Here is a 114,362-nt window from a genome sequence, read left to right as displayed (position 1 = left end):
TCCAGCTCCCGGCGGTATGGGTGATCGGCGGGGTGGCGGTCCTGCTCTACGGCATCGCACCCCGAGCGGCAGCAGCAGCCTGGGGAGTGGCGGTCGCCGTCCTCCTGATCGGCTGGGTGGGCCCGGCCCTGAACGCCCCCCAGATCATCCTGGACCTCTCCCCCTTCGGCCACCTCCCGAAGCTGCCGGGCGGCGAGATGCAGTGGACCCCGGTACTGACCCTCGCGGGACTGGCGGTGTTCCTGGTGGGCGCGGGGCTGGCGGCGTTGCGGAGGCGGGACATCACGACGTGATCACCCGACCTCGACGCTCAACCCCTCCAATCCCCGGATCACAAAGTTCGGCTTCCTTTCCGGCTCCGCCACCAGGCTCAGACTCGGGGCCTGCTCCAGCAACGCCTTCATCGAGGCCGCCAGTTCGATGCGGGCCAGTGGGGCGCCGATGCAGTAGTGGATGCCCGCGCTGAAGGATATGTGGGGGTTGTCCGCGCGGGTGAGGTCGAGGGTCTCGGGGGCGGTGAACACCGCCGGGTCGTGGTTGGCGGAGCCGAAGAGCATGGCGATCTCCGCGCCCCTGGGGATCGTCGTGCCGTCGATCTCGATCTCGTCCAGCACCCAGCGCTCGAAGAGCTGGAGCGGGGTGTCGTAGCGCATCAGCTCCTCGATGGCCGAGGGGACCAGGGAGTGGTCCGCGCGCAGGGCGGCCAGCTGGGCCTGGTTGCGGAACAGGGCCCACCAGCCGTTCACCGTCGCGTTCACCGTGGCCTCGTGGCCCGCGTTGAGGAGCAGGACCGCCGTGGAGATCATCTCCTGCTCGGTCAGCCGGTCGCCCTCGTCGTGAGCCGCGATCAGGCCGGAGATGAGGTCCTCGCCGGGCTCCTTGCGGCGCGCCGCGATCAGCTCCCTGAGGTAGTCCGAGAACTCCACCGACGCCTGGACCGCCTTCGCCGCCGTGTCCTCGGAGGGATTCAGCTCGTACATCCCGCAGATGTCCGCCGACCAGGGGCGCAGCTGGGCACGGTCCGACTCGGGGATGCCCAGCATCTCCGCGATCACCGCGACCGGCAGCGGCTCCGCGACGTCCTTCAGCAGATCGCCGCCGCCCACCGCCACGAGGGCCGACACCAGTTCCCCGGCCAGCTCACCGACGTACGGCTTGAGCCGCTCCACCGTGCGCGGGGTGAACGCCTTCGACACCAGGCGCCGGATACGGGTGTGGTCCGGCGGTTCGAGGTCGAGCATCCCGTGGTCGTTCAGGACGTGGAACGGCTCGTGCTCCGGCGGGGGCGCCGTGCGGCCGAAGTCCTCGTGCGAGAACCGGTGCTGATACGTGCGACCGAGGCGGCGGTCCCGCAACAGCGCCGAGACGTCCGCGTGATGCGGGACCAGCCACTGGCCGGTCGGTTCGTAGTGGATCACGCGGCCCCTCGCCCGCAGCTCGGCGTAGGCCGGGTACGGATCGGCGAGGAACGCCGGGTCCCAGGGGTCGAAGGCGAGATCGGAAACAGCTGCCATGGACGGACGCTAGCCCGGTTCCTCCCTCCATGACCAGGGGTCTCTCACCCCGGCGTGACCAGTCGCGCCTCATAGGCGAACACCGCCGCCTGGGTGCGGTCACGCAGGCCCAGCTTCACCAGGATGCGACTGACATGGGTCTTGATCGTGGACTCGGCGACCACCAGCCGCTCGGCTATCTCCGCGTTGGACAGGCCCTGGGCTATCAGGACCAGCACCTCCGTCTCCCGCTCGGTCAGGTCCCCGTACGCCGACTGTCCGGTGGGGGCCGGCCGCGGTGCCTCGAACAGCCGCGAGAACTCCGTGATCAGTCGCTTGGTGACCGTGGGGGCCAGCAGCGCTTCACCCGAGGCCACCACTCGCACCCCGTCGGCGAGCTGGCGCGCCGAGGCGTCCTTCAGCAGGAAGCCGGAGGCCCCCGCCCGCAGCGCCTGGTACACATACTCGTCGAGGTCGAACGTGGTCAGCACCAACACCTTCGCCGTACCGTCCGCGGCGACAATCTCCCGCGTCGCCTCGATGCCGTTCAGCTCGGGCATCCGGATGTCCATCAGTACGACGTCCGGGGCGAGTTCCCGCACCCGCTCGACGGCCTCACGACCGTTGACGGCCTCGCCGACGACCTCGATGTCCGGCATCGCGTTCAGCAGGACCGAGAAGCCCTCACGCACCATCATCTGGTCGTCCGCAATCAGTACGCGGATCGTGCGAGTCGTCATGCACCGTTCCTGTGGTCGTGCCCGTCGCGTCGGTCGTTACCGCGGTCGTCCCGGTCGGGCTCGAGAGCGACCGGGAGGAACACCGTCACCTCGTAACCCCCGTCCTCGGCCGGCCCTGCCGTCATCTCGCCGTTCAGCATGGAGACCCGCTCCCGCATCCCGGTGATCCCGTGTCCGGCGCCCGGTGACGGCTTCACCAGGTCCGGCGCGGGCGGCGGGCCGTTGACTATGCGCAGACCGAGCCCGCCGAGGACGTACCCGATCTCGACGCGCGCTTTCGCCCCCGGCGCGTGCCGCAGCGAGTTGCTCAGTGCCTCCTGCACGATTCGGTACGCCGACAGCTCGACGCCCTGCGGGAGTTCGCGCACCGCGCCGGTCACCGTCTTCTCCACTTCGAGCCCGGCCTCCCGCACATTGTCGAGCAGGGAGTCCAGATCAGCGAGGGTGGGCTGGGGGGCGTCCGGTGCCTCGTAGTCCTCGGCGCGGACCACTCCCAGGACACGGCGGAGCTCGGTCAGTGCCGCGACCGCGTTCTCCCGGATCGTGGCGAAGGCCTTCTCCAGCTCCGGCGGCGGGTTCTCCACCCGGTACGGCGCCGCCTCCGCCTGGATGGCGACCACCGACATGTGGTGGGCGACCACGTCGTGCAGTTCGCGGGCGATCGTGGTGCGCTCCTCCAGCAGCGTGCGGCGGGAGCGCTCGTGCGCGGTCACCGTCTGCTGGGCGGTCACCTCCTGCACGGCGTCCCGGCGTATGTGCCAGACCGTGACGGCCAGCAGGATTATCGCCGAGAGCACGAGCATCGGTCCGGCGTTGGTGTTGAGATGGCCCCCGCCCAGGGTGGCCTCGACCACGAAGCCGTAGCCCGCGGTCAGCACCCACATCCAGGCCGCCGCACGCGGGCGGGTCCGTATCGCCACCACCGTGAGCACCACGAGATGGGCGAGGAAGCTGCCCGGCAGCCACGGCCAGTCCATCCAGGACGAGCCCACGATCGAGCCGGCCGCCGTCGCCGCCAGGGACAGCCAGAAGGCTCCCACCGGACGGGCCAGGGTCAGCAGGACCGGAAGCAGTGCGAGGAGACCGCACAGCACGGCTGCCCCGCCGCCGGTACCACTGCCCACGAACCCGATGAGCATCGCCAGCGCGCCCGCGGCGGCCACCAGCATGTGCGCTCTCCACGCCGAGTACTCCCGGGCGCGACCGGTGAGACGGCGGGTCAGCCGGCCGTCGACACGCATCCGGGGCAGCGGGACATACGCGAACGCGTCGTGGAACAGGTCCTGCCGCAGCCCCCGCAGGGCGTCCGCGACAAGCCGGAACTCCGGGCTGCGCGGCCTGGCGGCTGCGCCCGGCGGTGTCGTCTGCATGTGCGTCGTCTCGGTCACGATGAAAACGGTATGCGGCGGCCGGGGTCGCGGTCGTCACCTCTGAGAGGGTCCTTGGGAATCCGTCTCAGGTACTACTCGGGGCAGGCCACGGGCGGTCTCAGCGGGTACCGGGGCGGACCAGGCCCGACTCGTAGGCGAACACCGCCGCCTGAGTGCGGTCGCGCAGGCCCAGTTTCACCAGGATGCGGCCGACGTGGGTCTTCACGGTCTGCTCGGCCACCACCAGCCGTTCGGCGATCTCCGCGTTCGACAGGCCCTGGGCGATCAGGGCCAGCACCTCCGTCTCGCGCTCGGTCAGGTCGCCGACGCGTTGCCTCAGCGGGGCGCGACGGGGGCCGTCCAGGCGGGAGAACTCGGCGATCAGACGGCGAGTGATGCCGGGGGCGAGCAGGGCGTCTCCGGCGGCCACCACTCTGACCGCCTCGGCGAGTTGGTCCGCGGAGGCGTCCTTGAGCAGGAAGCCGGAGGCGCCGGCACGGAGCGCCTCGTAGACGTACTCGTCCAGGTCGAAGGTGGTGAGGACCAGGACCTTGACGGCGGGGTCGTCGGTGGTGATGCGGCGGGTGGCCTCGATACCGCTCATTTCGGGCATGCGGATGTCCATCAGGACGACGTCCGGGGTCAGTTCGGACACCTTGGCGATGGCGTCCCTGCCGTCCACCGCCTGCCCGATCACGTCGATGTCGGGCTGGGTGTTGAGCAGCACCGTGAAGCCCTGGCGGACCATTTGCTGGTCGTCGGCGATCAGCACGCGGATGGGGTCCGGACCGACGGGTGTCATGGGGTCTGGGCTCCTTCGTCGGGGGTGGGCACGTGGCCTTCGGTCGCGGGGGCGGGTGGCTTCTGTGGGGGGATTCCGCCGTCGGCGGCCGCCGGGTCAGTGGGAGGCAGGGGCGGCCGGGCCACGCATGCGTCCTTGGGCAGGAAAGCCGTCACCATGAAGCCACCGTGCAGGGTGGGGGTCGCCGTGACATGGCCGCCCAGCATCGTCGCACGTTCCCTCATGCCCAGCAGGCCGTGGCCCGTGCCCGGGGAAGGGGGAACCGGCCGGTCGGGGCGGGAGTTGATGACTCCCAGGTGAACGCCCTCGGAGAAGTGGCTGACCTCCACCCTGACCTTGGAACCCGGTGCGTGGCGCAGGACGTTGCTGAGGGCCTCCTGGACGATCCGGTACGCGGACAGTTCCACGCCGGGCGGGTAGGGGCACGGTTCGCCGGCGATGTCGGTGACCACGTCCAGGCCGGCGGCCCGGGTGTTCTCGATGAGGGCGTCGAGCCGGTCGAGGGTGGGCTGCGGGGAGTCCGGGGCCGGTTCGTCCGGGTTCTCCGAGCGCAGGACGCCCAGCACCCGGCGCAGTTCGGTGAGTGCCTCCAAGGCGTTCTGGCGGATGCCGGCCAGGTTCTCCTTCAGCTCCTCGGAGGGGTTCTCCACCAGGTGCGGGGCCACCTGAGCCTGGATGGAGATCACCGACATGTGGTGCGCGACCACGTCGTGCAGTTCGCGCGCGATACGGCTGCGCTCCTCCAGCAGGGTGCGGCGGGCCCGCTCCTCCGCGGTGATCGTCTCCTGCTCGACCAGCTGGGTACGGGCCTCGCTGCGGGCGCGCAGGGCAGTGCCCACCAGAACGGCCACGGAGAAGACGGCGACCGCGACCAGGCCGGTCGCGCTGTATCCCACCCCGCCGATGACACCTTCGACGACGAAGGTCGCCAGACCGGACACCGCCAGTGCGGCGACCGCCCTGCGGATCGGGAGCCGTAGGGCGAGAACGAAGAACACGAAGGCGTGGGCCAGGACTTGAGGGGTCGCCCAGGGCCAGTCGGGGCCGGGCTGCGGGGCGTCGGCCAGGGCGGGGCGGGCCGCTGTGGCCGTGGCGACCATCGCGGCGAGGGAGATGCCCCAGGCGGGGACCGGGCGCGACTGGGACAGCACGACGGCCAGGCCCTGGGCGAAGCCGGCCAGGAGACCGTCCTCCGTGTTGAACCCGTAGGAGGTGGAGAGTTCGTCGCCACCGGCCAGGGTGATGCCCAGGGCGATCCACGTGGCGATCAGGTACTTCAGGATGTGGAGCCAGCGGCGCGTTCGGGTGCGCAGGCGGTTGAGGAGCGTTTCGCGCGCGGGTTCGGGTGCGCGATTGGGTGCGGGGGCGGGTTCGCCTGCGGTTTCGGGTCCGGGTTCGGGGGTGGGCGCCGGGACTTCGGCCGGGTGGGGTGGCGTCTCGCCGTCTGCGGCCGTCGGGTCCGTGGGGGTCATCTCGGCCACCTTAGGCATGGCGGGACTTCTTCGGTTCCGCTCGGTGCGGGTGGGAGTGGCGGCGGATCACCCGGGAAGGGCGGTTCCTGGGGCGGCGCGGGCCCTGTTCGTAGGAGCGGAAGGCCGTCCAGCACAGGGTCAGGGACAAGGCGAACAAGGGGAGGCAGGCCAGCCGGGCCGCCACCCAGGTCAGCTGGTCGGGGACGGTGTGCAGGCCGGGCAGCGGGCCGGCCGGGAGGGTCGCGGCCGTCGTGGCCATGAGCGCCGTCTGGTGCCAGAGGAAGATCGTCATCGCGGAGAGGTTGACCAGCGCCACCGCGGCCCAGGTCACCGGGCGGGCCATCGCACGGCGCAGCCGGTCGCGGAGCAGCAGGGCAAGGCCGCACTGGGCCAGTCCGAAGGTGACGGCCGCCAGGGTCGGGGGGTTGAGATTCGAGATCGCCGTGCCGGGGACGCCGACCATCGACGCCGGATAGCCCGCCCACACGACCAGCACCGCGGTGACCACCGTACCGCCCGCGAACAGGACCCAGCCCGCTCTGCGGCCCTCCAGCTCGCCGCGGGTCCAGGCCGCGCCCAGGGTGTAGGGCACCAGCCAGCCCGCCGCCACGTTCACCCAGCCGAGCCAGGACGGGACGCCGCCCAACCCGAATCGGAGGAGGTCCACGTGGATGACGACGGCCAGGGGCCACAGCGGGTTGAGTCGGGTCACCAGCGGGGTCGCCGCCGTCAGGGCCGCGAAGACCAGCAGGAACCACAGCGGGGACAGGGCCAGTTTGACGAGGGTGTGGATCGTTTCGAACCGGGCGCCCGAGACGAGCAGGCCCGCCGCCGCCGCCGTCCACAGGGTCAGCAGCGCGGCCACCGGCCCGAACAGCCGGGACAGGCGGCCGCGCAGCCACTCGCCGTAGGTCGTTCCGCGTGCCCGGGCGGAGGCATGGCCGCGGGTCGCCACATGGCCACCCACCAGGAAGAAGACGGCGAGAGTCTGGAAGGCCCAGGAGACTGGCGCCAGCCAGGGCATGTGCTGCAACGGACTTGCCGCGTGCAGCGAGCCGTCGTCCGCGACCAGGGCCGTGACCAGCCAGTGGCCGAGGACGACACCGAGGATCGCCATGGCGCGCAGGGCGTCGACGGCACGGTCCCGGGAGGCGGGCGTGGCGGTGTCCACACGGCGGGCGCCCTGCCGTATCCCGTTCAGCATCCCTGTCGGCGCGCGGCGCAGGGTCGGCTCACGCATGGGTCACCTCTGAGGTCTCGCCGAGGGTGATCCGGGCCAGGTTGGCGAGGACGGTCGAGCCCGGAGTGAAGTAGCTGCTGTGGTCGGCGTCAGCGGCGTCGAAGACGCGGGCGCCGAAGGCCGGGGAGACCGGGTCGGTGCCGAAGCCGATGGTGGTGTCGAACAGTTCGGTGCTGACGTGCGGGACATCCGCCACCCAGTCGTCGGAACCACGGGCCGCCCAGATACGGGCCGGCGTGTTCAGCGCGGCGGCGGAGCCGGCGCCGGTGCCGGGGCTGCCGACGAGGACGAGGTCGTCGATGTCCAGGCCGGCGGCGGCGCGGCCGCACACGACCGAGCCGTAGGAGTGGCACACGGCGGAGACGCGCGGCTCCTCGCCCACGACGTCGCGCACCTCTCGTATGAACGCGCGTAGTTGGGGCGCGGCCTGTTCGGCGCAGCTCGTGGTGGTGACCGTGGTGCTGATCGTGCCCGGGGTGTCGTAGCCGAGCCAGGCGACGACCGCCACCCGGCTGCCGGCGGGCGCGCGGCGGGTGAGCTCGGTGTACAGGGCGGCCGCGGCTCTGTGGAAGCGGTCGTAGGTGTCTATGGAGGTGTCGGAGCCGGGGACCAGGATCGCGATGCGCTCGGCACGGGCCAGGTCCCCGAGGACCTCCGTGGCCCGGCCGGAGCCGCGGCCGTCGAAGACGAGCAGCTGCCGGGACGGGGCGGCCAGCGCGCGGTCCGCGGCGGCGCGGTGACGGTCGGCGTGCGCGGCCGCCATACCGGCGGCTTCGGCGGCGTTGGCACGGTTGGCTGCGTACGCCTCCCCCAGCGTGGCCGCCGTCGGCGGGGCGAGGACGGCCGGGGCCGGGGCGGGGACCTCCGGTCGGGCAGCGGCGGAGAGGGGGACCACGACGGCGGCGGTGATGAGCACGGCGAGGAGGGCGCGGGGCCATCGGTGGGCGGCGGGGCGCATCGTTCCTGAGCCTCGGCGCCTCTTGCCGGTTCCTTCGTCTGCGGGCCGTTCGCGCTCGGTTCGCTCCCCCGCAGCCCCCGTCACCTGCCCCATGGCACCGTCCCCTCCAGTCCCCCGCCCGGTCGTCGGGCTCGTCTGGATGGGAAATTACGGATCGGGACACGTCGTTCGCGTCCCGCCAGGGAACTCTTCTCCTGCGTAGCTCTCAGGTACTACGGGTATGACCGGGTCGCCTCCTCGGAGGCGCCGGCACAGGCGCTGTCACAGGCCCTGTCACCACGCCAGCTGCGCAATCTCCTCCGCCACCACCGCACACGCGTCCGCCGCGGGATCGATCAGCGGGAAGTGACCGACGTCCTCCAGGAGCGTCAGCCCCACGACCTCCCCCGCCTTGGCCGCCGCCTCCGCGTACGACTCGGCCACCGCCTGCGGCACGACTACATCCGTACGGCCCTGCACGAGCGTGGTCGCGATACCGGTGGGCAGCAGGAGGGCCGGGTCCGCGTACGGCTGACGTTCCGCGAACTTCTCCTCCCCACCCAGGAGTTGGAGTGACGCGTTGCCGCAGACATCGAGCTTCTCCGCGACCGCGAAGTCCGCGATGGGGGCGAGGGCGACCACACCGCGCAGGGGGGTGGGCCGGTCCGTGCGCCAGGAGGCGTCGGCGGGCAGGACGTGCCGGGCGGCCGCCCACAGGGCCAGCTGGCCGCCCGCCGAGTGGCCGGTGAGCACGGTGCGGCGCGGGTCGGCCTGCGGAAGCAGCTCGTGGACGAGCGCGGGCAGGGCGTCCAGCGCGGCGGCGACGTCGTCGAAGGTGTCCGGCCAGCGACCGGCGACCGGGCCGGCACCGCCCTGGGCCGGGATCGCGCTGCCGCGGCGGTACTCGACGTTGGCCACGGCGAAGCCGCGGCGGGCCAGGTAGTCGGCGAAGGGGGTGATGTGGCGGCGGTCGTACGGTGCGCGCCAGGCCCCACCGTGCAGAACCACGACCAGAGGGGCGAGGGAGGCCGGTTCCGAGGGCTCGGCGCCGCGCGGGGTGTAGAAGTCGATCACCTGGTCGGGATGGTCGCCGTACGTCGCTGTGACGTCGGGGTCGACCGGCGGGTGTGAGAAGGCCGACTCCTCTTCGGCGGCGGCGCGGGCTGCTGCGGCGTCGTCCGGCATGCTCCAACCTCTCAGCGGTGTAACGGGTTTGGCGGACCAGGTGGGAAATCGGCCGTTGGCGGGGACGGTATCAGGCCGATGACATGCGGGGACACGGGGATGTCACGCTGGGTGAGGTTAAACGGTTCTCCTCCCCTGGCGTACGGCTGCCCGGCCCGCGTGCGCACGGGCCGGGCAGCGGATTCCGGCGGCCGCAGGGGCAGCCGCCCGAGCACCCACCGAGGCAGTTGCCTGAGCACCAACCAAGGCACCCACCGAGGCAGCCGCCCCAGCGTCTACCGGGACAACTCCCCGAGCACCTCACCCAGAACCCGCGCCGCCCGCTCCACGTCCCCGAACCCGACGTACAGCGGTGTGAAGCCGAAGCGGAGGACGTCGGGATGCCGGAAGTCACCGACCACACCCAGCTCGATCAGCCGCTTCATCACGTCCCCGGCGACGGGGGCACCTCCCTGCTCGAACGAGGTTGAGAGCTTGGGGGAGCAGCGCAGCGCGACCTGGCTGCCACGCTCCTCGTGGGCCGACGGGGTCAGCGACTCGACGACGCCCTGCGGGACGTACGACCCCACGCACTCCAGGAAGAAGTCCGTCAGGGCGAGCGACTTGGCGCGCACCGCCCGCACCGAGACCCCGTCCCAGACCTCCAGCGCGGCCTCCAGGGCGAGCATGGACAGGATGTCCGGCGTGCCGACGCGGCCGCGCAGGGCACCCGGCGCGGGTGCGTAGTCCGTGCGCATGCCGAAGGGGTCGGCGTGGGAGTTCCAGCCGGGCAGGGGCGAGTCGAAGCAGTCCTGCAGTGTGCTGCGCACATACAGGTATGCCGGTGAACCCGGGCCGCCGTTCAGGTACTTGTAGGTGCAGCCGACCGCCAGGTCCACGCCGTGCTCGTCCAGACCCACCGGTAGCGCGCCCGCACTGTGGCACAGGTCCCACACCGCGATGGCGCCCGCCGCATGGATCGCCGAAGTGAGCGAGGGCAGGTCGTGCAGGCGGCCGGTGCGGTAGTCGACGTGGTTGAGCAGCACCGCGGCGGTACGGCCGGACAGCGCGCCCGGCACCTCGGCCGGCGTCACCGGCCGCAGCGTACGGCCGGTCAGCCGGGCGGCCGACTCGGCGATGTACCCGTCCGTGGGGAAGGTCGTGGCGTCGACCAGGATCTCGTCCCGGTCCTCCCCCGCCATCCGTACGGCGGCCACAAGTGCCTTGAAAACGTTGATGCTTGTGGAGTCGCCCACGACGATCTGCCCCGGCGCCGCACCGACCAGCGGGGCGATGCGGTCGCCGATCCGCTCGGGCGCTGTCCACCAGCCGCTCTCCTCCCAGGAGCGGATGCGGAGTTCGCCCCACTGGCGGCGGACGACATCCTCGACCCGTCCGGGGACGTTCGCGGGGAGCGCGCCGAGCGAGTTGCCGTCCAGGTAGACAACGTCGTCGAGGACGAACCGCTCCCGCTGGTACGCGAGTTCGTCCTCGGCGTCCAGCTTCTCCGCGCGTGCGATCAGCTCCGCGCGTGCGACGAGGTCAGACATGGGACCTCGCCGTCCACAGCTCCGGGAACACGTTCTTCTGCGCGCGCTTCTCCAGCCAGGCCACTCCGGCCGAGCCACCGGTACCGGGCTTCGCGCCCATCGCGCGGCGGGTGGCGACCAGGTGGTCGTTGCGCCAGCGCCAGACGAGCTCGCCGACATCGGTCAACGCCTCGCCCAGGCGGGCGAGTTCGTCGTCCGGGTCGCCGGAGTAGACGGCGGTCCAGGCTGCCTCGACGGCCTCCGAGGGCTCGTGGCGCAGCGACGCGTCACGGTGCAGGACGGAGGCGGGGATCGCGTGGCCGCGGCGCGCGAGGACCCGTACCACCTCGTCGTACAGGCTCGGCTCGTGCAGCGCCTTCTCCAGCTCGGCGTGGACGCGTGGCGCGCCCCGGTGCGGGACGAGCATCGACACGGACTTCTCGCCGAGCAAGAACTCCATACGGCGGTACATCGCCGACTGGAAGCCGGAGCCCTCGCCGAGGGCGGAGCGGTACGAGTTGAACTGGGCCGGGGTGAGCTGGCCGAGCGGCCTCCAGGAGGCGTTCAGCGCCTCCAGCTCCCGTACGGAACGCTTCAGCGCGTCGATCGCGACGGGGACCCGGTCCCCCCGCAGTGCCTCGGCCGCGGTCTCCCACTCGTGGACGATGGCCGTGAACCACAGCTCCATCACCTGGGTCGTGACCAGGAAGACCATCTCTCCGGGATCGTCGGAGAGGGTGTGCTGGAGGTGGGTGAGCACGTCCGCCTTGACGTAGTCCTCGTACGGCGTCGTGCCGGCGAAGTCGAGATGCGGGGTCTCGGGCTCCTGAGCCTCGGGGGACTGGTGAGCCTGTTGGGACATCGCTGTCTCCTGTGTTACTCCGGGTAGCGGTCCGCCCCTGCCGATTCCGGCACGGGGGCCCCGGTCCCCACCGGCATCCTCTGTAATCCCCCCGGCTACGGCAAGGCCCGTCCAGTGCCGGACGGGCCACACCGTGTGGGCCGATCAGCCCAGGGTCTGGGCGGCCGTCGGCGACGAGTCCTTCAGGAACTGCGTGCAGCGCTCGTACTCCTCCTGCTCACCGATCGCCTGTGCGGCGCGAGCGAGGGCGTGCAGGGCGCGCAGGAAGCCGCGGTTCGGCTCGTGCTCCCAGGGGACGGGGCCGTGGCCCTTCCAGCCGTTGCGGCGCAGCGCGTCCAGGCCGCGGTGGTAGCCCGTACGGGCGTAGGCGTACGACTCGACGACCGAGCCCCGCTCGAACGCGTCGTCGGCCAGCTGGGCCCAGGCGAGCGAGGAGGTCGGGTACTTCGCGGCGACATCCGCCGGCGCCGTGCCCTGCGCGAGCAGCTCGCGGGGCTCCGGGTCGTCGGGGAGGTGGGTGGGGGGCGGGCCGCCGAGGAGGTTCTCGTGAATGCTCATGCCCCAAGTCTGCGGGATCCCTCCGGGGGTCGGCAGGTGGGAGCGGCGGGTGCCGCCCACTTCCTGGGGGCTGCGCCCCCAGAACCCCGCTGTCGGCCTGAACGGCCTCGTCCTCAAACGCCGGACGGGCTGGATTCGGCCGGGCCATGCCGTCCCCTGCGGGTGGGTGGCGGTTCGGGACGGCACATCTCGTCCCCAAGCACCGCACCGGCCGAGCCACGCCGCCCCCACGGGTGGGTGGGGGTCGGGACGGCACTCCTCATCCTCGGACGCCCCACAGGCTGGATTCGGCCGGGCCATGCCGTCCCCTGCGGGTAGGTGGCGGTTCGGGTCGGCACATCTCGTCCCCAAGCACCGCACCGGCCGAGCCACGCCGCCCCCACGGGTGGGTGGGGGTCGGGACGGCACTCCTCATCCTCGGACGCCCCACAGGCTGGATTCGCCCGAGCCATGCCCACCCCTCCGGGTGGGTGGCGGTTCGGGACGGCACATCTCGTCCCCAAGCACCGCACCGGCCGAGCCACGCCGCCCCCACGGGTGGGTGGGGGTCGGGACGGCACTCCTCATCCTCGGACGCCGCACAGGCTGGATTCGCCCGAGCCATGCCGTCCCCTGCGGGTGGGTGGGGGATCGGGACGGCATGCCTCGTCCGCGGACAAGCGGCCTCAGACACCGCACCGCACACCGCGCCGCACACCCCACCCCGCACACCCCACCCCGCGCACCCCTCCTCACTTACCGAGCCGGCCGGATGAAGCCGGCCCCCGTTCCAGTGGGGGTGCCGTCACGCAGCCGTGGGTGCGGCATTCGGGGTGGCGGCAGTCCGGGGGTGGTCGGCGTACCAGGGTGAAGGCCAGGATCGCCCCGGCGATCAGTACCGCCGCGCAGATCGGCATCGCCCTGCGGAACGACGTCTCGAAGGCGTCCGCAGAGCGGTACGCCTCCGGGCCCATCCCGGTCAGCAGGGGCAGCGCGGCCACCGCGATCAGGCCGGCCGCGCGGGCCGCCGCGTTGTTGATGCCGCTGGCCAGGCCCGCCCGCGCGGTGTCCACGGAGGCGAGGACGGTGGCGGTCAGCGGGGCGACCAGGGTGACCATGCCGGTACCCATGACCAGCAGGGCGGGGAGCACGTCGGTCAGATAGTTCGCGTCCTTGCCCACCCGCAGCATCAGCAGCATCGCGACGGCGCACAGCAGCGGACCGACGGTAAGCGGGATGCGGGGGCCGATGCGGTCGGCCAGGGCGCCGGACTGGGCCGAGAACAGCAGCATCAGGACCGTGGTCGGCAGCAGTGCCGTACCGGCCTGCAGGGCCGAGTACCCGGCCACGACCTGGAGCTGGAGCGCGGTGAGGAAGAAGAAGCCGCTGAAGGCCGCGTACACGCACAGGGTGACCAGGTTGACTGCCGTGAACTGGCGCGACGAGAAAATGTCGAGCGGCATCATCGGGTCGGAGCGGTGCTTCTCCACGTATACGAAGGCCACCGCGGCCGCCACGCCCGCCACTGCGGTGATGGCTACCAGGACCGACCCGCCCGGCGCCTCGATCAGCGCGTAGGTCACCAGGGCCAGCGCCAGGGCGCCCAGGGTCGCGCCGAGGACGTCGAAGCGGCCGTGGCCGCCTCCGTCGGACGACTCGGGCACGTGCCGTACGGCGACGGGGGCGCACACGACGGCCAGCGGGACGTTCAGCAGGAACACCCAGCGCCAGCCGGGACCGTCCACCAGCCAGCCGCCCAGGAACGGGCCCACGGCCGCACCGACGCCGCCGAACCCCGACCACAGGCCGACGGCCTTGGCCCGGTCGTCCGGGTGGAAAGAGGCCTGGATCAGGGCGAGGGAGCCCGGTGTGAGGAGGGCGCCGCCGATGCCCTGGAGGGCGCGGGCGGCGATGAGGACCGTGGCGTTCGGGGCGAGCCCGCACAGCAGGGACGCCGTGGCGAACCAGACCACGCCCAGCACGAAGATCTTCCGGCGGCCGTAGCGGTCGCCGAGCGAGCCGCCCAGCAGGATCAGGGCCGCCAACGTCACCATGTACGCGTTGACCGTCCACTGGAGCGCGGCCAGGCTCGCGTCCAGGTCCTCACCGATGCGCGGCAGGGCCACGTTGACGACGGTCGAGTCCAGCATGGCCATGCTGGAGCCGAGCACCGTGGTGAGCAGGATCCACCTGCCCTGCGACGAGGCCAGCCGGACATCGGGCATGTCCCAGGTATACAGCGAGCCCGGCGCCGTAGACAGGCGCCGGGCTCACCAGGGGTACGGGGTACCGCGACCGGTTACTTGATCTTCGTACCGGCCGACCGCAGGTCCTGCGTGGCCTGGATGACGCGCTGGGCCATCGAGCCCTCGGCGGCCTTGCCCCAGGTGCGCGGGTCGTAGGTCTTCTTGTTGCCGACCTCGCCGTCGACCTTCAGGACGCCGTCGTAGTTCTGGAACATGTGGGCGGCCACGGGGCGCGTGAACGCGTACTGCGTGTCCGTGTCGATGTTCATCTTCACGACGCCGTTCTCCAGCGCGGTCGCGATCTCCTCCGGCGTGGAGCCGGAGCCGCCGTGGAAGACGAAGTCGAACGGCTGCGAGCCGGCCGGCTTGCCGAACTTGGCGGCGACGCCCTCGCTCAGCTGCTTCAGCAAGTCGGGGCGGAGCACGACGTTGCCCGGCTTGTACACACCGTGCACGTTGCCGAAGGACGCGGCCAGCAGGTAACGACCCTTGTCACCCAGGCCGAGCGCCTCGGCGGTGCGGATGGCGTCCTCGACCGTGGTGTAGAGGGAGTCGTTGATCTCGTGCGAGACGCCGTCCTCCTCGCCGCCGGTCGGGGTGATCTCCACCTCGAGGATGATCCGGGCGGCGCGGGTGCGCTCCAGGAGCTCCTGCGCGATGGCGAGGTTGTCGGCGAGGGTCTCGGCCGAGCCGTCCCACATGTGCGACTGGAACAGCGGGTTCTGGCCGTTCTTGACGCGCTCCTCGGAGATCGCGATCAGCGGACGTACGTACCCGTCGAGCTTGTCCTTCGGGCAGTGGTCCGTGTGCAGGGCCACGTTGACCGGGTACTTCTCCGCGACGATGTGGGCGAACTCGGCCAGACCGACCGCGCCGGTCACCATGTCCTTGCTGTACTGGCCGCCCAGGAACTCGGCGCCGCCCGTGGAGATCTGGACGATGCCGTCGCTCTCCGCCTCCGCGAAGCCGCGCAGTGCCGCGTGCAGGGTCTGGGTCGAGGTGACGTTGATGGCCGGGTAGGCGAACTTGCCTGCCTTCGCCCGGTCGAGCATCTCGTTGTAGACCTCGGGGGTTGCGATGGGCATCTGTCCGCTCCTTGAGTGTGCGGGTCGGCGTTCTGCGTGCTTACGGCCCTGACCTAGACCTTGGGGGTGACGTCATCGTCGTCCCCATCTTTCCAGACCTGAGCCGATGCTCGATGCTCCTGGTCAAGGAGTGGTCACCCGCGGGTCAAGCCGGTGCGCCGCCCGCGGGTCGACCGATGCGTCACCCCCGGGGCGACCGGTGTGGCAACCTCGCGCGTCAGTCGAGGCCCAGGTCGTCCTTCGAGTAGGCGAACACGTAGGGCACCCCGGCCTGTTCGGCGATCGCCTCGGCGGCGCCGGTCGCCCGGTCCACGATCGTGGCGACGGCGACGACCTCCGCGCCGGCCTCGCGCAGCGCCTCGACGGCGGTCAGCACGGAGCCGCCGGTGGTGGAGGTGTCCTCGACGGCGAGGACGCGGCGGCCCTTGACCTCCGCACCCTCGATCCGGCGCTGCAGGCCGTGCGCCTTGCCCGCCTTGCGTACGACGAAGGCGTCGAGCACCTTCCCGCGCGCGGCGGACGCGTGCAGCATCGCGGTGGCGACGGGGTCGGCGCCCAGCGTCAGCCCGCCGACCGCCTCGAAGTCCAGGTCGGCGGTCAGGTCGAGCATGACCTGACCGACCAGCGGCGCGGCCTCGCCGTCCAGCGTGATCCGGCGAAGGTCGATGTAGTAGTCGGCTTCCTTGCCCGACGACAGGGTCACCTTGCCGTGCACCACGGCCTTGTCCTTGATCTGCTGCAGCAGCGCGCCGCGTACGTCCGTCATGCCGACCAGCTTAGATGCGGCGCCAGCTCCAGATGGTCGTGGCCTCCAGCGGCTCCAGCGGTGTGACCAGGCGCGGCAGGGTGTTCAGCCCGTTCGGCGGGCCCGTCTGGGGCTCCACGCACACGGCCGCCTCCTGCTCGTCGTAGACGACGACCCACTGCTCGCGGCTGGTGACCTTCAGCTCCAGCTGTCCGGGCCAGGTGAGCGTGACGTCGACGCCGCCGGGCATGCCGAAGCAGTCGTCCCAGGGGCCGGGCTTCGGGTCGATGCGGTTGCCGGTGGGCAGATGGTCGTCGCCGCGCTCCTCCTGCCAGGCGGGGCTGAAGTCGAGCCGCGCGTCCTCGCCGCCCAGGTTCCGGTTGAACCACGGGTGCCAGCCGATCTGCGCCGGGAAGGAGGAGTCGTACGTCTCCACGGACATGGTCAGCGTCAGGCTGTCCTCGGTGAGGGCGACCACCTGGGTGACGCGGCCGGGGTAGGGCCAGGGGTCGACCAGGTCGTACGTGATGACCGCCTCGTCGGCGGAGGAGCGGGCGGTGCGCCAGGCGCCGTCGCGAACGGTGCCGTGGATGGCGTGCGGCGGGGAGTTGAGCGGCATCTGGTGGACGGTGGCGCCGTCCAGGAAACGGCCGTCCCTGATCCGGCCGCACCAGGGGACCATCGGGAAGCAGCCGAAGCGGTCGCCCTGCCGGAGCAGTTCGACGCCGCCGACCCGGAGCCCTCCGATACGGCCGCCGTTGCCGGGCTGCACGGTGACGTCCGCGTCGCCCGCGGTCAGCGTGATCTCTTTGTTACTCACGGGACGACCCTACTGGGGTGATCAAGGATCAACGGCGTCTGCGCAGGGCCCGGCCCAGAACGATCGCCCCCGCCACGACGAGTGCCGCGGCGGGCGCCGCCCAGCGCAGCGTGCTGCTCGCGGCGACGGTCTGCGGGGCCGGTACGGGGGCGTAACGGCCGCGCGGCGGGGCGTGGTCGACCTCCTCGGCGCTGCGGCCGATCATGGTGCGCCGTGCGTGGGCCGCCTCGGCGGGCGGTTCGGGCGATTCCGCGAAGTCTTCGGAGGGTCCGTCGTGGAGGTCGTCGTCGGCACCCGGGTCCAGGGGGGGCGGGGGGATCTCGGTGTCGAAGACGGGGGCTTGGGCGTCGGGTTCGGGGCCCGCCTCTGCTTCAGGCAGGGACTCGGGCTTCAGCTCCGGCTCCGGCTCCGGCTCCGGCTCCCGCGCCGCCTCGCCCAGCCCCTCCACGAATCGGTTGAGCAGGCGGGTCGCCGCCGAAGTCACCGACTCCGTCGGCAGTTCCGCGATGCGGCCGTCCGCGGAGGCCGTGCCCTCGACGGTGACGGTGGTGCCGCCGTCGGTGTCCCGGAGGCGGAGGGTGAGGGCGAGTTTGACGGAGCCGGTACCGCGGGCCTCGGTGGCCTCGCCCTCGACGGCGTACGAGCCGTCGTCCCTGGCGGTGACCCGGGCCGATCCGCGGTAGGTGACGGAGTGGCTGCCGACGCGCACCTTCAGCCGGCCCGCGACCGGCTCGGCACCGGCGTCCTGCTGGAACCCGGGAACCGCCCGGCCGACCCGCGCGGGGTCGGCGAGCGCCTCCCGCAGCCGCTCGACCGGGACCGGAACGAAGACCTCGTGCTCCATGTCGGCGAAGCCTACCCAGCAGGGGGCGGTACGTACCCTCCCCTGCACTGGTGAGTCACCCGGCGTTGGGGCCACCGTCACCGGGGGTTGCCACCCGCCGTCACCAGGGGTTGCCACCCCCACTCAATACCGCGGATGCACCAGCGTCGACGCCGCCAGCCCCCCGAGCCGCATGCGCGCCGCCTCCTCGGCATCCGTCGTGAGGGCCCTCGCGGTGAGCGTACGGAGGCGGGGGCCGTGGGGGTCCAGGCGGAGGGGAGGGGCCGAGGGGCCGGGGGAGGCCAGGATGAAGCCCCAGTCGTGGGGGGCCCGGGACGCACCGGCCGAGCGGTCGGGGCCCGCGGCGAAGCCGGAGTCGTGGCCGGGGACCCGGTAGGGGGCCGTGGCGAAGCCGGCCGCGCGCAGCGTGGCGTCCACCGTCCAGAAGACATGGCGGCGGGCGGCGACCGGTCCCGCGTGCACGACGAGGCGGCCGCCGGGTGCCAGGGCCCGCCGGGCCAGGCCGTAGAACTCCTGCGAGTACAGCTTCGTGCTGGCGGTGATGCCGGGATCGGGCAGATCGGCGATCACGACGTCGTACGCCGCCCGGGGCGCCCCGCGCAGCCAGCCGAAGGCGTCCGCGGTGGTGACGTGGACGCGTCCGTCGTCGTACGCGTGCCCGTTGAGGTGTGCGAGTCCCGGGTCGTGGCGGGCCAGCCGGACGAGGCCCGCGTCGAGCTCGACGACGTCGACCCGCCGCACGTCGCGGTGGCGCAGCACCTCCCGCGCGGCCAGCCCGTCGCCGCCGCCGAGGATCAGCACGCGCGCGTGGGCGCCGTACATCGCGGGATGGACCAGCGCTTCGTGGTAGCGGCGTTCGTCGTGGCCGCCGACCCGCAGCCGGCCGTCCAGGAAGAGGTCGAGCGGGCGGCCGTGCGTGCCGCCGGTGAGGACCACTTCCTGGACGCCGGTCTGCAGGGCGACGCGTACGTCGTTGCCGTACACCGCGTGCCGGGCGGCCCGTTCGAAGTCGTCGACGAGTACGGCGGCGGAGGCGAGGACGCCGAGGACGGTGACGTTGGTGATCAGGAGCAGCCAGCGGGCGCGCCGGGTGAGGTCGCGGCGGAACAGCCCGAGCACGAGGGCACCGCCCGCGACGACGTTGACCGCACCGGTGAGCAGGGTGCCGGTCAACTGGCCCAGGAACGGCAGGAGCAGGAAGGGGAAGGCCAGGCCTCCGACGAGCGCGCCGACGTAGTCCGCGGCGAACAGGTCGGCCACGGCGCCGCCCGCGTCCTGGCGCCGGATGCGCTGGATCAGCTCCATCAGCAGCGGGACTTCGGCGCCGATGAGCAGACCGATGGCGAGGGAGAAGGCGACCAGGAGGCAGCGGGGGCCGTTGGCCCACATGCCGCCCCAGCCACCGGTCCAGGCGAAGGCCGCGTAGAGCGCCATCGCGCTGCATCCGCCGGTGAGCGCGAGCCCCGCCTCCACGGCGCCGAATCCTGCGGCGGCGTGCCAGCGCAGCCGTTTCGCGACGAGGGAGCCGATGCCCATCGCGAAGACCATGACGGACAGAACGACGGATGCCTGGGTGACCGAGTCGCCGATCAAGTACGAGGCGAGGGCGACGAGTTCGAGTTCGTACACGAGTCCGCAGGCCGCGCAGACGAAGACGCACGCGAGGACGAGGAACCGACCGGTCGCCTGCCGCACCGGCAGCCGCACGGGAGGGCCCCAGGGCGGCGGTGTGCCGGGTGGGGCGGGCGCCTGCGGTTCGATCACTCTGCGACGTTACGTCACACGCTCGGTACGCTTCGTCACCCACACGTGTGGATCTGAAGCACGTTGACACGCAAGGTGTTTGACGGCCTAGCGGAGTTGGGCCGCCGGCACCCGTACGCCCACCCTCGTCCGGGTCGCGACCAGCTGGCCGTCCTGCGGATACGCGTGCCAGGTACGCCACTGCACCTGTCCCTCGTGCCGCTGGGCGAGCATCGCCGTGAAGGCGTGCGGGCTGCCGGGGAAGACGCCGGCGAGGCCGTGCGGATGGTCGGAGACCAGGGCCAGCAACTCCTGGGCGCGGCCCGCGAACGATCCGGGCGAGAGCACCTCCACACGGGCCGCGAACTCGTACTCCCAGTCGCCGGCCCGCTTGGCGACGCCGAGCGGCAGGGGCGTGCTGGACCCTGGGATGCACGCAACCGTCTCCGAACAGCCTCCGCGCTCCTCCTCGAGAAGTACCTGGTGGGACGCTCCCAGAAGTCTCAACTGGAGCTTCGCGCCGGTTAATTCGAGGTCGAGCGTGGCCAGGGCGGGGAGCGGCTCGCGCCCCAGGGCCCAGGCTAGGTCGGCCGCGCGCGTATCGGTGTAGGAGGTGTTCAGGGTCGTGAGCATGGATCGGCTCCGCTGGCACGCAAAGAGAAAGGGAGAGTGGTCCGGCGCACCTCGGTCGGTACCGGGAGATCTGCCGCGTCTGCCCGGTGGGCCCCGCCTGCCCAGCCGGGGAAAAGGCGTCTGCAGGGCGTCCGAGGGGCTGCGTTGGTGATTTAGAGGGAATCATGAACTGTGGCGCCGCCACAGCGTTTTTACCCAACTTCGTGGGGTTTCCATCCCTCAGGGGGCTCCACAGCTCAACTGTTCAACAACAAAGTGCGCCTGGCGACCCGCGCGTACGCCGGAGCGCCCGCCGGATGCCTTCTCCCGGCGGGCGCTCGGTGTGCGGCCCGGATACGGTTCCCCCTGTTCCCCGGAGCTCGGCTGCCCCGTGTCAGCCGCCTCCCCCGCATCCGCCCCCGCCACCGCCACATCCACCGCCCCCGCCGCAGGACGAGCCACCCCCGCACGAGGAGTGACCGCCGCCGCACGAGTGGCCCCCGTGGTGCCCCCCGGACGAGCCCCCGTCCGCGCCCCCCGCGGCCCACCAGCTACCGCTGCTGCCGCCGTCGTACGACGACGATGACGACGAGGACGACGAGCGGGAGCCGCTCCGGTACCGCTTGCCGTACCGGTTCTTGCGCGATCCCTTCGCCACGGCCCCGACGAACAGGACCGCGGCGATCACCGCCAGGATGATGCCGATGACCATGGCGTCACCCTCCTTCCGTTCCCCCGAAGCGGCCCCCCGTGGGCGCCTCGCTCTCCCGCGGCCGCCCTACGACTGCCGCGTGACACGGGGATGCCCGGCCGCCGTGTCCGCCAAAGCAGAGTTGAGGAACTCCAGAGCTTCGGCGCAGGATGACGGACATGACCTCCAGCGCACGCCCGATCCTCAACCGCCGGCTCGCCGAGTTCGGCACGACGATCTTCGCCGAGATGTCCGCCCTGGCGGTGAAGACCGGGGCGATCAACCTGGGCCAGGGCTTCCCCGACACGGACGGACCCGAAGAGATCCGGGAGGCGGCCGTACGCGCCCTGCGCGAGGGCCGCGGCAACCAGTACCCACCCGGTCCCGGCATCCCCGAACTGCGCACCGCGATCGCCGCGCACCAGCTGCGCCGCTACGGCCTGTCCTACGACCCCGACACCGAGGTCCTGGTGACGGCGGGGGCCACCGAGGCCATCGCCGCCGCCCTGCTCGCGCTGCTCGAACCGGGTGACGAGGTCATCGCGTTCGAGCCGTACTACGACTCCTACGCCGCGAGCATCGCCATGGCGGGCGGCATCCGTGTCCCGGTCACCCTGCGCCCGCAGAGTGAGCAGGGGGCGAGCTTCCGCCTCGACCTCGACGAGCTGCGCGCGGCGGTGACCGACCGCACCCGACTGCTGCTGATCAACACCCCGCACAACCCGACCGGCACGGTCCTCACCCGTGCCGAGCTGACCGCGATCGCGGAGCTGGCGGTGGAGCGGGATCTGCTGGTGGTGACGGACGAGGTCTACGAGCACCTGGTCTTCGACGACACCGAGCACCTGCCCCTCGCGTCCTTCCCCGGCATGCGCGAGCGCACGGTCACGATCGGCTCGGCGGGCAAGACCTTCTCCTTCACGGGCTGGAAGGTCGGCTGGGTGACCGGTACCCAGAAACTCGTGACCGCCGTCCGGACCGTCAAGCAGTTCCTGACGTACGTCAGCGCAGGCCCCTTCCAGTACGCGGTCGCCGAAGCGCTGCGCCTGCCGGACGTGTACTTCGACACCTTCCGTGCCGACCACCGTCGTAAGCGCGACCTGCTCGGCGACGGCCTGCGGGCGGCCGGGTTCGAGGTCTACCAGCCCCAGGGCACGTACTTCATCACCACCGACATCACCCCCCTCGGCGAGAAGGACGCCCTCGCCTTCTGCCGCACGCTCCCCGAACGCTGCGGCGTCGTCGCCATCCCCAACTCCGTGTTCTACGACGACCCGGACGCCGGACGCAGCCAGGTCCGCTTCGCCTTCTGCAAGAAGGACGACGTCCTCCACGAAGCCGCCGACCGTCTGCAACGCCTGGCGGCTTGAACCAGCCCAAGGCGTATCCCTTGAGGAATGTCGGCTGACGCGTGCGGACCGATGGGACGTTCTATCGGTCCGCAAGGAGTGGCGTGACGATCTTCCTGACCTGCTGTTCCGTGATGCCGCCGGAGACGGAGGCGGCGATACGGCCCTTGCGGTCGAGGAACACCGTGTACGGGAGGCCGACTTGGCTGACCGTTCCGCGGGGGATGCGCAGCGCCTGCTTGCCGTGCTCGTCCATGAGGGTCGGATAGTTCAGGTCGTGGTCGCGGATGAAGGAGAGCGCGTTGGACGCCGAGTCTCCGCCGTCCAGGCCGACGACCTGAAGGCCCTGCTTGCCCAGGGCCTTCTGTATCCGGGCCAGTCCGGGTGATTCGACACGGCAGGGCCCGCACCAGGATGCCCACGCGTTCAGCACCACGACCTTCCCCTTGAACGCGTCCAGCCGTACCGGACGGCCATCAGCCCCGTCGCCCTGGAGTACGGGCATGGCCTGGCGACTCGATACGGGCCAGCTGCTGACGCCGTCCTTCACCGTTGCGTCGTTGGTGGAGGAGTGGGCGCTGGTGCAGCCGGAGACGAGGGCCGCTGCGCATGCGGCCGCCCAGCCGGTCCGTTTGATCGTCATGGGACGTGAGTAGGGCAAGCCGGTCTCGACTCCCTTCCGGGCCTGGCGGCTTCGCGCCCCGGTGAGTTGACGGTTCGGCGGCTGCCTTACGGTTCATCACGTGGTGAACCGATCTGTGCGTAACCGGGTCCTGTTGCCCTGCGCCGCGACGCTGGCCGTGCTGGGCGCGTACATGGCCGTCACGGGCGGCGAGAGCGGCCCCGAGGCGGCCCCGCACGCCCGTGACGCGGCCTGTCGGGCCGCGGCCGGGAAGCTGCCCGACAAGATCGCCGGACTGGAGCGCGGCCACTCGGGTACGGCCGGAGTCACGGTGTGGGGCGACGGGAAGATCGTCGCCCGGTGCGGGATCCCGATGCCCCCCAAGACACCGGACCCGTGCGCGACCGTGAACGGCGTCGACTGGGTATGGCACTACCGGCAGGGCGGCGACGACCACGACCTGCTCGTCACCTACGGACGCTCCCCCGGCCTGGAGGTGACGGTTCAGCGCGGCGCACCGTCGGACGCGGCACTGGTCGAACTGACGAAGGCGGCTTCGGTACTGCCCAAGCACCGCAAGTGCCTCGACTCCCAGGGGAACTGAATCACACCGACGGGGACGACAGCCACGGCCCCGCCCCGGTCGTACCCCGACGACGAGTCCGGTCGCCTACTGACTCAGGTCGCGGCCTGGGTCTGCCTGATCAGGTCCACGGCCGCGGCGAGGCCCAGTCCCGGCAGGGCCTCGCGCAGGGCCTTGATCGCCTTGATCTCCTGTTCCCGGGCGTCCAGCTCGGCCTCGGCGAGCACCTGGGCGGCCCAGCGCACGCGCGGGTCCCTGCCGTCGCCGATCCCGTCCACTATGTCCAGGGCCTGCCGCAGGCCGGCTGCCGTGTCGCTGCCGATGGCGTCGTTCAGTGCCCGCTGGATCGCGGCACGCGCCTCGTCCAGATCGTTCAGTACGACGAAGTGCGTTTCCTTCTTGGTGAACACTCTTCCCCCTTGGTCGGTCGATGTGTCGGTCGGTGTGCCGGTCATCGTCGATCTTCGCCGAACCGCGGCCGTGCGGGCACGATGGACACGCCGCCCCTTGTCACGCAGCCACGCCGAGCGCCGCGAAATCACACCCGCACGGCCGCCCAACGCTCGCGACAGCCCGTTTCCTCCTGCAATGTGCGGGTGTGACCCACGCCACGACCGTCGCAACGCCCACCGCCACCGAGCCCGAGACGCTGCACCGTGCGCGCCCCGGGCTGTCCACGGGCACCGCGCTGTCCCTCGCCGCGGCGAGCGCGGTGGCCGTCGGGCTGTTCCTCGCCGCCCGGCTCGCCGGAACGGCCGTACTCGCCGTGGCCGCCTGGGCCACCGGCAAGCAGCCGCTCGCCCTGCTCGGCCGGTCCTGGGACTCGGCCTGGTACCTGGGCATCGCCGCGCACGGCTACGGCCGCACCCTGTACTTCCACCCGACCGTCATCCACAGCGACCTGGCGTTCTTCCCGCTCTACCCGGCACTGGTGCGGTTCATGACCGCCCTGACCCCGCTGAGCGGGGGCGCCGCCGGGCTGATCGTGTCGTGGGCCGCGGCCGGGATCGCCGCCGGTGGGATCTACGCGATCGGGGCGCGGCTGCACGGGCGGGCCGTGGGCACGGCACTGGTGCTGCTGTGGGCACTGCTCCCGCACTCCGTCGTGCTGTCGATGGCGTACACCGAGCCGGTGCTCACCGCCTTCGCCGCCTGGTCGCTGTACGCGGTCCTGAGCGGGAGCTGGCTGTGGGCGGGGAGCCTCGCGGCGCTGGCCGGGCTGTCCCGGCCCAACGGTTTCGCGGTCGCCGCCGCCGTCCTGGCCGCGGCCCTCTGCGAGGCGTACCGGACCTGCCGGCGCACCGGCCGGGTTTCCCACAGCCTGTGGACGGGCGCCGCGCTGGCTCCGCTGGGGTGGACGGCGTACGTGCTCTGGGTCGGCCGGCGCAAGGGCAACCTGCTCGGCGGCTATTTCGAGGTGCAGCGGCTGTGGGGGTCCCGGTTCGACTTCGGGCACGGGTCGCTGCACTTCGTGCGCCAGCTGCTGCTGCACGGCAACCGCTTCGTCTTCCCCATGGCCATGGTGATCGTGGCGGTGGCCGTGCTGATGTACGCGCTGCTGCTCGCCGACCGCGCCCCGCTCCCGCTCGTCGTCCACAGCGGTGTGCTGCTGCTCATCGCGCTCGGCGGCTCCGGCTTCTTCGAGTCCAAGCCGCGCTTCCTGCTGCCCGCCTTCCCGCTGCTGCTGCCGCTGGCCCGCGCACTGGTGCGGACGGCGAGAGCCCGGCCCTGGCACGCGACCGTGGTGGTCTGCGCCCTGGCCGGGCTCTCCTTCGTGTACGGGGCGTATCTGGTCGTGATCGCCCACACCCCGCTGTAGCTCCGCGGAGCCGAGGGTATTACTCCTCGTCGTCCCCGGGCTCCTCGGCCTCGTTGACCTCCTCCTCGAGGCCGAGCTGCTCGACCAGCCACTTGTCGAACTCGATCGCGGCCCGCACCCAGCTGACCGTGGAGGAGACGAAGTGGTTGAGGTCGACGCCGGTGCCGATCAGCATCTGCGCCTCACCGATGAGGCGGACGGTGCCGTCGTCGTGGGTGTGGCTGTACACCTTGGGCCACAGGGTCCGCCGGTTCCAGTCGTCGATGGACTCCAGCAGCTCGGGCTTCTCGTCGATCTTGTGGGGGCGGTCGTAGAACGTGCGCACCGAGAAGACCGCCTGTTCGGCCTCCCCACGGAACATGAAGTACGTACGGAACTGCTCCCACGGCGCCGCGAGGTCACCCTCGTCGTCGACGACGTACTTGAGCTCCATCTGGTCGAGGAGCTGCTTCACGAGGTCCTGATCCGGGACGACGGGGCCCGCCGGTCCTTGGGGCTGCGGCTCGGGCTGGCCCCCGAAGTTCGGAATCGAGGACGGGTCGATGGTCACCGTGAATTTCCCTTCATGCGGATTCCGCCATCCTCCCTCATCCGGGGAGGGGGGTGGCAAGCCCCGACGGGGCCTGTCAGCCCTCGGCTGACATGATCCGTCCGGTCGGGGCGATGATGTGGGCGTGCGCATACCAAGACCGGTGCGGTGGGTGTTGTGGGCCATGTGGCTGGGCTGTCTGGCGTTCTCCCTGTGGATCTTCTGGGAGGTGTATGTCCTGTTCCGGACCGCCGAGTCCTACTGATCCCGCTGATCCCGCTGGTCCCACCAAGGTCCTGACGAGGGGCTTCGGAGCCGTCCGTCGCACGCGGCCGCCCGTCCCGGTGGTCCGGGGCGAGCGGCTGCGTCCGTCTGCCGTCAGAGCGTCTTGCCCGTCGGCGGGCCCACGATGAGGCCCTCGCCGAAGCGGTCCACGCGGACCGTGTCGCCGTCCTTGATCTCGCCGGAGAGGATCTCCTTGGCGAGGCGGTCGCCGATGGCGGTCTGGACCAGGCGGCGCAGCGGACGGGCGCCGTACGCCGGGTCGTTGCCCTCGTCGGCGAGCCAGGCCAGCGCCTCGGGCGTGATCTCGAGGCTGAGCCGCCGCTCGGCCAGCCGCGCGGCCAGCCGGTCGATCTGCAGCCGGGCGATGCGGGCCAATTCCTCCTTGTCCAGCGCGGAGAAGACCACCAGGTCGTCGAGCCGGTTGAGGAACTCCGGCTTGAAGGCGGTCCGGACCGTCTCCAGCACCTGTTCCTTCTTCTCCTCATCACCGAGGACCGGGTCGACCAGATACTGGCTGCCCAGGTTGGAGGTGAGGACGAGGATGGTGTTGCGGAAGTCGACCGTACGGCCCTGACCGTCCGTCAGGCGGCCGTCGTCCAGCACTTGGAGCAGGATGTCGAAGACCTCGGGGTGCGCCTTCTCCACCTCGTCCAGGAGGACCACGGAATACGGCCGCCTGCGCACCGCCTCCGTCAGCTGGCCACCCTCCTCGTAGCCGACATAGCCGGGGGGCGCGCCGACCAGCCGGGCCACGCTGTGCTTCTCGCTGTACTCCGACATGTCGATGCGGACCATCGCCCGCTCGTCGTCGAACAGGAAGTCGGCGAGGGCCTTGGCGAGTTCCGTCTTGCCGACGCCGGTCGGGCCGAGGAAGAGGAAGGAGCCGGTGGGGCGGTCCGGGTCGGCGATACCCGCGCGGGACCGTCGTACGGCGTCGCTGACCGCTTGTACGGCCTCGGTCTGACCGATGAGCCGGCGGCCGATCTCCTCCTCCATGCGCAGCAGTTTCCGCGTCTCGCCCTCCAGGAGCCGGCCGGCCGGGATGCCGGTCCAGGCCGCGACGACGTCGGCGATGTCGTCGGAGCCGACCTCGTCCTTGACCATCGTGTCCTTGGCGGCCTCCTCCTCCGCCTCCGAGGCGGCCTCCAACTCCTTCTCCAGGGCGGGGATCTCGCCGTACAGCAGCTTGGAGGCGGAGTCGAAGTCACCGTCGCGCTGGGCGCGTTCGGCCTGGCCGCGCAGGTCGTCGAGCCTCTCCTTCAGCTCACCGACGCGGTTGAGGGACTGCTTCTCCTTCTCCCAGCGGGCGGTCAGGCCGCGCAGTTCCTCCTCCTTGTCGGCGAGGTCGCGGCGCAGCTTCTCCAGGCGTTCACGGGAGGCCGGGTCGGTCTCCTTGCCGAGGGCCAGTTCCTCCATCTTCAACCGGTCGACGGCGCGCTGGAGTTCGTCGATCTCGACCGGGGACGAGTCGATCTCCATGCGCAGCCGGGAGGCGGCCTCGTCGACCAGGTCGATGGCCTTGTCGGGCAGGAAGCGGGAGGTGATGTACCGGTCGGAGAGGGTGGCCGCGGCCACCAGCGCGCTGTCCGCGATCTGCACCTTGTGGTGCGCCTCGTAGCGGCCCTTCAGCCCGCGCAGGATCGCGATCGTGTCCTCGACCGTCGGCTCCGCCACCAGCACCTGCTGGAAGCGGCGCTCCAGCGCCGGGTCCTTCTCGATGCGCTCCCGGTACTCGTCGAGGGTCGTGGCGCCGACCATGCGCAGCTCACCGCGGGCGAGCATGGGCTTGAGCATGTTGCCCGCGTCCATGGCGGAGTCGCCGCCTGCGCCCGCGCCCACGACGGTGTGCAGCTCGTCGATGAAGGTGATGATCTGCCCGTCGGAGTCCTTGATCTCGGCGAGGACGGTCTTCAGGCGCTCTTCGAACTCACCGCGGTACTTGGCCCCGGCGACCATGGCGCCGAGGTCCAGCGCGACGAGCCGCTTGTCCTTGAGGGACTCGGGGACGTCGCCCTTCACGATCCGCTGGGCGAGCCCTTCGACGACGGCGGTCTTGCCGACGCCGGGCTCTCCGATCAGCACCGGGTTGTTCTTGGTCCGCCGGGACAGCACCTGCACGACCCGCCGGATCTCCTGGTCCCGTCCGATGACGGGGTCGAGCTTGCCGTCGCGCGCGGCGGCGGTGAAGTCGGTGCCGAACTTCTCCAGGGCCTTGTACTGGCCTTCCGGGTCGGCGGTGGTCACGCGGCGTCCTCCCCTGGCCTTCTGGAAGGCGTCCAGCAGCTTCTTCGGTGTGGCCCCCTGCCGGGAGAGCACCTCGCCGGCCGCGCCGCCCTTCGCGGCGATGCCGATGAGCAGGTGCTCGGTGGAGAGGTACTCGTCGCCGAGGTCCTTGGCGGTGTCGGCCGCGTTCGCGATGACGGCGAGCAGCTCGCGGTTGGGCTGCGGGGGCGCGACGGTGGACCCGGTCACGCTGGGCAGCGCGGCGAGGGCCTTCTCCGCTCCGGCCCGTACGGCGGCCTGGTCGGCGTCGACCGCGGCCAGCAGGTCGGTGATGTTCTCGTTGTCCTGGCCCTGGAGCAGAGCCAGCAGCAGGTGGGCAGGCGTGAAGTCCGCATGCCCCTCGGTCACGGCCCGGTTGGTGGCCGTGTTGATCGCGTCCCGGCTCCTGTTGGTCAGCTCGGCGTCCACGTTCGCGTTCTCCTCCTCGGCGTCGGCTCGTCGGCCATGTCTCCCGGTGTCTCCCAGTGCTGACTTAACCAACGTACACAAAGTTGAGTCTATTCCACTCAAGGTGGGTCCGGGAGGACTTCGGGGGCTAGCTTCCGGGCCATGAGTACCTACTCCGTGGACCCGGTCGCCCCTGACGCGTCGTACCTCGCCTTCTGGCACGAGCGCCATCTGTGCACACTGACGACGCTCCGCCCGGACGGCAGCCCGCACGTCGTCCCCGTCGGAGTGACATACGACCCCGGGGCGGGACTGGCTCGGGTGCTGACGAACCGGACGAGCACCAAGGTGACCCATGTCCTCGCGGCCGATCCCCTCGGCGCGCGGGTCGCCGTCTGCCAGGTGGACGGCCGCCGCTGGGCGACGCTGGAGGGGCGGGCCTTCGTGCGCACCGACCCGGAACTGATCGCGGAGGCGGAGCGGCGCTATGCCGAGCGCTACGAGAGAACGCCCTCGCCGAACCCGGACCGGGTGCTCATCGAGATCGAGGTGGAGCGGGCGCTGGGGCGGGGCTGACACACGGCGGGTTTCGGTCACTGTGGAAGCGCGCCCATACCCTGAAATGTCGCCACAAACTGCAGCGGCGTCACCGTGTTCAGGTCACGGTGACGCCGCTGCGGGGGGAAGTACCTGAGCGATCTTTTACGACGGGGGAATCGCGTCAGGCACTGCGGGGGGTGGCAGAGATGGTCCTTACGTCCGGGATCTCCGGCTCGGTGAGCCGGTGATCCCGTTGGTCCAGATTCACAAAGATCATTCCGTACCGGATGGCGCATCGCACGGGCTGCGGCGCGCCTCGGGGTTTGCGCAGGCATCGGTAGGCCCGTACGTCCTCGTCCTCGTCCCGCGTGACGACGACCGGCTCTCCGAAGACGGTCACCATCAACGAGTCACCGCTGTGGGGGATGGCGGTGACCAGGTCGATGAAGTGCCAGCCGGAGCGGTAGGCGGTGGCCATCTCGCGGCGGAAGGATCGGTCGTCGGGTGGAGTGGTCACTTCAGCTCCCGGCTCCATCGGTCATCGAGATCTGCCCATTGGTGTCACCCGTGGTCACCGCATCCGCCACGACAATCGGCCACGAGGTGTTGGCGCGAACGTCACTCTTCGCCTCGGAGTAGCCACTCCACACTCCGGCAACAGCTATGACGGAGAGAGCGGCAACAAGTACCGAGCGAAGCACTTTGTTCCACATGTTTGGCTTCGTCCTCACTTGAAGGTCCCCTTTTCCCCCGTCAGGTACGACGATGGCTCATTCGGGCACGTGGTGGCCACACAATCGGTGCATCATGTTCCTGCATGTTCAGGACCCTGGGGGGTGGAGATTTGGCAACGAATCGGGCGGAAGCGACACATCCCCACTCGGTGACGGATCTATGCGAGGAAGGACGCAGACTTTACGCCGTCGCCCTGCGCACGGGACGCGTCGCTCGCGCCGATGTCGTGGACGCCCCCTGCCTGATGGAGTTCGCCCTGCTCCATCCGGATCCGGACGACGCCGACTGGCTGCGCCCGGTACCCCCGGCGATCGCCCTGGCACACCGGCTCAACCCGATCGAACGTGAGATAACCGAGCGCCGGCGTCTGTCGATCGAACTCGCCGACGTGTTCGAGCCTTTCATGTCGCTCAGCACGCAGGTGATGGCGACCAGCGACGCGCTCACCATCCTCGAGGGCGGTGACCGTATCAACGCGGCCCTCAACCTCGCCACCGGGCAGTGCCAGAGCGAGGTGCTCACGATCCAGCCGAGCGACCGGATCTCCGAGGCCAGCGTGCTGCGGGGGCTGGAGCGCGACAGACCGCTCATCGAACGGGGCGTCAGGATCCGCACCCTGTACCAGCACACCGCCCGCTACAGCCCGGAGAAGCTGGCCTACGCGGCCCATCTCGCCGACGGCAAGGCGGAGTACCGCACGATCGACGAACTCGTGGAGCGGCTCATCGTCTGCGACGAGAGCGTCGCCTTCATCCCCATACGCGAAGACCAGCAGGTCGCGCTGGAACTCCGCCAGCCGGGCCTGGTCCGCTACCTGATCAAGGTCTTCGAGTTCATGTGGAGCCGCGCGGTCCCGCTGAGCATGGGCGGGCCCTACGAGGTCGCCTCCCACGGCATCACCGAGATCCAGCACTCCATCGCCAAGCTGCTCATCGAAGGCCACGTCGACGAGGCCATCGCCCGCCGACTGGGCATGAACGTACGCACCTGCCGCGCACACATCGCCAAGCTGGCCCAGGCCCTGGGCAGCGGCAGCCGCGCCCAACTCGGCTACCTCATAGCCCAGTCGGGCATCCTCAAACAGGACACCCCACTCCCGGACGGGGACGGACACCGGTGAGCGGGGCCTGACGGCACGTGCACGAACTGGCGCTGCACCAGGGCCGGTTGCCCGGCGCCCTGAAGGTCTGGTGCGCGTCTCCCGGGCATGTGTCACGGACGAGCTCCGGTGCGGGGGCGGGCTGGTGCGGCAGTACGAGCCGCTGCACAGGGACATGCATATCCCCCAACTCCGTTGTCTCAGCGCACACTCGGGGATTCCTGGTCCGGAACGGGGACCGCGGGCATGTCGACGGTGCGTGGGGGGCCGTCCAGGCCGACCTGGGCTATCCGTACGCCCAGCTGGGTACGGCTCACCGCGCCCAGAGTCTCCGACAGGCGGGCGATGTGGGCCCGGCAGGTGCGGACGCTGATGCCCAGGCGCTCGGCGATCACCGCGTCCTGGTGGCCCTCCGCCAGCAGCGCGGCGATGGACTGCTCGCGGTGGGAGATGCCCTCGATACCGGTGTCGGGCAGCGCGGCCGTCAGCGGGACCGCGAGGCGCCACAGCCGCTCGAAGACCGTCACCAGGTACTCGACCACCGCCGGGTGACGCAGCTCCAGGGCCATCGTGCGGTCGGCGTTCGCCGGGATGAAGGCGACCGTGCGGTCGAAGAGGATCAGCCGGTCGATGACCTCGTCGAGGGTACGGGCCTCGACCGCGTCGCCCATCAGCTCCAGGTAGTTGAGCAGGCCCTGGCCGTGCCGGGCCACGTGCGTGTACAGGTCGCGCATGCGCACGCCCCGGCCGCGCAGCGCCACCGCGCGGTGCAGGCCCTCGGTGAGCTCGGCCTCCCGCCGGATGCCGCCGGGCTGCACCGTCAGCACCTCGGTCGTACACGCCTCGGTCGCCTCGTCCATCGCGGCCTGGATCCGGGACAGCCCGTCCAGCACACGGATCGCCGTGCCCTCCGTCGAGGGCGCAGCCGAGGCCTGGAGCTGGCGCCCGAGACCGGCGTACCACTCGACGGCCGCCACCGCCGAACCCACCCGCCGCTGGCTGTCCCTGACCTCGTCGTACACCCCGCGCAGCAGCCGGGTCATGACCTCCTGCGGGGAGGTCGGCACCAGCCAGTCCATGTCGTCGGGGTCGGGGTGGAGCAGGGCGAGCTCAAGGAGGCAGGGCACCGGCCCGGCGTCCGTGCGCGGCACCCGGCCCCGCCGTACGGCCCGGGAATACACGCGATCCCCGGCCTCGCACAGTCGGTCGGCACCGTGTGGATGCTCCTCCGTTCCGTGCCCGGCCATCGCCCATTCCACCCCCGGTTTGCTGCCACTTCCGTGGCGCAACTATGCGCGGACGGATCCGGCTCCGCAACACGGCTCTCCACGCCATGGCCGCCGTAAACCGCCGGTATCACCCCTTCCCTCCCGGCCTCCTCCCCTCCCGTTGCAACAAGCTGACGGTGGTGAGCCCATGGTCACGGGTGGCATCGGCGCGGTACGCAGCCATATGGCCGGAACCGATCCGGCCCGGACCTCCGGCGAAGGGCACGCCCCGGCGTGCGCGCCCCACCCGCGCGGGTGAACGCCTCACGCGCCGCCGCATTGACCGTCGGCTACTTGAGGCCCGCGGTCGCGCAGGCCGCCTTGTACTTGGGGGTGCAGATGTCGGAGATCTTGTAGATGCCGTCCGCGATGACCGTGTCCTTGATGTTGGCCTTCGTCAGGGCGGTCACGGTGACGAGCTGGGCCGGGATGTCCTTGTTGGTGGGACTGTCGACGCGGTCCTGGGTGAGGGCGTCGAACTGGATGTCCCTGCCCTGGACCTTGGCCACGGCCATCTCGGCGGCGCTCTCGGCCTCAGCCGGGTAGGACTTGTAGACGGTCATGTACTGCTCGCCGATGACGATCCGCTGCACGCCGGCCAGCTCGGCGTCCTGGCCGGTGATCGGCGGCATGTCGGTGACGCCCGCGGCCTTGAGGGCCGTGATGACACCGGACGCCATGCCGTCGTTGGCGGAGTAGACGGCGGCGATGTTGTTCTTGCCGATCTTGTTGATCGCCTCGGTCATCTCGGCCGTGGCGTTCTCCGGCTTCCAGTCCTTGGTGTCGTACGACTCCGCGATCGTCACCTTGCCGTTCAGCTCGGAGAGGGCACCCTGCTTGAACTGCTTCGCGTTCGGGTCGGTCGGCGAGCCGTTCACCATGACGACCTTGTCGGAGGTGTCGACGCCCGACCCCAGGGCGTCCAGCAGGGTGCGGGCCTGCACCTCGCCGACGAGCTCGTTGTCGAAGGAGATGTACGCGTCGATCGGACCCTCGGCGAGACGGTCGTACGCGATGACCGGAATGCCCGCGTCCTTCGCCTTCTTCACATCGCCCGCGATGGCGTGCGAGTCGACCGCGTCGAGCAGGATGACGTCGACCTTGTCGTCGATCATCTGCTGCATCTGCTGAGACTGCTTGTCGGCGCTCGCGCCGGCGTTGGCGTACTCGACCCTGCCCTGCTTCTTGGTGAGCTCGGCGACCTTGTCCTTGATGATGGGGTAGTCGAACTTCCCGTACCGCGTGTTCGCCGTCTCCGGCAGCAGAAGCCCCACCGTGAGGTCGTTGCCCTTGGTCGGGCTTGCGTCGGTCGAACTCCCCGAAGCGTTCAGCACGCCGCAGCCGGCGAGCGAGAGGGTCATCGTGGAGGCTGCCACAGATATGGCGATACGACGCATTCGGGGGCTCACTTCAGGTGCGTTCCGGAGGTAGGGCTGCTTGCGACCCAGATGTCTGAAAAGACAACGCGGCCGCAACACCCGGCGTCAAGCCGAACTACTTAACGAGTGCGCAACACCACGCTCCGCTTCGCTTGTGAAGGTGGAGCGGAATCACCTCCAAACACTCTTTACGGACCCTCCACCCAACGGAAGTTCACGGCAGGGCAAAGATCAGTACAACCAACCCCAATCCTCACGAGTCGTGATCAACGGCGGCCGTGCACCGCCTTCCGGCTCGATCAGAGGACCGAATAAACCCAGCCAGACGTGCGACCGCCACGGCTGTCGCGCTCCCGCATGCGAAAGGGGCCCGGAGGATGTCCTCCGGGCCCCTTTCGCGGATCGGTGTCCGTCAGTCCTTCTGCTGCCGCTTCGGCCGCCACACCACCAGCGCGCTGGTCTGCTGGACCTCCTGGTACGGGACCAGGTCCCGGCGGTAGGAGGCGTGGACGGCGGCCTCGCGCTGCTGCATCGTGGCCGCCGCGCCGTCCAGGGCCGCCTGCAGTTCCGCGACGCGGGACTGGAGTGCGGCGACCTGGTTCTCCAGTTCGATGATGCGCTTGATGCCGGCCAGGTTGATGCCCTCGTCCTGGGACAGCGCCTGCACCTGACGGAGCAGCTCGATGTCACGGGCCGAGTAGCGGCGGCCCCGGCCCGCGGTGCGGTCCGGGGAGACCAGGCCCAGGCGGTCGTACTGGCGCAGCGTCTGCGGGTGGAGTCCGGAGAGCTGGGCCGCTACCGAGATGACGTAGACCGGGGTCTCCTCGGTCAGTTCGTACGGGTTACGCCGACGGCCGTCCATCACTCTCAAGCTCCCTTCGCGGCCTCGAACAGCTCGGCCCGCGGGTCCTCGCCCGCGGTCGCCTCGCGATACGCCTCGAGCGCGTCTCGAGCCTTCCCCGACAGGTCCTTGGGGACACGCACCTCGACGGTGACCAGCAGGTCCCCGTGCGTGCCGTCCTTGCGGACCGCGCCCTTGCCCCGCGCCCGCATGGTGCGGCCGTTGGGCGTGCCCGCGGGCAGCTTCAGGGTGACGGCGGGGCCGCCGAGGGTCGGGACCCGGACCTCGCCGCCGAGCGCCGCCTCGGTGAACGTCACCGGGACGGTCACCGTGAGGTTGTCGCCCTTGCGTCCGAACACCGGGTGCTCCCCGACGTGCACGACGACATACAGATCGCCCGCCGGGCCGCCCCGCTCGCCGGGGGCTCCCTTGCCGCGCAGCCGGATGCGCTGACCGTCCGTCACCCCCGCGGGGATGCGGACCTGCATGGTCCGGGACGACTTGGCGCGGCCGCTGCCCTTGCACTCCATGCAGGGGTGCTCGGCGATCAGCCCGCGGCCCTTGCAGTCGGGGCAGGGGTCGGTGAGCGAGAAGCCGCCGCCCGAACCCCGCGCGACCTGGCCCGTGCCGACGCAGGTCGGGCACACGCGCGGTGTGCCGTTCTTGTCGCCGGTGCCGGAGCAGGCCTTGCACGGGGCCTGCGAGGACATCCGCAGCGGGACCGTGGCGCCCTCGATGGCCTCGGTGAAGCTCAGCGTGACCTCGGACTCGATGTCCTGGCCGCGCCTGGGCTGCGTGCGCGTGCCCGCGCCGCCGCCCCGGTTGAACAGGCCCCCCAGGACGTCTCCGAAGCCTCCGCCGAAGCCCCCTTGGCTCTGGGCGCCGCCGCCCGCGCCGCCGCCTCCGAAGAGGTCGCCCAGGTCGAAGTTGAAGGAGCCGCCGCCCGCCCCCGGCCCCGGGCGGAAGCCGCCGTTGCCGAAGAGGGCGCGTGCCTCGTCGTACTCCTTGCGCTTCTTGGGGTCACCGAGGATGTCGTTCGCCTCGGAGATCTCTTTGAAGCGCTCTTCCGCCTTGGCGTTGCCCTTGTTGGCGTCCGGGTGGAACTCGCGGGCGAGCTTCCGGTAGGCCTTCTTGATCTCGGCCTCGGTGGCGTCCTTGGGGACGCCGAGGACCTTGTAGTAGTCCTTCTCGATGAAGTCCTTGGTGCTCATCCCCGACGTCCCTCCTTCCGTTCGGTGTCTACGTCAGCCCTCCTCCGGGCCACCGTTGTCCTTGTCGTCGGCCGCCGTGCCCTCGTCGGCGCCCTCGGCCTTGACCGTCTGCGCGCCGGGCTGCGGCTCGGCGACGGCCACCCGCGCGGGGCGGATGGTGCGCTCGCCGATGCGATACCCGGGCTGCAGGATCGCCACGCACGTCGTCTCGGTGACGTCCGGCGCGTACGAGTGCATCAGGGCCTCGTGGATCGTCGGGTCGAAGGGCTCGCCCTCCTTGCCGAACTGCTGCAGTCCCATCTTCGCCGCGACGGTCTCGAGCGACTCGGCGACGGACTTGAATCCGCCGACCAGTTCGCCGTGTTCCCGCGCGCGGCCGATGTCGTCGAGCACGGGAAGCAGTTCGGTCAGGAGGTTCGCGATGGCGATCTCCCGGACCGCTACCCGGTCGCGCTCGACGCGGCGGCGGTAGTTCTGGTACTCGGCCTGCAGGCGCTGGAGGTCCAGCGTGCGCTCGTTGAGTGCCGTGCGCACCTGGTCCAGCTGGGCCACCAGGCCCGCTGTCTGGTTCGCGTCCCCGGCCGGGGCCGCCCCCTCCTCGGAGGCGGCCTTCGGCTCGGCGTCGTCAGGGGTGGCGCCGGAGGGGACGTCGGGCTTCTCCTCGAAGCCCGGGGTCTCCTCCGTCACGCGGCACCGTCCTTGCGCTCGTCGTCGACGATCTCGGCGTCGACGACGTCGTCGTCGGCGCGCGGGGCCTCACCGGCGCCGCCCGCGGCCTGCGCGGCCTGGGCGTCGGCGTACATGGCCTGGCCGAGCTTCTGCGAGACGGCCGCGACCTTCTCCGTGGCGGTGCGGATCTCGGCTGTGTTGTCACCTTCGGCGGACTCGCCCTTGAGCTTCTCCTTCAGCTCGGCGATCGCGGCCTCCACCTCGGTCTTGATCTCGCCCGGGACCTTGTCCTCGTTGTCCTTGAGGAACTTCTCGGTCTGGTAGACGAGCTGCTCGCCCTGGTTGCGGGTCTCGGCGGCCTCGCGGCGGCGGTGGTCCTCGTCCGCGTACTGCTCGGCCTCCTGGCGCATGCGGTCGACCTCGTCCTTCGGGAGCGAGGAGCCGCCGGTGACGGTCATCTTCTGCTCCTTGCCGGTGCCGAGGTCCTTCGCCGTGACGTGCATGATGCCGTTGGCGTCGATGTCGAAGGAGACCTCGATCTGCGGGACGCCACGCGGCGCCGGCGGCAGACCGGTCAGCTCGAACATGCCGAGCTTCTTGTTGTACGCCGCGATCTCGCGCTCACCCTGGTAGACCTGGATCTGCACCGACGGCTGGTTGTCCTCGGCCGTCGTGAAGATCTCCGAACGCTTCGTCGGGATCGTGGTGTTGCGCTCGATGAGCTTGGTCATGATGCCGCCCTTGGTCTCGATACCGAGGGACAGCGGGGTGACGTCGAGGAGCAGGACGTCCTTGACCTCGCCCTTGAGGACACCGGCCTGGAGCGAGGCGCCGATGGCGACGACCTCGTCCGGGTTCACGCCCTTGTTGGCGTCCTTGCCGCCGGTCAGCTCCTTGACGAGCTCGGCGACGGCGGGCATGCGGGTGGAGCCACCGACGAGGACGACGTGGTCGATCTCGCCGAGGGAGATGCCGGCGTCCTTGATGACGTTGTGGAACGGCGTCTTGCAGCGCTCCAGCAGGTCCGCGGTCAGCTGCTGGAACTGAGCGCGGGTCAGCTTCTCGTCCAGGTGCAGCGGGCCCTCGGCGGACGCGGTGATGTAGGGCAGGTTGATCGAGGTCTCGGTGGACGAGGACAGCTCGATCTTCGCCTTCTCGGCAGCCTCACGCAGACGCTGCAGAGCCATCTTGTCCCTGCTCAGGTCCACGCCGTGGCCGGACTGGAACTGCTTGACCAGGTAGTCGACGACGCGCTGGTCCCAGTCGTCGCCACCGAGGTGGTTGTCACCGTTGGTGGCCTTCACCTCGACGACACCGTCGCCGATCTCCAGGAGCGAGACGTCGAACGTGCCGCCACCGAGGTCGAAGACCAGGATGATCTGCTCGTCCTTGTCGAGGCCGTAGGCGAGCGCGGCCGCGGTGGGCTCGTTGACGATGCGCAGGACGTTCAGACCGGCGATCTCGCCGGCCTCCTTCGTCGCCTGGCGCTCGGAGTCGTTGAAGTAGGCCGGGACGGTGATGACCGCGTCCGTGACCTTCTCGCCCAGGTAGGACTCCGCGTCGCGCTTCAGCTTCTGCAGGATGAAGGCGGAGATCTGCTGCGGGTTGAAGTCCTTCCCGTCCAGCTGGATCTTCCAGTCGGTGCCCATGTGACGCTTCACGGAACGGATGGTCCGGTCCACGTTGGTGACCGCCTGGCGCTTGGCGACCTCGCCGACCAGCACCTCGCCGTTCTTGGCGAAGGCGACGACGGACGGCGTGGTCCTGGCACCCTCGGCGTTGGTGATGACGGTGGGCTCGCCGCCCTCCAGAACGCTGACGACGGAGTTAGTCGTGCCCAGGTCGATGCCGACCGCACGTGCCATGGTGATTTCCTCCAGCTGACTTGAGTGGAACGGACTCAAGTGTGCACGAGGCTCGCCATCGGGTCAACAGACCTGAGTCAAAGCGACTCAACTCTTATCCGTTCCTTACACGCAACTGCCGTGTGACCTGCGTGGATGCCATACGACGGACCCCGTAGACAGGGATTCGAAGGAGTAGAAGTACGACCACGAGCGCCCCGCCGGCCACCCAGAGGACGGCACCGTCCCCGGCCCAGCCGGTGTGGGCGAGCACCCCGACGAGCACTCCGGAGAAGGCGCCGATGCCGAGCAGGACGACGGTTCCCTGCGGGGTGAGCCCGAGGCGCCGCAGCCGGTGGCCGAGATGGTCGGGCCCGCGTCTGAGGAGCGGGCGCCGGGCCATGCGCCTCGACACGGCCACCAGCGCGAGGTCGGCCGCGCCGAGGGCGGTGAGGCAGAACAGCACGCCCGCGCTGTCCCCGAGCCCGTGCCCGGCCCGGGAGATCACGGCGGCCGAGGCGAGCACGAACCCCGTGAACAACGATCCGCACGCGCCGAGGGCGATCCGCGCGGGATGCCAGTTGTGCATGAGGAACCCGGTGAGGGCGGCGGCGAGCACGCTGAGCAGCACGGCCAGCCCGTCCATCAGCTCGGCCGCGGCGCAGGCGCCGACCCCGAAGGCGGTGATCACCCCGACCGTGCCGGCGAGCCCGTCGGCGTGGTCCAGCGCCCGGAAGGCGAAGGCGACGAGGGCGATCCAGCCCACGGCCAGGATCCCCGCGGGCACGCCGGTCCCGTCGTACGGCACGACACACGCGGCGGCCACCGCCGTACCGGCGACGAGCACCCGTGGCCGCAGCCGCCACACGTCGGCGACCAGCCCGAGCAGGGCGACCCCGGCACCCGCGAACAGCAGCCTGCCGACTCCGTCTCCCAGCGGCGCGGCCCGCGTCCAGTGGCCCACCCCGGCGACGAGACAGGTGGCGCACAGCACGGCCACGCCCCCGAGCAGGGGCACGGGCCGCCGGCGTCGGGCCGGATCCGGCTGCCTCCGCTCGACGATCCCGGCCCGCAGTGCGGGCGCGCGCAGCAGCGCCGCGAGCACCGCGGTGAGCAGAAGGGCGGAGGTGGCCGCGAGAATCCCGTAGAGCACGGCTCTAAATTAGGGGTGAATGAGGCAATTCGGTATGAATAACACGATCGGATTGCCGGTCCGGCTCAGGCGTCCCTCAGCGACCCAGATCACCTCGCCCCTGGCTACAGTGCGAGGGATGATGCGGGTAGTGTCGAACGGACTGCATAAGTTACCGCTTAGTAATGTCCCTCGCAGGCCCGAGGAGCCCCTAAATGCAACTCGCCGCGATCATCGTGTCGCTGGTTCTGATCGTGGTCGGCGTCGCCCTGTTCGCCCGCGCCGTCCTGCAGCTGTTCAACTTCATGCGGCTCGGCCAGAGCGTGCCCGCGGGCACCCGCACCGACGAGCCCGCCCAGCGCACCCTCACCGTGGTCAGGGAGTTCCTCGGCCACACCCGGATGAATCGCTGGGGCATCGTCGGTGTCGCGCACTGGTTCGTGGCGGTGGGCTTCTTCACCCTGCTGCTGACGATCGTCAACGCCATCGGTCAGCTGTTCCAGGCCGACTGGATCCTGCCGGTCATCGGCGAGTGGGCGCCGTACAACGTCTATGTCGAGTTCATCGGCACCATGACGGTGATCGGCATCGCGGTCCTGATCGTGATCCGTCAGCTGAGCAAGCCCAACAAGCCGGGCCGCAAGTCCCGCTTCGCAGGCTCCAGCTTCGGCCAGGCGTACTTCGTCGAGTCCATCATCCTCATCGTCGGCGTCTGCATCTTCATGCTGCACGCGCTGGAGGGCGCCCAGCAGCACGTCGACGGCTACGAGGCCTCGTTCTTCATCTCGTACCCGGTGGTGTCGTGGCTGGAGGGCCTGGACGTCTCCACGCTCCAGAACCTCACCTACCTCTTCGCCGGCCTGAAGATCGCGGCCTCCTTCATCTGGATGATCACGGTCGCCCTGATGACCGACATGGGTATCGCCTGGCACCGCTTCCTCGCCTTCCCGAACATCTGGTTCAAGCGGAACGCGAACGGTGAGACCTCGCTCGGCGCCCTGCTCCCGATGACGTCGGGCGGCAAGCCGATCGACTTCGAGGACCCGGGCGAGGACGACGTCTTCGGCGTCTCCCAGGTCGAGCAGTTCTCCTGGAAGGGCCTGCTGGACTTCTCCACCTGCACCGAGTGCGGCCGCTGCCAGTCGCAGTGTCCCGCGTGGAACACCGGCAAGCCGCTCTCCCCCAAGCTCCTGATCATGTCGCTGCGCGACAACGCGCACGCCAAGGCGCCGTACCTGCTGGCCGGCGGCGGCAAGACCGTGGAGGGCGAGGAGAAGGCCTCGGCCGAGGCCCTGAAGAACGTCCCGGCGTCCGCGCTGGCGGAGGCCGAGCGCCCGCTGATCGGCACCGCCGAGGAGAACGGCGTCATCGACCCGGACGCCCTGTGGGCCTGCACCACCTGCGGCGCCTGCGTCGAGCAGTGCCCCGTGGACATCGAGCACGTCGACCACATCGTGGACATGCGCCGCTACCAGGTCATGATCGAGAGCGCCTTCCCGTCCGAGGCGGGCACGATGCTCAAGAACCTGGAGAAGAAGGGCAACCCCTGGGGCCTGGCCAAGAAGCAGCGCCTGGAGTGGACCAAGGAGGTCGACTTCGAGGTCCCGGTCGTCGGCAAGGACATCGAGGACCTCTCCGAGGTCGAGTACCTGTACTGGGTCGGCTGCGCCGGCGCCCTCGAGGACCGCGCCAAGAAGACGACAAAGGCCTTCGCCGAGCTGCTGCACATCGCGGGCGTGAAGTTCGCGATCATGGGCGGCGACGAGAAGTGCACCGGTGACTCCGCCCGCCGCCTGGGCAACGAGCCCCTGTTCCAGGAGCTCGGCATGGAGAACGTCATGGCCCTGAACACGGCGTTCGGCGAGGAGCTGGACGACGACGGCAAGGCCACGCCGGAGTCGAAGAAGCCCAAGTCTTCGAAGAAGATCGTCGCCACCTGCCCGCACTGCCTCAACACCCTGGGCAACGAGTACCCGCAGCTCGGCGGCGACTACGAGGTCATCCACCACACCCAGCTGCTCCAGCACCTGGTGGACGAGGGCAAGCTGATCCCGGTCACCCCGGTCGAGGGCATCATCACCTACCACGACCCGTGCTACCTGGGCCGCCACAACAAGATCTACACGCCCCCGCGCGAGATCATCGGCAAGGTTCCGGGCCTGCGCAACGAGGAGATGCACCGCCACAAGGAGCGCGGCTTCTGCTGCGGGGCCGGCGGTGCCCGGATGTGGATGGAGGAGCGGATCGGCAAGCGCATCAACAACGAGCGCGTCGACGAGGCCCTCTCCCTCAACCCGGACATCGTCTCGACGGCCTGCCCCTTCTGCCTGGTCATGCTCACCGACTCGGTCAACGGCAAGAAGAACGACGGCAAGGCCAAGGAGTCCATCCAGGTCGTGGACGTCGCCCAGCTCCTCCTCGACTCCGTCAGGACCCCGGTGGACCCGACGGGCGCCGCGGAGCCGGAGAACACGCCGGAGCCGGAGCCGGCGAAGTAGCCGGCCACTGAGCGAGCACGACAACGCCCCCTGACCTGGATGGGTTGGGGGGCGTTGTGTGTGGGGTGTTGCGTGTGGGGGGGCGTTGCGTGTGGGGGGCGTTGCGTGTGGGGGGCGTTGCGTGTGGGGGGCGTCGCCGTGCGGTTGGGGGCGTTGCTGTCTACGTGGGCCGAGGGCCCTTCGGGCCGACTGTGAGGGCCGCCCGCTTCTTTGCCAGTGTCGTGCTTCCGCGACCCGAGTAAAGGGCGCTCCGCGTCGCCTTCGGCGATGGCCCTACGGGCCACCCTTGACTCGGCTCACTCCAGCACGCTTGAGAAGCGAGCGAGCGGCCCGGAAGGGCGGTGGCCGCCTGACGGGGTCTGCGGTGGGGCGTTGGCTGCGTTCTGGGCCGGGGATGGCGGGCGCGACCGCGCCTCGCCTGCACGCCGGGTGGGATTGGCGGCGAGCGGCCGGTGAGAGGTGGGGCGCAGGGGCAGGTGACGGCACGCCGGACCGGTCCAGCGACCCGCGGCCGGTGAGAGGTGGGGCGCAGGGGCAGGTGACGGCACGCCGGGCCGGTCCAGCGACCCGCGGCCGGTGAGAGGTGGGGCGCAGGGGCAGGTGACGGCACGCCGGGCCGGTCCAGCGACCCGCGGCCGGTGAGAGGTGGGGCGCAGGGGCAGGTGACGGCACGCCGGGCCGGTCCAGCGACCCGCGGCCGGTGAGAGGTGGGGCGCAGGGGCAGGTGACGGCACACCGGGCCGGTCCAGCGACCCGCGGCCGGTGAGAGGTGGGGCGCAGGGGCAGGTGACGGCACACCGGGCCGGTCCAGCGACCCGCGGCCGGTGAGAGGTGGGGCGCAGGGGCAGGTGACGGCACACCGGGCCGGTCCAGCGACCCGCGGCCGGTGAGAGGTGGGGCGCGGACACAGGGCGGGGGCACCCGGCCAGCTTGGCGGCCATCGGTCGGCAGGAGGCCTGCGCGCTCCCGGCCCGCACACGCACACCGCGCGCTCGGCGACTCCCCCGACAGGCACAGAGGTCTCACCACCCCCACCCCGGCGATGATTGGCAGTTTTGCGCCAGGGCCCCCGGCGGCCCCTTCGCAAATTGCGCGGTCAGACGGGTACCCCCCTCGGGGGCGTGACCCAAAACGCCCAATCACCCCTACACCCCGCCTCTCCCACCCCACTCGCCCCATCCGGCCCACCGGGCGCGGCCCCATCTCCCACCCACCGGGCGCGACCCCACCCACCTGGGGCTGGCCGCCAAACCCACCCACCGGCCGCTCGCCGCCAAACCCGCCCGGCGTGCTGGCGAGGCGCGGCCGCGCCCCGTAGCGAACGTCATGAACGCAGCGCGCCCAAGGGACCGGTACCGGTAAGGCGCCCACTTTCCCCGGGCTGCCCGCTCGCTTCTCCCCCGTGGTGGAGCGAGGTGTGTCAAGGGTGGCCCGGAGGGCCATCGGCGTCAGCCGACGCGGGAGTGGAGCGGAGCGGAACGGGAGCGCCCTTGACTCGCCTCGCGGAGGCACGACACTGGCCGAGAAGCGGGCGGCCCCACGGCCACTGGACAGCTCCGTTCAGTTCAGCCGCCCCAGCCGCCGACCCCGGCTCTCCGCGACACGGAGGGCGTCGTCGAGGGCGTGGGTCAAGCACTCGGCGAGGAAGCGGAGTTCGCCGGGCGGAGTGTCCGGCAGGATTTCACGGGCGTGGGCCAGGAGTTGGCCGCCCATACCGAGCTGGACGGACTCCGTGGCGTCTGCCAGCCGAGAGAGCGGCCCGTCACGGTCGTCGGTGATCAGATAGCAGGGCTTGCCCTCGGAGCCGGTCCAGGGCAGCAGGCGCGGCGGCTCGCTCACGCGGCCTCCAGCCCCTGGATCCAGTACGGACCAGGCATGTCCTGCCCCAACACGGCCGAGGCCAACTCCCGGCGCCGCTGCCGCTGTTCATGAGCGGTCACGTACGGTCGTACGGCCCTGGTGTCGGTGGCGTCGAGCGGCGTGTCGAGACCGTAGGGGCTGCGGTGCCGCGGGAGGGGCATGGGCGGAATCGGCACGGGGCGGCGAGGGGCGCAGCGTACGGTACTCGTGCCCGTCCCGGCGGGAAGAGCAGGAGGCTCACCCGTGCGACAAGGCGGCGGATAGGGCCGGTCACGTCATCAGCTCCAGTCGGGTTCAGCTGGTGGCCACGCTCCGGGACGGCTGCAACCGTCGCCGGGGCTTCGGTTCGTTCGCGGTCTACCGCGGTCGCGCGGTGTACCGCAGAGTTTTAGCGTCAACTGCATGACCCCCGAGCTTGACCGCACCCGCCCTGTCTGGCGCCAAGTAGCCGAGGCCATCACCGCCCGGATCACCAGCGGCGAGTACCCCATGGGCGCCCGAGTGCCATCCGTCGTCGAACTCTCTACCGAGTTCGGCATCGCGACCTCGACCGCGCAGAAGGCGTTGGCCCACCTCAAGTCCGAGGGACTCGTCCGAGCTGAGGTCGGCCTCGGCTCCTTCGTAGCCAAGCGCCCCGCCGAAGAGACCGAACCGCCCGCATAAGGCCGTCCGGCGACGGGGCGCCCGCGCGGCTCGGTGTTACGCCCCCTTCGGTCCCGCCTGCTGCACCACGTCGAAGGACCACAGGGTGGAACCGGACGCGGCCGGCCGGGGCTGCTCGCCCTCCCTACCACCCTGGTGCGCGGCCTTCATCGGCCCCTCCATCCACGCCTGGAACGACGCCTCGTCACGCCACCGCGTGTACACGAGATAGGTGTCCGTCCCCTCGACGGGACGCAGCAGCTCGAACCACTCGAACCCGTCGGAGTTCTCCACGGCGTGGGCCCGCGAGGCGAACCGCTTCTCCAGGGTCTCCCGCTGCTCGGCGGGAACGGTCAGCACGTTGATCTTCACTACGCTCATGGCCCCATCCTGCCCGTCCGTCCGGCCGGCCGCCCTCACCCGGTCCCTTTCAGCGCGGCCGGGCCGACGGATCGTGACCGGGACGGTCGGCGGCGTGCTCGGGGAGACGGAGCGGGCGCCCGGCCGAGGACAGGGTGTCGGGGTCGGCCGGATGGCCCGACGGGCGCGCCGGATCGGGAGCGCGGATGGGTACGACGGGTGGCCGCGCCGGTTCGGGGGACCGGGTGGGCGGGACGGGCCTGCCGGAGGAGCGGACGGCCCTGGCGTGTTCCTCCCAGCCCGTGCGGTACCACTGCAGGTTGGTGCGCTGGACCTCGTCGTCCGTGAGAATGCGTACGGCCTCGGGGCCCGCCTCCCTGACCTTCTCGCCGAGTTCGATCAGCAGGCCGCCCAGCAGATGGGCGAGCCGTTCCGCGTCGTCACCGCCCTGGCCGCCACCGTAGCTCCCCATGTGCGCACTCCTTCACGCCCCGCCGGCTCTTTCCCTAGGGCTGGGAACCCTCCGGCAGGAACTGCCGGGTCACCTTCACGAACAGGCCGCGCAGTTCCTCGGGAACGCCCAACCTCCGCGCCGCTTCCTCGGGGCTGATCCGCCGGTCCGCTGCCATGCTCCCGCCCGGGTCGGGGTCGAGCGGAAGATCCGCCTCGGACAGCCGCCCGGACCGGATGAGCATGTCCCGCAGGGTCACGCCCAGCACCACGGCCAGACGGCGCATGGTCTCGAGGTCCGGCATGCTCTTCCGGTGCAGCAGCCGGGTCACCGCGGCCCGGTGCACCCCCGCGTCGTCGGCCAGCCTCGACTTGCCGCCGCCGCGCGGGCCGTCGATGACGTATCCGCGGTTACGCATGAGGTCCTCGACCCAGGCCGCGAACTCCTCCAGCGCGTCGGCGCGTTCCGCGCGTTCAGCACGTTGGCCGGTTCCCATCGTGCTGCTCTCCCCTCGTCGCGGGAGCAGAGAGTACCGATCGCACGCGCAGCTCGGCTGTGCGCACACGAACGTGACCGGACCGCTTGCATGCGCACCTCGCCTTCGACACACCTTTTTAGATATCGAACTAACGTTCGCATACGGATTCATCGAACACACCGTCATTTCTCGCCACTCACACCCCTCTTCACCCCCGCCCCACCATCCAAGCCGCTTGCGACCGCGCTCGCACGGTGCCACGCTGACGATCGTTCGCACATGTCGAACACATATTCCCATCCGATGGGAGGCGACACCCGTGACCAGCGAACTCGACTGGCGCAGAGCAGCAGCCTGCGCCAACCTTCCACAGCGCTACGTGTTCACCCGCGACAGGGCGGACGCACGACGGACGTTGCGCGCATGCAACCAATGCCCCATCCGGCGGGAGTGCGAAGCCGTCGTCGACCCCTCGCACACCTGGTTCGACGGCGTCAGCGGCGGACGGCTGTGGCGCAACGGGCGCGAGGTGGCCGTATGAGCCAGGCGGACTCCGCCGCCGAAGGGCCCGCGCTCTGGATCGGCTCCCTGCTGCGCCGGTACCCGGAACTCGTCGCCGAACTGGCGCCCGCGGCCCACGGGGGGCTGCGGGAACGGCGCGGCGGCGGGCCCGTAGGCGGCACCACAGTCCCCGTACGGCTGCATGTCTCCGACGTCCTGCGCGATCTCACCGACGGAGTGGTCGAACTGGAGGAGGCCGTACGCGAACGGCTCGGCCTGCGCCCTCTGCGCCCCGCGCCCGTGCCCGTGCGGCTGCGCCGGATCGCGGGACTGCTGGAGCGGATCGCCGCCGATCCCGTCCTCGCGGCACATGTCGAGGACGAGACACGGCGCATGGCCGCGCGCTGCGTACGCGTCCTCGGCGACCCGGAGCAGATGGTGCGCCTGCCCGGCCGCTGCCCGGGCTGCGGCTCCGTCTCGCTGCGGGCGTTCCCGGAGCGGGCACAGGTGCGGTGCGTGAACCCCGCCTGCGTGCGGGTGCTCCAGGACCGGGACGTCGACGAGGAGGTCACACCGTGAACGGCGCCCTCATCACCGCCGAACTCGCCGCCGAGGAGGCCGGCGTCACCCCGGCGACCATCCGCAAGTGGGTACAGCGCGGCCATCTGCGGCCCGCCGGAACACAGGGCAGGCGGCAGCTCTACCGCCTGGAGGACGTGTTCGCCGCCGAACGGACCACGCACCGCCTGCGCGGCCACCGCTGATCCGCTCGTCCGCCATCGGGCCCCGTCGCTCACCGCGACGGGGCCCTTCGGCACGCTCAGTGGTCAACCAACCCTGTCACAAGGTCAGTTGCGGGAGCAGCGCCCTCCCGTCACACTCGAAGCAGCGGCAGAGCTGCGCCCGTGTCCCGGGCGGCGGACCTGCCGCTTTCTGCTGCCCGGACACGAAGGGAGCGTCCATGTGGCGACCCTGAATTTCCCCGACGTGGAGCGGCTGGTCGTCGACTTCCTGAAGAACCGGACCGAAATGGCCGGGACCACGGTCGACAACAGGCCGCCCGCCGGATTCGACGGCACCCAGCAGGTCGTCCTCGTCTCCCGCGCCGGTGGCGCCTGGATCGACGACCTCAACCTCGACAGGCCGCTGGTCGACCTCGAGGCGTACGGGCCGGACAAGACCGCCGCCCTCGCCACGGCCAACGCGGCCCGAGCCTGCGCGCTGGAGCTCCAGGGCACCCGCTACGGCACCGCGCTGGTCACCGACGTCGACGAGGCGGACGGACCCCGCTGGCTGCCGGACTACAACCGACCGGCCGGCAACCGCTACCTGGCCACGCTCCGGCTCTCCATCCGCCCCGCGTAGGCGACTTCACCACTCTCACCGAGGAGCACAGATGGCAGGCTTCAAGAACACCGAGATCCGCATCGCCGGCGCCGGCAACGTCTGGTGGGCCCCGGCCGGCAACTCCGCGAAGGACACCACCGCGCTGGCCTCCCCGTGGGTCAATCTGGGCTTCACCTCGTCGGACGGCGTGAAGTTCAACAAGAAGGACAAGAACGACCCGGTCGACACCTGGCAGTCCATGGCCCCGGCACGCTTCATGCTCTCGGACCGGGACCTGACCCTGAAGTTCCAGCTGCTCCAGATCAACAAGGACACGTTCCCGTTCTACCTGGGGCTCCCGTCCACCTCGATCGCCTCCTCCGGCTCCCAGGCGGAAACCACCGCGCAGAAGATCGACATCACCGGCGCCCCGGGCGGCCAGGACCAGCGGGCCCTCGCCATCGACTTCGCGGACAACAACGGCACCAAGGACCTGCGCTACCGGCTGGTGATCCCGTACGGCGCCGTCTCCGATGTGGAGGAGCTGTCCCTGTCCCGCACCGGCGCGGTCAAGCTGGGCGTCACCTTCACCGCGCTGTCGGGCGACGACCCGACCAAGCCGCTGGCCACCTGGCTGGTGAACGACCCGGCGGCGCTGGCCTGATCCCCTTACGTCCTCATGGTGCCCGGCGTGCGCGCGCACGCCGGGCACCCTCCGACCCACCGACAAGGAGCCCGAGATGACAGCCTTCGACGTCAACGCCGCCCGAGCCCAGCGTCTGGAGACGCTCGGCCGCGACTGGTCCTTCGAACTGGACGGCGACAACTTCAAGCTCCCGACCGAACTCACCTGCACGACCGCGCGCGAGCTGCGTGACCTCGACGACAACGACGTCGACGGGCTGCTTCGGCTCCTCCTCGGCGAGGACCAGTTCGCCCGCTTCGAGCGCCACGACGTCACCATGCAGGACGTCGCCGCGATCCTGGAGGCCTACGGCAAGGAGACGGGGCTGGGCCTGGGGGAAGGCTGAGCCTCGGCGAGCTCGTCGAAGAGCACGCCGAGGCCCTGGAGGCAGACCTGCTCCGCCACTACGGCGTCGACCTACTGGACTGGCACCGCGGCCGGCTCTCCTCGCGCCGGCTGGCGGTGCTGGTCCGGCATCTGCCGCGGGACAGCGCGCTGCTGAGGGAGCTGCACGGCGAGGCCGCCGACTGGACGACGACAGACCATCTGCTCGCCGCCGTCGTCGACCAACTTGCAGAATCCAACTGGATGTTCGCGACAGTCCACCGCGACGAGGACAGCGAGCCGCTGGATCCGCCGCAGTCCCTGCGGCGACCGGGCATGGACACCCGCCCCGACCAGGATCCCGAGCGTCCCTCTCTCGCCGAACTGGCCGAGCTCTTTACGTGAGGTCGTGAGCGGACGAGGACCGGTGTTCAGAGATTCAGGGCGACCACGATCAGGATCACGGCTGGAATCATGCCGTAGACCAGCAGGCCGGCCTCTCTCCAGTCAAGGGGATACAACCTTGCCCTGGCAGGTTTCCGCGGATCGTAGATCACTTGAACTGCGTCCCATTCCGTCAAGGGGACCTTCTTGCCTTCGCGAATCATGGTCGAGGCGCCGATCACCTGGATTTCGCCCCTGTGATCCATGAATGTGAGCAGGTAGCTGAAATGACCTCCGACCCAGCTCTCGCTGCGCCGCATCACCTCAGCCAACTTCCCTCGCCGCTTCAGCATCCAAAGCGCCCACGGCCAGTAAAGGCCGAACGCAAGGCATCCTGCTGCCATGGCGAGCAGGATTAACTGAACAATCAGGGTGTCCATGCCGTGAGCCTATCGCCGCACAACACATCGCGAGAAGCATGGAGGCATAGTGACAGAGTCGGCAATCTGGGACAAAATACATCAGCTTGAAGCGGAAATAGGTACCTTGCAGCCGAAGCCGCCCGAGAAGGGTTGGCTGCCCAAATGGCTCGACGGGCACCTGAAGAAATGGGTGGCCGCGAACAACCAGCTCATCTACGAGAGCACACAAGCCTTCAAGACCGATCCAAGCCTTCTCAACATCTCCCCCGAGATGATAACGGTGACCGCACACGGGGTCAGTTTTCTCGGTGTCGAGATCTACAAATTCCCGCTGATCAGAGGGATCGACAACTCTCGCCTCAGCGCAGAATTCCGCGAACAGCGTCAGCGGAACCTCGCCACTCAGCGCCAACTGACCGAGCGCCTGCAGCGCCTCGAACGGGAACTGACCGAGGCCACCGGTAGCGCATCCACCGCAGAAACCCGCGCCAATCAGGCCCAAGGAAGGAGCGGTATCCCCATCAGCCGGCGCCGCATGCAAGAGGTCCGCCAACTCGACCGCGAAGCAGCTCAACTCCGTGTTTCCGCATCCCATCTGAGTACGGAAATCGGCCATGTCCGCAACGAAATGGCGCGGCTCGAAACACTCACCCGCACTTCCTCCAGCAGCCTCGGGAGGCTTACCTGATGGCCGGTATCGTCACCCAATCCGTCGCTGCTTTCCGACGGCTGAGCAGCACCCTAGCGCAGGCTTCCACCGCCCTGGCCAAGGGAAAGGGAAGCACCGACAAGCTCAAGACCTCCCTGGACCACCTCAAGTCCTCCTCCACCCACACCCACACCGCACTGCGTGACATCAAGCGCCAGTCCGACGCCGTGGAGAAGTCAGTCGGGAACGCGGGCAAGAAGGCGGGCCAGAGCGGGGCCTCGATGAAGGGCTTCGGTACGGGCCTGAAGGGCGCCACCCTCGCCCAGAAGGGGCTCAACACCGCCATGAAGGCGAACGCCCTCGGGCTGGTGATGGCCCTGCTCGCCCCGCTCATCTCCCAGTTCATCAACATGGACAAGGTCTCCGCCGCCCTCGCCAAGGGGGTGAAGTGGGCGTGGAACGCCATCTACGGGGCCGTGAAGAACCACGCGGGGCCCATCAAGTCGGTGATGAAGGGCATCGTCAACTCCTTCACTGCCCTGCCCCGCTCCTACATCAGCGGTCTCAACGCCATGATCGGCGCCCTGAACCGCATCCATGTCAAGATCCCGAGCTGGGTGCCCCACTTCGGCGGCCGGGAGTTCGGCGTCAACATCCCGCTGCTGCCCAACATCCCCACCCTCGCCAAGGGCGGCGTCGTGCCCGCCCGTCGCGGCGGCACCCTGGCGCTGCTGGCCGAGGCAGGCGAGCCCGAGGCAGTCATCCCGCTGTCGAAGCTGGAGCGGGTGCTGGCCTCGGGCGGCGGGATGCACCGGCTCGCCGCCGCCGTGGAGAAGCTCGCCGAACGGCCGGTTCAGATCCAGGTGGACTCGCAAGTCATCGCCCGTGCCGTCCTCGTCGGACAGCGCCAACTCGCCCGGAGGTGAGACGACATGGCCAGGAATCTGTGGATCGGCAAGCCCGGTCTGCTGCTGGAGATCGACCAGGCCGCCAAGGCCTGGGACCGCACCGCCGAGCTGAACGTCACCGAGTTCAAGTCCCTGGAAGGCGGCATCACCACCGTGGCCCCGGCACGCGGCGCGCGCCGGCTCAAGCTCTCCTGGGACGCCCTCCCGCCGGCGGACGCCCAGCATCTGGTCCGCCTGGCGCGCCGGATCAACGGGCCGGGAACGCTGGGCAGTTCACGGACCGCGTACGGCCCGGTGGCCGTCCTCGACCCGGCCTCGGTGAACCTGCTCGACCCCTACCAGGCCGCCGCGCAGAGCAGCCAGGACAGCGGCGCGGACCACTGGTTCACCGTGCAGGGCACGGTCGTCATCAGCCCGTTCATCGGGGACACGGTGGTCGGTGACTGCCAGGACGCGGCAACCCGCATCGGCTGGCGGCACGTCACGTGGACCGGCTGGCCCGTGATGCCCGGCATGCAGGTGTCGTGGCTGCTGCCGCCCGACTGGAGCCCGGCGACCGCCATCGCCCAGCTGGACTGGAAGGCCGTCGACGGCTCCTACCTCGGCTCCACGTCCGCGAACGGCACGACCGTCACCGGGACCGCTCCGGCCGGTGCCGCCTTCGTCACCCCGCTCGGCGCACCCGGCGCCACCGGCACCATCGGCCTCGCCGGGGCCTGCCTGACCGTCGGCGAGGACCCGGTCGCCTTCGCGCTCGGCGACGGCTGCCCGGCGATGAGCGTCACGGCGTACACCGACGTGCCCGCCTCCCCGCTGCCGTACCGGAGCGTCGGCGTCGAACTGGTGGAGGTGCGCGGTGCTCAGCTCTGACCCGGCACTGGCCGGCTCACTCGCCGCCCCCGACCGCACCCCGGCGCACGCCACCCGGTGCGGCGGCCGGGAGATCGGCGGCCAGGTGCAGTCCTGGAAGGTCGAGCGCGCCTACAGCACCGACCTGCCCGAGGCTCTGCGCGCCTTCTCCGGCAGCGCCTCCGCCCAGCTGGAAGTGCAGCTCGGCGGTGCGAGCGGGGTGCCCGCGCCCCGGTTGTACTCGGCGTGGGCCGGGCGCATCACGGGCGACGCCGTACGCCCCGGCCAGTCCGTCGTGCACCGCACGGGCCTGCTCGGCGCGGTCCTGCCCGCCTTCCGCGGCACCGTGCGCTCCCGCACGGCGGCCTCCGGCACCGACACCGTCACCGTCCAGGCGCTGGACGGCGCCGAGCGGCTGCGCGGACCGGCCCTGCTACCACGGCCCTACCACGGTCTGATGTATGCCCGGCCGGTGGCGAGCACCATCTGGTGCGTGGACGAACTGCTGCGCCAGGGCGGCATCCACACCTGCCCGCCGCCCCGCGCGCCCGCGGCCGCCGCGGACGTCACGGCGCCGTCCACCGCGTTGTACGCCTCGCTGCACGGCGGCTTCAACGCCACCCACGGCCAGCCGGAGACACTGCCCGACCCGGCGTCGTACACCTGGATCCGCGACGGCGCACCGTACGAGATGGCTCTGATGCCGGCCGCCGCGGGACTGGCGGTGTCGTGGATGCCCCGCTCCCGCTTCGTCGTGGGCGGCACGGTGTTCCAGGCCGAGCTGTACGTCAACACGGCCCGTGCCGTGGGCAGCGCCCTGGAGCTGAAGCTCGTCTTCGACCGCAGCGCGGGCGCCTACGGCAACTACGCACTGAACGTCGACTTCGCCGCCGGCACCGTGAAGATCACCTCCGGCACGGTGGACGGGAGCGGTCAGGTCTACACCTGGACCGTGCCGAAGCTGGCCTCCCTCAAGGGCACCTGGCACCTGGGCTGCACGGTGGACACCCGGGCCGGGACGACGTCCACCGCCACACCGGCGACCGTGATCCCACGGCTGACCGCCCCCGACGGGGAGTACGTCGTGCCCGGCGCGCCCGTCACCTTCAGCGCCGCGTCGTCCACCCAGCCGCCCTCGGAGCTGTTCCGGATCGACCTGAAGACGGACGTGGCCGTCGAGTGCCTCCAGATCACCGACCGGGTGTGGCCCGACCTCGCCTCCTACACCGCCGACGAGTGGGAGCAGCGGGGCCGCTGGACCAGGGGTGCCGAACTGGACGACGTCACGGTCCCGCTGTTCGACGTACCGCGGGTCTCGGGTTCCCAGTGGGACGTGATCACCGAGATCGCGCGGGCGACCCTGTCCACGGCCGAGTTCGACGAACAGGGTGTCTTCCGCTGGCGCGGACCCGGCCGGTTCCAGAAGGTGCCGGCCCAGCCGGACGTGACCGTCACGACGCGGCGTGACATCGCCGCGCTCACCGTCGCGGAGGAGATCGACGCCTGCCGCAACCACTGCGAGCAGGCATACCGGGACTACAACGGCGTCCGCTCCACCTATGCCGGGACGACCGCCGACACCGTCGTACGGGAGATCAGGCCCGGCGCGGTGGTCGAGGTGGCGTACGCCATGGCCGAGGACGAGCTGGACATCGGCCCGCTGCAGATCGAGGACGACGCGGCCGTGACGACCGGGCACAAGGTCCGGTTCGGCAGCGCGGCCACCGGCGGCTCCTCGGTCAAGGGCGGTGTGACGGTCAGCTCGCGGCGCGACGGGCCGAACTACATCGTCCGGTTCGTCAACCACGGTACGGCCAGCGTGTGGACGGTCACCAAGGACGGCAAGCCGTCCGTGCAGATCGTGCCGCAGAAGCGGACCGCGGACCCGGCGCAGCGCACGTTCGCCTGGTACAACACCACCAGCCAGGCGTACTACGGCAAGCAGGTCTACCAGGCTCCCGCGACCGACTGGGTGCAGCAGCGACAATCGGCCTCCGACCTCTCCCACGCCATGCTCGACGCGGGCCGCTACCCCGTCCCCCTGCTCGGCGACGTGGAGGTCCTGCACGACCCGCGCATCCAGCTCGGCGACGTCGTCCGGGTGGTGGACACCACCGGCGCCGCGCTGGACACCTTCGCCTGGGTCGTCGGCATCCGCACCACCTGCCAGGCGGGCTCGGTGCCCCAGCAGACGCTGACCCTGCGCGGCACCTCGTACAACGGCGTCCCCCTGGACTCCGGTCTCACGCCCGACCCGCCGGTGGATCCGCAGTACGGCAGCCGGCGCAGCTACGCCCTGGTCGCCGCGCAGTTCCCGACCCTGGACGACCTCACCCAGAGCAGGCTCACCTACCGCGAGCTGCTCCAGCCGCCGGGGGGTGCGGTATGAGCGCCATGAGCGCACAGGGCCTCGCGGCCGACGACGAGGGCACGGCCGTACCGCTGCCGGACGTCCCCGCCCAGGACGGCGACACCGCCGTACCCGTGCCGGTCGACAGCGCGGCCTCGCGCGCCGGCGACGACGGCAGCCCCTCCGACACCCTCCCACCGGCACTCGGCGGCTGACGGCGACACCCGGTCGGGCCGCGCGCGAGTACGCCCCGCGGCCACCGTGGGTGCGCAAGGCCAACCCGGCAAGAAACCCGCCCGCGACCCCCGCCTTCGCGCCCCGGGGGGCGGCATCCACCCGCACCTGCACGCCCGCCCGTCGCCCCCAGTGCGCTCGTCTTCCGTACGAGCGCGGATCGCACGCGCCGGCGCCCACCCGCGTCGGCCCGCCCTACACCGAATCAGCGACGCCCCGACGCGCCCCCCACGTCCCAAGGAGGTAGCCGCCATGGCACTGCTCACTCCGCTCGGCAGCCTGCCCTACCCACAGCCCGCCGACGCGGCGAACGTCCCGCAGCACATCCAGTCCCTCGCCGAGGCTGTCGACGGCCGCACCGTGCTGCGGTTCGCCGACGCCGCCACCCGAGATGCCAAGGTGACGTCCCCAGTGGCCGGCATGCTGGTCTGGCTCGCCACACCCAAGCAGTTCTGGTACCACACTGGCGGCGCCTGGGCCCAGCTGGCCCCCGGCCCGGTACACAAGGCCAACACCGCGACCGGGACGACCACATCCACCTCGTACGCCGAGACGCTGACCGGCTCCACCGGCGACCCGACCTCGGTCACCTTCACCGCACCGGCCTCCGGATCCGTACTGGTCACGGTGGGTGCCCGGATCAACAGCAGTGCGGCGACGGCCTGTTATGTCTCCGCGAATGTCCGTCTCGGTACGTCCGTCACACTCGCGGCCACGGACAGCCGGGCTGCGGTCTGCTACGGCACCGACCTGTGCTCGGCGACCACCCAGTTCCAGGTCACCGGCCTGACGGTGAACAGTGCGTACACCGCCACCTTGGCCTACAAGTCGGCCGCCACGACCAGCACGGCGACGTTCACCAACCGTTTCGTGACCGTCACCCCCGTGAGTTGAGGACACCATGGCCACTCCACTGACCCCGGACGCCCTCGTGCGTGCCCTGCGCGCCAAGGGCGTCGTCGTCCGCGAGCACGGCAACTGGCGGACGCACAACCGCAATCACAAAGGGCCCTGGGGCCCGGTCCACGGCGTGATGCTCCATCACACCGCCGGGTCGGACAGTCTCCGTCTGTGTCTCGAGGGCACTCCCACGCTGCCCGGCCCGCTGTGCGCCGGGCTGGTCGCCAAGGACGGCACCGTGCACCTGGTGGGCTGGGGCCGTACCAACCACGCCGGTTCCGGCTCCGCCGCGGTCCTGGCCGCCGTGGTCGCCGAGAGGACACCGCCGCCCGCCCCGGGCCCCGACGCCGTCGACGGCAACGCGCACTTCTACGGCTTCGAGATCGAGAACCTCGGCACCGGCCACGACCCGTATCCCCCGGCCCAGCTCGACGCGGTGGAGCGGCTGTCGGCCGCTCTGTGCCGCGCCCATGGCTGGTCCGCGGCAAGCGTGATCGGGCACCGGGAGTGGACGCGACGCAAGATCGACCCGTCCTTCCCGATGCCGGGCATGCGTTCCAGGATCGACGCCCGCCTCGGACCGCGCCCGACGCCCGATGCGACGCCGTACGAGCCCTTCCCCGGCGCCGCCTACTTCGCCTTCGGGCGCCGCGGCCCGCTCATCACGGCGATCGGCCGGCGCCTGGTGGCCGAGGGCTGCGGCCGCTACTCCGTCGGCCCCGGCCCGGTATGGGGCAAGGCGGACATGCGCTCGTACGCCGTCTGGCAGCGAAAGCTGGGGTACGCGGGTCCCGCCGCCGACGGCGTCCCTGGCCGCGCGAGCTGGGACCTGCTGCACGTACCGCGCACGGGTTGAGGAGGCCGCCCGATGAGTGATGTCATGCGCCGCACCCTGCGGGTGGCAGTCGAGACCCTCGTCACGCTCGCCCCTCTGCTCGCAGGCGGGCCGGCCGCCGGGACACCCCCTCACCGCGCAAGGGCAAGAAGGAGTCTCCATGACCACCCGAGAGGCCGAAGGAGTCGCCCTGGAACTCGAGCGCCTCCGCCGGTCCGTCGATGTCGGCTTCGCCACCACCCGGGGCGATCTGGCCCTGCTCCTGCAGCGCGCCGACCAGACCGACAAGACCCTCGGCGACCACGAGGAACGACTCGACGCCCTCGAACGCACCCGCTGGCCCCTGCCATCCCTCGCGGCGGTGACCTCGTGCACGGCACTTGCGGTGACGCTGTGGGATGCGGCCGGCAGGTGAGGTGATCCGGACACCCCCGTGTCCCCGGGAGGCGCGGGGGTGTCGTGTCGTCTCGGACGCGTGCATCATGGCCCAGGCGTTGACGAGGATGTGGACGGGATGGGCGGTGCGTGTGCGTAGGGGCGGCAGAGCCGGGACGGTGACCGTGGTGGTCGGCGGGCTGGGGCTGCTGCTGGCCGCCTGTGGGCCCACGGCGGACATGGGGACCGCCGAGCACACCCCGGTGACCGTCGCGGACGCCCCGGCCAAGATCCCCGTACCGCACGGCAGGGGCAGCAAGGTGCCGGACGACTTCAACGGCGACGGCCATCCCGACCTGGTCCTCGACGACTTGGTCAAGGAGCAGAGCCACGCCGACGACGCGGGCATCGGCATCGTGTACGGCAGCGCCCACGGACTCACGCCCGGCGCACGGCAGTTGCTCGCCCCGAAGACGCACGCCGCCCCGACCAAGGGCCAACTCCCCGCCGTCTTCGACGCGGAGGCGAGCTGCGACCTGGACGGCGACGGCTTCACCGATCTGATCGTGTCCACCGATCCGCCGTACGACGGGCAGGGCCAACCCCCGGTGCCGCTGCAGATTCTGTACGGGTCCCCGAACGGACTGACCGGCAGGGCCGTGAAGTTGGCCATTCCCGCCCGTGCCCGCTTCGGCAACGACTGGCCCGACCAACCGGTGTGCGGCGACTTCGACGGGGACCACGGGTCCGACCTGGTGCTGCACGCGTCGGGCGGCCGACTGTCGTATCTGCGCGGCCCGTTCAGCCGCCAGGGCGCTCCGCACGCGGCAGCCGCGCCGCTTCCGTCACCGGGCGAGGTCCCGGTCGGCCCTTCCGCCGACGTCGATCGGGACGGCTACGACGACCTGGTCGTCCGTACGGCGGAGGGCACCGCCAAGTCGGCCCTGCTCCTGGGCGGTCCGGACGGACCGGCGCGCACCGGTGCCGTCCTCCCCGGCGGCGTCGATGTCGTCCTCGGCCGCTTCGGCCGGGGCAAGGCACTGGACGCGGCGGTGGGCGGCACGGCGGAAACGTCCCTGCGCTACGACCTCCCGGCGGCCACCCGCGCCACCCTCGCCACGCCCGGCTCGATGCTGGACGCGGCCGACCTCGACGGCGACGGCCGGGACGAACTGGTCTCCAGCGGCTCGCGGTTGCGTATCCTCCGCGGCCGTACGAAGGGACTCTCACCGGAGGACACGGTCACCGTCGCCCCACCCGCCCGGGGGACCACCCGCGTCCTCGCGACCAGTGACTTCGACGGAGACGGACGAGCCGACCTGGTGGTGCGGACGTACCGGGGGGAGACCAAGGACACGGTGGCCGTGTACCGGGGGACGGAGAAGGGACTCGTGGCGGCGAAGCCCACGGTGACCTTCTCGACGTCGGAGTTCCTGGTGCCGTAACGCGGGTCCCGCAGGCATACAGCCGCCGCGGGGAGCACGTAAGGGAAGCCCTCGGCACCCCCTAGGGGATGTCACAGCTCGGCAGCAAAGCCGGGCCCGGACAGCTGAGCCCGGCACGTCACTCTTCAGGACCAGGTACGTTCGAAGACGTGGCTGGATTCAGGATCGGACGCGGCGGCCGGGACAACCGTGCCCCGCAAGGACAACAGGGACCGCAGGGACCGTCGTACGGCGGACGGGCGCCGCAGGGACCGGGGCAGGGTTACCCGTCGGCACCGCAGCCCCACCCGCGACAGCGGCCGCAGTACGGCGACGGTGCCCAGTGGCCGCAGGCGAACGGCGGCTACCCGGGCGGCCGGCCCGGCGACGGGCCGGAGTACTTCGGCGACGACTACGACGGCTACCCGGGCCAGGGCGGCGCCCCGGACCCGTACGCGGCCAACAACCCGGGCCACACCCAGGCGTTCTCGGTCGACGACCCGTACAACCAGGGAGGGACCTACCGGGCGGGCTCGGCCGCACCGGCGGGCCCGATCGGGCCGCGCCTGCACTGGAAGGAGCTGCTGCGGGGGATCGTGTTCGCCCCCAACCAGACCTTCCTGCAGATGCGGGACTACACGATGTGGGGCCCGGCCCTCGTCGTGACGTTCCTCTACGGCCTCCTCGCGGTGTTCGGCTTCGACGGCGCCCGCAAGGACGCGATCAGCGCCACCCTCTCCAACGCGGTGCCCATCGTCCTGACGACGGCGGTCGCGATGGGGCTGAGCGCGTTCATCCTTGGCGTGGTCACCCACACCCTGGCCCGCCAGCTGGGCGGCGACGGGGCGTGGCAGCCCACGGTGGGCCTGTCCATGCTGATCACCTCCATCACGGACGCCCCCCGCCTGGTCGTCGCGATGTTCATGGGCGGCGACGCGGGCTTCGTGCAGCTGCTGGGCTGGGCGACCTGGGTCGCGGCCGCCGCGCTCCTGACCCTGATGGTCAGCCGCTCCCACGACCTGCCCTGGCCGAAGGCACTGGGCGCGTCGGCGATCCAGCTGATCGCGTTGCTGTCGATCGTGAAGCTGGGCACGTTCTAGCGGACCGCAGACACAGGAAAGGGCCCCTGGAGTCCGCCTCCGCGGCAGGGGCCCTTTTCCGTGCTCACCTTGGTCAGGCGTCCAGCACCTGCCCGGCCCGCTGGACGACGGGCGGCTGGACGCTCCAGGCTGAGTGAACCGTGAGCGCCAACAAGAGATCGTCCTGCACTCCCTGTCGGCGGTGCTCATCCATCCGGCGGGCAGGGGCGGGCGGAAGTTCGATCCGGACCTGATCGAACCCATCTGGCGTGAGTGACTCGGCTCGAGCGACGTGAAGAGGCCCCGGAAGCGCGCGTGCATCGCGGCGTCATGGAATTGAGGTGTCGAGCATGGTCCCGTCAACCAGGCGATGCGTCGCGTCCTTCGTGGGATGTCGGCGGTGCGAGCTCGACGTCGGACGGCGTCTTCCACGGCCGTCGGGGCTTGATCAGCTCGGTCTTGAACAGGCCGATCGTGCTCTCCATGAGTGCGTTGTCGTAGGCGTCGCCGACCGATCCGATCGAGGCGGCGCCACCGGCCGCAACCAGGTGCTCGGCGAGCCGGAAACAGCGATCGGCCGGCCGAAGCAGAGGACCGGGCCGTCCCCGGCCACTGGGCGCAGCATGGCGTACGGACCGGCCTTGCCCTGGTACTCCCCGACCTTGCGCTTGACCGGGTCGTAGACCAGCGCCCCGCGCTCCAGAGCCGTCGCGTCCGCCTCCGCATGCCGTGCCATGTCCTCAGTCCCTCGTGTCGACGAGCTGTGAATGGCAATCGTCACGCAGGGTTGTGGAGGTGCTACAGGGACATAACGGCCCACTTCTGCGGGCTCAGCTTGCGATCCCAAGGAATTGAACGAGCTTGCGCAGCCCGGGCGGGCGTGTCGGCAGCGCCCATAGATCACTCACTGTCGCCACGGCCAGCGTGTCGTGCCGCATCCGCGCAGGGGCGATCTCACGCAGCCGCGTAAGCGCCTTCACCGCACCCTCGGCGTTGCCCAGATCCGCGTGCGCACGGGCCACGTCGAGCAGGAGCCATGTACGCCAGGACGGAGGAATGTCACCGCTGAGGCGCATGCCCTTGGCCAGTTGCAGAGCCTCTTCCGGGCGCCCGTGCTGTACGGCAAGACGGACGCGTTCGATGCGCACGGACGACCGGCTGAACACGGAGACCATCCGCCCGTTGGCCGGAGCCGGAAGCAGGGCCAGCCGCTTTGTTACCCCCTCGGCCGTCGACATCATCTCGTTCGCCGTGTCGTAGTCGCCTGATCGTGCCGCGCTCGTCGCCGCCGACATGAGCAACCCACCCCACACGCGCACGCCTTCGGCCGTGTCGGCCTGATCACGCTCAACCTGGTCAGCCGCGTACACGGCAAGGTGCTCCGCGTCGTCCGGTGCTCAGCCATGCGTCGAGAGTACGGCGGTCGCCGGAGGCCGAAACAGGAAAGGCCGACCGACCACCACATGAGGTGATCACCACCTCTCAACGACCAGACGCCCACGTCGTGAGCCCCGTAACCGGCTCAGCACCTACTCAGCCCGGGGACCATGATCAGCGGTGATCAAGGCCAAGCAACCACAAGATCAGCTTTCTTCATATACGGCCTCCCCGGCACATTCGCCAAGGCTGTCAGCCGTAGGCTAGGCAGCCAGGCCCATGTACTCGACGTTGACCAGGTGCAGGTTCTTGCAGTCGAGGGCGTAGGCGAGCCCGCCGGCGACGAAGACTCCGCCGCGCGCGATGGAGAGCACCATGTCGGGCTCGTAGCCGTCGTCGGCGATGGTCTGGGCGAGCACGCGGATGGCCGTACCGAACCGCTCGTAGGTCAGGTTCTCGCGCACGTCGCTCACGGCACTCACACCTGCGTCCGGTGGAAGTTGAGGAAGGAGCGCGAGGCGGTGGGCCCGCGCTGTCCCTGGTAGCGGGAGCCGTACCGCTCGCTGCCGTAGGGGTGCTCGGCCGGCGAGGTGAGCCGGAACATGCACAGCTGGCCGATCTTCATACCGGGCCACAGCTTGATCGGCAAGGTGGCGAGATTGGACAGCTCCAGGGTGACGTGCCCGGAGAACCCGGGGTCGATGAACCCGGCGGTCGAGTGGGTGACGAGCCCGAGGCGCCCGAGGGAGGACTTGCCCTCCAGCCGCGAGGCGAGGTCGTCGGGAAGCGTGATGACCTCGTACGTCGAGGCCAGCACGAACTCCCCGGGGTGCAGGATGAACGGCTCGTCGCCCTCCGGCTCCACGAGCCGTGTGAGGTCGGCCTGCTCTACCGAGGGGTCGATGTGCGGGTACCGGTGGTTCTCGAACACCCGGAAGTAACGGTCCAGCCGCACGTCGATGCTCGACGGCTGCACCATGGTTTCGTCGTAGGGATCGATCCGTACCCGCCCGGCGTCGATCTCGGCCCGGATGTCCTTGTCTGAGAGAAGCACGCCCCGAGGATACGCAAGGCGCGCGGAGCCGTGACAATCGTGACGACCCAGCGCGCCCATGACTACGCGCTGCGACTGACTGCTACGTCCCCCATCGCTCTCTGGCGCTCTCTACCGCTTCTCGAGAGCGACAGGCACGACGCTGCGCAGCCGGGCACACCGTGGACACCGGAGGAGCCGGCCGGGGCCGAGCCGCTCGGCCTGCTGCATCGGGAACGAAGCGGTGCTGAACACGTGCCCATCGGCACAGCGGACGACGGTGCGTTCCATCAAGTCCTAGAGTCCCTTCCCCAAGAGCCGCGTCTGGCTTACTGCCGCGACGACAAAAGCCACATTACGGGATCAAAGAGACGACTCTCCAGGCGGCACTCCGGCCTCGCCCGGCCCCTCTCCCACACCCCCACGGTACGCCCCAACTCCGTTCCCCCGCAGCCGGATCCACCCCTCGAAACACTCTCGGACCCCACGGCAAGAGCACCGGGGGTCCGCGATGAGGTACAGTGAGCGAGCGTTCGGACACCGACTCGGTCGGCGTCTTACGCGGGTGTAGTTTAATGGTAGAACATCAGCTTCCCAAGCTGAGAGCGCGAGTTCGATTCTCGTCACCCGCTCCATGGAGAAGGCCCAGGTCAGAGACCCGGGCCTTTTTGCTGGCCATCGTGATCAGTTGTCGCGTGCCAGATTCGTGCCAGAACGCTGGGCGGGACCCTTCTGAGCGGCAGCTGCCCGAGCCTTACGGACGGTGGCGTCGAGGCCGGCGGCGACCTCTTCCTGTCGCTCGTCGTCGGAGTGCTGATAGATCAACGCGGCCTTCTCGGAGGACTGCCCGGCACGGACCATCGTGTCCTTCAGGGTGGCCCCTGACCGCGTGGACAGGGTGTGCCCGGTGTGGCGGAGGTCGTAGAACCGGAAGCCCTCGGGCATGCCGACGACCTCACCCGCCCTGCGCCACCTCCGGCCGAAGGTACTGCGGCGGAAGGGAGCCCCCTTCTCCCCCACCAACAGCAGTCCGTCGGGTCCTTCCTCGGCGTACGACTCCAAGTGCCATCGGAGCTCCCGATGGAGGAAGGCGGGAAGAATCACAGTCCGGGTTCCGGCCTCGCTCTTGGTGTCGCCTTGGACGCGTCGCCCGTTCATGCGTTCCGGCTCGGCGAGGCGAACACGGATCCTCAGGGCGTCAAGCCCCGGCTGCGCTCCGCTCCGCCGGGCGCGCTCACGGCTCCGCTCGGGGCGCCGCTCCTGCCTCCGACCCGCTCCGCCTCCGCGCGCTCACATGTGGATAGGGTCGGTGGCCATGAGTCGAGCACCGTGGAGCGCGGCCCAAGGTCAAGACGATGCCTCCGGCGGGGGATCGGCCGGCACCAGGATGGAGGGGGCGCCGCCGCCGGCCGCGGGCACGTAGTGGCGTGCGCGGGTGCTCCCATCCCATCCACCGTCGACCCAGGCAGAGCCGAGCAGACGCGGCCCAGGGGCGTCAAGGTCGTTCGTACAGTGGCGCGCTCCACCTTGACGCCCCTGAACCACGCCCGCTCCACGGTGTGTGGGTCGACGGCGGACGGGATGGGAGCTGGACAACTGCATAGGCTCTCGGAACACCCCGAGCATGCCCACCAATCACGCCGACGCACCGGGCAACTCCAAGATCCCCGACAGAGTCAAGCTCAGCTATGGACTGCCTGTTTGACGCCGTCCTTGTCGGTGATGCTGACGGAAACGCGCCACCGCGTCCGCTTGTCGGCCTCGATCTTGACCGTACCGCCGAACTTCCGGCCATCCAGGTCTTTCGCCTTCATCGAGGCACCGTAGGTGGCGCTGTCGTCACACACTTCGATCCCGGCGCGCAGCGCTGTCCCATTACTGACCTGCAGACCACCCGGGGGACCGAGACAGTCGTACCGCACGGACAATGCGGCAATCCGGTCCGCAGCCACGGGCAGCTTCACCGTCCCCGGACCCAGCCGGCCCGGTGTCTTAGCGCCCTTGTCAGGATTGTCCGGATCGGACACCAGCGCCGCCTTCGAGGCACTCGGCGAAGGCGGCGTACTCTTCCCGCCGCTGCACCCGGACACCACAGCGGCGGACACCACCAGCAGAACGATCCCTGCGCTGCGCATCAGCTTTTCCCGTGCCACGTCTCGCGGCCCTTGTAGACCAGCCGCGCCGATCCCTTGCGCAGCACCTTGGTTTTGCAGTTGGGCTCGGTCTTGTTGTAGTTCCACTTCGTGTACCTGACCTTCACCCCGGCGTGCAGGTAACCGTGCCTCATCGTCTTCGGCACCTTCCACGACCACGTGTAGGTGGTGCTGTTCGTCCACTGCCAGGCGAAGTGGTAGTCGAACTCAGCCGACGCCTTGACGAACACCACCTTGGCTTCGCCGGAGATCGCCCCGCCGACCGTCGACGTCGTCGTCTTCCCCTTGTGGAAGGTGATGCTGATCGTCGTGCCGCTGTCGCCGCCGGAACGGGGTTCCATGTCCCTGTAATACGTGTAGCTGCCCGAGAAGTCGTAGCCCTTGTCGGGCGGGCATGACATCGGATGGACCGTCCCGGCACTGGCGGGTACAGCACCCACAGCGGCAAGTGCGGTGGCGGCGCAGCCGACTGCGACGATCTTGGGTATGGAACGCACGTGTTTCCCCGTATTTCTCTCGATGAAAGCGGCCCCGTCGACCGCCAGGAACTGACCCTAGGGCGCAACTTTCCTTCCGGTCACGGCAGTTGAGTGAAACATGAGGTTCACAGGCGGGCGATGCCGAGCACGGCGTAATGGACGCCGTCGCCTTTTCAGGCGGCAGTCGCGGAGGATCTTCCAGCCCTTCATGCGGGCGAAGGTGTGCTCGACGCGGGCGCGAACTCGCTTGTGGGAGCGGTTGTGTTCCTCCTTCCAGGCGGGGAGTTCCTCGCCATTCGTTTCTCAGTGCGGGATGACGAGTCCGGTGCCCTGGTAGCCGTGGATCTTGAGAGTGACCCACCGGCATCCTGCTGTACAGCAGCCGGATACAGCAACCACAGCAACCGGTCCCACCCCGTAGCGTCCCCTTGGGGCCGATGCGCGACCTGTATGACCGTCTCCGATCGAACTCTGTAGAGCTACGGATCAGAAGGCTTCTGACCTCCATGGCTGACGACGCCGGACGGGAGCGCACACCACTGGCCCTGTACCGCAGCCGCTCCAGCCGCCGGCAGCAGTCGTAACAGACTCGGACCGAACTCCTGAAGCGGCGTCGTAAGAGGGCCAGCGCCTCCACCTGCTGCGGTCGCTACGCTCGGACTTGTGAGCGAAGACGCCCGACTCTTAGCGAACCACCGAGTTCACCTCGTGCCCGTTGTGTTGGCCTTGGCCAATCCACCATGGCAGGGGGAAGTGTGGCTCGAACCGTCGACGTTCGAAAACCTGGACCATGTTTTCCACACGCTCTTCGACGACTTCTGTGACGCCGACGAGCCGGACCGGTACCTCGGAGTCAGCCTCCGAAGTGACGAAGAGGTCGTTCTGATGAGAGAGCTCGGTGTCGCGCTCAACGCCGCGGCGGCCGAGGCGCCCAACGACACGGACGCGGAGTATCTCCAGGCCTCTTCCTGGCCGGAAGTCGTGGCGATCGCCGGACGCCTCGCTCAGGTCATGGTCGCGAACGACCTTAGGGAACTCGCCGTGCTGCTCGACGACGCGGCCGTGCCAGACCCGTGCCAGATCGTGCGGGGAACCACGGGGAACAGCGGAGAACGGGCAGGAGGAGATCCAAGCTCCGAGACGGCGTCGCCACAGATCAGCCCGGCAACCACTCGTAAACGCCCCTAGCTTCCCGAGCTGAGAGCGCGAGTTCGATTCTCGTCACCCGCTCCAGAGAGAAACCCCAGGCCAGCGGCCTGGGGTTTGTTTGGTTCCGGTCACTCGGCGCCCCGTCGCTCCCTGAACCGGGCGGCGGCCGCGGCGAGATCCACGATCGGGGCGGGGTAGTCCAGGCCCGCACGGGCGGCTGCGTCGAGATGGGGGACGCGGTGGACCGCCGTGGCGTCGAGGTGGCGGAGCTCGGGGAGCCAGCGGCGTACGTACTCCCCGCGGGGGTCGTACCTGCGTGCCTGGACGAGTGGGTTGAGGAGCCGGTTCGGGCGGGTGTCCGTGCCGGTCCCGGCGACCCATTGCCAGTTGAGCTGGTTGTTCGCCACATCGCCGTCGACCAGGAGGTCCAGGAAGTGGCGGGCTCCCACCCGCCAGTCCACGTACAGCGTCTTGGTGAGAAAGCTCGCCGCGAGCAAGCGGGCCCGGCCCGGCATCCAGCCCTCGTGGCAGAGCTGTCGCAGGGCGGCGTCGACGACGGGGTAACCCGTGCGGCCGTCCCGCCAGGCTTCGAACTCCTTGGTGGCGCGGCGCCAGCAGTCGTGCCGGGGGCGGTAGTCATGGTCGGCCGCGTCGGGGCGGGCCGCCAGGACCTGGTGATGGAAGTCCCGCCAGGCGAGCTGGCGGACGAAGGCATGCGCACCGGGACCGTCCTGGGCGCGGGCCCGGTGCAGCAGTTCGGTGGGTGAGAGGCAGCCGAAGTGCAGGTAGGGGGAGAGGCGGGAGGTCGCGTCGGCGGCCAGGTCGTCGTGCCGGTCCTCGTATGCGGACAGCGGGCCCGCCAGCCATGACCGCAGCCTGCGACGGGCCTCGGATTCCCCGCCGGCGGGCAGGCTCGGCGATGTGGAGCCCGACGCGAGCGACGCTGCGCGAGCAAGGCCGGCCGAACCTACGTCCGGTAGCCGTACGACGTCCGGTGCGGGCAGGACGCCGCGCACGGAGAAGCTCTCCCATCGGCGGAAGTACGGGGTGAAGACGGCGAAGTGGCCCTTGCCCACAGGTGTCAGCGCTCCTGGCGGTACGACCGTCAACGAGGCGTCATGGACGCGTAGTTCGCGTCGGTCGCCGGCCAGCTCCGCGCGCAGCCGGTCCTCGCGCCGTGCCGCGTAACGGCTCACCCCGCCCGCGATGTGCACCACGGTTGCACCGGTCTCCGCCGCCACCCGACAGGTCTCCTCGACCACGTCGCCGACGCGCACCACCAGCCGGCCGCCCCGAGCCCGCAGGGCCGCGTCGAGGTCGGTCAGGCTGCCGGCGAGGAACGCCGCGCGGTTGGGTCCGGCGAAGCCGGTGCGGCGGATGCCGGTGTCGACGACGAAGAGCGGGACCACACGTTCGGCGTCCTTCAGAGCGGCCTGGAGGACCGGGTTGTCGTGCACCCGCAGGTCGGCGGTGAACAGGGCGACCGAGACGCGCACAGTTCTTGGGCCCCCTCAGTGAGTACGGGCCGGTTCGGGGGCGGCCGATTCTGCCGCGGCGGCGATGTTGCGGGCCATGCCGCCGAAGATCGCGGCGTGGAAGGGGGCCACGCCCCACCAGTAGGCGTGCCCGGTCAGGCCGTGCGGATGGAACAGTGCCCGCTGCCGGTACACCGTGCGCCCCTGTGGATCCTGGTCGACGGCCATCTCCAGCCAGGCCAGGCCCGGCAGCCGCATCTCCGCGCGCAATCGGAGCAGCCGGCCCGGCTCGATCTCCTCCACTCGCCAGAAGTCCAGGCTGTCGCCGACCCGCAGCCGGGTCGCGTCCCGGCGGCCCCGACGCAGGCCGACACCGCCCACCAGGGTGTCCAGCCAGCCCCGCAGGGACCAGGCGAGCAGCGAGGAGTACCAGCCGTTCTCGCCGCCGATCGCCTCCACCACCCGCCACAGGGCCTGCGGCGACGCCTCGACCGTGCGCTCGCGGTGATCCGTGTAGAGGCTCCCGCCCGCCCAGTCGGGGTCGGTGGGCAGCGGGTCGCTGGGGGCACGGGGAACCGAGGCCGAGGACCACCTGGTGGCAACATCCGCGTCCTGCACGCGCCTCAGAGCCAGCCGGATCGCCCGGTCGAGGGTGACCGGTCCCTCCGGAGGGTCCGGCACATAACGGACGATGTCCCGCTCGGCGCAGACCACCTCGTGTTTCAGCGACTCGACCAGCGGGCGAGCGAGAGCGCCCGGCACCGGGGTGACCAGACCGACCCAGAGGCTGGACAGCCGGGGGGTGAGCAGCGGAACGGGCACGATGACGCGCTTCGGCAGACCGGCGACGACGGCGTACCGCCGCATCATCTCCTCGTATGTGACGATGTCCGGTCCGCCGATGTCGAAGGCGCGGTTCACGTCGTACGGCAGCCTCGCGCATCCCACGAGGAGGCGCAGCACGTCGCGGACGGCGATGGGCTGGATGCGGGTGCGCACCCAGCTCGGGGTCACCATCACGGGCAGCCGCTCGGTCAGATATCGCAGCATCTCGAACGAGGCCGAACCCGACCCGATGATCACGGCTGCCCGCAGTACGGCGGTCGGCACGCCCGAGGCCAGGAGGATGCGGCCCACTTCGGCGCGGGACCGCAGATGGGGTGAGAGTGCGTGCTCGGGTACCCCGGAAGGGCTCAGCCCGCCGAGGTAGACGATCCGACGGATTCCGGCGGCACGCGCCTGCTCGCCGAATATCCTGGCCGCGCGCCGGTCGGTCTCCTCGAAGCCCCGACCGGTGCCCAGCGCGTGCACCAGGTAGTACGCGACGTCCACGCCCTCCATGGCCGCACGTACGGCCCCCTCGTCCGTCACGTCCCCGCACACGGCCTCCACCTGCCCGAACCACGGATGGTCCCGCAGCTTGCCGGGGGCGCGGGCCAGGCAGCACACGGAATGCCCGGCGGCCAGCAACTCCGGCACCAGCCTGCCGCCGATGTAACCGGTGGCACCGGTGACCAGACAGCGCAGCGGCCGGTCGTCGTCGGTCATGCCGATCGCACGCATGCCTGTCGAGTGCGCCTTGTGCTGCGACGGCCGGCGGACCGGGGGGCAGGAAACGTCATGGCTCTCATGTCCTCCCGGGACGTGCCTTCCGACATGCCCTGTCGCTGTTCCCTGAACCCATACTTGGACCCTTGGGCGAGCTCCGCAACCTCGCCGTCCCCGGCCCGAGGGTGGTGACAACGGCGTCGGCACACGCCTGGGTGCCAACCGTCCCGGAGCCCCGCCCAGTGCGCCTTCCACGGTTACTGCGGGCAGGCGCCGGCCCACCCACGACACCCCTGCGGGGGGACCACGGCCCGGCGCTTCGAGGGTGCGCACGTGCCCCATCCGTGCCCGTAAGTGCGGACACCCACGGTCAACTACGGGCGCTCGGCCCCTGTGCAACGACGCCAGCACAACGAATCCGCACAGGTCAGCGGCCGTTCCATCGGCCAAGCGCCGTCGCTTCCCAGGCTGAGAGCGCGAGTTCGATTCTCGTCACCCGCTCCATGTGAAACCCCCAGGCCAGAGGCCCGGGGGTTCCTTGTTGTCTAGACCCGTGAGTGGACTAGCGCACCACTAGTAGGGCTTGGTCATCTTCACTCCTGAGTGGCGTGTCTGTTGCCTCGTGGGTGGCGTTGTCGTGGTGTGACACCTGAGGAGATGACCGAGGCCCGGGGGGACCTGGAGGCGTTCGCGGCGGAGTTGTTCGACGGGTTCTTCCGTGCGGACCAGCGGCGGTGGGGACAGGCGTATGTGCGAGGGCTGCTGCTGGACGGGCGGCGTAAGTCGGTGGAGCCGATGGCAGCCCGCCTCGGCGAGGACGGCAACCGGCAGGCGCTGGCGCACTTCATCACCTCCAGCCCGTGGGATCCGGCGCATGTGCGGGCCCGGCTGGCCTGGAGGATGCACGAGGCGATCGGTCCGGAGGCGCTGATCGTTGACGACACCGGCTTCCTCAAGGACGGGGACGCGTCTGCGTGTGTGTCGCGGCAGTACACCGGCACCGCGGGCAAGGTCACCAACTGCCAGGTGGGAGTGTCGCTGCACCTGGCCCGTGAGCAGGCCTCGGCCGCAGTGAACTGGCGGCTGTTCGTGCCCGCTTCATGGGATCCGGCCTCTGGACAGGCGGATGCGGCCAAGGTCGCCCGCCGCGGCCGTTGCGGCATCCCCGCCCAGGTGGGGCATGTGGAGAAGTGGCAGCTGGCCCTGGACATGATCGACGAAACCCGGTCGTGGGGCGTCGATGTCCCCTTGGTCGTGGCGGATGCCGGATACGGCGATGCCGCCGCCTTCCGTCTGGGGCTGGAGGAACGCAGCCTGCCCTATGCGGTCGGGATCTCCTGCCGCCACACCGCCCATCCGGCCGACGCCCGGCCCGTCCAGCCCCCTACGCGGGCACCGGCCGGCACCGAAAGCGCAGTACCCCGACCCTGCGCAGACGGTGAAAGACCTGGTCATCGCGGTACCGGGCGGCTGCACGGCCGGTTTCCTGGCGGGTAGGCTCCCGGCCGGGCACGGGCCGAAACGGCTTCAAGCGCATGTACTCGCGGTTCGTCGCCCTCAGGGTCCGGCCCGCCGGACGGGGCCTACGCAAGACCACGGACGCTCCCGAGCTGCCTGAACGCTGGCTGCTGGCCGAATGGCCCGCCACCGAGAGCGAGCCGGTGCAGTTCTGGCTGTCCAGCCTGCCCTCCGGCATGCCACTGGCCACCCTGGTGCGGCTGACCAAGCTGCGCTGGCGCATCGAGCACGACTACCGGGAGATGAAACAGGCCCTGGGACTTGCCCACTTCGAAGGCCGCACCTGGGGCGGCTGGCACCACCATGTCACCCTCGTCTCCGCCGCCCATGCCTTCTGCACCCTCAGGCGCATGGCTCGCGCCCCAAAAGACACAGCGGCGGTCTGAGTCTCTACCAGATCGTCCGTGAACTGCAGACACTCCTCGCCCTCTGGACCGGCGCCTGCCCCACCTGCCGCCGCGACATACCCGCACCGATAGCAAGATGACCAAGCCCTACTAGGGCTCGGAGGGCTCCCCCAAGCACCAGGACCAGGCCGACACCCGCCAAGCATGACCACGCCCCCCAACCCCACTGCCTCCAGACCGATGCCCCGCCAGATCGAGGTGCGGGCTCAGGTCAGAACCTCGGGCCGGCAAGGGGCACTGCAAACGTGCCGCAGCCCTTCCCAGTCAGCGGGGCCCGAATCCGCAATAGGTGCGGTGGACGTAGCGGTAGGCCGCGATGACGCCGGCGACATAGCCACGGTTGTACTCGGCGGACGCCCCAGGCTTACCGCTCCGTCCACGGGTGTCGCCGCGGATGCAGTCGCGGGCATATGCCAGGCCGTCCCGGTATCCGTCCTTGTAGCCCTGGTCGTAAGGGCTGATTCTTGGCGAGCTGGGCTCCGCGACCGCCGTCGGAACAGACTGTGCCGTGAGCGCCTGCGCGTTCGCCGGCAACGGGAGCAGAAGTGCGGTGGCAGCCACCGGGGTTGCGAGGAGGACACACAGTCGCTTCGCATGCATGGCTTCCTCCTTGACCGGGAAACAGGACGCCAGCTACAAGCCGTCACCGGCTCGGCCGAGTGACCCGTTCCCATTGCTTGACTGGACCTGTGCGGGGGAGGAACGGGCTTCTGCCCGTGTTGAGGTATCTGTCAAAGCCGACAGTACTGTTACGGCGCACGAAGCCTTACTGACAGGCTATGGCGGGTGATTCCGGGCCGCGACCCGAGACCGTCGCCCAGGCAAACGGCGTGGAACATTGGTCCTCACGAAGTGCCCGATGCCGCCCAGCGGCGATCGCAGCTTTCCAAGCGGATGGCTACCACACCGTCGTCACGGGCCCGCCGTCGCCGCTTGTTGTGGTTGACGACAAGCCCGAAAGCGTGGCTGATGCCGGTGGAACTGCAGGGAGACACGCGCCCCTGACCGGTCGGCGCGCCCGCCGACGCCACCCCTTCCGCCTCACCGACGGCTGCGGCCCCGTCCGCGACAACACCGGCGCCGGAAGACCATGGGGACGACGGAGAGCGCGACGAGGGGAAGGGCAAGTACGGCAAGAAGAAGGGCAAAGAGTCGGACGACTGAACCACGGCCGCAGAAGCCTCCGTTGGACGGCTGACGGCCCGGTCACCGCATGCCGCAGGGCCGCACGCACCCGCCGGTCCGGTGCATGCGGCCCTGGCGGGGGCGAGCGGTCACCTGCCCAGCGCACCCCGGCCGATGAACATCACAGGGACGCAGGTCGAAGCGACGTAGATCACCGCGCCGACTGCGCGCGGTTGTAGATACGCCGCCTTTACTGCCCGTGGAGACAGCAGAGCCGCCTGCCTCTTCGTGGGCCAGGTAGTACCGCAAGGTCACCACGAACGGGAGACCGACGACGGTGTTCGGGTTATTGCACGTCCACGAAGTCGCCGGTTGCCTTGACGGCCGGGGTGGTGGAGGTGCCTGCGAAGTCCCAGCGCCAGTAGCCGTCTTCGGACGCGGGGGCCGAGGTCGTCAGGTTGCCGGTGCTGGAGGTGTACACGGTCTTGATGGTGGTGTAGGTCGTAGTACCGGCCTTGCGGAACTGGAGCTTGACCGGCTGGTTGGCATAGCCCCGGTAATCGAGCGTGTCCCAGTTGGCCCGGGTGAGCTTGCCGGTGATGGTGAGCGTTTTGCCCTTGGCGATCGGCTCAGGACTCGCGTTGGCGGTCAGCTTGGAGTGCCGCTGGAGGCGGGTGGTGGTGTAGGCCCACCGGTCGGTGTAGCTGCCGTCGTTGGCCGACACCTGGACTTCGACCTTCCAGGTGCCGGCGTCGGCGTTCGTGAGCCACCAGTCCGGTTCGAAGGTGAAGGTCTTCGAGCAGGTCGACGTCGTACTGCTGGAGGCGACGCAGTCCGCCGGGGTGGTCTTCTCGTTGGGCTCGATGAAGCTGTCGGCGCTGAAGTAGGGGTCGGTACCGTCCGGGCCCCGCCACAGGTAGAAGTCCGCGTCCCAGATGCCCGACGGGTCGGTGGCGGTCGCCGAGACCGTGATCGTCTTGTCAGCCGTGTCGACCACGATGTTCTTACCGCCGTTGACGACGACGCTGTCGACCTGGATGTCGCCCACGTTGTCGTCCGCGTAGGCACCAGGGACGGCGAAGCCTGCCACTCCGGCGACGGCAGTGATTACGGCAAAGGCAGCGCGCTTGCGCATGTATCTCCTTCACGGAGCGATGAGTAGAAGCCGCCGAAGGGGCACGGCGGGGCAGTTGATGCCGGTCAGGGTCCGGTGACGGACTTGATCGGGTAGGGGAAGCTCTCCTGCTGCCAGACCACCGTGAACCTGGCGCTCGGGGCGGTGTCGACCTGGGGGACGCGACCGTCCGAGGTGAGTGTCTTCGTCGCGCCGAACGTTCCGGAGCGGCTGACCAAGCGGGCGCTGGTCTTGGTGTAGCTGTACGGAGGCGTCGACTTGGCCACGACCGTGTGGAAGACCAGCATGCCGTCGCCGTCGTCGTCGAGGGCCAGGTCGGGCCGGTCGCCGAGGCCGAGGGTGGTGACGGCGCCCCGGGTGCCGCCCGCGGACAGCCGACGGCCGAGCAGTTCCAGCTTGCCGTTGGCGTAGCGGGTCCACACGATCATCGAGTCGCCGTCGAGGTCGGTTGCGAGCGCATGGTGGAAGCCCGCGTTGTCCGCTGCGGCCGAGATGCGCAGCGGAGCCGCCAGGGTGCCGGTGCGGCTCCAGCGGGAGGCCCAGACCTGCGCGACGGCGCCACCGCCCGAGTGGTAACTGATGACCGCGTCGCCGTCTCGGTCCACCCCGACCCGCACCATGCCGAAACCGCCGTACGACGCGATCGGCGTCGTGAGCACCTTCGTGGCGGAGACGGATGTCGAGGTGATCCGCCTGGCCACGACGTCCGAGGCCCGTGCCCAGGCCACGACGAACTGGCCGTTCCGGTCGACACCGATGGCCGGCTTCTCGGCCGAGCCCGAGCCGAGGGTGATGGGCGCGCCGACCGTGCCGTCGAGCTTGATGCGCCGGGCGACCGCGTACCAGCTGCCGTCACGGATCTCCGCCCAGGCCGCCATCGCGGTGCCGCCCGGCGTCACCGCGACGACCGGGGTGGTCGCGGGGGCCGACGTGGAGAGCTTCTGGAGCGGTCCGACGAGGCTGCCGGAGGCGGCGACCCGCCGGCCCACAACCTGGCTGTCCTGCTGCCAGACCACGGCCGAGTCCCCGGTGTCGTCAGAGGCGGTCTCCGGCCAGGACACCGCGGCGCCGTCCGGCGACAGGGTGCGGATCGCCCCCTTGGTGCCGCTCGCGTACTGCACCCGAGTCTGGACCCGCTGGTAGGAGTACGTCGTCGACATGTCGCCGGCCGTCCAGGCCAGCAGGGCGTCGCCCTGGCGGTCGACGGAGACCTGGGGCGAGTCGGCGGCGGACCAGCCGGACGCCGAGACGTTCCACGACGACGTCCACGCCGCCTCGGCGTTGATCGCCATCGTCGCGGTGACCGCGAGCCCGGCCGCCGCAGCGGCAGAGGCCCCGGCGAGGAAACGACGCTTCCAGGAACGCCGATGACGAGCTGCCCGCAGTGCCACTCTGATCCCTCGGTTCACATTGACATGGCTCAGGCACAGCACACAGACCGGCCCGCGGTATCCAGCGCACCTGCATGCTCAAACGTCACCCAGCCGTCGGCGACCTCACCCTCGACTGGCGGCACACGACACACGAGGACACCGGCATGAGGGCGGCAAGTCGCCGGCCCGCCTCCGCACTGTGCGATGCCTGTGCAGATGCAACACAACACGCCGCATCGTGTCGGCTGGGCCATCTGGGAGGACTGACGTGGCCCGCCGAACCTTCACAGGACCGCGCATCGCCTGTGCCGTAGTGCTCTTCCCTGTTGCCGCGTGCACTTCGGATCGTTCCGGTGCCAAGGGGCCTTCCCAGCCCACGCGTTCGTCCGAGCCGGGTTCGGCAGCGGTGACGACGGGCCCGAGCATCAGACAGCCCCCGGTACAGAAGCCACCGGAGCTGGACGACGACGAGACGCTCGCCGGCCGTCAGAAGGTGACCGGCGGGAACGCGAGCATCGAATTCAGCAAGGGCAAGAAGGGGGAGGCTCTGATCGTCGCGGTGCGTTGCCAAGGTGCCGGGAAGATCGAGGTTGCGGTGCGATCCGTGCATGTCTCCTTCGTCCTGAACTGCCTCGCCGGAGAGGTCAGCACCACGTAACAACCAAGTGGTCGTCGGCGGGGTGGATCGTGGGGGCGTCGTAGCCGTCGAGGCGCCCTCGGCCGTGCGCTGGTCCATGACGATCGGCCGCGGTGCGGCCACCCTGACCGAGTCGGACGGAACGCCTCCATGAGGCTCTTACGCCGCTGAAGAACACAGCTAGGGTGATCCGGGGTGGCGAGAACGCTGCGCAGTCAGCAGGAGGTGGCGGGTGGGGTCAGCTGATCCCTTGGCGGTGAGGGTGCCGGTCGGCGAGGGCTCCCATCTGTGGACCAGCCGGTCGACCCGTCGCAAGGTACTGCTGGTGGTGCACAACGTCACCTCCGCCGGACGCCTCCTGGACGTTCTGCCCCTGTTCCGTGACGACTTCCGTGTACAGCTGCTCGTGACCTCCACCGAGTCTTCCGCGTTCCGAGCGGGACTCCCCGAGCTGTTCGCTGAGCTGGAGCTCCCCGTACTGCCGTGGGAGCAGGCCCGATCAACACCGGTCGACCTGGCGGTCTCCGCCAGTTTCGGGGGACAACTGCACGCCCTGCAAGGCAAATTGAGCGTTTTGTCGCATGGTGTCGGCTACAGTAAGAAACTGGCAAAGCCGGGAGCAGCCGGGAGCAGCCGGGAGCAGCCGGGAGCACCCGGGAGCAGCCGGGAGCCGACGTTCGGTCTTTCGCGGGAGTGGCTCCTCGTCGATGGCGAACCGTTCGTGGACGGTCTCGTCCTGTCCCACCCCGAGCAGTTCGCGCGGTTGCGCCGCGCGTGCCCGGAGGCCGAGAGTTCGGCGGTATTCGCCGGGGACCCTTGCTTCGACCGCATGCTGGCGGCCCGCCCCTACCGTGAACGGTTCCGGCGAGCCCTGGGCGTGCGCCCCGGCCAGCGGCTCGTGGTGCTGAACTCCACCTGGAACCAGGAGGGTTTCTTCGGGAACGGAGGCAGGGAAGACGTACTGCCGAGTCTGCTGCCGCGCCTCACGGCCGAGTTGCCGGCCGACGAGTACCGGCTGGCCGCGATCCTGCACCCGAACATCTGGTACGGGCACGGCCCGGGTCAGATCCGTGCCTGGCTGGACCGAGCGCGCCGTGGCGGGCTCACCTTGATCGACCCCGTGCATGCCTGGCGACAGGCCCTCATGGCCGCGGACGTGGTTCTGGGTGACTTCGGCGCGGTCTCCTACTACGCCGCGGCCCTGGGCCTCCCCGTGATGCTGGCGGCCGCCGCGCAGGACCGGCTGGATCCCGAGGCACCGCTCGCGTCGTTCGTGCGGGACGCACCGCGTCTCGATGCGCACGATCTCTTGCGGGAGCAGATCGAACGGGTGCTGACCGGGCACCGGCCGCTCGCCGAGCCGGCCGGGTTCACCACCTCTGCGCCCGGCGCCTCGGCGGCTCTGCTGCGACAGCACTTCTACAAGTTGATGGACCTCCCGGAGCCCGACGCTCCCGCTCTCCTGGAGCCACTGCCGCTGCCGGCGTACGACCCACCGCGGCGCACGGCTCCCCTGCACGTATGGACACGTGTACGGGGGACGGACGTCATCATCGAACGCTCCACGGGGCGCCCGCACCGGACCGACGGAAACACGCACCTGGCCGTCCACGAGGACAGCCTGGACCCCGACAGCCTGGAGTCCGCCGACGTGATCACGCGTGAGGGGCAGCCGGACGACCCCCGGCTCGGAACCCCGGAGGCCTGGACCGCCGAGGTACTGCGCCGGTATCCGCGCTGCCCGGTCGCCGCGTACGTATCGGGCCCGCACACGTGCACCGTCCGGGTGCGCGACCACGGTGCGTTCCGGCTGTCGGCCGAACCGGGCGCGGACGCCGACCCGGCGGCGTACGCGTCCTCGCTGGCCGCGTGGTTCGCCACGGGCGGCAAGGTGCCACCGAGCGGAATCACACTTCGGGTGCATGTGGCAGGTGCTGTACATCCGGTGGCTGTGGAGCCGGCCGCCCTACCCGGCGACCTCGCAGCGCAGCCGTAGGGCAGCCAGGTATCCCCGGTGCGGGGTCGCGGTCGGCGGGAGGAGACGTTCAGCCTCCGCGATCCTTGCCAGCGCCTCGGTGTTCTCACCCGTGTCGTGCAAGGTCTCGGCCAGGTCCGTGAGAGCACGGGCCTGGTTGTACGCCTCCCCCTGCTCGCCGAAGAACTCCGCCACAGCCGTCAGCAGGCTGCGTGACTCGGCGAGCCGTCCCATGCCACGCAGCGCCCGTCCTCGGTGGCGCCGGGACAGGGCGAAGGCGCGCGGCAGATCCTCCGCGCCCTCCTGGCCGGGCGCGATTCCGCCGTAGATGACCTCTGCCGCGACGAAGCGCTCGTGTGCCGTCTCGTATCGCCAGCGGTAGAGGTTCAGCAGGCCCTGCAACTCCACGGAAGACGCCTCGCCACGGAGGTGTCCGGCATCGCGCTCTGCCCTCACGGCGGCGTCCGCCTCCCGGTCGGCCTCCTCCCACCGGCCCAACTCCCCCAGACAGTGGGCGAGTTGGAAGTGCAGCGCGCCCGCGATGCGTGATCCCGGCTGGTGCTCGTCGGCGAGGCGGACCGCGATACGGAGCGCCGGCAGCACTTCGTCCCAGTGGCCCGCCTTGAGCTGGAGGGGCCAGAAGGCACGCCCCAGGCGGAGCGCGGTGGTGGTGTGCTGGTACTCCCGGGCGACGAACACGGCACGGACGAGGTTGCCCACCTCCGCCGCCAACACGTCCACGCCTTCCGCTTCGTCGCGGTACGCCTCCCCGTGCGCGGGCGCCGACTCGGTGCGCCAGCTCTGGGGCAGAGCCGCGTGGGCCGCGTGGAGCGCTCGGTGCAACAAGGCCTCGAGGGTTCGGGCGACCGCTGCGGAGCACTCGGGGATTCCGTGCTCCGGTGCCGCCGTGTCCGCCAGGTAGCGGCGTACCTCAGGCCGGAACCGATAGCGCTCGTCGGGCAGGGTTTCAAGCAGTTGAGCGTCCGCCGCTTCGGCCAGCATATGAGCGGTCTCTTCCTCGGTGGCGCCTGCCGCGGCCGCCGCGAGGTGGACCGTGACGGACGGCCAGTCGCCCAGGGCCGTCAGCCGGCAGAGCCGTGCCGTCTCCGGCCGGACACGGAGGCAACCGGCCCGCGCCGCGGCGCGTACCGGATCGCTCCCTGACGCCGTGGTCACCGGGGCTGGGAGCTCCAGCTCCAGGTCCTCGTTCAGCAGGCGCATCGCCGTTGCCCTCAGAGCGAAGGCGTTTCCTCCGCAGTGGGCAAGGACGTCCGGCATCCGCGGCCTCGCACGCGCGATCCGCTCCCGGCCGGCAATCCTCCTCATCATCTTCAGCGCGTCCCGGTCGCCCAGCCGAGGCACGGGAACTGGCTCCGCCTCCAGCGCGAAGGGCGAGCCTGACACGATGACCAGCAGAAAGACCTCGGGGGTGGACGGAACGAGTCCGCGGACCTGTGCGACCGAGGTCGCGTGGTCGATCACCACCATCGCGCGTCGGCCAGCGGTGAGCCGTCGATAGAGCTGTTCCCGGCCTGCCTCGGTAGGCGGGATCCGGTCGGGCCCGACACCCATCTGCCGGAGCAGAAGCAGAAGAACGGCCGCCGGAGCCGGTCCATGCTCTCCGGAACCGTCTCGAAGGTCGACGTAGAACTGTCCGTCGGGAAACCGGTCGTGACAGACGGCGCCCAGGCGCAGGGCCACCGCGGTGGTGCCGATCCCCGGCGGGCCGTACAGCAACGCGACTCGTGGGCGGCCCCCCGCGGGGCGGGTCGCCTCCCGTCTCAGTTGCCTGACGATGTCTCTGCGGTCGGTGAAGTGCCGTGTAGCGGGAGGCAACCCGCTCCCGGCCGGGAGTTCCGCCGCGTGCTGGGGGAAACTCCGAAGGAGCAGTGACCACTCCGCCGCCTGCCGCGGGTCGTCAGCCAGACGGGCATGCACGTGACTGGCCAGCGACTCGAAGTCCTCACGGCCGACGGGCAACGGCGTGTCTCTTCCCGTAGCCCTTCTCGCCAGTGCACCCGTTGACACCAGCAACTGCTTGCCCATCTCGCCGGCCGCGCCGTTGCCCACCGACGTGAGGAAGGCGGTCAGCGCACTGAGCGCCACGATCTCCAGCATGTCGGCCCTTCCCCCAAGTACCCGATCCGCCACTGGCCGGACTGTATCCCCGCGCCACCGACTTGCGGAAACATTCGGACAACCACCAACGGCCCTGCTCGACACCGCGACGATCTGTCACGGCCCGTGCTGCGACGGCATGTTGAGCCATGGAACACCGGTCCGCTCTCGTCCGAGTCCCGTTGATCAGCTTCGGCTGGCCCAACACCGCGATCGGCGACGAGGCTCCAGCACTGACCGCTGTTCGTCAGAAAGAGCGACTCGCCCGACCGGCGTCGGCCGTGTGCCGGCCCCCAGGATCTCGGGCAGGCGATACCTGCGCCATCCAGCAGCCGTCCCGGGTCAGAAGATGGCCCAGGCTTCCCTCGGCAGGCGGTGATAGATGTCATCCATCACATCGGCGGCCAGGAAGACAGGACGCGTGAGCAGATGATCGCCGGCTCGTTGCACGCAGAGCGCCACCCCAAGGGTCAGTGATCCTGGATCTGCGCCAGGCAGATAGAAGAGCTCCGTGAATGGTTCCCGGCTCTCCGCACGATCGAACAGCCACTGTTCCAGCTTGGAGGGAACCTGGCCGACCAAGGCCGTCTCGTCTGCACGGACTTGTGGTCCCCGACGCGCATCGATCGAGACTCCACACAAACCCTCGATCGCGAAGTAGAGCTTCAGGCCCGCTTCGGAGTAGGTGTGGCAATCGACGTCCCAAGGCCGGCAGTGCCGGCGCTCGGCCGCAGGGACACCGTCGAGTGCGGCGGACGCTTCGTCGGAAGTCATTCCGAACCTCAGTGGACCCACGCTCACGAACGGATCGAAGGTCCACTGCTGTCGCTCATTGTCCGACAAGACGTCCCACAGGCTCATGCGCCGCAGCCTACGCCGAGGCATTCGGCCGGTCTCCAGGATTGGAAGGGGGGTGGGTGCGGAGCCATTCGGTGTCCCGGGACACAGTGGTCCGGGGACGCCTGTCCGGCCACCCCCCTTGGCCGCCGTGTTCCTCAGCGAGGAACATCGAACCGGCTCATCTCCACCACTGAAGCCAACAGCCCCCACTGACAACGCCCTTGTTCCTGTGGGCAGCTGGGCAGCGCCTTCGCACCGGCGGAAACGCGGTGGCTCCCGGGCACCCGGTTCTGTAGCTTGCCCCCATGACCGACCACCGAAGGGGCAATGCCGCGTAGGCGCCCGTCAGCCCTGCGGGGCGCTCTCCCCGTCCGCACCCTGAAGCGGCGGCGGTATCCGTTCATCGATCGTCTTTCAGGGTCTTGCACAGCCGACCTGCGCCGGCTGGAGCGGACCCGCTTCTGGCCCGAAGCCACGGAAGAAGCGTTCTGGCACTGGAAGGCCCTTGCCCATGGCCCTCTCAGACAACTTGCGGATCCGCTCGTAGGTCCTGATTGCCGCATCCTGGAGTGCGGGTGTTACGGCGTCGACTTCCGGGGGCACCTCGAAGCCGTGCTTCACGCGCTGCCCAGGAAGAGCGCGCGTGAGTTGCGCGCTCTCGTGTGGGCCCTCGACAAGAAGATTCTGGCCAGGGCCGAGGTCATCCCGGCTGACAGCCTGGACGTGCCGTGGTGGCGAGGTCAGCTCTAGGACCATGGGCGGATGCACTCGCGGTCCGATTCGGGTTCGACCAACGTGGTGAAAGATGTGATCGCCATGCTCGCCGGTCATTTTTCCTTTGGGGTGCGTGCTTGAATGTGGGCGGCCTGCTGAGGGAAAAAGAGGTGGTCGAGATTTCCGTGGTGAAGTCCTCCTGGCGTGCTCGCACCGCTTCTGTTTCCCTGGCGGCACTTGCGATTGCCGGTGCTCCGCACGCGGCACAAGCCCAGGCCAAAATTCAAATCCACGCCCCGGGTACTCCTGGCGTGCCGAAGGCACCGGTCACTGTGTTTGTCGAGGACTTCGAAAAAGCAGGTGACACCCCGGTCTTTCTGGAGAAGTACGTCGGGGCTCCGCCGCTGAACGAGACGTACACGGCCGATCCGCCGTGGCTCGACCACGGGCAGTGCAACGGCATCGTCCTGAGCCGTGCCGGTGCTGATCAGCCCGGCTGCCGGTGGGTGTCGTATCTGAAGGACATGGCCGATGTGCTGGGTCAGGTCGGCGGGACGAACCCGCCGGCCAACCACGCGGTGTCGGCGTACAGCGACACGGTGGATCCCGGCGTCGACCGGGTGGAGTTCCGGACCGAGCAGCCGATCCCGATCGCGAAGCCGAACCGCTACATCACCTTCGCAGTGGACGTGGCGGCGGACAATTGCCGTTACCAGAATCCGCTGCTGAAGTTCTACCTCACCGGCAGCGGTCCGGACATCCCGACCTTCACCACGCCCATCAATCCCTGTACCGACCCCAAGACCAAGGCCTATCCCGGGGGAATGAGTGGGCTCATGGCCGGGTCGTTCGCCGGGGACCGGGCCGTGCTGTTCAGCGGTACCGAGTTGGGCATCAAGATGCTCAATGGGCAGGGCTACGCGTTCGGTAATGACCACGCGTTCGACAACATTCGGATCCTGGATGCCACTCCGCAGTTGGACAAGGCGTTCAGTCCCGCCACGATCGACCTGGGTGGTACCTCGACTCTCACCATGACGGTGACCAACACCGGTGAACTGGCGGCGAAGAACGACTTCGGCTTCACCGACAGCCTGCCCGCCGGAGTGACGGTCGCCTCGAACGCGAGCGCGTCGACGAGCTGCGGCAACGGCACGGTCTCCGCGAAAGCGGGGGGTTCCGCCGTCGCTCTGGCCGGCGGGGGCCTTGCCGCCGGCCAGAAGTCCTGCACGGTCAGTGTGAATGTCACCGCCGATAAGGCGGGAACCTTCGTCAACCGGCCCGAAGCGATCACCACGGTCGGGCTGGATCTTCCGGCCGCCGCGACCCTGACCGTCAACAGCAAGGCGGGAGCCGTGGGCATCGCGACCGGGTCGCCCGGTCTGCTGTCCGGCAACGTCGTACAGGTTCCCGTGGACATCCCGGTGAACGTCTGCGGCAACACCGTGAGCGTCGTCGGACTGCTCAACTCGACGTCGGGCAACACCTGCGTCAACCGCTAGAGAGGGTTCGATCCGATGCATTGGCTTTCTCGCGCCGTCAACGCACTTCTGGTGAGTGTGCTTCTCGGTGTTGTCGCGTCGCCGAGCGATGCCGTCGCACTCACGGGCTCGGGCGGGGGCGGCAGTGCGAACGTCCGCCTCATGACGCAGAACATGTATGTGGGCAGTGATTTCTCGGCCCTTGCCAACGCGCAGACGCCGCAGCAATTCCTCGCCGCCGTAACGCTGACCTACCAGAACATCCTGGCGTCACAACCGAGTGAGCGCGCCGCAGCCGTGGCCCGCGAAGTCGCCCGGAACGAGCCCGATCTGGTCGCCCTGCAAGAGGCAGACATCGTGCGCACCGGGGCTCCGCCCGCCACCGACGTGCAGTCGGACCAGCTCAAGGCGCTCCTCGCCGCGCTCGACCGGCTCGGCCTGCATTACGAGGCGGTGGCGATCGTGCCCGAGGACGATATCGAGGCCCCGAGCACGCTCGGCTTCGACGTACGCCTGTCCGTGCGCAACGTGATCCTCGCCCGGGTCGGTCCGTCCCGGCACGTCAAGGTGTCGAACCTCCAGGTGCAGACGTACGCCGTCCAGCACGTGCTCCAGTCGCCGTTCATCTCGGTCACCAGCCGGAACGGCTGGGCGTCGGTCGACGCCACGGTCGACGACCGCACCTTCCGGTTCGTCACCACGCACTTGGAGCCGCTGCCGCCGTTCGCCGTCCAGCGAGCGCAGGCGCGGGACCTCGTCGCGAGTGCGGCGGACACCGATCTCCCGGTGGTGTTCGCCGGTGACTTCAACACGGCCGCCAACGATCCGCAGAACCCGACCTATCCGACGTATCAATTCCTGATCGACTCGGGGTTCACCGACGCCTGGCGCACGGCGCACCCCGGCGATCCCGGCTTCACCTGCTGTCAGGCGCCCGACCTGAGAAATCCGGTCTCCACCTTGAGCCTGCGCATTGATCTGGTCCTGTTCCGCGGGGACTTCGAGGTGAAGAACATCCACCTGGTCGGGAACGAGCAGAGCGACCGTACGCCGTCGGGGCTGTGGCCGTCCGACCATGCCGGCATCGTCGCGACTCTGCGAGTGCCGAAGACGCGGCTGCCGGTGGCGTAACCGGCGGCAATGCGGACGGGCTGCCCATTCCGCCACGCCTCAGGCCGTCGCCTCGGCCGGTGTGGCCGTCCGGGCCGGCTGGTGTACGACTCGGCGAGGGCGGGTCGGCAGGAGCGTCGGGTTGGCGACGCCCCAGGCCGCGCCCTTGCAGACCAGTTCCTTGTAGACGGCGGCGAGCCGTCCCGTCAGGGCCGCCCGGACGGCGCGGTCGTCGGCGGTGACGTACTGGATCAGGCCTTCCTTGCGCCCCAGCGAGATGCACTGGTTGAAGTAGCGCAGCGGCACGTTCGGGAGCTTCCCGCCGGTCAGCCGCGCCGCGATGGCGTCGGCGGCCTGCCACGCGGTGGGCACGCCCGAGGCGCACGACATCCGCAGCGGCTTGTCGCCGGGGCCCGCCACCAGGGCCGCGTCGCCGATGGCGTACACGTCCGGGTGCGAGACCGAGCGCATGGTCCGGTCGACCACGATCTGGCCCTTGTCGGTGACCTCCAAGGTGGTGGCCTTCGCGATCGGGTGGACGGCGAAGCCGGTGGTCCACACGGTGACCACCGCCGGGACGGACGTGCCGTCGGCGGTGGTGACGTGGTCGGCCTCGACGGCGGTGACGGCGGCGTGCTCGTGCACGGTGATGCCGAGCCGGTCGAAGACCTTCCGCAGGTGTCGGCGGCCCTTGGGCGAGAGCCAGTCGCCGAGGCCGCCGCGGGCGGCGAGGGCGACGTCGAGATCCGGGCGGGCCTCGGCGATCTCGGTCGCGGCCTCCAGGCCGGTGAGGCCGCCGCCGACCACGACCACGGGCTGTCCGGCGTCGAGCCGGGCCAGGCGCTCGCGCAGCCGGAGCGCTCCGGGGCGACTGGCGATCTCATGGGCGTGCTCGGCGGTGCCGGGGACGGCCTGGTCGTTCCAGCCGCTGCCGAGGGCGTACACGACGGTGTCGTACGCAAGTTCCTCGGTGCCGTTCGCGTCGGTGACGGCTACGGTCCTGCGGTCGGCGTCGACGCCGGTGACCTTCGCCAGCTTCAGTTCGACCCCGGTGTCCGCGAACATCTCGCCGAAGGGCCGGGGCTTGAGGTCCTGGCCGGTGGCGAGCTGGTGCATCCGGACGCGTTCGACGAAGTCGGGCTCGGCGTTGACGAGGGTGATGGCGACGTCTTCGCGGTGCAGCCGCTTGGCGAGGCGCCCGGCGGCGATGGCTCCGGTGTATCCGGCTCCGAGGACGATGATGCGGTGCTGCATGTCCGTGCTCCTGTCTTGGCGGGTTCGCCTCCTGAACCGGGCGGCCCGCCGTTTCCTGACAGGTACGTGGTGTGAAGCACCTCACATCGGGGTCAGAAGGCGTTGAGCAGGGGTTCTCCGTGGTCGGCGGCGGCCCAGCGGCTGGTCGCGCGTTCGAGCTTGTCGGGGTTGACCTGGTTGCGGAACCCGGCGATGCCCTCGGCGGTGATCTCCAGGCACATGACGCCGATGACCCGGCCGTCGAGGACCGCCACGACGGCGGGGTCGCCGTTGGCGGTCGTCGCGTAGACCTCGGGCGATCCGCCGGCCAGGTCGCGCTTGGCCTTGCTGGGCTTGAACAGGCCTCGCAGGAACTTGGCGACCGCGAGGGCGCCCTCGAACGCCTTGGCGCGGGCCGGGACCTTTCCGCCGCCGTCGCCGATGGACACGGCGTCCTGGGTGAGCAGCCGTACGAGCGGTTCGGTCCTGCCGCTGGTGGCGGCCGCGAGGAACTCGTCGACGATCCGGCGGGCGGCGGCCTCGTCGATCTCGGTACGGGCCTTGCCGTCCGCGACATGCTTCTTGGCGCGGTGGAAGATCTGCTGGCTGGCGGCCTCGGTGACGTCGAGGATCGCGGCGATCTCCCGGTGCGGGTAGTCGAAGGCCTCCCGCAGCACGTACACCGCCCGCTCGCCCGGCGTGAGGCGCTCCAGCAGGGTGAGGACCGCGTACGAGACCGACTCGCGCTGTTCGGCGGTGTCGGCCGGGCCGAGCATCGGGTCTCCGGCGAGCAGCGGCTCGGGCAGCCATTGGCCCACATAGGTCTCGCGCCGTGCGCGGGCCGAGGTGAGCTGGTTGAGGCACAGGTTGGTGAGCACCTTAGTCAGCCAGGCCTCGGGGACCTCGATGCGGTCGACGTCGGCGCCCTGCCAGCGCAGGAACGTCTCCTGGACGGCGTCCTCGGCTTCGCTCGCGGAGCCGAGTAGGCGGTAGGCGATGGCCTCCAGGCGGGGCCTGGAGGCCTCGAACCGGTCCACGTCGTTCATGGTCAGGGCCATGGCCCGGATCCTAGCCCCCGCGCTGCCCTGTGTCGGCCGCCAGGGTCAACGGCACCTGCGTCCATGGCACTTGGGGCCTGGTGTCGGGGCACCCGGTGTGGAGCCGGCCGTGGGGGTTCCCTGCTTGCCGCCGTTCTTGGCGCCCCGCTTGTCGTGGGGTGCGGACGGGGACGGCTTGGCGGCGCCGGGCTCGTCGGCGCCGTGCCCGAGGGGGGCCGGCGCGGGGAAGGGAGTGTCGGGCAGGCCGGTGAGGGCGTCGCGCATGTACTGGGTCCAGATCGCGGTGGGGATGTCCCCGCCGAACACCTTCTCTGTGCCGCCGACACCCGCCATGGACAGCAGTTGCGGGTTTTTCGGGTCCTCTCGGAAGAGGACGACGGAGGTGGCGAGTTGGGGGGTGTAGCCGATGAACCAGGCCGAGCGGTAGTCGTCGGTGGTTCCGGTCTTGCCCGCCGCGGTCCTGCCGAGCACCTGGGCCCGGGTGCCGGTGCCCCGGGCTATGACACCCTTGAGTACGTCGGTCACGTTGTCGGCGATCACCTTGGGCAGGGCCTGTGCGGGGGCGGGGGCGGTGAAGCCGTGCAGGACGGAGCCGTTGTGGCTCACCTTGGTCACCGAGTACGGGGTGGCCTGCTCACCGGAGGCGGCGAAGGTCGCGTAGGCGCCCGCCATGCGAATGGCGCTCGGTGTCGAGGTGCCGATGTAGAAGCCGGCGCTGGGGGCCGCGAGGCTGTTCGGGCGCAGGCCGAGGGCCTCGGCCGTGCTCGCCACGTTCTCGTGGCCGACGTCCTCTCCCAGTTGCACGTACGGCGTGTTGACCGACTGTTCCATCGCCTTGCGCAAGGTGATGTAGCCCCAGCGTTCGGGAGTGTCGTTGCGCTGGTGGAGCAGGCCGGTGGGGTCCTTGTCGTCGGTGATGTAGTTGCCCTGCTGGTCCTTGATCTTGATGCCGTCGTCGCCGTTGAACTTGCTGGCCGGGGTGATCGGTTCCGCGGCCTTGCCGGGTCGCAGTACGGCTCCGTGCTGGAGTGCGGCGGCCAGGACGACGGGCTTGAACGTCGAGCCCACCGGGACGCCGGAGGTGTCGGCGTTGTCCGAGAAGTGTGAGTGGTCGAAGCCGGGGCCGCCGTAGACGGCGAGGATCCTGCCGGTTCTTGGTTCCACCGACGCGGCTCCCACCTGGACGTCCCGGTCGACCGGTCGGTGTTTGGGGTCGAGGCGTTCTCGACGGGTCCGTGCGACGGAGCGTTCCAGTGCCGCCGTCTTCTTCCGGTCGAAGGTGGTGTAAATCTGGTAGCCGCCCCGGCTCAGGCTGCCGTCCGTGATGCTCGGATCGTGCTGCTGGACGTACGCCCTGGCCAACTGCATCAGATAGCCCGTCTGGCCGGCGAGGTTTGAGCCCGGCGCCCACTTCCTCGGCATCGGGAATCCGGCGGCCGCGTACTTCGCCCGCTGCGCCGGTGTCAGTTTGCCGGTGTCCACCATCCGGTCAAGCACCCAGGACCAGCGCGCCTGCGCCTGCCGCTTCGCCGCGGGGTCGGAGTCCACGTGCTGGAAGAGGCTCGGCTCGTTGACCGCCGCGGCGAGGAAGGCTCCCTGGCTCACGTCGAGCTTCTCCACCGGGAGGTTGTAGTACGCGCGGGCCGCGGCCTGGACGCCGTTGGCCTGACGGCCGAAGAAGCAGGTATTGAGATACCCCGTGAGGATCTGCTCCTTGGTCATGGAGGCGCCGATCTTGGTGGAGATCAGCAGCTCCTTGAACTTGCGCGAGACCGTCTGCGACTGGTCCAGGTACGTGTTCTTCACGAACTGCTGGGTGATCGTCGATCCGGACTGCACGGAGCCGCCCCCGGCCATGTGGACGACGGCGCGCAGGATGCCCTGCGGGTCGATGCCCGGGTCGGTGTAGAAGGAGGCGTTCTCCGCGGCGATGAAGTCCCCCTGCACCGCCAGGGGCACCTGCGCGAGGGTGATGTTCTGGCGGTTGACGCTGCCGTCGGTCGCCAGGACCGTGCCGTCGGACCAGTAGTAGACGTTGTTCTGCAGCAGTGTCGTGGGGTTGGGGTCGGGAATGGTGACGGTGGCGTAGGCATAGCCGACGAGCGCCGCGGTGCTGCCGAAGAAGAGCAGGAAGAGCGACAGCACCTGTCGCCACGACGGCAGATAGCGGCGCGGGCCCTGCTTGCCGCTGCGCGGGTAGTCGAGCCAACGTTTCTTCTGCGGTGGCCTCCTCCGGGCGTTCTGCGGTGGCCTCCTCCGGGCGCCGCGTGACGTCGCCTGCTCAACCGCGGCACGGAGTCCGGCGGTGGAGCGCTGCGGCGGTCGTCGCCGGTGTCCGCTCATGGGCTCGGATCACTGTCCCTTCAGTACCACTGGGTGGTGTCGTACGGTGCGGGCTGCGGATGGGAGGCGTATGGCGCCGGCTGCGCATGACCGCCGTACGGCCCCGGCTGCGCATAGCCGCCGTACGGCGCCGGCTGCGCATGACCGCCGTACGGCCCCGGCTGCGCATAAGCGGGCTCCTCCGGGGTGAGACCGCTCTGGTGGGTTTCTGTGCCCACCGGGGCCTGCAAGCTTCCGTACCGCTCCATGCGCTGCCATCGCAGCCGCGAGCCGGACAGGGCGGTGAAGACGGACTGGATCACCACGAGGTACATCAGCTGGCGGTAGACGAACTGCTGCAACGGCAGGCTCCACAGCGGCCCCGGGCGTTCTCCGTCGAGGCGGAACGCGTACAGCCCCATCAGCAGTTGCAGCAGCAGGAAGGCGAGCCACAGCCCGATGATCCGGACCGGGTCGAGGAAGACCAGGCCGTACAGGGCGAAGACGTCCACGACGGGGGCGAGAAGCGGCACCAGGACCTGGAAGAGCAGTAGATAGACCAGGCCCCGGCGGCCCAGTTTGCCGGCGGCGCCGCGCTGCACGAGCGCTCCGCGGTGCTTCCACATCGCCTGCAGGGTGCCGTAGCACCAGCGGTACCGCTGGCGCCACAGGGCGTTCAGGGACGCGGGTGCCTCGGTCCAGGCCCGCGCGTCCTCCTCGTACACCACGCGCCAGCCGGCGCGGCACAGCGCCATGGTGAGGTCGGTGTCCTCGGCGAGGGTGACGTCGCTGACGCCGCCGAGGCCGAGGAGCGCGCGGCGGCGGAACGCGCCGACGGCACCGGGTACGGTCGGCATGCATTCGGCGAGGTCGAACAGACGGCGGTCGAGGTTGAACCCGACCACATACTCGATGTGCTGCCAACGGCCCAGCAGGCCGCCGCGGTTGACGACCTTGGCGTTTCCCGAGACGGCTCCCACGCGGGCGTCGGCGAAGGGCTGCACGATCGTGCGGACGGTGTCGGATTCGAAGACGGTGTCGCCGTCGACCATGACCACCAGGTCGAAGGAGGCGGCGGCGAGCCCGGTGTTGAGTGCGGCGGGCTTGCCCGCGTTCCGCTGGCGGATCACCCGCACCGGCAGGCGGAGCGACTCCACCAGGTCGGCGGTGCCGTCGGTCGATCCGTCGTCGACCACGATGATCTCGACCGGATGGTCCGAGGCGAGCAGTGAGCGCACGGCTGCCTCGATCCCGGCGCTCTCGTTGTAGGCGGGGACGATGACACTGACCGGCTCGGTCACCGGCGGCCCCCAGGACCGGCCGCGGCCCTTGGCCCGCAGCCGCCGGTGCCGGCGGGCCGCGACCAGTACGACCGCCGCGCGCAGCACGCTGAGCACCCCGGCCGCGTACATCAGCACGCCCAGCAGCCATACGGCCCAGTCGCCGGCCTGCAGCGCCTTGATGAGAGCAATTCCCTGAAGATGTTCACCGAGCCCGGCGGGCTGGACGGGTCCGGCCATGCCGACCGCGGCGCCGACCGTCGCGAACCGGAAGCCGTGTGCCTTGAGCCGTGGGATCAGGGCATCGAGGGCTGCGACGGTCTGCGATCGGTCACCCCCGCCGTCGTGCATCAGCACGACCTGCCCGGCGTGGCCGTGCGGGGTCGCGTTGGCGATGATGCGGTCCGCTCCGGGACGCTGCCAGTCCTCGGCGTCCTGGGTGGAGAGCACCGTGACGTAGCCCGCCTCGTCGGCCTGCTGGAGGACCGACCAGTCGGCGTCGTCCAACGCACCGTTCTTCGAGGAGTACGGCGGTCTCAGCAGCGCGGTGGTGACGCCCGCGGCACCGGCCACCGCCAGCTGCGTCTCGCGCAGTTCCAGTGAGCGCTGCCACGGGGCGAGCCGGGCCAGGTCGGGATGCGTGAACGTGTGGATGCCGATCTGGTGGCCCTCGGCGACGATCCGGCGGACCAGCTCCGGGTGGTCCACGACCTCCGTTCCGACGACGAAGAAGGTCGCGTGCACATGGTTGCGGCGCAGCACGTCCAGGATGCGCGGAGTCCAGACGGGGTCGGGGCCGTCGTCGAAGGTGAGGGCCACGGTGCCGGCCTTCAGCCGGGCAGTGTGCGCGGTGCCGGCCGCGTTCGCGATCACGGGGCCGCCGTGGATCACCCTGCTGGGCACCGCCTCGTTCCGGCCTCGTTGGCCGGTCACGGCATCCGACGTGATCCCGAACATGTGGTGGGTGTAACCCTGCAGCAGGAGGGCCGTCGACAGAGTCACCACGAGCACGCTCAGCAGCAGCCAGTGGGCGCGGGGTGTGATCTGGCGAGTGCGGCTGCGGCGGCGGGCAGGAGCGTTGCGGCGTCGGCGGTCGGTCACGTCGGGGCCTTGGATCACTTCACGGGCTTGTGGGACGTGCCGAGGGCGCGCCCCTTGGAGGTGGGGGTTGCGACGGGAGCGGTCGAGGTGGGGGACGGGGAGGTGGGCCCGGACGTGGCCGCGGGCACGGTGGAGGCCGTCGACCCATCGGCGGAGCCGGGGGTCTGCCGCGCCGCGGGGCTGGTCTTCTGTGCCGCGGCGGGAGTCGCGCGCTCTTCGGAGTGTCCGGTGCCGGACGCGGAGTCGGATGCGGTGGCGTGGGGCGTGGTCCGGTGCGCGGAGTCCGGCTGCGGGACGAACGGAGAGCTGATGCTGGGGCCGCCCAGCAGCGCGCTGATCAGCAGGGCGACGTATCCGCCGGCGGGGATCACCAGCAGCCGGGCGGCGCGGAGCACGCGGCGCTGGCGGCGCCCCGACGAATCGACGAAGACCGGCCACGCCGGCTCGCTCTCCGGTGCGGACGGTTCCGGAACCGGGTAGGTGGGCGTGCCGAAATCCGGAGGCATCGCGGTGAAGACGTCACCGTGGGGGGCGTCCCACACTGCCGTGACGAGGGGGGCCGGTCCCGTCGTCCGGAAGCGATCCGCCGTGTGCGACCACTGCCCGGGTTGCCCCGGATACCAGGACAGCGTGGCCGTGTCGGGGACGGTGCCGCCGCTGCCCTGGTGACCGGGGGCATACGCGTACCCGGCGCCGGCGTACGGATCTTCGCCGTACGCCGCGCCGCTTTCGTCCGTCCAATGCACGGGTCGTGCCCCCTGTCCTGGCCGACCGACATGGTCGTCCACATGGAAAGAGCGCTCTCGGCCGGAAGTGTTACACCTCGACCGCACAGCAAGGGCAAATAGCATAAAAAGACGCGCGATACGCGCAATTCAGGCACAAACGCCGCAAGTCAACGGCGACTTCACCACTGCACCACCGTGGTCGGCCGGGCCGTGCACCGTGCGCGGAGCGGCCGGGACCCCATGCAGTGGGCGGGGTTCCGGCCGCTCCGTCCCTCTCGGCGCCGCTCACGGGGGGAGAGACGAGCGGCGCCGGGAGAAGCCGAGGGGCGATGTTTCGTGCCGCCCATCCAGCGGCTGGTCTCCCTCGGCGTGCGCGGGTACCCAACCCGGCACTCACCCAGCGCATGGCCTGCGCGAAGCGTCACATGACCGGGGGCGGCGCAAGCCGCGCGGCCCCCGGCGCGGCGCAACTCTCCGGAGCGGCCTCTCCACCCGTCGCCGAGGGGCCGGGACGGCGCTGCACCGGTGAGAAAGCGAAGGACCCCTGGTGCGTTGTGACACTTCCGTGACGACAGACGCTGGTCATCATGGAGCCGTCGTGCGACCCGAGCGCGGCGGATGGTACGGAATCGCTACGGACCGGTGCGAACGAGGACAGCCTTGGGCCAGGTACGGCAACCCCGCCGCGTACAGTCGCGCGACGGGGAACTGAGCGTTGCAGTCGCGCGGGCCCAGGACGGTGACGAGACCGCTTTCACGGTCGTCTACCGGATCGTGCAGCCGGGCCTGCTCGGCTATCTGCGCGGTCTCGTCGGTGACGACGCCGAGGACGTGGCCTCCGACGCCTGGCTGGAGATATCCCGCGACATCGGACGCTTCAAGGGCGACGGCGCCGGGTTCCGCGGCTGGACCGCGACGATCGCCCGGCACCGGGCTCTGGACCATCTGCGGCGGCAGCGGGTACGTCCCCGGTCGGGTGGGACCGAACAGGACGTACTCGACCTGCCGGGCCCGCACAGCACATCCGAGCAGGCCCTGGAATCGCTCTCCACCGAGTGGGCCCTCGAGCTGGTCCAGGGGCTGCCGCGGGACCAGGCCGAGGCCGTTCTCCTGCGGGTCGTCGTCGGTCTGGACGGTCCCGCCAGCGCACGCGTGCTCGGCAAGCGCCCGGGAGCGGTGCGCACCGCCGCCCACCGAGGCCTCAAACGCCTCGCCCACCAGCTGGGTGGCGGCAGCGAGGCGGGAGAGGTGTGACGGATGAGGCCACCCGGACGCTGGGGAAGTCGACATGACAACAACAGCGACAGCGGGCCGGCGGACAGGCGCCGGGCCCGGTACGCCGAACGATCGAGACCTGTCGGACAGGAACGGAAACGCACATGGGTGAACGGCTGAGCGGCGACGGAGTTCCGGGCCGCCGACGTGTACACCCTGGCGGCGTCTCCGAACCGTGGGACGCGTACGACTCCACCACGCTGGAAGCGGTGCTGGCCGCCGCCATACGCGCGGACGACCTCAAACCCGAGGCCGAGCAGCGAGCGCTGGCCGCCTTCCGTGCCGCCCACGCCGCGGGCGCGCACCAGGCCCGTACCCGGCGCCGGGACGACTGGCGGCTGCCCGAGGCCCGGCGTGCCCGGCGCCCCCTGAGGATCACGTTCGGCGCGGTGTTCGCCAGCCTCACCCTGGGCGGTGTCGCGGTCGCGGCCATCGGCTCCGTCGGCTCGTCCACGGACGGTGCCGGTAGCGGGCGCGGGACCGCGCACCCCTCGGCGGTCGCCCCGGACCGACCGGGAGGCACAGCCTCGTCCAGGTCCGGTGGCCCCGGGAAGGCGGGCCACCCCGACACCGCCAAGGACACCGAAGCGCACTGCCGGGCCTATGAGCAGGTCGAGGATCGTGGCCAGGCCCTGGACGCGACGGCCTGGAAGCAGCTCATCGAGGCCGCCGGCGGCAAGTCCAAGGTCACCTCGTACTGCGCCGAGCAGCTGTCGCGGGCGACGGCCGCGCCTGGCAGGACGACGGGCAAGTCGCACGAGGGTTCCACGAACTCCGGCAACAGCACGGCGGGCAACGCCGGCGCCTCCGGCAGCGGCACGTCCAGCAGCAACTCCGGTGGCACGGGCAGCACGGCCGGGAACGGCCAGACGGATACCGGCAAGGGCGGCGGGAAGCACAAGTAGCCCCCGCGCCCTCGCGGCTCAGCCGAAGCGGCCCTCCACGTAGTCCGCCGTGCGCTGGTCGGACGGGGTGGAGAACATCGTGGACGTCGGGCCGTGTTCCACGATGGCGCCCGGGGTGCCCTGTTCGGCCAGGAAGAACGCGCACTGGTCGGAGATGCGCGCGGCCTGACGTATCCGCCGAAGGCCCCGGCTCTCACCCGAGGCTTCGTGGCGGGGTGGCGTCTTGTGGGGGTGCGGCGCTCAGGCCTCCTGGGTCGTGCGGGTCGGCCGGTCGGGGCAGGAGGGCTGCCGCCGTGAGGCCGCCGAGGCCGGCCACGCCGAGGGCGATCATCGCGGCGGCGTAGGCGCCGGTGGTGAGGCCGGAGACCAGGATCGTGCCGGCGATGGCCGTGCCGAAGGAGGAGCCGAGGTTGGAGACGCTGCGGGACAGACCGGAGATCTCGCCCTGCCGCTCCTCGGGGAAGCTCGACTGGACGACGTTCACCGACGGCGTCAGCATCAGACCCAGGCCGAGGCCGATCAGGAGGAGTCCGGGTGCGAAGGCCCAGGCGCTGGTGAAGCTGCCGGCCAGGGCGATCAGTACGGCGATGCCGGCGAGGGCGATGACGAAGCCGGTCATGATGAGCGTCCGCTGGGGGTACCGCTTCGCGAGGCGCTCGGCGGACAGCGAGGTGACCAGCAGCCCGAGCGTGGCGGCCGTGAAGATCACCCCGGTCCGGATGGCGTCGTAGCCGCGCACCACCTGGAGGTAGGCGGCCACCGTGAACGACGAGCCCAGCAGCAGCAGCCACTGGACGTTCTGCGTGACGAGCCCGAGGTTGGAGGTGCGGTCGTGGAACAGGGACAGCGAGAGCAGCGGCTCCTCGCCCGCCGCCTCCTTGGCCCGTACGGAGCGGAAGAACCACCACAGCACGAGCGCGCCGAGGGCCAGCAGGCCGATCATCAGCCACACATTGTTGTCCGCGGCCAGGATGCCCATGACGATCAGGACCAGGCCGACGGCGGAGAGCACGGCCCCGCCGGTGTCGAAGGGCCGGTCCGGATCGGGCGGCAGCGGGTCCTCGATATGGCGGCTCAGGACGACGATCACCACGATGACCAGCGCCTGGAACACGAACGCGGCCCGCCAACTGATCGCCGTGGTGATGAGCCCGCCGATCAGCGGGCCCGCGGCCGCACCGATGCCGCCCAGCGCCATGATCACGCCGAACGCGCGGGCACGGGAGGTCAGATCCGGGTGGAGGAGCGTGGTGAGGATGTAGACGGGCGGGATGAGCAGGGCCGTGCCGACGCCCTCCAGGATCGAGTTGCCGAGGATCAGGACGCCGAGGCCCGGCGCGGCCGCGCTCAGCAGCGCCCCGATCCCGTACACGACGAGGCCCACCAGGAGGCACCGCTTGCGGCCGTAGCGGTCGGTCAGTTTGCCGCCGGGGATCATCAGTGCCGCCATGACCAGCAGGAAGACCGTGATGGCCACCTGGACGCCCTGCACGGTGGTGTCCAGGTCCCTGCTGATGTCGTTGATCATCACGTTCATGTTGGAGCCGGCGAAACTGCAGATGAACTGGGCCAGCGCCAGCGGGGCGAGGACGCGCTGTCCCGGCAAGGCCGGTTTCGTCCGGTCCGTGTCAGCCACCGGTGTCGCCCCCGCCCGTGGGCGCGACCGGTACCGCGAAGCCCTGGGCCACCGGAAGGTCGTCGCGGCTTCCCGGCCGTGTCTCCGCCTGGCTCAGCTGCTCGTCCAGGGCCATCGCGGCGGTGACCAGCGCGAGGTGGGTGAACGCCTGTGGGAAGTTGCCGAGTTGCTCGCCCGAGGGGCCGATCTCCTCGGCGAACAGGCCGACATGGTTGGCGTAGGTGAGCATCTTGTCGAAGGCGTACCGGGCCTGGGAGAGCCGGCCGGCGCGGGCCAGGGCCTCGACGTAGAAGAAGCTGCACAGGTTGAAGGTCCCCTCGGAGCCCCGCAGCCCGTCGGGCGAGGCGGCCGGGTTGTAGCGGTAGACCAGGCTGTCGCTCACCAGCTCCTCACCCATGGCGTCGAGGGTGGTGAGCCAGGCGGGATCCCGCGGGGAGATGAAGCCGACCCGGGGCATGAGCAGCAGCGAGGCGTCCAGCACGTCGGTGTCGTAGTGCTGCACGAAGGCCTGCCGCTTCTCGTGCCAGCCGCGTTCCACGATCTGCTCGAAGACCTGGTCGCGGACCTCGGTCCAGCGGCGGACGTCGGCCGGGCGGGAGCAGGTGACGGCCGCGTGGACGCAGCGGTCGAACGCGACCCAGGTCATCAGCCGGCTGTAGGTGAAGTCCTGCCGGCCGCCACGGGTTTCCCAGATCCCCTCGTCGGGCCGGTCCCAGTGGTCGGCGAGCCAGTCCACCACCCGGCTGATGGCCCGCCAGCCGCGGATCGCCCCGATGTCCCTGCCGATCACCAGGGCGTCGGAGACCTCGCCGTAGATGTCGAGCTGCAGCTGGTCGGCCGCCGCGTTGCCGGCCCGCACCGGCCGGGAGCCCATGTAGCCCTCCAGGTGGTCGAGGGTCTCCTCGGTCAGACGGGGGTCGCCGTCGACCCGGTACATGATCTGCAGGGGATCGCCGGAGGCGGTGCCGCCGGCCTCGATACGGTCGCGCAGCCAGCGGCGGAAGGCGTGCGCCTCCTCCTCGAAGCCGAGGTCGATCAGGGACCGGACGGAGAGCGAGGCGTCCCGCACCCAGGTGTAGCGGTAGTCCCAGTTGCGTTCACCGCCGACCTGCTCGGGCAGTCCCATGGTGGCCGCGGCGATGGGCGCCCCGGTGGGGGCGTACGTCAGCAGCTTCAGCGTGATCGCCGAGCGGTTCACCATGTCCTGCCAGCGGCCGCGGTAGGTGCACGAGCGCAGCCACGCCAGCCAGAAGGCCCGGCAGGCCTCCACCTCGTCGACGATGCCGCCCAGGGACGGCCGGGGCGGAGCGGTGCCGCCGCTCACGGTGCTGGTCAGCACCATGGCGGCCGCCTCGCCTGCCGACAGGGTGAAGTGGGCGGTGATGTCGTCCCCGTCGGCCCGGAGGGCGACGCCGGTGGTGGACTGGAGGTGCAGATCGGTTCCCGGGCCGCGGAAGACCGCGGCGTGGTCGTCGTCCAGCGTGAGGGTGTGCGGGGCACGTCCGTAGTCGAAGCGCGGCCGGCAGGTGAAGCCGAAGGGCAGGCTGCCGCGGACGACGCGCGCGATCCTCACCAGGCGGTGCCGGTCCGTGGGTGCCGTGGACTCGACCGGCGTCATCACGTCGGCCACCTCGCCGACGCCTCCGGGCGCCATGAACCGGGTGACCAGAATCGCCGTGTCGGGCAGATACAGCTGCCGTACCGTCAGTCCGTTCCCCTCCGGGAGGTCGACGACGAGACGGCAGTGGCCGCCGCGCTCGCTGTCCAGGAGCGAGGCGAAGACACTGGGCGAGTCGAAGCGCGGTGTGCACCACCAGTCGACGGTGCCGCCGGACGACACCAGGGCCGCCGTCTGGAGATCGCCGACCATTCCGTGCTCTGCGATGGGCGGATACCGGTCCACGGGGCCTCCTCGGTCGAGCCGCCGCGCCCGGGCAGGCGCCGTCCTGGCCTTGCCCGTCCATGGTTCGGCCGCCGTGGCGCGCCTGCCTCACCCGCCAGGGGTGAGCGGCGGGCGGCACGCGCGCGTGCGAGGGGGCCGCGCCCTGCCTATCGTCGGACGTGCAGACCACGGAAATCCGCCCGGACCGGCTCGGCCGAAGGAGCCCCGAGGCCGAAGGAGCCGGTACGTGTGGCGGCCCGCCCCAGGCTCCACGCCGTGACGAAGGGTTAGCTCATGTCTGCGTCCAGCACTTCCTACACCGGCCCGCTGCGCGCCGCGCAGGTCACCGTGCCCGGCGGCACACCGGAACTGGTCGAGGTCGCCCCACGAGAGGCGGGACCGGGGTCCGTGCGGATCACCATCGAGGCGTGCGGGGTGTGCCACTCCGACCTGCTGATCAGCTCGGGCATGCTGCCCGGGACCACGTTCCCGGTGACGCCCGGTCACGAGATCGCCGGGCGGATCGACGCCGTGGGCGAGGGCGTGACCGGATGGCACACCGGTGACCGGGTCGCGGTGGGCTGGTACGGCGGCAGCTGCGGCTACTGCGACGCCTGCCGCGACGGCGACGCCGTGCTGTGCCCGCGGCTGTCGGTCCCCGGCGTCGCCTACCCCGGCGGCTACGCCGACTCCATCGTCGTACCCGCCGTCGCCCTCGCGGCGATCCCGGACCAGCTGACCGCCGTCGAGGCGGCGCCGCTGGCCTGTGCGGGCGTGACCGTCTTCAACGCCCTGCGCAACACGGCCGCCCGCCCCGGTGATGTCGTCGCGGTCCTGGGCCTGGGCGGTCTGGGGCACCTGGGCGTCCAGTTCGCCCAGAAGATGGGCTTCGACACGGTCGCCATCGCCCGTGGCCAGGAGAAGCGGGACCTGGCGCACAAGCTCGGCGCCGCGCACTACATCGACAGCACCGCGGGGGAGGTCTCCCAGGCCCTGGAGTCGCTCGGCGGGGCCAAGGTGGTCCTCGCCACCGTCACCAACGCCGAGGCCATGTCCGCCACCATCGACGGGCTGGGCCGGCGCGGCGAACTCGTGATGGTCGGCGTCTCACCCGACCGCCTCGACGTCACCCCCCTCCAGCTCCTGAACAACTCCCGCAAGATCTACGCCCACGCCTCCGGCGCCGCCGTGGACACCCAGGACACCCTGCGCTTCGCCGCCCAGACCGGCGTACGGGCCTGGGTCGAGGAGGTCCCCCTGGAGGAGACGGCGGCCGCGGTCGCCAAGATGACCGAGGGCAGGGCCCGCTTCCGCATGGTCCTCACCACGGACCGTTGAGCCCTCCGGGCGGCCGCGGCGAGGTGGCACTGCCGTAGCCCCCCTCGCAGATCAGCGCACGCCGGGCGGCGGCCGGGATGCTGACGGAGGTCACGGATCCAACACCAGCCGCAGCGGCGGGCTGAGCCCGGACCCGCGCCCGGACGACCTCGCCACCGCCCACGGAGCCCACCCGCCCGGCGGGCCAGGCAGCGCTGCCGGCGAGCACCTCGCCGAGGCAGCGCACGGGCACGCATCAGCCGCAGCAGCGGACAGGGCCCGGACCCTCCCGGACGATCCCCACCACCGCCCACGGAGCCCACCCACGGGCCACCGTGAAATGGCTGCCCTCGAAGACCTCACGAATCAGCACACGGTCGCGGATCAGCCACAGCCGGACACCGGGCCGAGGCCCACCTCCGGACGATCGCCACCACCGACCGCCGAGCCCACCCGCCCGGCCGGCCAGGCAGCGCTGCCGTCGAACACCTCGCCGAGGCAGCGCACGGGCACGCATCAGCCGCAGCAGCGGACAGGGCCCGGACCCTCCCGGACGATCCCCACCACCGCCCACGGAGCCCACCCACGGGCCACCGTGAAATGTGCTGCCCTCGAAGACCTCACGAATCAGCACACGGTCGCGGATCAGCCACAGCCGGACACCGGGCCGAGGCCCACCTCCGGACGATCGCCACCACCGACCGCCGAGCCCACCCGCCCAGCGGGCCAGGCAGCGCTGTCGGCGAGCACCTCGCCGAGGCAGCGCACGGGCACGCATCAGCCGCAGCAGCGGACAGGGCCCGGACCCTCCCGGACGATCCTCACCACCGGCCGCCGAGCCCGCCCGTCGGCCGCGGCAGTGGCTGTTCGGTCCAGATGACCTTTCCCTCGGGCGTGGACCGGGTCCCCCAGCGGTCCGTGAGGCGGGCGACCAGGAACAGGCCGCGGCCGCCCTCGTCCTCTGTCCTGGCCCTGCGCAGCCGGGGGGACGTGGCGCTGCCGTCGAAGACCTCGCAGATCAGGGCGCGGTCGCGGATCAGCCTCAGGCGGAGGGGGCCGGTGGCGTGCCGGATGGCGTTGGTGACCAGTTCGCTGGCGACGAGTTCGGTGGTGAAGGCCAGTTCGTCCAGGCCCCAAGCGGCGAGCTGCTCGGTGACCGCGGCGCGGGCGCGGGAGACGACAGCCGGGTCGCTGGGCAGGTCCCACTGGGCGACCCGGTCGGCGCCCAGAGCGTGGGTGCGGGCGACGAGCAGGGCCACGTCGTCGTTCGGCCGGGCCGGGAGCAGCGCGTCGAGCACCGCCTCGCAGGTGTCCTCCGGTGGCCGGCCGGCCGAGGCCAGGACGGTACGGAGCTGCTCCAGGCCGGTGTCGACGTCCCGTCGCCGGTCCTCGATCAGGCCGTCGGTGTAGAGCACCAGCTGGCTGCCCTCGGCCAGCTCCAGCTCAGCCGTCTCGAAGGGCATCCCGCCCAGGCCGAGGGGGAGTCCGGGCGGCAGGTCGACGAAGTCCACCGTGCCGTCGGGTCCGACGACCGCGGGGACCGGGTGCCCGGCGCGGGTGAGGGTGCACCGCCGGGACACCGGGTCGTACACCGCGAACAGACAGGTCGCGCCGGAGATGCCGGAGTCCGGGGCGTTCTCGGCCGGGCCCCAGCCCTCGCCCCGGTCCAGCCCGCCGACCAGGTCGTCGAGGTGGGTGAGCAGATCGTCCGGCGGCAGGTCCAGGGAGCAGAAGTTGTGCACGGCGGTGCGCAGCCGGCCCATCGTGGCGGCGGCGTGCAGTCCGTGGCCGACCACGTCGCCGACCACCAGCGCCACCCGGGCCCCGGACAGCGGGATGACGTCGAACCAGTCGCCGCCCACCCCGGCCTGCGCGGGCAGATAGCGGTAGGCGACCTCGACTGCGCTCTGCTCGGGCCGCCCCCGGGGCAGCAGGCTGCGCTGCAGGGCGAGCGCGGTGGTGTGCTCACGGGTGAAGCGGCGGGCGTTGTCGATGCAGATCGCCGCGCGGGCGGCCAGTTCCTGGGCCAGGGACAGATCGTCGTCCTCGAAGGGCGCGGGCCGCTCGGCGCGGTAGAAGCTCACCACGCCGAGGGTCGTGCCACGGGCCCGCAGCGGCACGGTGATGAGCGAGTGGATCCCGGCCGCGAGCACCAGCTCCAGCCGGTCCGGGTCCTGGGCGATCCAGCCGCCGGCCCCGGCCAGGACGGGTTCGAGCACGGACTGGCGGGTCTCCAGGCCGCGCGCCTGCGGGGCGGTCGGGACGTAGCGCACCGTGTCGCCGACGCCGTACAGATGGGAGTCCTCGTGCAGGGCGCCCAGCGCGACCCGGCGCAGCGGGGCGTCCGCGCCGAGCGGGCCCGGCTCCTCGCCGCGCAGCACCGCGTCCGGCAGGTCCACGGCTGTGAAGTCGGCGAAGCGGGGGACGGTGACCTCCGCCAGTTCCTCCGCGGTGCGGGTGACGTTCAGGGTGGTGCCGATCCGGACGCCGGCGTCGTGCAGCAGCTCCAGGCGCCGACGGGCCAGGACGGCGAGCCGGCCGACGCCGGGCTCGCCGAGGAGCAGCAGCCAGCCGTCGGTGTCGGTGCCGTCCTCGTCGCCGGTGGCCCGGGTGGGTGCCGGCCGGACCGGCGGGGTCTCGGCGAGCGGCGGTACGACGGCGGGGACGACGGCGCGTACGGCGGAACGCGCCGGGACCGCCAGGGGTACCGGTGCGGGTGCCAGGGGCTGCACATGGCGCAGCCGCGGGCCGCCGAGGACCCGGGCCTCGACGACCGCGCCCGTCTCGCCGGTCGCCGAACTGACCGGGCGGCGCAGCAGGGTGGCGGTCCTGCCGTCGGAGAGCTCGACCTCCTCGACGGTGTGCTGCGGAGAGGCGATGAGTTCCTCGGCCTTCTCCCGCAGCACGGCCAGGTCGAGCCGGCCGATCTCGCCGCCGTTGTGGCCGGCCGCCCGTGCCGACGGGGGCGGTGGCTCGCCCGTCGGGGGCAGTCCGCCGGCATCGGCGTGCCGGTACGCGGCCAGCAGGGCCTGTTCGCGTTCGGCGGCCTGGCCGAGCAGCCGTGCCTCGATGTCGTGGGCCGCGTCCCGGGCCAGCGTCAGCATGGCGGGGTCGCCGTCACCGCGCAGACAGGTGAGGTCGAGCACGGCCTCGATCTGGCCGCTGAGCGGGTTGCGGACGGGCGCGCCCGCGCAGGCGAACGGCAGCAGACAGTCGGCGAAGTGCTCACGGCCGGCGACGAAGACCGGGCCCCGCTCCGCCAGCGCGGTGCCGACGCCGTTGGTGCCCGCGGCCTGCTCGGAGACGTCGAACCCGGGGGCGAAGTGCACCTCGTCGAGGCGTGCGCGCAGCCGCGGGTCACCGCCGTAGCGGCGGATCAGGCGGGCCTGCCCGTCGCACAGCACGACCATCATGTTCACGTCGGCGAGCGAGTCGGCAAGCTGCTTCAGCACCGGGTCGGCGGCCCGCAGCAGCGGGTCGTCCAGTGCCGGATCCGATGTGTAGGGGAGCAGCAGCCGGTGCGGCTCGAGCCCTACGGACCTGCACCGTTTCCAGGAGTCCAGGACCGGGCCGCGGACGTCCGCGTCCACTCGTTCACCGGCCAGGAAACGCTCATGGGCATCGACGAGCCCGCCGATGTCGTCCCAGGCGATGGACAACGGAATCACTTCCCTCACCGACCAGCCTAGTCGAAGCGTGAACTGCATCACATTCGCCGGGGCATGCTGGAGTCCGGAGAAGCGGGCCGGGAGGTACGGGCATGCGGTGGTGGGCCGGGGCGTGGTTGGTGGCCGGGGTGGTCGCCCTGGCGGCGTGCGGCGGGCCGGGCGGCGGGGGATCCGACGGGGGATCGTCCGGCAGACCTTCCACGGGGCCCTCCACAGGGCCTTCCGGAACGGGTGGCGGCTCAGCGTCACCGACGCCCGGCGCACCGAACCGGACGACCGCGCCGCCTGCGTCCGCGTCATCGCCCTCGGCCCCGTCCTCGGCCTCCGCCCCGGCGGGCGGCTGTGTCGCCGGGCGGGCGCAGGTCACCGTGGCCCCCGGTGACGCGCCGGTACGGCGGCTGTGCGCACGGCCCGGGACCGTGGTGTCCCTCGTTCTCCGACCCCGCGCGGACGACAAGCGGTGGACGGCCGTACGCAGCTCCGCGCCCGTCTTCGTGCTGCCGTCCGGCTGGCATGTGGACCCGGACGGCACCGCCCGGGCCTCGCTGCGCTGCGCGGGCACCCGGGGCGGTACGGCCAAGGTGACCGTCACGGCGAAGGCGCCGGACGTGGCGGGCGCACCGGCCGTCGCCTTCACGCTGGACGTGAACGTGGTGCCGTACCCGCGGGAGGGGTGACCCCGGCCCCCGGAAACCGGGCTGCGGCCGGAACCACCCCTCCGCCTCACATCGGTCAGTCGCAGTCGCTGACCTTGACGGTGTAGATGCCACGGCCGTGGGTGGCCGCGTACAGCGTGCGGCCGTCCGGGCTCAGCTTCAGCTGGAGCACGGCGACGGCCGGGAGCCGGCCCACGCGCTGCCAGGTCGTACGGCCCGGCGCGCGGTAGACGACACCGAGGTCGGTGGCAACGGCGAGGCCGCCGTTCGCCGTGACGACCGCGGAGTCGGTCGGCACGTCCGGAAGGTTCGCCGAGATGTCCTTCCAGGTGGTGCCCCCGTCCTTGGACTCGAAGACATGGCCGACGCCGGCGCCGGGTCCCTCGGTCCAGTGCCGGGAGAAGCCGTTGACCGCGAGGTACACGTGGTCGGCGTTCTTCGAGTCCACGGCGAAGCCGCTGAGGTAGCGGTTGGGTACGGTCCCGTCCACCGGCAGGGTGATGTCGTGCCAGCCGGTGCCGTCCGCGTTGCCGACGGCGATGCCACGGGCGAAGCCCTGGTTGTTGCAGGGGCCGCACCAGGCCGCGTACACCTTGCCGCCCGAGGCCGCGACGGCGGTCGCGGTGCGGCCGGCGCCGAGGTCGTACAGGCTCTTCCACTCCGAGCCGCTGCGGATGGCGTAGCCATGGGTCTGCACCCACACATGGCGGCCGCCCGCGATCCAGGTCGAGCTGTCCAACATGTCGGCCGCGAGCGGGGCGACGAAGCGGGCCTCGCTGGTGGCGCTGTCGGCCGGGGCGACGTTGTACGACGTGACCTTGCTCGGGTCGGTGACCCAACTGCCGTCGTTGACCGCGCAGTTCTGGGTGACCTGGATGGCGAGGTAGACGTAGCCCTGGGCAATGTTGCAGCCGTTGGCCGGGTCGGTGAGGGTGTCGGTGCCGTCACCGCCGAAGTTGGAGCCCATCACGGTGTCGTTGCCGCGCAGCATGGACTGGCCGTTGTCCTGCAGGCCGCCGGTGACCGAGACTCCGCCGTAGGTCAGGTCCTTGCCGATGCCCACCGAGTAGTACTGGAGGGTGTCGATGGTGCCGTCGTTGAGCGAGGTCCAGTCGGTGGCGTGGCCGGAGGAGTCCTGGGCGCCGGCGAGCGGGCGCCGGTAGACGCCGCCGTCGTTGCCCACGTACACGAAGCTTTTGCCGTGGTAGCGGCCGATCGCGACGCCGTGCTGGTCGGGGTGGGTGGTCTGGTTGCAGTCACCGGTCTGCTTGGCGGGGTCGATGCTCCAGCAGGGGAAGCCGAAGTTCCAGTACGGGCCGACCGCCGACCAGGTGCTGCCGCCGTCCTTGGTCTCGTGGACCTCCTCGAGGCCCGCGTACACGTGCTGCGGGTCGCTCGGGTCGACGGTGAGGAACTGGTTGTACCAGGCCTGGACGCCCGGCATGTAGCCGCTGGTGGTGAGCGCCGAGCCGTCCGCCGCGAGGCCCTTGTAGTCGGCGATCTTCGTCCAGGGACCGGTCGGGGAGCCCGACTTGGAGACGAAGATGCCTTCGAGACCGCTGTCGGGGTTGGTGTTGAGCTGCTCCGGCGACTGGTCGATGGCGTAGTAGCGGGAGCCGTCGGCGGAACGGGCGAAGGTGACGTTGCCGACGCCGTCCGCGTCGGCGGGCAGGTCACCCAGGCCGCTGGTGATCCGTGTCCAGGCGCCGTTCACCTTGGTGTAGAAGCCGTTGTAGTCGTCACCGCTGCGCCAGCCGACGGCCAGGACCACCTTGGAGGGGTCCTTCGGGTCGATCGCGATGTCGTTGGCGATGTTCTTGTACGCGGCGGAGGAGTCGTGCGCCTTCGAACCGCCCGGCAGATAGTCGGGGTTGGGCGCGAACTCCAGTTTCCAGGCGCCGGTCAGCTTCTTCGTGGAGTGGCTCCACACACCCCTGCTGGTCGCCGCCCACACCTTGCCGGCGCCGAAGCGCAGCTGGTGGACGGTGGTGCTCTCCAGTTCGTCGCCGCCGACCCGGCTGCGCGTGGAGAAGCTCCCGTGGTGCGGGTGGGTCAGGACGTAGACGCCGCTGCCCAGGTAGGCGTCCGCGTTGGTGGTCGCCTCGCCGGTGCCGAGCCACAGCCGGCCGGCCCCGTCGAGCGCGAGGGCGCCGGTGGACTGGGAGGACAGCCGGTCACTGATGGGCCGCCAGTGCCCGCCGCCGGTGTGCGACCGCCACACACCGCCGCCGGCGCTTCCGGCGTAGGCGTAGCCGTCGTTGTCGGCGGCCACCGCGGCCATCCGGCCGGTGACATTGCCCGCGCCGCCGCTGGAGTTGGAGTCGTAGTCGCGGTAGCGGGGGTCGTCGGAGTTGTAGGGCAGGTCGGTGACATGGTGCCAACGTCCGCCGGCGGAAGGCAGTTCGCCCAGACTGTTCCAGGCCGCTCCGTAGGCGCCCGGCGCGACGATGCCGGGCGAGGTGCGGGCCTCGGCGTACTGGTCGGCGCCCTCGGCTATCTCGTCGGCCTCGTTCCCGTCGTCCTCGTCGGCGGCCCTGACCTTGTGGGTGACGCCGCCCGCCGAGTGCGTTCGTTCGGCGGCGAGCCGGGCGAGGGTGCGGGCGCCGAAGGGGGTGCTGTTCTTGCCGGGTGCGGCACTGGCGGGCAGTGACACCAGCGCGGCGGAGACGGTGAGGGCACAGATCGTGAGCCTGCGTCTCCTGCGGGTGGGTGCTGACAACGGATCCTCCCATGCGGGGCATTGATGCAGCCGTCGCAGGAGACCCGACCACGCAGGGGAGGAAACGTCCGACACTTGGCCAGATTTTGACCAGAACCTGTCACCGATGGCGCTGCGATCACGCCTGTCCTCGCAAGGGAGTTGGGGTTGGGCAGGGTACGGGGGAGGCGGACCGGGGTTCGAGGGCACCCGGGTGCGGGCGGCGGCGCACCGTGCCGTCGCCGGGCTGGTCGCCGCGCGCGGTCACGGCCACTTCACGATCACCGAGGTGGCGGTGCGGGCGGGTGCGGCCGACTCCGGTGTCCACCGCCGCCGCCGGGGCACCATCGGAGCCCTGTCCACGGAGGTGACCCGCACCCGGCCGACCGCCGGGTCACCCGTCCCCGACACCGGCACACTCGCGGGCGCCCTGCGGGCCTGCGCCGGCAGGCGTGGCCCGCGACGTGAGCGGACCCGAAGGGCTCCGGTCCCGGGCCGAACGCGCCGGTCGGATCCGGGAGATGCTCGACCGTGCCCACCCCCGTGGCGAGTACCCGCCCGAAGCCTGCGAGTCGGTCGGCCGCGTCCTCGCCCCGCTCTGCGTTCGCACCCTCTTCGGCACGGGCTCGACCGGCTGCCGGCGCACAGAGCGGCGTGAGCGGGGTCGGCCGGAGGCTCCGGCCACCCCGCACACAGTGCCGTCACTCCTCGTCGATGGTGGGACGGGTGCGGCCCGGCTCCGGAAGTTCGCCCAACTGGGCGCGGGCGTGCAGCACGTCGCCGATGAACAGGTCGTACACCAGGACCCCGATCACGCCGCCGATCAGCGGCCCGACTATGGGGATCCAGAAGTAGTTGCTGAACCATGCCCCGTCCCCCGGGAAGGCGTAACCGTCCCATCCGGCGAACCAGGTGAGCAGACGCGGTCCGAAGTCACGGGCCGGGTTGATGGCGTATCCGGCGTTCGCTCCGTAGGACATGCCGACGGCGGCGACGACGAAGCCGATCACCAGCGGGCCGAGATTCGCCCGCACCGCCGTGTTGCGCAGGTCGATGACCGCCACGACGAACATGACCAGGAAGGCGGTGCCGACGATCTGGTCGAACAACGGTCCCCAGACGCCGCCGCCGAAGTACGGCGCCGGGAAGGTGGCGAAGATCGAGAACGAGGCGAGCGTCTTCCCGCCCACATGCGGATCCTTCGAGGCCGCGTCGTACGCGTTGATCGCGTCGTGGTAGACGCCGAAGACCAGCGCCGCCCCGGCGAGGGCACCGAGGACCTGCGACAGCCAGTACGGGAGGACCTTGATCCAGGGGAACTTGCGGCGCACGGCGAACGCCAGCGTCACCGCCGGGTTGATGTGCGCTCCGCTGACGCCGCCGGCCACGTAGATGCCGAAGACCACGGCCATGGCCCAGCCCCAGGTGATCAGCAGCCAGTCGCCCGCCGCCAGGAAGATCGTCGTTGGGGTCGCGGCACGACCCGAGCCGGGCAGCGCCGCGACAGCCATCGCCACGACACCGCATCCGAACGCAATGAGGACGAAGGTCCCCAGGAACTCTGCCAGGCACTCGCCCAGCAGGCCTGCGCGGCGCCTGAGCCGCGAGGGCTTTATCAGGGGAGGGATCTCCACAGCCATCTCGACCCCCTTCAGAGGGTGCGTTCCGGTGCATTCCGGATCTACCACTATCGTTGCGCACGAATCGATTTCCGACACTGTGGAGCGGCCACCGACGGGAGATCGAACAAGTGATCGAGATGGAACGTGGCCGGGTCAGCTGTCGAGGTCGTCGGCGTAGTGACGGAAACCGTGGCGGTCCCGGTGCATGCCCCACAGGGTCTCCGCGAGCACGGCCGGGTCCTTGCGCGGGTGACCCGCCACGATCGAGCCGGGGACGACGAGTTGGGCGACGTGGATGCCCTCCGGGGCGAGCCGGTCGTGCAGCAGATGGCCGTAGGCGCTCTCGGCGGCGAACGCGATGGAGGTGCCCGCGCGCTCCGGGTGCGGCACGACGGCGCTGCCGCCGTTGACGAACAGGATCGTGCCGCGGCCCAGGGCCCGCATACCGGGCAGCACCTGCTGCACGGCGACGACGGGGCCGTACACCGAGAACTCGACCGGCCCGAGCAGATCCTGGTGCGTGGTCTCCAGCACCGGCCGCATGAAGTCCCGCTGCGGCACCGGGCTGTACTGCAGCACCTCGACCGGCCCGACCTCCGCGCCCGCCGAGGCGAGGGCCGCCGCCAGCGCCTCCGGGTCGCGCACATCGGCGACGAACCCGCGCGCGGTGATCCCCCCGGCGCCCAGTTCGCCGACGAGGGCGTCCAGCCGGGCCCGGTCGCGGGCGACGAGCGCGACGCCGTACCCCTCGCGCCCGAACCGGCGCGCGACGGCCGCACCCAGTCCGGGACCGGCCCCGACGATGGCAATGGTGCTCATGACGCGTGACCGTACTGCCTCCCCGGGGGCGCCGCACCCGTAGGGCCGAGCCGGGGTAACACCCGCTACGCGGCCGGGACGGGCGCCGCAGCGCCCGCGGCCCCGCGCTCCAGCTGTACGGCGGTCACCGCGCGTACGACGAACACGGCGGCCACGGCCGCGCCCACCACCGCCGCGTCGGACGCCAGCAGGGGCCACAGCTCCGTGTACGCCCGCTCGACGACCTCGTCCTTCGAGTCCTGGTACAGCAGCCCGACCCCGCTCACCATGCCGACGAGCCACAGCACCCACCAGATGTTCAGGATCATCGGCGCCGGCTTGCCCCCCGTGCTCCCCTCGTAGACGTCCGCGACCAGCCCGCGGGGCACCCACAGATTCATGACGGGCACGCTCCAGCCCACGTAGACCCAGATATCGGAGTAGCGCGCCGGGCGGCCGGAGAGGACCCGGGCGTTGTCCCGGACCCGCCACAGCCACGACAGGAACACGAGGGCGCAGATCAGCGCGACGACCCCGCCGGCCGTCACGACGACGTGGTACGAGTCCTCCAGCGCCGTCAGCGGACGATGGCTGCCGTCGCCCCGGTCCGGCGGCCCGGAGGCGGGCTCCCCCGCCACGGCGAGCCGGATCTCCCACACCGCCCGGACCACCCAGGCGGCACCGGCGAGCAGAAGAGCGGCGACGGCGACCCGGGCGGCACCTCGGACCGGCTGCAGGACGGGGGGTGGCGGGGACTGCGCCATGTGGTCGTTCACCCGCGCATCCTGCCGCATGGAACGGGACCCGAGCCAGGCGGCATGCCCATGACCGGCCAGCACGGCCGGACCGCCTTCGTACGGCGCCGAACCACCCGTCGCGGGTGAGGCCGCCCCCCGTGCGGCGGAGGGACGCTGCCCGTGCGCGACCGCGGTGTCGGCGGGCCCGCGTGGCCCGCATGGCTTGGGGGGCCCAGGTGGCCCGCGTGGCGGAAGGGACGGTGGACCATGGCCGACGAGAGAGCCGAGCGCATCGCGGACTTCATAGAGCCCCTGCGGGTCCCGCCCGGCACCGAGGTGCATCTGGCGGAGGACTTCGACCCCGGCTACAAGACGGCGGGCGCCCGCAAGAAAAAGGAGGGCGTCGAGCTGCTCCGCAACGGCATCGAACTGCTCTCCGACTACCAGCAGCGGCTGGCCGCCCAGGACACCTACGGGGTCCTCGTGTGTCTGCAGGCGCTGGACGCGGCCGGCAAGGACGGGACGATCCGCCATGTGATGAGCGGCGTCAATCCCCAGGGTGTGCGCGTCACCAGTTTCAAGGTGCCCTCGGCCGAGGAGCTCGACCACGACTTCCTGTGGCGCTACAACCGCCATCTGCCGCGGCGCGGCGAGATCGGGATCTTCAACCGCTCCCACTACGAAGAGGTCCTCGTCGTACGGGTGCATCCCGAGAACCTCGACCGGCAGAAGCTGCCGGAGGCGGCCCGGCGCGGAGACGTGTGGGAGCGGCGGTACCGGGAGATCAACGACTGGGAGCGCTATCTCACCGACAACGGCTTCAGGGTCGTGAAGATGTTCCTGAACCTGTCGAAGGAAGAGCAGCGCATCCGATTCCTCAAGCGCATCGACGTTCCCGAGCGGAACTGGAAGTTCTCGCCCGCCGACGCCCGGGAGCGGACCCGCTGGGACGACTACCAGCGGGTGTTCTCCGAGATGCTGTCCGCCACCAGCACACGCTGGGCGCCCTGGTACGTCATACCGGCCGACCACAAGTGGTTCGCGCGCGTCTGCGCCGCCGCGGTGCTGGCGCACACTCTGATCAGCATCGATCCCCGGTTCCCGCAGGTCAGCGCTGAGACCCGGCACGAACTGGCCGAGGTGAAGCGGGAGTTGGAGCGCGAGGCACCCAAGGGTGCCGCCCCGGACCCGTACGCCGCCTCCGCCGCGTCCGGGGGATCCGGCGAGAAGCGCTGAAAGAGGCTGAGCGAAAGCGGCTGATCGAGGCTGGAAGAGGGCTGAGAGGAGGCCCCGCGCCATGACCGCGCAGACGGATGCCCCGCACGAAGGGGCGACGCAGAACCAGGCGTGGTACGCGCGCCCGCCGCAGGAGGTCGCCGCCGCGTTCGGGGTGGATCCGGCCGTGGGACTGTCCTCGGCGCGGGCGGCCGAACTCCTCGCGGAGAACGGCCCGAACGCGCTCCCGGAGGAGAAACCCCTGCCGGGCTGGCGCCGCTATCTGGCCCAGTACCGCAGCTACATGCAACTGGTCCTGGTCGCCGCCGCCGTGGTGTCCTTCCTGATCGCGGAGTGGAACACCGGCATCCTGCTGCTCGTGCTGACGGTCCTCAACGCGGTCGTCGGCATGCGGCAGGAGGGCAAGGCCGAGAGCGCCATGAACGCACTCAGGTCGATGCTGCAGTTGACCGCCCGGGTGCGCAGGGACGGATCGGAATCGGAGATCCCGGCCGAACAGGTCGTCGTCGGCGACATCGTGCTGCTCGCCGCGGGGGACGAGGTCCCCGCCGACGGCCGGATCGTCGCGGCCAGCGCGCTGCAGATCGACGAGTCGGCGCTGACGGGCGAGAGCGTGCCCGTCGCCAAGGACCCGGCGACCCTGGCCGACGGCGATCTGGCACCGGGCGACCGCACGAACATGGCGTTCATGAACACGCCGGTCACGCACGGCAGCGCGACGGTGATCGTCACGGACACCGGCGCCGGCACCGAACTCGGCCGTATCTCCGGGATGCTGTCGGCGACGCCCCGCGAGACCTCGCCGCTGGACCGGGAGCTCAACCGGCTCACCCTGTGGATCACCGGGGCGGCCGGACTGACGATGATCGTGATGTTCGTCCTGGGGCGCGGCCGCGGCACGGCGTGGGACGCGCTCTTCGTGAGCGCCGTCTCGCTGGCCATCGCCGCCATTCCGGAGGCCCTGCCCACGGTGACCCAGACCATCCTGTCGATCGGCGGGGTCGACCTGGCCCGGCGTCAGGCGATCGTGAAGGACCTGCCGTCGGTGCAGTCGCTGGGGTTCACCTCGGCCATCAACTCCGACAAGACCGGCACCCTCACCATGAACCAGATGACGGTCGTCGAGGTCCTCGACCCCGGCGACCGCTACACCGTCTCCGGCACCGGGTACGGCCTGGAGGGCAGGATCCACCACGCCGTCGGCAGCAACCCGGGCCTGGAGGACGTGATCCTGCCGTATGTCATGGCCAGCGACGCGGGGCTGGTGGACGGCACGGTGGTGGGCGACCCCACCGAGGGCGCCCTGCTGGTGCTCGGCCACAAGGCCGGGCTGGACATCGACGCCACCCGGACCCGGCTGCCCCGGCTGGCCACGCTGCCGTTCGACCCGTCGTACAAGCTGATGGCCACCTTCCACTCGGCCACGGACGCGGCGGACCGTCCGGTCGTGCGGTGCTTCGTGAAGGGGGCGGCGCCCGCGGTCATGGCCAGGGCCGCCACCGCGCTGCGGGACGGTACGAGCGTCCCCTGGGACGAGGAGCTGCGGCAGCGGGCCCAGACGCATGTCGAGCGCATGGGCGGCGAGGGCCTGCGGGTGATGGCCGCCGCTCGCCGCGACCTCGACCCCGCCGTCTTCGATCCCGACGGCGACCTGCTCGCCCATGTCACCGACCTCCAGATGACGAGCCTGGTCGGCATGGTCGACCCGCCCCGCGAGGAGTCGCGGGCCGCGGTGGCCGACGCGCAGTCCGCGCACATCCGGGTGCGGATGGTGACCGGGGACGACGTCGTGACGGGTGCCGCCATCGCGCGGCAGCTCGGTATCGAGGGCGAGGCCATGCTGGGCGCCGACTTCGCCGCCCTGCCGGAGAACGAGCGGCTCGCCCGGATCGACGGGATCGGGGTGGTCGGCCGGGTCGCCCCCGAGCACAAGGTGCTGCTCGCCGACACGCTCAAGAAGAAGGGCGACGTGGTGGCCATGACCGGCGACGGCGTCAACGACGCCCCGGCCATCAAGGCGGCCGACATCGGCATCGCCATGGGTTCAGGCACCGAGGTCGCCAAGAACGCCGGGCGGATGGTGCTGGCCGACGACAACTTCGCCACGATCGTCTTCGCGGTGGAGCAGGGCCGCAAGATCTACGACAACCTCACCAAGTACATCCGCTTCGTCCTGGTGCTCCTGGTCGTGTTCGTGCTGACGTTCCTCGGCGCGACGCTGTTCGACATCGCGGCGGGTGAACCCTTCTCCCCGGCCCAGGTGCTGTGGATCCACTTCTTCGTCAACGCCGCCTTCGGCTTCGCGCTCGGCTTCGACCGGCAGAGCCCGGGGCTCATGGAGCGCCTGCCGCGGCCGCGCGGCGAGCCCGTGCTGACCAAGGGTGTGATGATCACGGTCGGGCTGTCCGGGCTCGTGATCACGATCGGGCTGCTCGCCCTGATCAAGCTGGGCGAGTCGCACTACGGCAGCACCGCCGTCGGCCAGTCGATCGCGTTCACCTCCTTCGCGCTCTGTCTGATCGTGGCCGCGCTGGAGTGCCGCAGCGAGACGGAGACCGTCCTGACCACCGCGACCTTCGACAGCAAGCAGATGAACTGGGCGATGCTCGCGGAGTTCGCGCTCGCGGTGCTGGTCACCCAGATGGACGGGTTCCAGCGGCTGCTGGGGACGACTCAGATCACGGTGCGGCAGTTCGGCTGGGCACTGGTGCCGCCGCTGGTGCTGCTGGTGCTGTGGGAACTGGGCAAGCTCGTGGCCAGGCGCGCCGCCAGGAGCACCGCACAGGCGTAGGGCCCGCGCACCGCTCTCAGGCACGGCACCCCGGTCTCAGGTACGGCGTCCCGGCCGCAGCGCCAGCCGCAGGACCCGCCGCCAGTCGGCCGTCGGCCTGCTCACCGGCGCACCGGGACGGCGGCGCGGCACCCGCACCCGCAGCGCCCCCGGGACGATCCGGCACACGACGGGCGCGGGCAGCATGGTGTGCTCCCCGTCGACACCGGCCGGGACGGTGGGCGTGGTCGCCTCGACCACCACCTCCCGTGCCGTCAGCCGCATCAGGCCCGGCGAGCGCGCACCGCTCACCAGCCGCGCCGCCTGGGCCGTACTGCCGACCCGCACGCACACCACGCCCAGCAGCCCGGAGTCCAGGCATTCCCTGCGGCCCGGACGGGACGCGTCGGCGGCACGCCGGTAGGGGTTGTTGCTGACCAGCAGCGCCTGGAGCCCGTCGAGATGCCGCTTGCCCGACCGCATCCCCAGTCTGGGCGCCTCGTCACCGGTGAGGAGGTCGGGCAGGGTGCGCAGGATCGTGCGCAGTTTCCGGTTCCGGTAGGCGGGCTCGCCCACCACGGCGGCGTACGTCCCGAACGAGGCGTTGTTGACGAACACCCGGTCGGCGGCGAACCCGAGGTCGACCCGGAGCTCCTCGCCGTCGGTCAGCGCCTCGAGAGAGGCCGCCGGATCCTCGCGGTCGAGGCCGAGGTCGAGGGCGAAGTGGTTGCGGGTACCGGCGGGAATCACCACGAAGGGCAGATCGTGCTGGGCCGCGACCTGTGCCACCAGCGCCTGTGTGCCGTCCCCGCCCGCCACGCCCAGCAGGTCCGCGCCCTCCGCCACCGCGCTGCGGGCCAGCTCCGCCACGTCCGGGTGGAGCGAGGGGTCCAGCAGGACGACCCGGGCGCCCGCCGCCCGCGCCCGCTCGGCCAGATGGAAGCGGGCCACCTTGCCGCCGCCGGCGTTCGGGTTCATCAGGAGCCACGCACGGCGCGGCGGCGCGGCGGGGCCCGTGTCACGGTGGCGTCCGGAAGCCGCTCCCGAGGGCGTCAGGGCGATCCGCGCGGCCGTGACCGCCAGGATCCACAGGCCCAGGGAGAGGGCGGCCTCCCAGATCAGCCCGTGCGCGGCGTACAGGGCGAGGACCGCGAGCGGGGCGGCCACCGCCAGCAGCATTCCCGCGGCCCGTACGACGCCGGTGTGCGCGAGGGCCCACCACAGCCCGGCGGCGGTGAGCGCCAGCCCCGCGAGGCCGGCCAGCGCCCACAGCACGCTCGTCAGCCCGGCCGCCAGCAGCGGCACCAGTACGCCGGCCGCCAGGGCGAGCAGTGCCAGCCGAGCCCATCCGGTGTTCCGGCCGCCGCTCACGTTCGTTTCATCTCGGGGAACGGCCGCTCAGCACCATTTCCTTGGCCCGGCGGAACTCGTCCTCCGTGATGTCACCGTGGTCGCGCAGTTCGGACAGCTTGGCGAGCTGGTCCGAGCTGCTGGGCCGGCTCTGCGGGGCCGCCGTCTCACGGACGTACGAGTCGAAGGCCGCCTGCCGCTGTCGTGCCTCGGCGAGTTCGCGCTGCCCCATGCCCTTGCCGCGGGCGATGACATAGACCAGGACGCCGAGGAAGGGCAGCACGATGGCGAACACCAGCCAGCCCGCCTTCGCCCAGCCGCTCAGGGAGTCGTCCCGGAACACGTCCACGATCACCTTGAAGAGCAGCACGAACCACATGACCAGCAGGACGAACCACAGCATCGTCCAGAACGCGCTCAGCAGCGGATAGTCGTACGCGAGGTACACCGTGTCCACGTCTTCCCTCCGGATCTACCGCCGGATTTCCCGCCGCCCCGGGCCGTCACCCGGCCGCGGCTGTCTGCTGCCCTCAGCCTGCGCACACCGGGTGCGTCATGGCCTCACCCGAACCGGGTGAGGACGGGCAACCGGGCGTTGCGCCGTACGGGTGACGTCGACATGCGCCGGCGCGGATCCGGATCTTGACTGGGTGGGACAGCGTGGCCGAGTGACACCGATGGAGGCGTACGTGATGGCGGGTTATCGAACGGGTGTGGCGCTGGTGCTGGCGGCGGCGCTGGGCACGGCGCTGAGCGGCTGCTCCGACGGCGGCAAGGCGTCGCCCGAGGCGAGCAAGGCCGCGTCGGCCGCCGTCAGCAAGGCGGCGTCGGCCGCGTCGTCCCTCGCCTCGAAGGGCCAGGACGTGGTCGCGTCGGCGTCTGCGGAGGCCCGGCGTCGGCTCGCCGAGGTGAAGAACGGCATCAACGCCAAGGACGAGGTGAAGCTCGGCACGCCCGCCACCGCCTCCGACGGCCGCACCACGGTGGAGGTCACGGCGAACAACACGGCGGACTCCACCAAGTCCTTCGCCGTCCAGGTCAGTTTCAAGGACCCGGGGGGCAACCTCCTCGACTCGGTGGTCGTCACCATCGGCGACGTGGCGGCGGGCAAGACGGGCACGGGCACGGCCCGCAGCACGCACAACCTCTCGGGCCAGGTGAAGCCGGAGGTGGGGACGGCCCTGCGCTACTGACGCCCCGGCCAGGCTCAGGCCATCCGCTCACGCCATCCAGAAGAAGACGGCGGTCATCCGCTTCTCCTCCAGCGTCCTGCCGGAGTAACCGGTGGCGCTGTGCACGAGGTTGGCGTTGTAGAGGAGCAGCCGGTTGTACTTGTGCGGAACCCGTACGTCCTCCTCGAAGGCGTCGGGCGCGACGAACCGCGTCCCCAGGGCCTCGACGA

99 protein-coding genes, 1 tRNA gene and 8 pseudogenes (2 of these 108 cut by a window edge) are annotated in these 114,362 nt (G+C 70.7%); 41 read left to right on the top strand and 67 right to left on the bottom strand.

Annotated features, from left to right (window positions below):
• Window positions 1-293, top strand: the final stretch of a protein-coding gene (locus tag N8I87_RS21625) for an ABC transporter permease (protein WP_263210893.1). 1,309 nt of this gene lie to the left of the window's left edge; the window shows 293 of its 1,602 coding nt (coding positions 1,310-1,602); its start codon lies off the left edge, out of view; its stop codon occupies window positions 291-293.
• On the opposite strand, the gene N8I87_RS21620 is transcribed toward N8I87_RS21625, so the two are convergent.
• The 19 genes from N8I87_RS21620 to N8I87_RS21530 all read right to left on the bottom strand — a co-directional run bounded on the left by N8I87_RS21620 (window position 294) and on the right by N8I87_RS21530 (window position 20,953).
• Window positions 294-1,514, bottom strand: coding sequence for a cytochrome P450 (locus N8I87_RS21620; RefSeq protein WP_263210891.1), 1,221 nt, complete (start codon window positions 1,512-1,514; stop codon window positions 294-296).
• Between the two features lie 44 nt (window positions 1,515-1,558).
• A complete protein-coding gene (locus N8I87_RS21615) occupies window positions 1,559-2,233 on the bottom strand; it encodes a response regulator (RefSeq protein WP_263210890.1) in 675 nt (224 codons plus the stop codon).
• Complete coding sequence (locus N8I87_RS21610) at window positions 2,230-3,621, bottom strand: sensor histidine kinase (RefSeq protein ID WP_263210889.1); 1,392 nt, start codon at window positions 3,619-3,621, stop codon at window positions 2,230-2,232. The genes N8I87_RS21615 and N8I87_RS21610 overlap by 4 nt, the downstream gene beginning before the upstream one ends.
• Window positions 3,622-3,721: 100 nt before the next feature.
• Window positions 3,722-4,405 carry a response regulator gene (locus N8I87_RS21605; RefSeq protein WP_263210887.1) on the bottom strand — a complete coding sequence of 228 codons (684 nt, stop codon included), beginning with the start codon at window positions 4,403-4,405 and terminating at the stop codon, window positions 3,722-3,724.
• Entirely contained in the window at window positions 4,402-5,877 is a 1,476-nt protein-coding gene (locus tag N8I87_RS21600) for a sensor histidine kinase (protein ID WP_263210885.1), read from the bottom strand. Before N8I87_RS21600 ends, N8I87_RS21605 begins: the two co-directional genes overlap by 4 nt.
• 10 nt (window positions 5,878-5,887) lie before the next feature.
• Entirely contained in the window at window positions 5,888-7,117 is a 1,230-nt protein-coding gene (locus N8I87_RS21595) for an acyltransferase family protein (RefSeq protein ID WP_263210884.1), read from the bottom strand.
• Entirely contained in the window at window positions 7,110-8,075 is a 966-nt protein-coding gene (locus N8I87_RS21590; protein ID WP_263210883.1) for an alpha/beta hydrolase family protein, read from the bottom strand. The genes N8I87_RS21595 and N8I87_RS21590 overlap by 8 nt, the downstream gene beginning before the upstream one ends.
• A gap of 273 nt (window positions 8,076-8,348) precedes the next feature.
• Window positions 8,349-9,239 carry an alpha/beta hydrolase family protein gene (locus tag N8I87_RS21585; RefSeq protein ID WP_263210882.1) on the bottom strand — a complete coding sequence of 297 codons (891 nt, stop codon included), beginning with the start codon at window positions 9,237-9,239 and terminating at the stop codon, window positions 8,349-8,351.
• A gap of 275 nt (window positions 9,240-9,514) precedes the next feature.
• Window positions 9,515-10,768: a kynureninase gene (gene kynU / locus N8I87_RS21580; RefSeq protein ID WP_263210881.1), complete on the bottom strand. Its 1,254-nt coding sequence runs from the start codon at window positions 10,766-10,768 to the stop codon at window positions 9,515-9,517.
• Window positions 10,761-11,609, bottom strand: a complete 849-nt coding sequence (locus tag N8I87_RS21575; protein WP_263210880.1) for a tryptophan 2,3-dioxygenase family protein — start codon at window positions 11,607-11,609, stop codon at window positions 10,761-10,763. Before N8I87_RS21575 ends, kynU begins: the two co-directional genes overlap by 8 nt.
• Before the next feature lie 144 nt (window positions 11,610-11,753).
• Window positions 11,754-12,167, bottom strand: coding sequence for a DUF3151 domain-containing protein (locus N8I87_RS21570; RefSeq protein ID WP_263210879.1), 414 nt, complete (start codon window positions 12,165-12,167; stop codon window positions 11,754-11,756).
• 731 nt (window positions 12,168-12,898) lie between these two features.
• Window positions 12,899-14,371 (bottom strand): MFS transporter, encoded by a 1,473-nt coding sequence (locus N8I87_RS21565; protein WP_263210878.1) that lies wholly within the window; start codon window positions 14,369-14,371, stop codon window positions 12,899-12,901.
• A 74-nt stretch (window positions 14,372-14,445) separates the two neighbouring features.
• On the bottom strand, window positions 14,446-15,477 hold the full coding sequence (gene fbaA, locus N8I87_RS21560) for a class II fructose-bisphosphate aldolase (protein ID WP_263210877.1): 1,032 nt from the start codon (window positions 15,475-15,477) through the stop codon (window positions 14,446-14,448).
• A gap of 217 nt (window positions 15,478-15,694) precedes the next feature.
• Window positions 15,695-16,243, bottom strand: coding sequence for an orotate phosphoribosyltransferase (gene pyrE / locus N8I87_RS21555; protein WP_263210876.1), 549 nt, complete (start codon window positions 16,241-16,243; stop codon window positions 15,695-15,697).
• A 10-nt stretch (window positions 16,244-16,253) separates the two neighbouring features.
• The gene (locus N8I87_RS21550; RefSeq protein WP_263210875.1) at window positions 16,254-17,042 is read right to left on the bottom strand and encodes an aldose epimerase family protein; all 789 of its coding nucleotides are present in this window, start codon (window positions 17,040-17,042) and stop codon (window positions 16,254-16,256) included.
• Window positions 17,043-17,070: 28 nt separating this feature from the next.
• Complete coding sequence (locus N8I87_RS21545; RefSeq protein ID WP_263210874.1) at window positions 17,071-17,886, bottom strand: SRPBCC domain-containing protein; 816 nt, start codon at window positions 17,884-17,886, stop codon at window positions 17,071-17,073.
• A gap of 123 nt (window positions 17,887-18,009) precedes the next feature.
• A complete protein-coding gene (locus N8I87_RS21540; RefSeq protein ID WP_263210872.1) occupies window positions 18,010-19,650 on the bottom strand; it encodes a polyamine aminopropyltransferase in 1,641 nt (546 codons plus the stop codon).
• 87 nt (window positions 19,651-19,737) lie between these two features.
• Window positions 19,738-20,262, bottom strand: a complete 525-nt coding sequence (locus N8I87_RS21535) for a DUF2617 family protein (RefSeq protein WP_263210871.1) — start codon at window positions 20,260-20,262, stop codon at window positions 19,738-19,740.
• Window positions 20,263-20,635: 373 nt separating this feature from the next.
• On the bottom strand, window positions 20,636-20,953 hold the full coding sequence (locus N8I87_RS21530) for a hypothetical protein (protein WP_263210869.1): 318 nt from the start codon (window positions 20,951-20,953) through the stop codon (window positions 20,636-20,638).
• Between the two features lie 149 nt (window positions 20,954-21,102).
• Between N8I87_RS21530 and N8I87_RS21525 the strand changes: the two genes are divergently transcribed.
• A complete protein-coding gene (locus tag N8I87_RS21525; protein ID WP_263210868.1) occupies window positions 21,103-22,302 on the top strand; it encodes a pyridoxal phosphate-dependent aminotransferase in 1,200 nt (399 codons plus the stop codon).
• 61 nt (window positions 22,303-22,363) lie between these two features.
• On the opposite strand, the gene N8I87_RS21520 is transcribed toward N8I87_RS21525, so the two are convergent.
• A complete protein-coding gene (locus N8I87_RS21520) occupies window positions 22,364-22,924 on the bottom strand; it encodes a TlpA family protein disulfide reductase (RefSeq protein ID WP_263210866.1) in 561 nt (186 codons plus the stop codon).
• A gap of 100 nt (window positions 22,925-23,024) precedes the next feature.
• On the opposite strand from N8I87_RS21520, the gene N8I87_RS21515 reads away from it, so the two are divergent.
• Window positions 23,025-23,507, top strand: coding sequence for a DUF3515 domain-containing protein (locus tag N8I87_RS21515; RefSeq protein ID WP_263210865.1), 483 nt, complete (start codon window positions 23,025-23,027; stop codon window positions 23,505-23,507).
• 74 nt (window positions 23,508-23,581) lie between these two features.
• Here N8I87_RS21515 and N8I87_RS21510 read toward each other — a convergent pair whose 3' ends face one another.
• Window positions 23,582-23,896: a hypothetical protein gene (locus tag N8I87_RS21510; protein WP_263210863.1), complete on the bottom strand. Its 315-nt coding sequence runs from the start codon at window positions 23,894-23,896 to the stop codon at window positions 23,582-23,584.
• A gap of 188 nt (window positions 23,897-24,084) precedes the next feature.
• On the opposite strand from N8I87_RS21510, the gene N8I87_RS21505 reads away from it, so the two are divergent.
• Window positions 24,085-25,305, top strand: a complete 1,221-nt coding sequence (locus N8I87_RS21505; RefSeq protein ID WP_411577265.1) for a glycosyltransferase family 39 protein — start codon at window positions 24,085-24,087, stop codon at window positions 25,303-25,305.
• A 19-nt stretch (window positions 25,306-25,324) separates the two neighbouring features.
• Here N8I87_RS21505 and N8I87_RS21500 read toward each other — a convergent pair whose 3' ends face one another.
• Together N8I87_RS21500 and clpB are read right to left on the bottom strand one after the other, a co-directional pair.
• Complete coding sequence (locus N8I87_RS21500; protein ID WP_263210862.1) at window positions 25,325-25,855, bottom strand: type III secretion system chaperone family protein; 531 nt, start codon at window positions 25,853-25,855, stop codon at window positions 25,325-25,327.
• A gap of 357 nt (window positions 25,856-26,212) precedes the next feature.
• Entirely contained in the window at window positions 26,213-28,810 is a 2,598-nt protein-coding gene (gene clpB / locus N8I87_RS21495; RefSeq protein WP_263210860.1) for an ATP-dependent chaperone ClpB, read from the bottom strand.
• Window positions 28,811-28,951: 141 nt separating this feature from the next.
• Here clpB and N8I87_RS21490 point away from each other — a divergent pair, with 141 nt between their 5' ends.
• A complete protein-coding gene (locus N8I87_RS21490) occupies window positions 28,952-29,365 on the top strand; it encodes a pyridoxamine 5'-phosphate oxidase family protein (protein WP_263210858.1) in 414 nt (137 codons plus the stop codon).
• Window positions 29,366-29,510: 145 nt separating this feature from the next.
• Here N8I87_RS21490 and N8I87_RS21485 read toward each other — a convergent pair whose 3' ends face one another.
• Window positions 29,511-29,846 carry a Rieske (2Fe-2S) protein gene (locus N8I87_RS21485; protein ID WP_263210856.1) on the bottom strand — a complete coding sequence of 112 codons (336 nt, stop codon included), beginning with the start codon at window positions 29,844-29,846 and terminating at the stop codon, window positions 29,511-29,513.
• A gap of 300 nt (window positions 29,847-30,146) precedes the next feature.
• Here N8I87_RS21485 and N8I87_RS21480 point away from each other — a divergent pair, with 300 nt between their 5' ends.
• Window positions 30,147-31,184: a helix-turn-helix domain-containing protein gene (locus tag N8I87_RS21480; protein WP_263210855.1), complete on the top strand. Its 1,038-nt coding sequence runs from the start codon at window positions 30,147-30,149 to the stop codon at window positions 31,182-31,184.
• A gap of 179 nt (window positions 31,185-31,363) precedes the next feature.
• On the opposite strand, the gene N8I87_RS21475 is transcribed toward N8I87_RS21480, so the two are convergent.
• From N8I87_RS21475 to N8I87_RS21445, 7 genes are all read right to left on the bottom strand, one after another.
• The gene (locus N8I87_RS21475) at window positions 31,364-32,410 is read right to left on the bottom strand and encodes a helix-turn-helix transcriptional regulator (protein WP_263210853.1); all 1,047 of its coding nucleotides are present in this window, start codon (window positions 32,408-32,410) and stop codon (window positions 31,364-31,366) included.
• Window positions 32,411-32,721: 311 nt separating this feature from the next.
• Complete coding sequence (locus tag N8I87_RS21470; protein ID WP_263210851.1) at window positions 32,722-33,828, bottom strand: sugar ABC transporter substrate-binding protein; 1,107 nt, start codon at window positions 33,826-33,828, stop codon at window positions 32,722-32,724.
• Between the two features lie 394 nt (window positions 33,829-34,222).
• Window positions 34,223-34,672, bottom strand: a complete 450-nt coding sequence (locus tag N8I87_RS21465) for a heat shock protein transcriptional repressor HspR (RefSeq protein WP_263210849.1) — start codon at window positions 34,670-34,672, stop codon at window positions 34,223-34,225.
• A gap of 5 nt (window positions 34,673-34,677) precedes the next feature.
• Window positions 34,678-35,862, bottom strand: coding sequence for a molecular chaperone DnaJ (gene dnaJ / locus N8I87_RS21460; RefSeq protein WP_263210847.1), 1,185 nt, complete (start codon window positions 35,860-35,862; stop codon window positions 34,678-34,680).
• Window positions 35,863-35,895: 33 nt separating this feature from the next.
• A complete protein-coding gene (gene grpE / locus N8I87_RS21455) occupies window positions 35,896-36,549 on the bottom strand; it encodes a nucleotide exchange factor GrpE (RefSeq protein WP_263210845.1) in 654 nt (217 codons plus the stop codon).
• Window positions 36,546-38,396: a molecular chaperone DnaK gene (dnaK, locus tag N8I87_RS21450; RefSeq protein ID WP_263210843.1), complete on the bottom strand. Its 1,851-nt coding sequence runs from the start codon at window positions 38,394-38,396 to the stop codon at window positions 36,546-36,548. Before dnaK ends, grpE begins: the two co-directional genes overlap by 4 nt.
• 94 nt (window positions 38,397-38,490) lie before the next feature.
• Window positions 38,491-39,528, bottom strand: coding sequence for an MraY family glycosyltransferase (locus tag N8I87_RS21445; protein ID WP_263210842.1), 1,038 nt, complete (start codon window positions 39,526-39,528; stop codon window positions 38,491-38,493).
• Window positions 39,529-39,722: 194 nt separating this feature from the next.
• Between N8I87_RS21445 and N8I87_RS21440 the strand changes: the two genes are divergently transcribed.
• A complete protein-coding gene (locus tag N8I87_RS21440; protein ID WP_263210840.1) occupies window positions 39,723-42,005 on the top strand; it encodes a (Fe-S)-binding protein in 2,283 nt (760 codons plus the stop codon).
• 1,560 nt (window positions 42,006-43,565) lie between these two features.
• Here the strand turns inward: N8I87_RS21440 and N8I87_RS21435 are convergent.
• Entirely contained in the window at window positions 43,566-43,844 is a 279-nt protein-coding gene (locus N8I87_RS21435; RefSeq protein WP_263210838.1) for a hypothetical protein, read from the bottom strand.
• On the bottom strand, window positions 43,841-44,026 hold the full coding sequence (locus N8I87_RS44060; protein ID WP_317633485.1) for a hypothetical protein: 186 nt from the start codon (window positions 44,024-44,026) through the stop codon (window positions 43,841-43,843). The genes N8I87_RS21435 and N8I87_RS44060 overlap by 4 nt, the downstream gene beginning before the upstream one ends.
• A 241-nt stretch (window positions 44,027-44,267) precedes the next feature.
• On the opposite strand from N8I87_RS44060, the gene N8I87_RS21425 reads away from it, so the two are divergent.
• Window positions 44,268-44,528 (top strand): GntR family transcriptional regulator, encoded by a 261-nt coding sequence (locus N8I87_RS21425; protein WP_263210837.1) that lies wholly within the window; start codon window positions 44,268-44,270, stop codon window positions 44,526-44,528.
• Window positions 44,529-44,564: 36 nt separating this feature from the next.
• Here the strand turns inward: N8I87_RS21425 and N8I87_RS21420 are convergent, their stop codons facing one another.
• Genes N8I87_RS21420 through N8I87_RS21410 form a run of 3 tightly spaced genes read right to left on the bottom strand, consistent with a single transcriptional unit; the run spans window position 44,565 to window position 45,814 of the window.
• The gene (locus N8I87_RS21420) at window positions 44,565-44,888 is read right to left on the bottom strand and encodes an antibiotic biosynthesis monooxygenase family protein (protein ID WP_263210836.1); all 324 of its coding nucleotides are present in this window, start codon (window positions 44,886-44,888) and stop codon (window positions 44,565-44,567) included.
• Window positions 44,889-44,937: 49 nt separating this feature from the next.
• Window positions 44,938-45,339 (bottom strand): hypothetical protein, encoded by a 402-nt coding sequence (locus N8I87_RS21415; protein ID WP_263210835.1) that lies wholly within the window; start codon window positions 45,337-45,339, stop codon window positions 44,938-44,940.
• A 34-nt stretch (window positions 45,340-45,373) separates the two neighbouring features.
• On the bottom strand, window positions 45,374-45,814 hold the full coding sequence (locus N8I87_RS21410; RefSeq protein WP_263210834.1) for a helix-turn-helix domain-containing protein: 441 nt from the start codon (window positions 45,812-45,814) through the stop codon (window positions 45,374-45,376).
• A gap of 301 nt (window positions 45,815-46,115) precedes the next feature.
• On the opposite strand from N8I87_RS21410, the gene N8I87_RS21405 reads away from it, so the two are divergent.
• The 7 genes from N8I87_RS21405 (at window position 46,116) to N8I87_RS21375 (ending at window position 49,037) form a co-directional block, all read left to right on the top strand.
• The gene (locus N8I87_RS21405) at window positions 46,116-46,337 is read left to right on the top strand and encodes a WhiB family transcriptional regulator (RefSeq protein ID WP_263210832.1); all 222 of its coding nucleotides are present in this window, start codon (window positions 46,116-46,118) and stop codon (window positions 46,335-46,337) included.
• Window positions 46,334-46,876 carry a TFIIB-type zinc ribbon-containing protein gene (locus tag N8I87_RS21400; RefSeq protein WP_263210831.1) on the top strand — a complete coding sequence of 181 codons (543 nt, stop codon included), beginning with the start codon at window positions 46,334-46,336 and terminating at the stop codon, window positions 46,874-46,876. The genes N8I87_RS21405 and N8I87_RS21400 overlap by 4 nt, the downstream gene beginning before the upstream one ends.
• On the top strand, window positions 46,873-47,061 hold the full coding sequence (locus N8I87_RS21395; protein ID WP_263210830.1) for a helix-turn-helix domain-containing protein: 189 nt from the start codon (window positions 46,873-46,875) through the stop codon (window positions 47,059-47,061). The genes N8I87_RS21400 and N8I87_RS21395 overlap by 4 nt, the downstream gene beginning before the upstream one ends.
• 265 nt (window positions 47,062-47,326) lie before the next feature.
• Window positions 47,327-47,662 carry a hypothetical protein gene (locus N8I87_RS21390; protein WP_317633563.1) on the top strand — a complete coding sequence of 112 codons (336 nt, stop codon included), beginning with the start codon at window positions 47,327-47,329 and terminating at the stop codon, window positions 47,660-47,662.
• Window positions 47,663-47,693: 31 nt separating this feature from the next.
• Window positions 47,694-48,287, top strand: a complete 594-nt coding sequence (locus N8I87_RS21385; RefSeq protein WP_263210826.1) for a phage tail tube protein — start codon at window positions 47,694-47,696, stop codon at window positions 48,285-48,287.
• A gap of 76 nt (window positions 48,288-48,363) precedes the next feature.
• Window positions 48,364-48,654, top strand: a complete 291-nt coding sequence (locus N8I87_RS21380; protein WP_263210824.1) for a hypothetical protein — start codon at window positions 48,364-48,366, stop codon at window positions 48,652-48,654.
• Between the two features lie 116 nt (window positions 48,655-48,770).
• A complete protein-coding gene (locus N8I87_RS21375) occupies window positions 48,771-49,037 on the top strand; it encodes a hypothetical protein (protein WP_411577264.1) in 267 nt (88 codons plus the stop codon).
• Between the two features lie 26 nt (window positions 49,038-49,063).
• Here N8I87_RS21375 and N8I87_RS21370 read toward each other — a convergent pair whose 3' ends face one another.
• Entirely contained in the window at window positions 49,064-49,456 is a 393-nt protein-coding gene (locus N8I87_RS21370) for a DUF3592 domain-containing protein (protein WP_263210823.1), read from the bottom strand.
• A gap of 49 nt (window positions 49,457-49,505) precedes the next feature.
• On the opposite strand from N8I87_RS21370, the gene N8I87_RS21365 reads away from it, so the two are divergent.
• From N8I87_RS21365 to N8I87_RS21320, 10 genes are all read left to right on the top strand, one after another.
• The gene (locus N8I87_RS21365; protein WP_263210821.1) at window positions 49,506-50,126 is read left to right on the top strand and encodes a hypothetical protein; all 621 of its coding nucleotides are present in this window, start codon (window positions 49,506-49,508) and stop codon (window positions 50,124-50,126) included.
• A complete protein-coding gene (locus N8I87_RS21360) occupies window positions 50,126-51,013 on the top strand; it encodes a hypothetical protein (protein WP_263210820.1) in 888 nt (295 codons plus the stop codon). The genes N8I87_RS21365 and N8I87_RS21360 overlap by 1 nt, the downstream gene beginning before the upstream one ends.
• A 6-nt stretch (window positions 51,014-51,019) precedes the next feature.
• Window positions 51,020-51,865, top strand: coding sequence for a hypothetical protein (locus N8I87_RS21355; RefSeq protein WP_263210818.1), 846 nt, complete (start codon window positions 51,020-51,022; stop codon window positions 51,863-51,865).
• Entirely contained in the window at window positions 51,852-54,233 is a 2,382-nt protein-coding gene (locus N8I87_RS21350; RefSeq protein ID WP_263210817.1) for a hypothetical protein, read from the top strand. The genes N8I87_RS21355 and N8I87_RS21350 overlap by 14 nt, the downstream gene beginning before the upstream one ends.
• Window positions 54,230-54,409 carry a hypothetical protein gene (locus tag N8I87_RS21345; protein WP_263210816.1) on the top strand — a complete coding sequence of 60 codons (180 nt, stop codon included), beginning with the start codon at window positions 54,230-54,232 and terminating at the stop codon, window positions 54,407-54,409. The genes N8I87_RS21350 and N8I87_RS21345 overlap by 4 nt, the downstream gene beginning before the upstream one ends.
• 271 nt (window positions 54,410-54,680) lie before the next feature.
• Entirely contained in the window at window positions 54,681-55,322 is a 642-nt protein-coding gene (locus N8I87_RS21340) for a hypothetical protein (protein WP_263210815.1), read from the top strand.
• A gap of 7 nt (window positions 55,323-55,329) precedes the next feature.
• Window positions 55,330-56,184 (top strand): peptidoglycan-binding protein, encoded by an 855-nt coding sequence (locus tag N8I87_RS21335; RefSeq protein ID WP_263210813.1) that lies wholly within the window; start codon window positions 55,330-55,332, stop codon window positions 56,182-56,184.
• Window positions 56,185-56,323: 139 nt separating this feature from the next.
• Window positions 56,324-56,578, top strand: coding sequence for a hypothetical protein (locus N8I87_RS21330; RefSeq protein WP_263210812.1), 255 nt, complete (start codon window positions 56,324-56,326; stop codon window positions 56,576-56,578).
• Window positions 56,579-56,684: 106 nt separating this feature from the next.
• Complete coding sequence (locus tag N8I87_RS21325) at window positions 56,685-57,983, top strand: FG-GAP repeat domain-containing protein (protein WP_411577263.1); 1,299 nt, start codon at window positions 56,685-56,687, stop codon at window positions 57,981-57,983.
• A 68-nt stretch (window positions 57,984-58,051) separates the two neighbouring features.
• Complete coding sequence (locus tag N8I87_RS21320) at window positions 58,052-59,062, top strand: Yip1 family protein (RefSeq protein ID WP_263210810.1); 1,011 nt, start codon at window positions 58,052-58,054, stop codon at window positions 59,060-59,062.
• Window positions 59,063-59,448: 386 nt separating this feature from the next.
• Here N8I87_RS21320 and N8I87_RS44410 read toward each other — a convergent pair.
• Window positions 59,449-59,595, bottom strand: a pseudogene (locus N8I87_RS44410) (IS3 family transposase); the annotation flags it as partial.
• On the opposite strand from N8I87_RS44410, the pseudogene N8I87_RS44745 reads away from it, so the two are divergent.
• Window positions 59,538-59,657: pseudogene (locus N8I87_RS44745) on the top strand (IS30 family transposase); the annotation flags it as partial. The pseudogenes N8I87_RS44410 and N8I87_RS44745 overlap by 58 nt on opposite strands.
• Before the next feature lie 214 nt (window positions 59,658-59,871).
• Here N8I87_RS44745 and N8I87_RS21305 read toward each other — a convergent pair.
• The 3 genes and pseudogenes from N8I87_RS21305 to dcd form a co-directional block, all read right to left on the bottom strand.
• Window positions 59,872-60,432, bottom strand: a pseudogene (locus N8I87_RS21305) (transcriptional regulator); the annotation flags it as partial.
• Between the two features lie 267 nt (window positions 60,433-60,699).
• A pseudogene (locus tag N8I87_RS21300) lies at window positions 60,700-60,891 on the bottom strand (phosphoribosyltransferase); the annotation flags it as partial.
• A gap of 5 nt (window positions 60,892-60,896) precedes the next feature.
• Complete coding sequence (gene dcd / locus N8I87_RS21295) at window positions 60,897-61,472, bottom strand: dCTP deaminase (protein WP_189295289.1); 576 nt, start codon at window positions 61,470-61,472, stop codon at window positions 60,897-60,899.
• Window positions 61,473-62,012: 540 nt separating this feature from the next.
• Between dcd and N8I87_RS21290 the strand changes: the two genes are divergently transcribed.
• A tRNA-Gly gene (locus N8I87_RS21290) sits at window positions 62,013-62,086 on the top strand.
• A gap of 49 nt (window positions 62,087-62,135) precedes the next feature.
• On the opposite strand, the pseudogene N8I87_RS21285 reads toward N8I87_RS21290, so the two are convergent.
• From N8I87_RS21285 to N8I87_RS21270, 4 genes and pseudogenes are all read right to left on the bottom strand, one after another.
• Window positions 62,136-62,702: pseudogene (locus N8I87_RS21285) on the bottom strand (site-specific integrase); the annotation flags it as partial.
• 431 nt (window positions 62,703-63,133) lie between these two features.
• Window positions 63,134-63,604 (bottom strand): hypothetical protein, encoded by a 471-nt coding sequence (locus N8I87_RS21280; RefSeq protein WP_263210806.1) that lies wholly within the window; start codon window positions 63,602-63,604, stop codon window positions 63,134-63,136.
• Window positions 63,586-64,101, bottom strand: coding sequence for a hypothetical protein (locus N8I87_RS21275; RefSeq protein WP_263210804.1), 516 nt, complete (start codon window positions 64,099-64,101; stop codon window positions 63,586-63,588). The genes N8I87_RS21280 and N8I87_RS21275 overlap by 19 nt, the downstream gene beginning before the upstream one ends.
• A 107-nt stretch (window positions 64,102-64,208) precedes the next feature.
• Window positions 64,209-64,422, bottom strand: a pseudogene (locus N8I87_RS21270) (transposase family protein); the annotation flags it as partial.
• Between the two features lie 324 nt (window positions 64,423-64,746).
• Here N8I87_RS21270 and N8I87_RS21265 point away from each other — a divergent pair.
• Entirely contained in the window at window positions 64,747-65,271 is a 525-nt protein-coding gene (locus N8I87_RS21265; RefSeq protein ID WP_263210802.1) for an SCO4402 family protein, read from the top strand.
• 89 nt (window positions 65,272-65,360) lie between these two features.
• On the opposite strand, the gene N8I87_RS21260 is transcribed toward N8I87_RS21265, so the two are convergent.
• Together N8I87_RS21260 and N8I87_RS21255 are read right to left on the bottom strand one after the other, a co-directional pair.
• On the bottom strand, window positions 65,361-66,728 hold the full coding sequence (locus N8I87_RS21260; RefSeq protein ID WP_263210800.1) for a cryptochrome/photolyase family protein: 1,368 nt from the start codon (window positions 66,726-66,728) through the stop codon (window positions 65,361-65,363).
• A 15-nt stretch (window positions 66,729-66,743) separates the two neighbouring features.
• A complete protein-coding gene (locus N8I87_RS21255) occupies window positions 66,744-68,270 on the bottom strand; it encodes an SDR family oxidoreductase (protein WP_263210798.1) in 1,527 nt (508 codons plus the stop codon).
• A 642-nt stretch (window positions 68,271-68,912) separates the two neighbouring features.
• Between N8I87_RS21255 and N8I87_RS21250 the strand changes: the two are divergent.
• Window positions 68,913-70,159, top strand: a pseudogene (locus tag N8I87_RS21250) (IS701 family transposase).
• Between the two features lie 285 nt (window positions 70,160-70,444).
• On the opposite strand, the gene N8I87_RS21245 reads toward N8I87_RS21250, so the two are convergent.
• The 3 genes from N8I87_RS21245 to N8I87_RS21235 form a co-directional block, all read right to left on the bottom strand.
• Window positions 70,445-70,780, bottom strand: a complete 336-nt coding sequence (locus N8I87_RS21245) for a hypothetical protein (protein ID WP_263210796.1) — start codon at window positions 70,778-70,780, stop codon at window positions 70,445-70,447.
• Window positions 70,781-71,651: 871 nt separating this feature from the next.
• On the bottom strand, window positions 71,652-72,440 hold the full coding sequence (locus N8I87_RS21240; protein WP_263210794.1) for a calcium-binding protein: 789 nt from the start codon (window positions 72,438-72,440) through the stop codon (window positions 71,652-71,654).
• A gap of 65 nt (window positions 72,441-72,505) precedes the next feature.
• Window positions 72,506-73,831, bottom strand: coding sequence for a hypothetical protein (locus N8I87_RS21235; protein WP_263210792.1), 1,326 nt, complete (start codon window positions 73,829-73,831; stop codon window positions 72,506-72,508).
• 388 nt (window positions 73,832-74,219) lie between these two features.
• Between N8I87_RS21235 and N8I87_RS21230 the strand changes: the two genes are divergently transcribed.
• Together N8I87_RS21230 and N8I87_RS21225 are read left to right on the top strand one after the other, a co-directional pair.
• Window positions 74,220-74,471, top strand: a complete 252-nt coding sequence (locus tag N8I87_RS21230) for a hypothetical protein (RefSeq protein ID WP_263210790.1) — start codon at window positions 74,220-74,222, stop codon at window positions 74,469-74,471.
• A gap of 211 nt (window positions 74,472-74,682) precedes the next feature.
• On the top strand, window positions 74,683-76,446 hold the full coding sequence (locus N8I87_RS21225) for a hypothetical protein (protein ID WP_263210788.1): 1,764 nt from the start codon (window positions 74,683-74,685) through the stop codon (window positions 76,444-76,446).
• Here the strand turns inward: N8I87_RS21225 and N8I87_RS21220 are convergent.
• Both N8I87_RS21220 and N8I87_RS21215 read right to left on the bottom strand, forming a co-directional pair.
• Window positions 76,417-78,543 carry an ATP-binding protein gene (locus N8I87_RS21220; protein ID WP_263210786.1) on the bottom strand — a complete coding sequence of 709 codons (2,127 nt, stop codon included), beginning with the start codon at window positions 78,541-78,543 and terminating at the stop codon, window positions 76,417-76,419. The genes N8I87_RS21225 and N8I87_RS21220 overlap by 30 nt on opposite strands.
• A 342-nt stretch (window positions 78,544-78,885) precedes the next feature.
• A complete protein-coding gene (locus N8I87_RS21215; protein WP_263210784.1) occupies window positions 78,886-79,404 on the bottom strand; it encodes a hypothetical protein in 519 nt (172 codons plus the stop codon).
• Window positions 79,405-79,995: 591 nt separating this feature from the next.
• Here N8I87_RS21215 and N8I87_RS21210 point away from each other — a divergent pair.
• The 3 genes from N8I87_RS21210 to N8I87_RS21195 all read left to right on the top strand — a co-directional run bounded on the left by N8I87_RS21210 (window position 79,996) and on the right by N8I87_RS21195 (window position 82,709).
• Window positions 79,996-80,133, top strand: a complete 138-nt coding sequence (locus tag N8I87_RS21210) for a hypothetical protein (RefSeq protein WP_263210782.1) — start codon at window positions 79,996-79,998, stop codon at window positions 80,131-80,133.
• 107 nt (window positions 80,134-80,240) lie between these two features.
• Window positions 80,241-81,599: a DUF7933 domain-containing protein gene (locus tag N8I87_RS44400; RefSeq protein WP_411577262.1), complete on the top strand. Its 1,359-nt coding sequence runs from the start codon at window positions 80,241-80,243 to the stop codon at window positions 81,597-81,599.
• Between the two features lie 141 nt (window positions 81,600-81,740).
• Window positions 81,741-82,709, top strand: a complete 969-nt coding sequence (locus tag N8I87_RS21195; RefSeq protein ID WP_263210781.1) for an endonuclease/exonuclease/phosphatase family protein — start codon at window positions 81,741-81,743, stop codon at window positions 82,707-82,709.
• Between the two features lie 39 nt (window positions 82,710-82,748).
• On the opposite strand, the gene N8I87_RS21190 is transcribed toward N8I87_RS21195, so the two are convergent.
• From N8I87_RS21190 to N8I87_RS21170, 5 genes are all read right to left on the bottom strand, one after another.
• Window positions 82,749-83,942 (bottom strand): NAD(P)/FAD-dependent oxidoreductase, encoded by a 1,194-nt coding sequence (locus N8I87_RS21190; protein WP_263210780.1) that lies wholly within the window; start codon window positions 83,940-83,942, stop codon window positions 82,749-82,751.
• Between the two features lie 92 nt (window positions 83,943-84,034).
• Window positions 84,035-84,979: an RNA polymerase sigma-70 factor gene (locus N8I87_RS21185; RefSeq protein WP_263210778.1), complete on the bottom strand. Its 945-nt coding sequence runs from the start codon at window positions 84,977-84,979 to the stop codon at window positions 84,035-84,037.
• Between the two features lie 45 nt (window positions 84,980-85,024).
• Window positions 85,025-87,322 (bottom strand): transglycosylase domain-containing protein, encoded by a 2,298-nt coding sequence (locus N8I87_RS21180; RefSeq protein WP_263210777.1) that lies wholly within the window; start codon window positions 87,320-87,322, stop codon window positions 85,025-85,027.
• A 20-nt stretch (window positions 87,323-87,342) separates the two neighbouring features.
• Complete coding sequence (locus tag N8I87_RS21175; protein ID WP_263210776.1) at window positions 87,343-89,682, bottom strand: bifunctional polysaccharide deacetylase/glycosyltransferase family 2 protein; 2,340 nt, start codon at window positions 89,680-89,682, stop codon at window positions 87,343-87,345.
• Between the two features lie 14 nt (window positions 89,683-89,696).
• A complete protein-coding gene (locus N8I87_RS21170) occupies window positions 89,697-90,428 on the bottom strand; it encodes a hypothetical protein (protein ID WP_263210774.1) in 732 nt (243 codons plus the stop codon).
• Between the two features lie 642 nt (window positions 90,429-91,070).
• Between N8I87_RS21170 and N8I87_RS21165 the strand changes: the two are divergent.
• Together N8I87_RS21165 and N8I87_RS21160 are read left to right on the top strand one after the other, a co-directional pair.
• Window positions 91,071-91,702: pseudogene (locus tag N8I87_RS21165) on the top strand (RNA polymerase sigma factor).
• Between the two features lie 87 nt (window positions 91,703-91,789).
• Entirely contained in the window at window positions 91,790-92,590 is an 801-nt protein-coding gene (locus tag N8I87_RS21160) for a hypothetical protein (protein WP_263210773.1), read from the top strand.
• A 193-nt stretch (window positions 92,591-92,783) separates the two neighbouring features.
• Here N8I87_RS21160 and N8I87_RS21150 read toward each other — a convergent pair whose 3' ends face one another.
• Entirely contained in the window at window positions 92,784-94,226 is a 1,443-nt protein-coding gene (locus tag N8I87_RS21150; protein ID WP_263210772.1) for an MFS transporter, read from the bottom strand.
• Window positions 94,219-96,129: a glycoside hydrolase family 15 protein gene (locus N8I87_RS21145; protein ID WP_263210770.1), complete on the bottom strand. Its 1,911-nt coding sequence runs from the start codon at window positions 96,127-96,129 to the stop codon at window positions 94,219-94,221. Before N8I87_RS21145 ends, N8I87_RS21150 begins: the two co-directional genes overlap by 8 nt.
• 273 nt (window positions 96,130-96,402) lie before the next feature.
• Here N8I87_RS21145 and N8I87_RS21140 point away from each other — a divergent pair, with 273 nt between their 5' ends.
• The gene (locus N8I87_RS21140) at window positions 96,403-97,446 is read left to right on the top strand and encodes an alcohol dehydrogenase catalytic domain-containing protein (RefSeq protein WP_263210768.1); all 1,044 of its coding nucleotides are present in this window, start codon (window positions 96,403-96,405) and stop codon (window positions 97,444-97,446) included.
• Window positions 97,447-98,246: 800 nt separating this feature from the next.
• Here N8I87_RS21140 and N8I87_RS21135 read toward each other — a convergent pair.
• Window positions 98,247-101,132, bottom strand: coding sequence for a SpoIIE family protein phosphatase (locus N8I87_RS21135; protein WP_263210767.1), 2,886 nt, complete (start codon window positions 101,130-101,132; stop codon window positions 98,247-98,249).
• 383 nt (window positions 101,133-101,515) lie between these two features.
• Here N8I87_RS21135 and N8I87_RS21130 point away from each other — a divergent pair, with 383 nt between their 5' ends.
• Window positions 101,516-101,770: an acetyl-CoA synthetase gene (locus tag N8I87_RS21130; protein WP_263210766.1), complete on the top strand. Its 255-nt coding sequence runs from the start codon at window positions 101,516-101,518 to the stop codon at window positions 101,768-101,770.
• Window positions 101,771-101,825: 55 nt separating this feature from the next.
• Here N8I87_RS21130 and N8I87_RS21125 read toward each other — a convergent pair whose 3' ends face one another.
• The 4 genes from N8I87_RS21125 to N8I87_RS21110 all read right to left on the bottom strand — a co-directional run bounded on the left by N8I87_RS21125 (window position 101,826) and on the right by N8I87_RS21110 (window position 107,631).
• Complete coding sequence (locus tag N8I87_RS21125) at window positions 101,826-104,468, bottom strand: beta propeller repeat protein (RefSeq protein ID WP_263210765.1); 2,643 nt, start codon at window positions 104,466-104,468, stop codon at window positions 101,826-101,828.
• 680 nt (window positions 104,469-105,148) lie between these two features.
• Window positions 105,149-106,087 (bottom strand): MIP/aquaporin family protein, encoded by a 939-nt coding sequence (locus N8I87_RS21120; protein WP_263210764.1) that lies wholly within the window; start codon window positions 106,085-106,087, stop codon window positions 105,149-105,151.
• Between the two features lie 135 nt (window positions 106,088-106,222).
• Entirely contained in the window at window positions 106,223-106,888 is a 666-nt protein-coding gene (locus tag N8I87_RS21115; protein ID WP_263210762.1) for an SDR family NAD(P)-dependent oxidoreductase, read from the bottom strand.
• 65 nt (window positions 106,889-106,953) lie between these two features.
• Entirely contained in the window at window positions 106,954-107,631 is a 678-nt protein-coding gene (locus N8I87_RS21110; RefSeq protein ID WP_263216577.1) for a DUF4328 domain-containing protein, read from the bottom strand.
• A gap of 240 nt (window positions 107,632-107,871) precedes the next feature.
• Between N8I87_RS21110 and N8I87_RS21105 the strand changes: the two genes are divergently transcribed.
• The gene (locus N8I87_RS21105; protein ID WP_263210761.1) at window positions 107,872-108,840 is read left to right on the top strand and encodes a polyphosphate kinase 2 family protein; all 969 of its coding nucleotides are present in this window, start codon (window positions 107,872-107,874) and stop codon (window positions 108,838-108,840) included.
• Between the two features lie 61 nt (window positions 108,841-108,901).
• Window positions 108,902-111,631: a cation-translocating P-type ATPase gene (locus tag N8I87_RS21100; protein ID WP_263210759.1), complete on the top strand. Its 2,730-nt coding sequence runs from the start codon at window positions 108,902-108,904 to the stop codon at window positions 111,629-111,631.
• Window positions 111,632-111,667: 36 nt separating this feature from the next.
• Here N8I87_RS21100 and N8I87_RS21095 read toward each other — a convergent pair whose 3' ends face one another.
• Together N8I87_RS21095 and N8I87_RS21090 are read right to left on the bottom strand one after the other, a co-directional pair.
• On the bottom strand, window positions 111,668-112,981 hold the full coding sequence (locus N8I87_RS21095; RefSeq protein WP_263210758.1) for a diacylglycerol/lipid kinase family protein: 1,314 nt from the start codon (window positions 112,979-112,981) through the stop codon (window positions 111,668-111,670).
• Between the two features lie 7 nt (window positions 112,982-112,988).
• Window positions 112,989-113,363 (bottom strand): SHOCT domain-containing protein, encoded by a 375-nt coding sequence (locus tag N8I87_RS21090; RefSeq protein WP_263216576.1) that lies wholly within the window; start codon window positions 113,361-113,363, stop codon window positions 112,989-112,991.
• Between the two features lie 289 nt (window positions 113,364-113,652).
• Here N8I87_RS21090 and N8I87_RS21085 point away from each other — a divergent pair, with 289 nt between their 5' ends.
• A complete protein-coding gene (locus N8I87_RS21085) occupies window positions 113,653-114,153 on the top strand; it encodes a hypothetical protein (RefSeq protein ID WP_263210757.1) in 501 nt (166 codons plus the stop codon).
• Window positions 114,154-114,180: 27 nt separating this feature from the next.
• On the opposite strand, the gene N8I87_RS21080 is transcribed toward N8I87_RS21085, so the two are convergent.
• Window positions 114,181-114,362, bottom strand: partial view of a DUF6445 family protein gene (locus N8I87_RS21080; RefSeq protein ID WP_263210755.1) — the 3' end only. It continues 505 nt past the right edge of the window; 182 of the gene's 687 nt are visible here — the last part of the coding sequence; its start codon lies off the right edge, out of view — the gene reads right to left on this strand; its stop codon occupies window positions 114,181-114,183.

Origin of the sequence: Streptomyces sp. HUAS 15-9, assembly GCF_025642155.1 — a bacterium.
GTDB lineage: Bacteria > Actinomycetota > Actinomycetes > Streptomycetales > Streptomycetaceae > Streptomyces.
Note: the sequence above shows the minus strand (reverse complement) of the source record. Positions and strands in the feature narration are given on the sequence as shown.

What these genes read in the sequence shown, in the direction of transcription:
- N8I87_RS21620 (WP_263210891.1), bottom strand. Translation starts at nt 1,514, where the DNA reads ATGGCAGCTGTTTCCGATCTCGCCTTCGACCCCTGGGACCCGGCGTTC.
- N8I87_RS21615 (WP_263210890.1), bottom strand. Translation starts at nt 2,233, where the DNA reads ATGACGACTCGCACGATCCGCGTACTGATTGCGGACGACCAGATGATG.
- N8I87_RS21605 (WP_263210887.1), bottom strand. Translation starts at nt 4,405, where the DNA reads ATGACACCCGTCGGTCCGGACCCCATCCGCGTGCTGATCGCCGACGAC.
- N8I87_RS21600 (WP_263210885.1), bottom strand. Translation starts at nt 5,877, where the DNA reads ATGACCCCCACGGACCCGACGGCCGCAGACGGCGAGACGCCACCCCAC.
- N8I87_RS21595 (WP_263210884.1), bottom strand. Translation starts at nt 7,117, where the DNA reads ATGCGTGAGCCGACCCTGCGCCGCGCGCCGACAGGGATGCTGAACGGG.
- N8I87_RS21590 (WP_263210883.1), bottom strand. Translation starts at nt 8,075, where the DNA reads ATGCGCCCCGCCGCCCACCGATGGCCCCGCGCCCTCCTCGCCGTGCTC.
- N8I87_RS21585 (WP_263210882.1), bottom strand. Translation starts at nt 9,239, where the DNA reads ATGCCGGACGACGCCGCAGCAGCCCGCGCCGCCGCCGAAGAGGAGTCG.
- kynU (WP_263210881.1), bottom strand. Translation starts at nt 10,768, where the DNA reads ATGTCTGACCTCGTCGCACGCGCGGAGCTGATCGCACGCGCGGAGAAG.
- N8I87_RS21575 (WP_263210880.1), bottom strand. Translation starts at nt 11,609, where the DNA reads ATGTCCCAACAGGCTCACCAGTCCCCCGAGGCTCAGGAGCCCGAGACC.
- N8I87_RS21570 (WP_263210879.1), bottom strand. Translation starts at nt 12,167, where the DNA reads ATGAGCATTCACGAGAACCTCCTCGGCGGCCCGCCCCCCACCCACCTC.
- N8I87_RS21565 (WP_263210878.1), bottom strand. Translation starts at nt 14,371, where the DNA reads ATGCCCGATGTCCGGCTGGCCTCGTCGCAGGGCAGGTGGATCCTGCTC.
- fbaA (WP_263210877.1), bottom strand. Translation starts at nt 15,477, where the DNA reads ATGCCCATCGCAACCCCCGAGGTCTACAACGAGATGCTCGACCGGGCG.
- pyrE (WP_263210876.1), bottom strand. Translation starts at nt 16,243, where the DNA reads ATGACGGACGTACGCGGCGCGCTGCTGCAGCAGATCAAGGACAAGGCC.
- N8I87_RS21545 (WP_263210874.1), bottom strand. Translation starts at nt 17,886, where the DNA reads ATGGAGCACGAGGTCTTCGTTCCGGTCCCGGTCGAGCGGCTGCGGGAG.
- N8I87_RS21535 (WP_263210871.1), bottom strand. Translation starts at nt 20,262, where the DNA reads ATGCTCACGACCCTGAACACCTCCTACACCGATACGCGCGCGGCCGAC.
- N8I87_RS21530 (WP_263210869.1), bottom strand. Translation starts at nt 20,953, where the DNA reads ATGGTCATCGGCATCATCCTGGCGGTGATCGCCGCGGTCCTGTTCGTC.
- N8I87_RS21525 (WP_263210868.1), top strand. Translation starts at nt 21,103, where the DNA reads ATGACGGACATGACCTCCAGCGCACGCCCGATCCTCAACCGCCGGCTC.
- N8I87_RS21520 (WP_263210866.1), bottom strand. Translation starts at nt 22,924, where the DNA reads ATGACGATCAAACGGACCGGCTGGGCGGCCGCATGCGCAGCGGCCCTC.
- N8I87_RS21490 (WP_263210858.1), top strand. Translation starts at nt 28,952, where the DNA reads ATGAGTACCTACTCCGTGGACCCGGTCGCCCCTGACGCGTCGTACCTC.
- N8I87_RS21480 (WP_263210855.1), top strand. Translation starts at nt 30,147, where the DNA reads ATGTTCAGGACCCTGGGGGGTGGAGATTTGGCAACGAATCGGGCGGAA.
- N8I87_RS21475 (WP_263210853.1), bottom strand. Translation starts at nt 32,410, where the DNA reads ATGGCCGGGCACGGAACGGAGGAGCATCCACACGGTGCCGACCGACTG.
- N8I87_RS21470 (WP_263210851.1), bottom strand. Translation starts at nt 33,828, where the DNA reads ATGCGTCGTATCGCCATATCTGTGGCAGCCTCCACGATGACCCTCTCG.
- N8I87_RS21465 (WP_263210849.1), bottom strand. Translation starts at nt 34,672, where the DNA reads ATGGACGGCCGTCGGCGTAACCCGTACGAACTGACCGAGGAGACCCCG.
- dnaJ (WP_263210847.1), bottom strand. Translation starts at nt 35,862, where the DNA reads ATGAGCACCAAGGACTTCATCGAGAAGGACTACTACAAGGTCCTCGGC.
- dnaK (WP_263210843.1), bottom strand. Translation starts at nt 38,396, where the DNA reads ATGGCACGTGCGGTCGGCATCGACCTGGGCACGACTAACTCCGTCGTC.
- N8I87_RS21440 (WP_263210840.1), top strand. Translation starts at nt 39,723, where the DNA reads ATGCAACTCGCCGCGATCATCGTGTCGCTGGTTCTGATCGTGGTCGGC.
- N8I87_RS44060 (WP_317633485.1), bottom strand. Translation starts at nt 44,026, where the DNA reads ATGCCCCTCCCGCGGCACCGCAGCCCCTACGGTCTCGACACGCCGCTC.
- N8I87_RS21425 (WP_263210837.1), top strand. Translation starts at nt 44,268, where the DNA reads ATGACCCCCGAGCTTGACCGCACCCGCCCTGTCTGGCGCCAAGTAGCC.
- N8I87_RS21420 (WP_263210836.1), bottom strand. Translation starts at nt 44,888, where the DNA reads ATGAGCGTAGTGAAGATCAACGTGCTGACCGTTCCCGCCGAGCAGCGG.
- N8I87_RS21415 (WP_263210835.1), bottom strand. Translation starts at nt 45,339, where the DNA reads ATGGGGAGCTACGGTGGCGGCCAGGGCGGTGACGACGCGGAACGGCTC.
- N8I87_RS21410 (WP_263210834.1), bottom strand. Translation starts at nt 45,814, where the DNA reads ATGGGAACCGGCCAACGTGCTGAACGCGCGGAACGCGCCGACGCGCTG.
- N8I87_RS21400 (WP_263210831.1), top strand. Translation starts at nt 46,334, where the DNA reads ATGAGCCAGGCGGACTCCGCCGCCGAAGGGCCCGCGCTCTGGATCGGC.
- N8I87_RS21390 (WP_317633563.1), top strand. Translation starts at nt 47,327, where the DNA reads ATGGCCGGGACCACGGTCGACAACAGGCCGCCCGCCGGATTCGACGGC.
- N8I87_RS21385 (WP_263210826.1), top strand. Translation starts at nt 47,694, where the DNA reads ATGGCAGGCTTCAAGAACACCGAGATCCGCATCGCCGGCGCCGGCAAC.
- N8I87_RS21380 (WP_263210824.1), top strand. Translation starts at nt 48,364, where the DNA reads ATGACAGCCTTCGACGTCAACGCCGCCCGAGCCCAGCGTCTGGAGACG.
- N8I87_RS21370 (WP_263210823.1), bottom strand. Translation starts at nt 49,456, where the DNA reads ATGGACACCCTGATTGTTCAGTTAATCCTGCTCGCCATGGCAGCAGGA.
- N8I87_RS21360 (WP_263210820.1), top strand. Translation starts at nt 50,126, where the DNA reads ATGGCCGGTATCGTCACCCAATCCGTCGCTGCTTTCCGACGGCTGAGC.
- N8I87_RS21355 (WP_263210818.1), top strand. Translation starts at nt 51,020, where the DNA reads ATGGCCAGGAATCTGTGGATCGGCAAGCCCGGTCTGCTGCTGGAGATC.
- N8I87_RS21345 (WP_263210816.1), top strand. Translation starts at nt 54,230, where the DNA reads ATGAGCGCCATGAGCGCACAGGGCCTCGCGGCCGACGACGAGGGCACG.
- N8I87_RS21340 (WP_263210815.1), top strand. Translation starts at nt 54,681, where the DNA reads ATGGCACTGCTCACTCCGCTCGGCAGCCTGCCCTACCCACAGCCCGCC.
- N8I87_RS21335 (WP_263210813.1), top strand. Translation starts at nt 55,330, where the DNA reads ATGGCCACTCCACTGACCCCGGACGCCCTCGTGCGTGCCCTGCGCGCC.
- N8I87_RS21330 (WP_263210812.1), top strand. Translation starts at nt 56,324, where the DNA reads ATGACCACCCGAGAGGCCGAAGGAGTCGCCCTGGAACTCGAGCGCCTC.
- N8I87_RS21320 (WP_263210810.1), top strand. Translation starts at nt 58,052, where the DNA reads ATGTCACAGCTCGGCAGCAAAGCCGGGCCCGGACAGCTGAGCCCGGCA.
- N8I87_RS21255 (WP_263210798.1), bottom strand. Translation starts at nt 68,270, where the DNA reads ATGCGTGCGATCGGCATGACCGACGACGACCGGCCGCTGCGCTGTCTG.
- N8I87_RS21245 (WP_263210796.1), bottom strand. Translation starts at nt 70,780, where the DNA reads ATGCATGCGAAGCGACTGTGTGTCCTCCTCGCAACCCCGGTGGCTGCC.
- N8I87_RS21240 (WP_263210794.1), bottom strand. Translation starts at nt 72,440, where the DNA reads ATGCGCAAGCGCGCTGCCTTTGCCGTAATCACTGCCGTCGCCGGAGTG.
- N8I87_RS21220 (WP_263210786.1), bottom strand. Translation starts at nt 78,543, where the DNA reads ATGCTGGAGATCGTGGCGCTCAGTGCGCTGACCGCCTTCCTCACGTCG.
- N8I87_RS21215 (WP_263210784.1), bottom strand. Translation starts at nt 79,404, where the DNA reads ATGAGCCTGTGGGACGTCTTGTCGGACAATGAGCGACAGCAGTGGACC.
- N8I87_RS21195 (WP_263210781.1), top strand. Translation starts at nt 81,741, where the DNA reads ATGACGCAGAACATGTATGTGGGCAGTGATTTCTCGGCCCTTGCCAAC.
- N8I87_RS21190 (WP_263210780.1), bottom strand. Translation starts at nt 83,942, where the DNA reads ATGCAGCACCGCATCATCGTCCTCGGAGCCGGATACACCGGAGCCATC.
- N8I87_RS21185 (WP_263210778.1), bottom strand. Translation starts at nt 84,979, where the DNA reads ATGGCCCTGACCATGAACGACGTGGACCGGTTCGAGGCCTCCAGGCCC.
- N8I87_RS21180 (WP_263210777.1), bottom strand. Translation starts at nt 87,322, where the DNA reads ATGAGCGGACACCGGCGACGACCGCCGCAGCGCTCCACCGCCGGACTC.
- N8I87_RS21160 (WP_263210773.1), top strand. Translation starts at nt 91,790, where the DNA reads ATGGGTGAACGGCTGAGCGGCGACGGAGTTCCGGGCCGCCGACGTGTA.
- N8I87_RS21140 (WP_263210768.1), top strand. Translation starts at nt 96,403, where the DNA reads ATGTCTGCGTCCAGCACTTCCTACACCGGCCCGCTGCGCGCCGCGCAG.
- N8I87_RS21135 (WP_263210767.1), bottom strand. Translation starts at nt 101,132, where the DNA reads ATGCAGTTCACGCTTCGACTAGGCTGGTCGGTGAGGGAAGTGATTCCG.
- N8I87_RS21120 (WP_263210764.1), bottom strand. Translation starts at nt 106,087, where the DNA reads ATGGCTGTGGAGATCCCTCCCCTGATAAAGCCCTCGCGGCTCAGGCGC.
- N8I87_RS21115 (WP_263210762.1), bottom strand. Translation starts at nt 106,888, where the DNA reads ATGAGCACCATTGCCATCGTCGGGGCCGGTCCCGGACTGGGTGCGGCC.
- N8I87_RS21110 (WP_263216577.1), bottom strand. Translation starts at nt 107,631, where the DNA reads ATGGCGCAGTCCCCGCCACCCCCCGTCCTGCAGCCGGTCCGAGGTGCC.
- N8I87_RS21105 (WP_263210761.1), top strand. Translation starts at nt 107,872, where the DNA reads ATGGCCGACGAGAGAGCCGAGCGCATCGCGGACTTCATAGAGCCCCTG.
- N8I87_RS21100 (WP_263210759.1), top strand. Translation starts at nt 108,902, where the DNA reads ATGACCGCGCAGACGGATGCCCCGCACGAAGGGGCGACGCAGAACCAG.
- N8I87_RS21090 (WP_263216576.1), bottom strand. Translation starts at nt 113,363, where the DNA reads ATGCTGTGGTTCGTCCTGCTGGTCATGTGGTTCGTGCTGCTCTTCAAG.
- N8I87_RS21085 (WP_263210757.1), top strand. Translation starts at nt 113,653, where the DNA reads ATGGCGGGTTATCGAACGGGTGTGGCGCTGGTGCTGGCGGCGGCGCTG.